This is a genomic window from Microbacterium sp. 11MF, assembly GCF_000383475.1.
Lineage (GTDB): Bacteria > Actinomycetota > Actinomycetes > Actinomycetales > Microbacteriaceae > Microbacterium > Microbacterium aquilitoris.
On the sequence record NZ_KB911460.1, the window covers coordinates 565,471 to 675,513 of the forward strand.

At 70.7% G+C, this 110,043-nt stretch carries 119 protein-coding genes and 1 tRNA gene (2 of these 120 cut by a window edge); 69 read left to right on the forward strand and 51 right to left on the reverse strand.

From position 1 onward, the window contains the following. Nucleotides 1-908: the 3' portion of a S9 family peptidase gene (locus H286_RS0109670; protein WP_020097997.1), read on the forward strand. It extends 1,177 nt beyond the left edge of the window; 908 of the gene's 2,085 nt are visible here — the last part of the coding sequence; its start codon lies beyond the left edge, outside the window; its stop codon occupies nt 906-908. A gap of 21 nt (nt 909-929) precedes the next feature. Here the strand turns inward: H286_RS0109670 and H286_RS0109675 are convergent, their stop codons facing one another. The 3 genes from H286_RS0109675 to coaBC form a co-directional block, all read right to left on the reverse strand. Beyond that, nucleotides 930-1,826 (reverse strand): DUF1295 domain-containing protein, encoded by an 897-nt coding sequence (locus tag H286_RS0109675; protein ID WP_020097998.1) that lies wholly within the window; start codon nt 1,824-1,826, stop codon nt 930-932. A gap of 25 nt (nt 1,827-1,851) precedes the next feature. Next, a complete protein-coding gene (locus tag H286_RS0109680) occupies nt 1,852-3,654 on the reverse strand; it encodes an AMP-dependent synthetase/ligase (protein WP_020097999.1) in 1,803 nt (600 codons plus the stop codon). A gap of 89 nt (nt 3,655-3,743) precedes the next feature. Further along, nucleotides 3,744-4,949 (reverse strand): bifunctional phosphopantothenoylcysteine decarboxylase/phosphopantothenate--cysteine ligase CoaBC, encoded by a 1,206-nt coding sequence (gene coaBC, locus H286_RS0109685; protein WP_020098000.1) that lies wholly within the window; start codon nt 4,947-4,949, stop codon nt 3,744-3,746. Between the two features lie 42 nt (nt 4,950-4,991). Between coaBC and H286_RS0109690 the strand changes: the two genes are divergently transcribed. Both H286_RS0109690 and H286_RS0109695 read left to right on the forward strand, forming a co-directional pair. Continuing rightward, nucleotides 4,992-5,693, forward strand: coding sequence for an NRDE family protein (locus tag H286_RS0109690; protein WP_028497469.1), 702 nt, complete (start codon nt 4,992-4,994; stop codon nt 5,691-5,693). After that, complete coding sequence (locus H286_RS0109695; protein ID WP_231370930.1) at nt 5,669-6,367, forward strand: YdeI/OmpD-associated family protein; 699 nt, start codon at nt 5,669-5,671, stop codon at nt 6,365-6,367. Before H286_RS0109690 ends, H286_RS0109695 begins: the two co-directional genes overlap by 25 nt. Here the strand turns inward: H286_RS0109695 and H286_RS0109700 are convergent. Beyond that, nucleotides 6,347-7,273: an NAD(P)/FAD-dependent oxidoreductase gene (locus H286_RS0109700; protein WP_018185483.1), complete on the reverse strand. Its 927-nt coding sequence runs from the start codon at nt 7,271-7,273 to the stop codon at nt 6,347-6,349. The two genes, H286_RS0109695 and H286_RS0109700, sit on opposite strands and share 21 nt — an antisense overlap. 67 nt (nt 7,274-7,340) lie before the next feature. On the opposite strand from H286_RS0109700, the gene H286_RS0109705 reads away from it, so the two are divergent. Further along, nucleotides 7,341-7,892, forward strand: a complete 552-nt coding sequence (locus H286_RS0109705) for a helix-turn-helix domain-containing protein (protein WP_028497470.1) — start codon at nt 7,341-7,343, stop codon at nt 7,890-7,892. A 31-nt stretch (nt 7,893-7,923) separates the two neighbouring features. Beyond that, nucleotides 7,924-8,505 (forward strand): hypothetical protein, encoded by a 582-nt coding sequence (locus H286_RS0109710; RefSeq protein ID WP_020098004.1) that lies wholly within the window; start codon nt 7,924-7,926, stop codon nt 8,503-8,505. Between the two features lie 3 nt (nt 8,506-8,508). On the opposite strand, the gene H286_RS0109715 is transcribed toward H286_RS0109710, so the two are convergent. From H286_RS0109715 to H286_RS0109725, 3 genes are all read right to left on the reverse strand, one after another. Continuing rightward, nucleotides 8,509-8,880, reverse strand: a complete 372-nt coding sequence (locus H286_RS0109715; protein WP_020098005.1) for a VOC family protein — start codon at nt 8,878-8,880, stop codon at nt 8,509-8,511. A 174-nt stretch (nt 8,881-9,054) separates the two neighbouring features. After that, the gene (locus tag H286_RS0109720) at nt 9,055-9,687 is read right to left on the reverse strand and encodes a hypothetical protein (protein ID WP_020098006.1); all 633 of its coding nucleotides are present in this window, start codon (nt 9,685-9,687) and stop codon (nt 9,055-9,057) included. 33 nt (nt 9,688-9,720) lie between these two features. Then, complete coding sequence (locus H286_RS0109725) at nt 9,721-10,335, reverse strand: hypothetical protein (RefSeq protein WP_051090666.1); 615 nt, start codon at nt 10,333-10,335, stop codon at nt 9,721-9,723. 83 nt (nt 10,336-10,418) lie between these two features. Here H286_RS0109725 and H286_RS0109730 point away from each other — a divergent pair, with 83 nt between their 5' ends. Then, the gene (locus tag H286_RS0109730) at nt 10,419-11,642 is read left to right on the forward strand and encodes an HNH endonuclease signature motif containing protein (protein WP_036324282.1); all 1,224 of its coding nucleotides are present in this window, start codon (nt 10,419-10,421) and stop codon (nt 11,640-11,642) included. Between the two features lie 9 nt (nt 11,643-11,651). Here H286_RS0109730 and H286_RS0109735 read toward each other — a convergent pair whose 3' ends face one another. Genes H286_RS0109735 through aztA form a run of 3 tightly spaced genes read right to left on the reverse strand, consistent with a single transcriptional unit; the run spans nt 11,652 to nt 14,397 of the window. Beyond that, complete coding sequence (locus H286_RS0109735) at nt 11,652-12,011, reverse strand: hypothetical protein (RefSeq protein WP_020098009.1); 360 nt, start codon at nt 12,009-12,011, stop codon at nt 11,652-11,654. 5 nt (nt 12,012-12,016) lie between these two features. Then, the gene (pgi, locus tag H286_RS0109740; protein ID WP_020098010.1) at nt 12,017-13,699 is read right to left on the reverse strand and encodes a glucose-6-phosphate isomerase; all 1,683 of its coding nucleotides are present in this window, start codon (nt 13,697-13,699) and stop codon (nt 12,017-12,019) included. After that, the gene (gene aztA, locus H286_RS0109745; protein ID WP_028497471.1) at nt 13,696-14,397 is read right to left on the reverse strand and encodes a zinc ABC transporter ATP-binding protein AztA; all 702 of its coding nucleotides are present in this window, start codon (nt 14,395-14,397) and stop codon (nt 13,696-13,698) included. The genes pgi and aztA overlap by 4 nt, the downstream gene beginning before the upstream one ends. Before the next feature lie 54 nt (nt 14,398-14,451). On the opposite strand from aztA, the gene aztB reads away from it, so the two are divergent. The 4 genes from aztB to aztD are packed head-to-tail and all read left to right on the forward strand — an operon-like array spanning nt 14,452 to nt 18,588. Then, entirely contained in the window at nt 14,452-15,297 is an 846-nt protein-coding gene (aztB, locus tag H286_RS0109750; protein ID WP_020098012.1) for a zinc ABC transporter permease AztB, read from the forward strand. Further along, complete coding sequence (locus tag H286_RS0109755; protein ID WP_020098013.1) at nt 15,294-16,499, forward strand: hypothetical protein; 1,206 nt, start codon at nt 15,294-15,296, stop codon at nt 16,497-16,499. The genes aztB and H286_RS0109755 overlap by 4 nt, the downstream gene beginning before the upstream one ends. After that, on the forward strand, nt 16,496-17,392 hold the full coding sequence (locus H286_RS0109760; RefSeq protein WP_020098014.1) for a metal ABC transporter substrate-binding protein: 897 nt from the start codon (nt 16,496-16,498) through the stop codon (nt 17,390-17,392). Before H286_RS0109755 ends, H286_RS0109760 begins: the two co-directional genes overlap by 4 nt. 23 nt (nt 17,393-17,415) lie before the next feature. Continuing rightward, a complete protein-coding gene (gene aztD, locus H286_RS0109765; RefSeq protein WP_020098015.1) occupies nt 17,416-18,588 on the forward strand; it encodes a zinc metallochaperone AztD in 1,173 nt (390 codons plus the stop codon). Between the two features lie 85 nt (nt 18,589-18,673). Here aztD and H286_RS0109770 read toward each other — a convergent pair whose 3' ends face one another. Genes H286_RS0109770 through H286_RS0109780 form a run of 3 tightly spaced genes read right to left on the reverse strand, consistent with a single transcriptional unit; the run spans nt 18,674 to nt 21,479 of the window. Next, on the reverse strand, nt 18,674-19,531 hold the full coding sequence (locus tag H286_RS0109770; protein WP_020098016.1) for a hypothetical protein: 858 nt from the start codon (nt 19,529-19,531) through the stop codon (nt 18,674-18,676). Then, nucleotides 19,528-20,220 carry a response regulator transcription factor gene (locus H286_RS0109775; RefSeq protein ID WP_020098017.1) on the reverse strand — a complete coding sequence of 231 codons (693 nt, stop codon included), beginning with the start codon at nt 20,218-20,220 and terminating at the stop codon, nt 19,528-19,530. Before H286_RS0109775 ends, H286_RS0109770 begins: the two co-directional genes overlap by 4 nt. Continuing rightward, nucleotides 20,208-21,479 carry a sensor histidine kinase gene (locus H286_RS0109780; RefSeq protein WP_020098018.1) on the reverse strand — a complete coding sequence of 424 codons (1,272 nt, stop codon included), beginning with the start codon at nt 21,477-21,479 and terminating at the stop codon, nt 20,208-20,210. Before H286_RS0109780 ends, H286_RS0109775 begins: the two co-directional genes overlap by 13 nt. A 102-nt stretch (nt 21,480-21,581) precedes the next feature. Between H286_RS0109780 and H286_RS0109785 the strand changes: the two genes are divergently transcribed. Together H286_RS0109785 and H286_RS15055 are read left to right on the forward strand one after the other, a co-directional pair. Continuing rightward, on the forward strand, nt 21,582-22,412 hold the full coding sequence (locus H286_RS0109785) for an aldo/keto reductase (RefSeq protein ID WP_020098019.1): 831 nt from the start codon (nt 21,582-21,584) through the stop codon (nt 22,410-22,412). 2 nt (nt 22,413-22,414) lie between these two features. Next, nucleotides 22,415-22,564, forward strand: a complete 150-nt coding sequence (locus H286_RS15055; RefSeq protein ID WP_020098020.1) for a hypothetical protein — start codon at nt 22,415-22,417, stop codon at nt 22,562-22,564. 3 nt (nt 22,565-22,567) lie between these two features. Here H286_RS15055 and H286_RS0109795 read toward each other — a convergent pair whose 3' ends face one another. After that, nucleotides 22,568-23,362, reverse strand: a complete 795-nt coding sequence (locus tag H286_RS0109795) for an aspartyl protease family protein (protein WP_020098021.1) — start codon at nt 23,360-23,362, stop codon at nt 22,568-22,570. A gap of 4 nt (nt 23,363-23,366) precedes the next feature. Beyond that, nucleotides 23,367-23,948 (reverse strand): TetR family transcriptional regulator, encoded by a 582-nt coding sequence (locus tag H286_RS0109800; RefSeq protein WP_020098022.1) that lies wholly within the window; start codon nt 23,946-23,948, stop codon nt 23,367-23,369. An 81-nt stretch (nt 23,949-24,029) separates the two neighbouring features. Between H286_RS0109800 and H286_RS0109805 the strand changes: the two genes are divergently transcribed. Beyond that, nucleotides 24,030-25,154 carry a zinc-binding alcohol dehydrogenase family protein gene (locus H286_RS0109805; RefSeq protein WP_028497472.1) on the forward strand — a complete coding sequence of 375 codons (1,125 nt, stop codon included), beginning with the start codon at nt 24,030-24,032 and terminating at the stop codon, nt 25,152-25,154. Nucleotides 25,155-25,176: 22 nt separating this feature from the next. Here H286_RS0109805 and H286_RS0109810 read toward each other — a convergent pair whose 3' ends face one another. Together H286_RS0109810 and H286_RS0109815 are read right to left on the reverse strand one after the other, a co-directional pair. Beyond that, a complete protein-coding gene (locus tag H286_RS0109810) occupies nt 25,177-26,013 on the reverse strand; it encodes a GNAT family N-acetyltransferase (RefSeq protein ID WP_020098024.1) in 837 nt (278 codons plus the stop codon). Nucleotides 26,014-26,038: 25 nt separating this feature from the next. Beyond that, nucleotides 26,039-26,251: a hypothetical protein gene (locus H286_RS0109815; RefSeq protein WP_018186818.1), complete on the reverse strand. Its 213-nt coding sequence runs from the start codon at nt 26,249-26,251 to the stop codon at nt 26,039-26,041. Between the two features lie 68 nt (nt 26,252-26,319). Here H286_RS0109815 and H286_RS0109820 point away from each other — a divergent pair, with 68 nt between their 5' ends. Beyond that, nucleotides 26,320-27,141, forward strand: coding sequence for an alpha/beta fold hydrolase (locus tag H286_RS0109820; RefSeq protein WP_028497473.1), 822 nt, complete (start codon nt 26,320-26,322; stop codon nt 27,139-27,141). A 3-nt stretch (nt 27,142-27,144) separates the two neighbouring features. On the opposite strand, the gene H286_RS0109825 is transcribed toward H286_RS0109820, so the two are convergent. Then, on the reverse strand, nt 27,145-28,080 hold the full coding sequence (locus H286_RS0109825; protein ID WP_020098026.1) for a DNA-3-methyladenine glycosylase family protein: 936 nt from the start codon (nt 28,078-28,080) through the stop codon (nt 27,145-27,147). A gap of 61 nt (nt 28,081-28,141) precedes the next feature. Beyond that, nucleotides 28,142-28,858 (reverse strand): winged helix-turn-helix domain-containing protein, encoded by a 717-nt coding sequence (locus H286_RS0109830; RefSeq protein ID WP_018186821.1) that lies wholly within the window; start codon nt 28,856-28,858, stop codon nt 28,142-28,144. Between the two features lie 423 nt (nt 28,859-29,281). On the opposite strand from H286_RS0109830, the gene H286_RS0109835 reads away from it, so the two are divergent. After that, entirely contained in the window at nt 29,282-29,581 is a 300-nt protein-coding gene (locus tag H286_RS0109835) for a GNAT family N-acetyltransferase (RefSeq protein WP_018186822.1), read from the forward strand. Here the strand turns inward: H286_RS0109835 and H286_RS0109840 are convergent. Beyond that, nucleotides 29,578-29,910: a hypothetical protein gene (locus tag H286_RS0109840; RefSeq protein WP_018186823.1), complete on the reverse strand. Its 333-nt coding sequence runs from the start codon at nt 29,908-29,910 to the stop codon at nt 29,578-29,580. The genes H286_RS0109835 and H286_RS0109840 overlap by 4 nt on opposite strands. 120 nt (nt 29,911-30,030) lie before the next feature. Between H286_RS0109840 and H286_RS0109845 the strand changes: the two genes are divergently transcribed. From H286_RS0109845 to H286_RS0109870, 6 genes are read left to right on the forward strand one after another with little or no spacing between them, the layout of a single operon-like run. Then, a complete protein-coding gene (locus tag H286_RS0109845) occupies nt 30,031-30,288 on the forward strand; it encodes a hypothetical protein (RefSeq protein WP_018186824.1) in 258 nt (85 codons plus the stop codon). Nucleotides 30,289-30,330: 42 nt separating this feature from the next. After that, nucleotides 30,331-30,648 carry a DUF2277 domain-containing protein gene (locus tag H286_RS0109850; protein WP_018186825.1) on the forward strand — a complete coding sequence of 106 codons (318 nt, stop codon included), beginning with the start codon at nt 30,331-30,333 and terminating at the stop codon, nt 30,646-30,648. Nucleotides 30,649-30,690: 42 nt separating this feature from the next. Beyond that, entirely contained in the window at nt 30,691-32,172 is a 1,482-nt protein-coding gene (locus H286_RS0109855) for an MFS transporter (protein WP_028497475.1), read from the forward strand. Nucleotides 32,173-32,227: 55 nt separating this feature from the next. Next, nucleotides 32,228-33,376 (forward strand): exonuclease SbcCD subunit D, encoded by a 1,149-nt coding sequence (locus tag H286_RS0109860; protein WP_020665440.1) that lies wholly within the window; start codon nt 32,228-32,230, stop codon nt 33,374-33,376. Then, on the forward strand, nt 33,373-36,375 hold the full coding sequence (locus H286_RS0109865; protein ID WP_018186828.1) for an AAA family ATPase: 3,003 nt from the start codon (nt 33,373-33,375) through the stop codon (nt 36,373-36,375). Before H286_RS0109860 ends, H286_RS0109865 begins: the two co-directional genes overlap by 4 nt. Before the next feature lie 4 nt (nt 36,376-36,379). Beyond that, nucleotides 36,380-36,559, forward strand: coding sequence for a hypothetical protein (locus H286_RS0109870; protein ID WP_018186829.1), 180 nt, complete (start codon nt 36,380-36,382; stop codon nt 36,557-36,559). Nucleotides 36,560-36,574: 15 nt separating this feature from the next. On the opposite strand, the gene H286_RS0109875 is transcribed toward H286_RS0109870, so the two are convergent. Beyond that, nucleotides 36,575-37,132, reverse strand: a complete 558-nt coding sequence (locus H286_RS0109875) for a nucleosidase (RefSeq protein WP_018186830.1) — start codon at nt 37,130-37,132, stop codon at nt 36,575-36,577. 22 nt (nt 37,133-37,154) lie between these two features. Continuing rightward, nucleotides 37,155-39,221: an NAD(+) synthase gene (locus tag H286_RS0109880; protein ID WP_020098028.1), complete on the reverse strand. Its 2,067-nt coding sequence runs from the start codon at nt 39,219-39,221 to the stop codon at nt 37,155-37,157. A gap of 56 nt (nt 39,222-39,277) precedes the next feature. On the opposite strand from H286_RS0109880, the gene H286_RS0109885 reads away from it, so the two are divergent. Continuing rightward, nucleotides 39,278-40,177 carry a hypothetical protein gene (locus tag H286_RS0109885; protein WP_020098029.1) on the forward strand — a complete coding sequence of 300 codons (900 nt, stop codon included), beginning with the start codon at nt 39,278-39,280 and terminating at the stop codon, nt 40,175-40,177. A 22-nt stretch (nt 40,178-40,199) separates the two neighbouring features. Next, entirely contained in the window at nt 40,200-43,736 is a 3,537-nt protein-coding gene (locus H286_RS0109890) for a TM0106 family RecB-like putative nuclease (protein ID WP_020098030.1), read from the forward strand. Here the strand turns inward: H286_RS0109890 and upp are convergent. Continuing rightward, the gene (gene upp / locus H286_RS0109895) at nt 43,721-44,353 is read right to left on the reverse strand and encodes a uracil phosphoribosyltransferase (protein WP_018186834.1); all 633 of its coding nucleotides are present in this window, start codon (nt 44,351-44,353) and stop codon (nt 43,721-43,723) included. The two genes, H286_RS0109890 and upp, sit on opposite strands and share 16 nt — an antisense overlap. A 68-nt stretch (nt 44,354-44,421) precedes the next feature. Between upp and tadA the strand changes: the two genes are divergently transcribed. After that, the gene (tadA, locus tag H286_RS0109900; protein ID WP_018186835.1) at nt 44,422-44,850 is read left to right on the forward strand and encodes a tRNA adenosine(34) deaminase TadA; all 429 of its coding nucleotides are present in this window, start codon (nt 44,422-44,424) and stop codon (nt 44,848-44,850) included. A gap of 9 nt (nt 44,851-44,859) precedes the next feature. On the opposite strand, the gene H286_RS0109905 is transcribed toward tadA, so the two are convergent. Beyond that, a complete protein-coding gene (locus H286_RS0109905) occupies nt 44,860-45,972 on the reverse strand; it encodes an alpha/beta fold hydrolase (RefSeq protein ID WP_020098031.1) in 1,113 nt (370 codons plus the stop codon). A 59-nt stretch (nt 45,973-46,031) separates the two neighbouring features. Between H286_RS0109905 and proC the strand changes: the two genes are divergently transcribed. Then, a complete protein-coding gene (gene proC, locus H286_RS0109910; protein WP_020098032.1) occupies nt 46,032-46,865 on the forward strand; it encodes a pyrroline-5-carboxylate reductase in 834 nt (277 codons plus the stop codon). 9 nt (nt 46,866-46,874) lie between these two features. On the opposite strand, the gene H286_RS0109915 is transcribed toward proC, so the two are convergent. Then, on the reverse strand, nt 46,875-48,131 hold the full coding sequence (locus H286_RS0109915; RefSeq protein ID WP_020098033.1) for an MFS transporter: 1,257 nt from the start codon (nt 48,129-48,131) through the stop codon (nt 46,875-46,877). A gap of 65 nt (nt 48,132-48,196) precedes the next feature. Between H286_RS0109915 and H286_RS0109920 the strand changes: the two genes are divergently transcribed. Continuing rightward, the gene (locus H286_RS0109920) at nt 48,197-48,694 is read left to right on the forward strand and encodes a MarR family winged helix-turn-helix transcriptional regulator (protein WP_018186839.1); all 498 of its coding nucleotides are present in this window, start codon (nt 48,197-48,199) and stop codon (nt 48,692-48,694) included. 9 nt (nt 48,695-48,703) lie between these two features. Here H286_RS0109920 and H286_RS0109925 read toward each other — a convergent pair whose 3' ends face one another. Together H286_RS0109925 and H286_RS0109930 are read right to left on the reverse strand one after the other, a co-directional pair. Next, nucleotides 48,704-49,375: a potassium channel family protein gene (locus tag H286_RS0109925; RefSeq protein ID WP_026302859.1), complete on the reverse strand. Its 672-nt coding sequence runs from the start codon at nt 49,373-49,375 to the stop codon at nt 48,704-48,706. Next, nucleotides 49,368-50,810 carry a TrkH family potassium uptake protein gene (locus tag H286_RS0109930; RefSeq protein ID WP_020098035.1) on the reverse strand — a complete coding sequence of 481 codons (1,443 nt, stop codon included), beginning with the start codon at nt 50,808-50,810 and terminating at the stop codon, nt 49,368-49,370. Before H286_RS0109930 ends, H286_RS0109925 begins: the two co-directional genes overlap by 8 nt. Nucleotides 50,811-50,877: 67 nt before the next feature. Here H286_RS0109930 and H286_RS0109935 point away from each other — a divergent pair, with 67 nt between their 5' ends. The 5 genes from H286_RS0109935 (at nt 50,878) to H286_RS0109955 (ending at nt 52,403) form a co-directional block, all read left to right on the forward strand. Then, nucleotides 50,878-51,282, forward strand: a complete 405-nt coding sequence (locus H286_RS0109935) for an ArsR/SmtB family transcription factor (RefSeq protein WP_018186842.1) — start codon at nt 50,878-50,880, stop codon at nt 51,280-51,282. Between the two features lie 99 nt (nt 51,283-51,381). Beyond that, a complete protein-coding gene (locus tag H286_RS0109940) occupies nt 51,382-51,573 on the forward strand; it encodes a helix-turn-helix domain-containing protein (RefSeq protein WP_018186843.1) in 192 nt (63 codons plus the stop codon). Between the two features lie 80 nt (nt 51,574-51,653). Then, on the forward strand, nt 51,654-51,752 hold the full coding sequence (locus H286_RS14805) for a 30S ribosomal protein bS22 (RefSeq protein ID WP_003792170.1): 99 nt from the start codon (nt 51,654-51,656) through the stop codon (nt 51,750-51,752). Between the two features lie 97 nt (nt 51,753-51,849). Continuing rightward, nucleotides 51,850-52,107, forward strand: coding sequence for a glutaredoxin family protein (locus H286_RS0109950; RefSeq protein ID WP_020098036.1), 258 nt, complete (start codon nt 51,850-51,852; stop codon nt 52,105-52,107). Continuing rightward, on the forward strand, nt 52,104-52,403 hold the full coding sequence (locus tag H286_RS0109955; protein ID WP_020098037.1) for a Dabb family protein: 300 nt from the start codon (nt 52,104-52,106) through the stop codon (nt 52,401-52,403). Before H286_RS0109950 ends, H286_RS0109955 begins: the two co-directional genes overlap by 4 nt. A gap of 5 nt (nt 52,404-52,408) precedes the next feature. On the opposite strand, the gene H286_RS0109960 is transcribed toward H286_RS0109955, so the two are convergent. The 6 genes from H286_RS0109960 to aspS all read right to left on the reverse strand — a co-directional run bounded on the left by H286_RS0109960 (nt 52,409) and on the right by aspS (nt 59,069). Next, the gene (locus H286_RS0109960; RefSeq protein ID WP_020098038.1) at nt 52,409-53,521 is read right to left on the reverse strand and encodes an ABC transporter ATP-binding protein; all 1,113 of its coding nucleotides are present in this window, start codon (nt 53,519-53,521) and stop codon (nt 52,409-52,411) included. Next, nucleotides 53,518-54,321, reverse strand: coding sequence for an ABC transporter permease (locus tag H286_RS0109965; protein ID WP_020098039.1), 804 nt, complete (start codon nt 54,319-54,321; stop codon nt 53,518-53,520). The genes H286_RS0109960 and H286_RS0109965 overlap by 4 nt, the downstream gene beginning before the upstream one ends. Further along, nucleotides 54,318-55,223, reverse strand: coding sequence for a hypothetical protein (locus H286_RS0109970; RefSeq protein ID WP_020098040.1), 906 nt, complete (start codon nt 55,221-55,223; stop codon nt 54,318-54,320). Before H286_RS0109970 ends, H286_RS0109965 begins: the two co-directional genes overlap by 4 nt. Further along, a complete protein-coding gene (locus tag H286_RS0109975; RefSeq protein WP_020098041.1) occupies nt 55,220-56,353 on the reverse strand; it encodes an ABC transporter substrate-binding protein in 1,134 nt (377 codons plus the stop codon). Before H286_RS0109975 ends, H286_RS0109970 begins: the two co-directional genes overlap by 4 nt. 114 nt (nt 56,354-56,467) lie before the next feature. Then, nucleotides 56,468-57,640, reverse strand: a complete 1,173-nt coding sequence (locus H286_RS0109980; protein WP_020098042.1) for a mechanosensitive ion channel family protein — start codon at nt 57,638-57,640, stop codon at nt 56,468-56,470. A gap of 88 nt (nt 57,641-57,728) precedes the next feature. Then, nucleotides 57,729-59,069, reverse strand: a complete 1,341-nt coding sequence (gene aspS / locus H286_RS0109985) for an aspartate--tRNA(Asn) ligase (protein WP_020098043.1) — start codon at nt 59,067-59,069, stop codon at nt 57,729-57,731. A gap of 108 nt (nt 59,070-59,177) precedes the next feature. On the opposite strand from aspS, the gene H286_RS0109990 reads away from it, so the two are divergent. Genes H286_RS0109990 through H286_RS0110020 form a run of 7 tightly spaced genes read left to right on the forward strand, consistent with a single transcriptional unit; the run spans nt 59,178 to nt 65,592 of the window. Continuing rightward, entirely contained in the window at nt 59,178-59,867 is a 690-nt protein-coding gene (locus H286_RS0109990; RefSeq protein WP_020098044.1) for a DedA family protein, read from the forward strand. A gap of 60 nt (nt 59,868-59,927) precedes the next feature. Then, complete coding sequence (locus H286_RS0109995) at nt 59,928-60,557, forward strand: histidine phosphatase family protein (RefSeq protein ID WP_028497478.1); 630 nt, start codon at nt 59,928-59,930, stop codon at nt 60,555-60,557. Continuing rightward, nucleotides 60,554-61,153: a TlpA family protein disulfide reductase gene (locus tag H286_RS0110000; protein ID WP_018186854.1), complete on the forward strand. Its 600-nt coding sequence runs from the start codon at nt 60,554-60,556 to the stop codon at nt 61,151-61,153. Before H286_RS0109995 ends, H286_RS0110000 begins: the two co-directional genes overlap by 4 nt. After that, nucleotides 61,150-61,956, forward strand: a complete 807-nt coding sequence (locus H286_RS0110005) for a cytochrome c biogenesis CcdA family protein (protein ID WP_020098046.1) — start codon at nt 61,150-61,152, stop codon at nt 61,954-61,956. Before H286_RS0110000 ends, H286_RS0110005 begins: the two co-directional genes overlap by 4 nt. Next, on the forward strand, nt 61,934-63,670 hold the full coding sequence (gene resB, locus H286_RS0110010; protein ID WP_020098047.1) for a cytochrome c biogenesis protein ResB: 1,737 nt from the start codon (nt 61,934-61,936) through the stop codon (nt 63,668-63,670). Before H286_RS0110005 ends, resB begins: the two co-directional genes overlap by 23 nt. A gap of 28 nt (nt 63,671-63,698) precedes the next feature. After that, nucleotides 63,699-64,718: a c-type cytochrome biogenesis protein CcsB gene (gene ccsB, locus H286_RS0110015; RefSeq protein ID WP_020098048.1), complete on the forward strand. Its 1,020-nt coding sequence runs from the start codon at nt 63,699-63,701 to the stop codon at nt 64,716-64,718. A gap of 4 nt (nt 64,719-64,722) precedes the next feature. Then, complete coding sequence (locus H286_RS0110020; RefSeq protein WP_020098049.1) at nt 64,723-65,592, forward strand: hypothetical protein; 870 nt, start codon at nt 64,723-64,725, stop codon at nt 65,590-65,592. A 60-nt stretch (nt 65,593-65,652) separates the two neighbouring features. Here the strand turns inward: H286_RS0110020 and H286_RS0110025 are convergent, their stop codons facing one another. Together H286_RS0110025 and H286_RS0110030 are read right to left on the reverse strand one after the other, a co-directional pair. Continuing rightward, entirely contained in the window at nt 65,653-67,956 is a 2,304-nt protein-coding gene (locus tag H286_RS0110025; protein ID WP_020098050.1) for a YhgE/Pip domain-containing protein, read from the reverse strand. Then, complete coding sequence (locus tag H286_RS0110030; protein WP_020098051.1) at nt 67,953-70,838, reverse strand: MMPL family transporter; 2,886 nt, start codon at nt 70,836-70,838, stop codon at nt 67,953-67,955. The genes H286_RS0110025 and H286_RS0110030 overlap by 4 nt, the downstream gene beginning before the upstream one ends. 107 nt (nt 70,839-70,945) lie before the next feature. Between H286_RS0110030 and H286_RS0110035 the strand changes: the two genes are divergently transcribed. Then, on the forward strand, nt 70,946-71,536 hold the full coding sequence (locus tag H286_RS0110035; RefSeq protein ID WP_018186861.1) for a TetR/AcrR family transcriptional regulator: 591 nt from the start codon (nt 70,946-70,948) through the stop codon (nt 71,534-71,536). A 20-nt stretch (nt 71,537-71,556) separates the two neighbouring features. Here H286_RS0110035 and H286_RS0110040 read toward each other — a convergent pair whose 3' ends face one another. Together H286_RS0110040 and H286_RS0110045 are read right to left on the reverse strand one after the other, a co-directional pair. Next, nucleotides 71,557-72,543 (reverse strand): o-succinylbenzoate synthase, encoded by a 987-nt coding sequence (locus H286_RS0110040; RefSeq protein WP_020098052.1) that lies wholly within the window; start codon nt 72,541-72,543, stop codon nt 71,557-71,559. A 55-nt stretch (nt 72,544-72,598) separates the two neighbouring features. After that, nucleotides 72,599-73,411 carry a DUF1206 domain-containing protein gene (locus H286_RS0110045; RefSeq protein WP_020098053.1) on the reverse strand — a complete coding sequence of 271 codons (813 nt, stop codon included), beginning with the start codon at nt 73,409-73,411 and terminating at the stop codon, nt 72,599-72,601. A 76-nt stretch (nt 73,412-73,487) separates the two neighbouring features. Between H286_RS0110045 and H286_RS0110050 the strand changes: the two genes are divergently transcribed. The 5 genes from H286_RS0110050 to H286_RS0110070 all read left to right on the forward strand — a co-directional run bounded on the left by H286_RS0110050 (nt 73,488) and on the right by H286_RS0110070 (nt 77,582). Continuing rightward, entirely contained in the window at nt 73,488-74,501 is a 1,014-nt protein-coding gene (locus tag H286_RS0110050) for a LacI family DNA-binding transcriptional regulator (RefSeq protein ID WP_020098054.1), read from the forward strand. Between the two features lie 216 nt (nt 74,502-74,717). Next, complete coding sequence (arfA, locus tag H286_RS0110055; protein WP_020098055.1) at nt 74,718-76,229, forward strand: arabinosylfuranosidase ArfA; 1,512 nt, start codon at nt 74,718-74,720, stop codon at nt 76,227-76,229. Nucleotides 76,230-76,298: 69 nt separating this feature from the next. Then, the gene (locus H286_RS0110060; RefSeq protein WP_020098056.1) at nt 76,299-76,736 is read left to right on the forward strand and encodes a hypothetical protein; all 438 of its coding nucleotides are present in this window, start codon (nt 76,299-76,301) and stop codon (nt 76,734-76,736) included. 5 nt (nt 76,737-76,741) lie between these two features. After that, a complete protein-coding gene (locus tag H286_RS0110065; protein ID WP_231370931.1) occupies nt 76,742-77,302 on the forward strand; it encodes a hypothetical protein in 561 nt (186 codons plus the stop codon). Nucleotides 77,303-77,327: 25 nt separating this feature from the next. Next, entirely contained in the window at nt 77,328-77,582 is a 255-nt protein-coding gene (locus H286_RS0110070; RefSeq protein WP_020098058.1) for a hypothetical protein, read from the forward strand. Nucleotides 77,583-77,584: 2 nt separating this feature from the next. Here H286_RS0110070 and H286_RS0110075 read toward each other — a convergent pair whose 3' ends face one another. Continuing rightward, nucleotides 77,585-78,478: a zinc-ribbon domain-containing protein gene (locus H286_RS0110075; RefSeq protein WP_028497479.1), complete on the reverse strand. Its 894-nt coding sequence runs from the start codon at nt 78,476-78,478 to the stop codon at nt 77,585-77,587. 426 nt (nt 78,479-78,904) lie between these two features. Here H286_RS0110075 and H286_RS15170 point away from each other — a divergent pair, with 426 nt between their 5' ends. Further along, the gene (locus H286_RS15170; protein ID WP_231370932.1) at nt 78,905-79,300 is read left to right on the forward strand and encodes a hypothetical protein; all 396 of its coding nucleotides are present in this window, start codon (nt 78,905-78,907) and stop codon (nt 79,298-79,300) included. A gap of 6 nt (nt 79,301-79,306) precedes the next feature. On the opposite strand, the gene H286_RS0110085 is transcribed toward H286_RS15170, so the two are convergent. Then, nucleotides 79,307-79,720 carry a hypothetical protein gene (locus H286_RS0110085; protein ID WP_018186871.1) on the reverse strand — a complete coding sequence of 138 codons (414 nt, stop codon included), beginning with the start codon at nt 79,718-79,720 and terminating at the stop codon, nt 79,307-79,309. 95 nt (nt 79,721-79,815) lie between these two features. On the opposite strand from H286_RS0110085, the gene H286_RS0110090 reads away from it, so the two are divergent. From H286_RS0110090 to H286_RS0110100, 3 genes are read left to right on the forward strand one after another with little or no spacing between them, the layout of a single operon-like run. Next, entirely contained in the window at nt 79,816-80,718 is a 903-nt protein-coding gene (locus tag H286_RS0110090; RefSeq protein ID WP_020098061.1) for a 1,4-dihydroxy-2-naphthoyl-CoA synthase, read from the forward strand. Between the two features lie 9 nt (nt 80,719-80,727). Continuing rightward, entirely contained in the window at nt 80,728-81,903 is a 1,176-nt protein-coding gene (locus H286_RS0110095) for an AMP-binding protein (RefSeq protein ID WP_020098062.1), read from the forward strand. A gap of 11 nt (nt 81,904-81,914) precedes the next feature. Further along, entirely contained in the window at nt 81,915-82,895 is a 981-nt protein-coding gene (locus H286_RS0110100; RefSeq protein ID WP_020098063.1) for a 1,4-dihydroxy-2-naphthoate polyprenyltransferase, read from the forward strand. Between the two features lie 3 nt (nt 82,896-82,898). Here H286_RS0110100 and H286_RS0110105 read toward each other — a convergent pair whose 3' ends face one another. After that, the gene (locus tag H286_RS0110105) at nt 82,899-83,216 is read right to left on the reverse strand and encodes a DUF4229 domain-containing protein (protein ID WP_018186875.1); all 318 of its coding nucleotides are present in this window, start codon (nt 83,214-83,216) and stop codon (nt 82,899-82,901) included. A gap of 84 nt (nt 83,217-83,300) precedes the next feature. Between H286_RS0110105 and H286_RS0110110 the strand changes: the two genes are divergently transcribed. The 3 genes from H286_RS0110110 to H286_RS0110120 are packed head-to-tail and all read left to right on the forward strand — an operon-like array spanning nt 83,301 to nt 86,402. Then, nucleotides 83,301-83,696, forward strand: a complete 396-nt coding sequence (locus H286_RS0110110; protein ID WP_018186876.1) for a PLD nuclease N-terminal domain-containing protein — start codon at nt 83,301-83,303, stop codon at nt 83,694-83,696. Nucleotide 83,697: 1 nt separating this feature from the next. After that, nucleotides 83,698-85,491, forward strand: a complete 1,794-nt coding sequence (menD, locus tag H286_RS0110115) for a 2-succinyl-5-enolpyruvyl-6-hydroxy-3-cyclohexene-1-carboxylic-acid synthase (RefSeq protein ID WP_020098064.1) — start codon at nt 83,698-83,700, stop codon at nt 85,489-85,491. Between the two features lie 56 nt (nt 85,492-85,547). Then, on the forward strand, nt 85,548-86,402 hold the full coding sequence (locus tag H286_RS0110120) for a PPK2 family polyphosphate kinase (protein ID WP_020098065.1): 855 nt from the start codon (nt 85,548-85,550) through the stop codon (nt 86,400-86,402). A gap of 6 nt (nt 86,403-86,408) precedes the next feature. Here H286_RS0110120 and H286_RS0110125 read toward each other — a convergent pair whose 3' ends face one another. Both H286_RS0110125 and H286_RS0110130 read right to left on the reverse strand, forming a co-directional pair. Next, nucleotides 86,409-87,725 carry an HNH endonuclease signature motif containing protein gene (locus H286_RS0110125; protein WP_020098066.1) on the reverse strand — a complete coding sequence of 439 codons (1,317 nt, stop codon included), beginning with the start codon at nt 87,723-87,725 and terminating at the stop codon, nt 86,409-86,411. Nucleotides 87,726-87,768: 43 nt separating this feature from the next. Next, complete coding sequence (locus tag H286_RS0110130) at nt 87,769-88,533, reverse strand: alpha/beta fold hydrolase (protein WP_020098067.1); 765 nt, start codon at nt 88,531-88,533, stop codon at nt 87,769-87,771. A 127-nt stretch (nt 88,534-88,660) separates the two neighbouring features. Here H286_RS0110130 and H286_RS0110135 point away from each other — a divergent pair, with 127 nt between their 5' ends. The 4 genes from H286_RS0110135 (at nt 88,661) to H286_RS0110150 (ending at nt 90,826) form a co-directional block, all read left to right on the forward strand. After that, complete coding sequence (locus H286_RS0110135; protein WP_020098068.1) at nt 88,661-88,933, forward strand: hypothetical protein; 273 nt, start codon at nt 88,661-88,663, stop codon at nt 88,931-88,933. A 20-nt stretch (nt 88,934-88,953) separates the two neighbouring features. Continuing rightward, nucleotides 88,954-89,244 carry a DUF1905 domain-containing protein gene (locus H286_RS0110140; RefSeq protein WP_020098069.1) on the forward strand — a complete coding sequence of 97 codons (291 nt, stop codon included), beginning with the start codon at nt 88,954-88,956 and terminating at the stop codon, nt 89,242-89,244. 89 nt (nt 89,245-89,333) lie between these two features. Beyond that, nucleotides 89,334-90,125, forward strand: a complete 792-nt coding sequence (locus H286_RS0110145; RefSeq protein WP_231370933.1) for an alpha/beta fold hydrolase — start codon at nt 89,334-89,336, stop codon at nt 90,123-90,125. Continuing rightward, nucleotides 90,122-90,826, forward strand: a complete 705-nt coding sequence (locus H286_RS0110150; protein ID WP_020098071.1) for an esterase/lipase family protein — start codon at nt 90,122-90,124, stop codon at nt 90,824-90,826. The genes H286_RS0110145 and H286_RS0110150 overlap by 4 nt, the downstream gene beginning before the upstream one ends. On the opposite strand, the gene H286_RS0110155 is transcribed toward H286_RS0110150, so the two are convergent. The 3 genes from H286_RS0110155 to H286_RS0110165 all read right to left on the reverse strand — a co-directional run bounded on the left by H286_RS0110155 (nt 90,811) and on the right by H286_RS0110165 (nt 93,264). Continuing rightward, complete coding sequence (locus H286_RS0110155; protein ID WP_231370956.1) at nt 90,811-91,089, reverse strand: hypothetical protein; 279 nt, start codon at nt 91,087-91,089, stop codon at nt 90,811-90,813. The two genes, H286_RS0110150 and H286_RS0110155, sit on opposite strands and share 16 nt — an antisense overlap. 80 nt (nt 91,090-91,169) lie before the next feature. Next, nucleotides 91,170-92,360, reverse strand: a complete 1,191-nt coding sequence (locus tag H286_RS14715) for a GNAT family N-acetyltransferase (protein ID WP_020098073.1) — start codon at nt 92,358-92,360, stop codon at nt 91,170-91,172. Nucleotides 92,361-92,370: 10 nt separating this feature from the next. After that, a complete protein-coding gene (locus H286_RS0110165; RefSeq protein WP_231370934.1) occupies nt 92,371-93,264 on the reverse strand; it encodes an EamA family transporter in 894 nt (297 codons plus the stop codon). 40 nt (nt 93,265-93,304) lie between these two features. On the opposite strand from H286_RS0110165, the gene H286_RS0110170 reads away from it, so the two are divergent. Further along, nucleotides 93,305-93,784: a MarR family winged helix-turn-helix transcriptional regulator gene (locus H286_RS0110170; RefSeq protein ID WP_020098075.1), complete on the forward strand. Its 480-nt coding sequence runs from the start codon at nt 93,305-93,307 to the stop codon at nt 93,782-93,784. Nucleotides 93,785-93,796: 12 nt separating this feature from the next. Here the strand turns inward: H286_RS0110170 and H286_RS0110175 are convergent, their stop codons facing one another. Then, nucleotides 93,797-95,047 carry an isochorismate synthase gene (locus tag H286_RS0110175; protein ID WP_020098076.1) on the reverse strand — a complete coding sequence of 417 codons (1,251 nt, stop codon included), beginning with the start codon at nt 95,045-95,047 and terminating at the stop codon, nt 93,797-93,799. Between the two features lie 93 nt (nt 95,048-95,140). Here H286_RS0110175 and H286_RS0110180 point away from each other — a divergent pair, with 93 nt between their 5' ends. The 4 genes from H286_RS0110180 (at nt 95,141) to H286_RS0110195 (ending at nt 99,440) form a co-directional block, all read left to right on the forward strand. Beyond that, on the forward strand, nt 95,141-95,887 hold the full coding sequence (locus H286_RS0110180) for a demethylmenaquinone methyltransferase (RefSeq protein WP_020098077.1): 747 nt from the start codon (nt 95,141-95,143) through the stop codon (nt 95,885-95,887). A 23-nt stretch (nt 95,888-95,910) separates the two neighbouring features. Then, nucleotides 95,911-96,972, forward strand: a complete 1,062-nt coding sequence (locus H286_RS0110185; protein WP_018186891.1) for a polyprenyl synthetase family protein — start codon at nt 95,911-95,913, stop codon at nt 96,970-96,972. A gap of 61 nt (nt 96,973-97,033) precedes the next feature. After that, a complete protein-coding gene (locus tag H286_RS0110190; RefSeq protein WP_020098078.1) occupies nt 97,034-98,407 on the forward strand; it encodes an FAD-dependent oxidoreductase in 1,374 nt (457 codons plus the stop codon). 7 nt (nt 98,408-98,414) lie between these two features. After that, nucleotides 98,415-99,440, forward strand: a complete 1,026-nt coding sequence (locus tag H286_RS0110195; RefSeq protein ID WP_020098079.1) for an alpha/beta hydrolase — start codon at nt 98,415-98,417, stop codon at nt 99,438-99,440. Between the two features lie 12 nt (nt 99,441-99,452). Here H286_RS0110195 and H286_RS0110200 read toward each other — a convergent pair whose 3' ends face one another. Then, nucleotides 99,453-100,049 carry a TetR/AcrR family transcriptional regulator gene (locus H286_RS0110200; protein WP_020098080.1) on the reverse strand — a complete coding sequence of 199 codons (597 nt, stop codon included), beginning with the start codon at nt 100,047-100,049 and terminating at the stop codon, nt 99,453-99,455. A gap of 111 nt (nt 100,050-100,160) precedes the next feature. On the opposite strand from H286_RS0110200, the gene H286_RS0110205 reads away from it, so the two are divergent. Together H286_RS0110205 and H286_RS0110210 are read left to right on the forward strand one after the other, a co-directional pair. Next, a complete protein-coding gene (locus H286_RS0110205) occupies nt 100,161-100,985 on the forward strand; it encodes a sugar phosphate isomerase/epimerase family protein (protein WP_020098081.1) in 825 nt (274 codons plus the stop codon). Next, a complete protein-coding gene (locus H286_RS0110210; protein ID WP_020098082.1) occupies nt 100,982-102,109 on the forward strand; it encodes a Gfo/Idh/MocA family protein in 1,128 nt (375 codons plus the stop codon). The genes H286_RS0110205 and H286_RS0110210 overlap by 4 nt, the downstream gene beginning before the upstream one ends. 58 nt (nt 102,110-102,167) lie before the next feature. Here the strand turns inward: H286_RS0110210 and H286_RS0110215 are convergent, their stop codons facing one another. From H286_RS0110215 to H286_RS0110225, 3 genes are all read right to left on the reverse strand, one after another. Next, on the reverse strand, nt 102,168-102,617 hold the full coding sequence (locus H286_RS0110215; RefSeq protein WP_020098083.1) for a BLUF domain-containing protein: 450 nt from the start codon (nt 102,615-102,617) through the stop codon (nt 102,168-102,170). Then, nucleotides 102,614-102,865, reverse strand: a complete 252-nt coding sequence (locus tag H286_RS0110220; RefSeq protein WP_020098084.1) for a hypothetical protein — start codon at nt 102,863-102,865, stop codon at nt 102,614-102,616. The genes H286_RS0110215 and H286_RS0110220 overlap by 4 nt, the downstream gene beginning before the upstream one ends. Before the next feature lie 96 nt (nt 102,866-102,961). Further along, a complete protein-coding gene (locus H286_RS0110225; RefSeq protein ID WP_028497481.1) occupies nt 102,962-103,453 on the reverse strand; it encodes a YajQ family cyclic di-GMP-binding protein in 492 nt (163 codons plus the stop codon). A 93-nt stretch (nt 103,454-103,546) separates the two neighbouring features. On the opposite strand from H286_RS0110225, the gene H286_RS14575 reads away from it, so the two are divergent. The 5 genes from H286_RS14575 to H286_RS14580 all read left to right on the forward strand — a co-directional run bounded on the left by H286_RS14575 (nt 103,547) and on the right by H286_RS14580 (nt 106,611). After that, nucleotides 103,547-104,392 carry a LysM peptidoglycan-binding domain-containing protein gene (locus H286_RS14575; protein WP_020098086.1) on the forward strand — a complete coding sequence of 282 codons (846 nt, stop codon included), beginning with the start codon at nt 103,547-103,549 and terminating at the stop codon, nt 104,390-104,392. 49 nt (nt 104,393-104,441) lie between these two features. Continuing rightward, nucleotides 104,442-104,756 (forward strand): hypothetical protein, encoded by a 315-nt coding sequence (locus H286_RS0110235; RefSeq protein ID WP_020098087.1) that lies wholly within the window; start codon nt 104,442-104,444, stop codon nt 104,754-104,756. A 40-nt stretch (nt 104,757-104,796) separates the two neighbouring features. Next, entirely contained in the window at nt 104,797-105,285 is a 489-nt protein-coding gene (locus H286_RS0110240; RefSeq protein ID WP_018186904.1) for an FBP domain-containing protein, read from the forward strand. A gap of 87 nt (nt 105,286-105,372) precedes the next feature. After that, nucleotides 105,373-105,457 (forward strand) — tRNA-Tyr (locus H286_RS0110245). A gap of 146 nt (nt 105,458-105,603) precedes the next feature. Then, nucleotides 105,604-106,611 (forward strand): hypothetical protein, encoded by a 1,008-nt coding sequence (locus H286_RS14580; protein ID WP_051090667.1) that lies wholly within the window; start codon nt 105,604-105,606, stop codon nt 106,609-106,611. A 13-nt stretch (nt 106,612-106,624) separates the two neighbouring features. Here H286_RS14580 and H286_RS0110255 read toward each other — a convergent pair whose 3' ends face one another. After that, the gene (locus H286_RS0110255) at nt 106,625-108,190 is read right to left on the reverse strand and encodes a phytoene desaturase family protein (protein WP_020098088.1); all 1,566 of its coding nucleotides are present in this window, start codon (nt 108,188-108,190) and stop codon (nt 106,625-106,627) included. 31 nt (nt 108,191-108,221) lie between these two features. On the opposite strand from H286_RS0110255, the gene H286_RS0110260 reads away from it, so the two are divergent. Together H286_RS0110260 and H286_RS15235 are read left to right on the forward strand one after the other, a co-directional pair. After that, nucleotides 108,222-109,010, forward strand: coding sequence for an inositol monophosphatase family protein (locus tag H286_RS0110260; protein WP_020098089.1), 789 nt, complete (start codon nt 108,222-108,224; stop codon nt 109,008-109,010). A 199-nt stretch (nt 109,011-109,209) separates the two neighbouring features. After that, nucleotides 109,210-110,043: the 5' portion of a M23 family metallopeptidase gene (locus H286_RS15235; protein WP_020098090.1), read on the forward strand. It continues 534 nt past the right edge of the window; only the first 834 of its 1,368 coding nucleotides appear in the window; the start codon lies at nt 109,210-109,212; its stop codon lies beyond the right edge, outside the window.

Below are 110,043 nucleotides of genomic sequence, written 5' to 3' on the forward strand. Positions count from 1 at the left end.
TGGCGCTCCGCTCGTCGTGGATGGTGCCGCCGCATCCGGTCCGCATCGACCCCGACGGCACCGTGACCGCGCTCGCGACGCCGGCTGCGCTGCCCACGCCCGCCGGAACGATGACAGAGGTCGAGACGACCGCCGAGGACGGCGCCCGGGTGCGCGGCTGGTTGCTCCTGCCCGCGGGGGCGGATGCGGCATCCCCCGCACCTCTCCTGCTCTGGATCCACGGCGGGCCGCTGAATAGCTGGAACGCGTGGAGCTGGCGCTGGAGCCCGCAGCTCGCGCTCGCCCGCGGGTACGCCGTGCTGCTGCCCGACCCGGCACTGTCGACCGGGTACGGCCTCGAGTTCATCGCCCGGGGCTGGAACAGCTGGGGCGAGAAGCCGTACACCGACCTCATGTCGATCACCGACGAGGTCGTCGCCCGCGCGGATATCGACGAGACGAAGACGGCCGCGATGGGCGGCTCGTTCGGCGGGTACATGGCGAACTGGGTCGCCGGTCACACCGACCGCTTCCGCGCCATCGTGACCCACGCGAGCCTGTGGGCCCTCGATCAGTTCGCCGGGACGACCGACGCTTCGTCGTACTGGCAGGAGATCTTCACGCCCGAGGCGATGGTGGAGAACTCACCGCACCGCTACGTGAAGGACATCTCCACACCGCTGCTCGTGATCCACGGCGACCGCGACTACCGAGTGCCGATCGGCGAGAGCCTGCGCCTCTGGTCGGAGCTCAACGAGCACTTCGGCGAAGACGACGGGTCGACCGTGCACCGGTTCCTGTACTTCCCCGATGAGAACCATTGGGTGCTGAAGCCGCAGCACGCCGTCGTCTGGTACGAGACGGTGTTCGGCTTCCTCGGCGAGCACGTGCACGGCACGCCCGCGCCGAAGGTCGCCGGGCTCGGCTGAGGCGAGCCCGGCTGACCTGCGTCAGTGCGCGGCGACCTTCGCGCGTCCGAGCGAGGGCACGAGGACCGGCGTCGCAGTCTTGTACGCCTCGTAGTCGGCGTCGCCTCCCCAGCGCTTGTCGGCCTTCTTCTCGAGAAGCGGGATGCCGCTCACCCGGGTCAGCAGCAGAATCACGAACACGGGCGAGAGCAGGCCGATCCACTGCCAGCCCTCGAAGACCGGTGCGGCGACGATCGCGACGCCGACCCACGCGAGGATCTCGCCGAAGTAGTTGGGGTGGCGGGAGCGCGACCACAGCCCGGTCCGGATGAAGCGGCCCTTGTTGGCGGGGTCCGCCTTGAACGCGTTCTTCTGCAGGTCGGCGACGACCTCGATGAGCATGCCGACGATCCAGATCACGATGCCGATGCCGGCGAACACGTCGAACGAGACGCGGTCCGCGGGCTCGGTCGCCATCGCGATCCACGCCGCGGCGGCCGTGATGCTGACCCAGAGGCCCTGCATGATCCAGACGCGCAGGAACGACAGCGGGTGGACCTTGATGTCGTCGAAGCGGTCGTCGCTGCCGGAGCGGTGGATGCGGATGAAGAGGAACGAGCCGAGGCGGGCCGCCCAGATGATCACCATCGCCGCCAGGGCGAGCGAGCGGGCGTCGGGCGACGGCGACAGGAGGGCGACGCCGAGCGTGACCAGGATGAACGTCGCGCTGCCGGTGGCGTCGAAGAAGCGCTCGGTGCGAGCGATCGCCGACGGGATGTAGACGAGCACCTGCACGGCGAACGCGGCGGCGACGGCGAGGGCGAAGACCGGGATGCCGCCGACGGTCGCGCCTCCCTGGCTGCCCGCGAGCGCGACGAGCGCGCCGATGACGAGCCCGACGACGACGGTGATGACGGCGGAACGGTTCTGCGAAGACATGGTGGCCTTTCGAGGCGGGGGAAGGTCAGCTGTAGAGGGCGGCGACGACGTCGGAGCCGCGCTCGAGGAGGACGCGGCGCTTGATCTTGAGCGTCGGCGTGATGATGGTGGTGTCGGCGAGGTCGGCGGCGATGACCGTGAAGCGGCGCACCTGCTCGCTGCGTGAGACGAGCGCGTTCGCGGCGTCGATGCTCCGCTGGATCCGCGCCCGCAGGCCTTCGTCGGGGATCTCGCGCAGTTGGCCGGCGGCGGGCGCATCGCCCTGGCGGGCGGCCTCGTCGGGATCGAGGACGATGAGCGCGGTGAGGTACGACCGTCCCTCGCCGACCATGACGGCGTGCGAGACGAGCGGGTCCGCCTCGACGGCGAACTCCCACGGGGCGGGGACGACGGTCTTGCCGGTCGAGGTGACGATGACGTCCTTGACCCGGCCGTCGATGATGAGCCGCCCTTCGGCGTCGAAGCGGCCGAGGTCGCCGGTGCGGAAGAACCCGTCGACGAAGGCGTCGGCGTCGTGCGCGGGGTCGCGATAGCCGCGGAAGACGCCGATCCCCTTCGCGAGGATCTCGCCGTCGTCGCCGATCCGGACGGTCGAGCCGGGGAGGGGTCGACCGACCGTGCCTGCACGGATGTCGCCGGGCAGGTTGCCGGTGAGCGGCGCGGTCGTCTCGGTGAGGCCGTAGCCCTCGATGACGGGAACCCCGATGCCGCGGAAGAACAGCGACACCTCGGGGTCGAGCCGCGCACCGCCCGAGAGGATGTAGTCGACCCGTCCGCCCATCACGGCGCGCAGGCGGCGGAAGAACAGGGTCTCGAACAGGCGCTGACGAACGGATGCCGGTGCCCGCCCGTCCGTGCGCTGCTCGGCCGCGCGTCCGCCCGAGACGGCGGTCGCGACAGCGGCGCGCCACACGCGGCCGAGGTGCGCGGCATCCGCCTTCTGCGCGGCGGCTGCCTGGATGCGCTCCAGAACGCGGGGGACGACGACGAGGAACGTCGGCCGGAGGACCGACAGCGTCTCGACGACCGTGCTCGGGTCGCTCAGATGCGCGATGCGCATGCCGTTTGCGAGGCAGATGAGCTGCAGTCCGCGCGCGAGGACGTGCGCGAGCGGAAGGAAGATGATCGTGTTGCCCTGCTCGTGGACGACCTCGCCGTAGGCCGCGGCGATGTTGAGCACCTGGCCGAGGAAGTTCCGGTGCGTGAGCACGGCTCCCTTGGGCTCCCCGGTCGTGCCGGAGGTGTAGACGATGGTCGCGGGTGCGTCGAGGTCGGCCGCCGTGCGGTGGCGCTCGAGGTCGGCATCCGTCACGTCGTCGGCCCGCGAGCGCAGATCGTCGAGGGTCCGGATGCCGCCGGCCACCCGGTCGGCCGGGTCCATCGCGTAGGCGCCCAGGCGTCCCGCGCCGGTCTCGGCGAAGGAGTCGGCGAGGCGGCGGGTCTGGGCTTCGGTTCCGCCGACGCCGAGCACGACGCCGGCGTCGGCGACGATGCCGGCGACCTGGACGGGCGACGACGTCTCGTACACGGGCACGACGACGGCCCCGGCGAACCAGGCGGCGAGGTCGGTGACGGCCCACTCGTAGCGGGTGGAGGCCATGATCGCGAGAGCGTCGCCGGGGGCGACACCCGCGGCGATGAAGCCCTTCGCGAGCCGGCGGACCTCGCCGAGGAATCGGACGGTGGACACCTGCCGCCACGAGCCGTCGCCGGTGGCGACGTCGAACGCGGCGTGGTGGGGAGCCTTCTCGGCACGCTGGACGAGGAGGTCCGTGACGTTGCGATGCCCGTCGACGGGCGCGAGAAGGGGAGTGTGTATCTGCGGCACACAGATGATTCGGAGCCCGAACCGAATCGGATGCCGCTATCTTCCGCGCGAGCGCGAGAGGGTCAGCCTTCCGCGCGAGCGCGAGAGGGTCAGCGCAGGCGCAGGACCGCGTCCCACAGGGCGTCGGCGACGACGCGCTTGGTCCCCGACGCCTGCGACGCGACCTCGTCGGTGGCGTCGACGAAGAGCACGCGGTTCTCGGCCGTCTCGAAGCCCTCCTGCCAGCCGACGCGGTTCACGGCGAGCAGATCGACGCCCTTGCGCGCCCGTTTGCGGATGCCGCGTTCGCGGAGCTCCGCGTCGTCGGCGGCCGTCTCGGCCGCGAAACCGACGATCGTCTGACCCGGATGGCGCGCCCGGACGAGTCCGATGAGGACGTCGGGGTTCTCGACGAGATCGAGGGTGACGGTGCCGTCCTCCTTGCGGATCTTGACGTCCGAGACCTCGGGGACCGAGAAGTCGGCGACCGCGGCGGCCATCACGACGACGTCGGCCTCGGTGCTCGCGGCGCGCATCGCGGCATCCATCTCGACGGCGGTCACGGCACGTTCGACGGCGATCCGCGGGTGGTGGAGGGCCCTGTCGAGCACGCCGTCGTCGACGTGCGCCGCGACGAGGTGGACGTACGCGCCGCGGTCGGCGGCGGCGAGGGCGACGGCCACCCCCTGCTTTCCGCTGGACCGGTTGCCGAGGAAGCGGACGGGGTCGATGGGCTCGCGCGTGCCGCCGGTCGACACCGCGACGCGTAGCTCCGCGAGATCGGATGCCGGGGCTCCGGCGGCAGCGAGGGCAGCCGCGACGATCTCGTCGGGCTCGACCATGCGCCCGGGTCCGCTGTCGCCGCCGGTCAGCAGGCCGTCCGCAGGGCCGACGATGTGCACGCCGCGCGAACGGAGGGTCGCTATGTTGGCCTGCGTCGCGGCGTGGTCCCACATGGCGGTGTGCATGGCGGGTGCGACGACGACGGGCGCGGTCGTGGCGAGGAGGGTGACGCCGAGGAGGTTGTCGGAGATGCCGGCGGCCATCTTGGCGAGCGTGTTCGCGGTCGCCGGCGCGACGATCACGAGATCGGCCTGCGTGCCGAGGGCGACGTGGCGGACCTCGGCGACGTCGTCGTGCACGCTCGTCGTGACAGGATGGCGGCTGATCGCCTCCCACGTGGCGGTCCCGACGAAGCGCAGCGAGTTCTCGGTGGGAACAACGTGCACCTCGTGCCCGTTCGTCACCAGTGCGCGGACCACCTGCACCGTTTTGTACGCGGCGATGCCGCCCGAGACGCCCACGACGACGAACATGGTCCGATCCTCCCACGGGGTCGGACGCGAAAGGCCACCACGATGTGCACCGTGATCGTCCACGTTCCCGAGGACGCCACGGCGGCGATCCGCGTGCTGGCCGTCCGCGACGAGGATCCCGCCCGTGCGTGGGATCCGCTCGGGCCGTGGTGGCCCGACCTTCCCGGGGTGATCGGCGTGCGCGACACCCGCGCGGGCGGCGCATGGCTGGCGGCGGACCCGTCGGCATCCCGCCTCGCCGTCGTGCTCAACCGGGCCGACCTCATCGACGACTCGCTCGCGACCGGCTCGCGCGGGCACATCGTGCTCGACGCTGCGGCCGGGCGAGGGCTGCCCGAGGTGCCGCCGACGCACGGCTTCAACCTGCTGACGGTCACGCTGGGTCGCGCCCGCGTCTCGATGTGGGACGGCGAGTCGGTGCGCGCAGTCGACCTGGCGCCCGGCGTCCACATGATCGCGCACGACGACGTCGACGATCCGAAAACGGCGCGCATCGTCGCGTGGCACGACGCGTTCGCGGCACCGTCGGGCGACGACTGGATCGCGGAGTGGCTCGGCGCGCTCGAGCGCACCACGGCACTGGAACCGACCGACGACCGCGCCATCATCCGCGACAACCGCCCGCACGGCTACCCGACGCTGTCCCTCCTCGTCTGCGCCGCGTCCGTCTCCGCGAGCGGAGCCGAAGTCGTCTACGGCGAGTTCGACGAGCCCGGGGCGTGGAACAGCCTGCAGCTGCGCTGAGCGCGTCGGATGCCGGTGATACCGTCGCGACCATGGTGGAACCGGCATCCGACCCGATCTTCTTCGCCTCGGCGGCGGAGTTCGGCGACTGGCTCGAAGCCCACCACGAGACGGCTGTCGAGGTGTGGACGGTCTTCTACCGGAAGGGCGATCCGCGGTTGGGTCTGACGTGGGCCGACGCGGTTCCCGAGGCGCTGCGTTTCGGCTGGATCGACTCCGTCAGCCGCGGCATCGGCGACGGCGCCCGCGTCCAGCGCTGGACGCCGCGGAAGTCCCGGTCGATCTGGAGCGCCGTCAACATCGCGCACATCGAGCGGCTGCAGGCCGAGGGGCGGATGCACCCCGCGGGAATCGCCGCCTTCGAGCGACGGACCCCCGACCTGTCGGGCGTCTACTCGCACGAGCAGCGGAACGAGCTCACGCCCGAGCAGGCGGCATCCCTCGCCGCGAGCCCGGCCGCCCAAGCGTTCTGGGATGCCGCCACGCCCTCGTATCGCAGGACCGTGGCGCACTGGGTGCAGAGCGCGAAGCGCGAGCAGACCCGCATCGACCGGCTCGCGACGCTCGTCGAGGACTGCGCGGCGGGCAGGCTCGTGCGGTTCCAGCGGTACGGCGAACCGCCGGCGTGGCTGGCCCGCGCCGCCGCGGCGGCCTCAGCTGCGCAGGGTCGCTGAAGCGGCGTCCTCCATGACGAGCGCCGCGTTGAGACCGGCGCCGGCCATCGAGCCCTGGCCCATCGAGAGCGGCACGTTGCCGAACGGGCTCACGACGTTGCCGGCGGCGAACACGCGCGGATGACTCGTCGCCCCGCGCATGTCGACGCGGAGTCCTTCGCCGGGCTCGGTGGATACGGCGAGGTCGAGGTTCGCCGCATAGTCCAGGTGCAGGCGCGGCGTCGGCGCGGTGAACAGCGCGTCGATCGGGTGCGCCGCGCCGTCCGCCGTGAGAGCTGCGGTCACCACGTCGTCGTCGGTCCGGAGCTCCGTGACCGGGCTGTCGACGAGGCGGATGCCGCGCCCCGCCAGGCGTGCGGCGACCGTGTCGTCGACGTCGCCGAGACCCGCGGTGAACGCGGTCACGTCATCGCTCCACTGCCGGACGAGCTCGATCTGGTGCAGGCTCGCGGGCGAGGTGGCGAGCACGCCGAGGCGGCGCCCGGCGACCTCGTAACCGTGGCAGTACGGGCAGTGGATCACGCCGCGGCCCCACTGCTCCCGCAGGCCCGGGACGTCGGGGAGGTCGTCGACGACGCCGGTGGTGAGGACCGCGCCGCGCGCGGCGAGGATGCCGCCGTCGTGCGCCACGGTGAGGTGGTCGCCGGCGTCGTCGATTGAGGTCACGGTCGTCTCGAGGAACTCGACCCCGTACGCCTCCGCCTCGGCCCTGCCGATGCGCAGGAGCTCGGCGGGGGAGCGCCCGTCGTGTCCGAGTACGCCGTGCATGTGCGCGGCGAAGCGGTTGCGGGGAGCGCCGGCGTCGATCACGAGCACGCGGCGGCGCGCGCGCCCGAGCATCTGCGCGGCACTGAGTCCGGCGGTGCCGCCGCCCACGATGACGGCGTCGTAGAGGGTGTCTGTCATGGCTCCACGGTGCCTCGCCGCCCGTCGTGGTGGCAAAGATCTTTGCCGAACTGGCAAACTCGAGGCCATGACGACGGATTTGACCAGAGTGGGGCCGCGGTTGCGGGCGGCACGGCAGCAGCGCGGCTGGACGCTGGCCGACCTCGCGCAGAAGGCGGGGATGTCGATCAGCACGCTGTCCCGCCTCGAGGCGGGGCGGCGACAGGCATCCCTCGAGCTGCTCCTGCCGCTGGTCTCAGTCCTCGACCTGCGTCTCGACGACCTCGTGCGCGGGGAGCCCGTCGACCCGCGGGTGCGCCGCGCGACCGAGCGTCGGCACGGCATGGTCGTCGCGCCGCTGACCCTCGAGCATTCGCCCGTGCAGACCTACAAGATCCGCTACGCCGCGGCATCCACAGCTCCCGCGGCGAAGGTGCACGACGGTGTCGAGTGGTTCTACGTGCTGAGCGGCACGATCCGGCTGCTGCTCGACGGCGAGGAGCATCGGATCGGCGCGGGGGAGGCCGCGGAGTTCGACACGGGCCTGCCGCACAGCATCAGCGCCACCGACGAGGGCCCTGCTGAGGTGGTGAGCATCTTCAGCGCATCGGGCGAGCGCATCCACGTGCACGGCTCGTGACGGTGTCGGCGGGCGGTCGTACGGTGTCGGCATGAGAACCGATGACCTGTTTCTCGAAGCGGATGCCGCGTTGCGCTCCGTCGTCGATCGCATCGAGCCGGCCGACCTGTCGAAGCCGGCCCCGAAGGAGTGGACGTCCACTCCCGATCCCACCTTCCGAGACATCGTCTTCGCCCACGCGTACGACGAGGCGTGGGTCCCCGACGTGCTCGCCGGGAAGTCTCCCGCCGACGGTGACGAGTTCCGGAACGCCGACCTCCTCGGCGACGATCCGATCGCGTCCTACGACCGTCTGAACGACACCGCGACGGCCGCGGTGCGGGAGGGTGTCGCGCCCGGGACGACGTTCCGGTTCCAGTACGGCGATTACTCCGTCGAGGAGGGGTTCGCCCACCTGGCGACGTATCGCGCGTTCCAGGCGTGGCTGATCGCGAAACATCTCGGCATCCCGTTCCGCATGTCTCCCGAGCTCATCGCCGGGCTGAACGAGAACGTCGTCCCGCACGCCGACGAGTGGCGGCAGTGGGGTGTGTTCCCTCCCGCGATCGATCCGCCGGCGGGTGCAGACGACGAGACGCGGCTGCTCTGCGCGGTCGGGTTCTGGGAGGCATGATCGTCAGCGTTCGTGAACCGCGAGGACGTTGCCCGCGGGGTCGCGGAACCACGCGATGGTCGGGCCGTGGCCCCGCATGACGCCCTTCGAGTCGGTGGGCATGTCGTCGTAGATCGCGGTCTGAACGCCCTTGGCGTTGAGGTCGTCGACGGCGGCGTCAACGTCGTCGACGGGGAAGTTCAGGATGGTGAAGCCCGCAGGTTCGTGGTGCGGCTTGCCGTAGACGAGCACCGCGCCGCCTGACGCGAGGTTCAGGTGGAGGAAGCCGCTGTCGAGCGTCGTCACGTCGAGGCCGAGGGTGTCGGCGTAGAACGTGCGCGCCGCATCGAGATCGTCGACCGCGAACCCGCTGTACGCGCCGTCGTTCTGGAACATGGCCGTCTCCTTCGTCCGGGGGGTGCGACCAGGGTGGCGCTCGCGGCGGGGCTTGTCCAGGGGGGAGGGTGCCGGGCCTGTGCGTTCGCGCGGAGATCTGCGCTCGAGCGGAGGTTCTGTGCTCCACACATCCGAGCGAACGCGGCTCTCCGCTCGACGGCAGGGGGCGGACGGTCAGGATCCCGGCGCGGGCTCCGAGGGTGACGAGTAGACCGGGACGGATGCCGGTCGCTCCGACGCGACGGCGAGGAGTGCGGCGATCCCGAGTCCCAGCGTGCGGACGAGGAATCCGATCACGCCGAGCGCCGACGAGAGCCCGACGAACTGGACGGCCGTGGCCTGGTCAGCTCCCGCGACGACCACCAGGCTGAGCGCATCGCAGGCGACCGAGACCGCGAGGGCGATCGCGGGCGCCCACCGCCACGCGCGCGGGGCGACCGCCGCGCGGCCGATCTGCACGACGGCGATGAGGCTCAGGGCGAGCGGAACGAACGTGGACACCTCCCACGGGATGAGCGGGATGGGATCCATGGGGTCCTGGAACAGGCCGACCATCCGCATCGCCAGGGGCCAGAGGGCGACGAGCGCGAGCGTGATCATCCCGAGGGGGCGACGTGCGACGACGCTGTCGCGCGACGAGGTGCCGATCGCGAAGACGAGAACCGCAGCCGCCCAGAGCAGGTCGACGGAGAATGCCAGGACGTCGGTCAGCGACGAGCCCAGCGTGGCACTGAGCAGGATGCCGGCCACCCCGCACGCGATCAGTCCGGCGCCGCCGATGGTCCAGGTGAGTCTGCGTCCGCGCATGCCTGCACGCTACCCGCTGAGTTCGGCGCGCGCTCACGTGGGCTGGTGTCGTCGACCACGCGCCGAAGGTGGAGAGAAGGTGAGCCACTCCTCGTCGACCAGATATCCGAGGCGGTGGTTGGAACGGATAATCGCGGCGTTCTCCGCGGCGCCCCCCGTCCGGAAGACGCCGACGCCCTCGCGGACGAGAGCCAGTATGGATGCCGCTTTCACCGCCGTACCGAGGCCCAACCCGCGGTGCTCTGCGGCCACGACCGTGAACTCGGTCTCAGCGGTCCCGCCGTCGACGTCGACGTAGGTGACCGCGAGAACCCGGCCATCCCCATCGACAACGCCGAAGCCTCGTCTCGTGGGCGACACTCGGGTGGTCGCCTTCGTCAGCGGATGGTGCTGAGTCGCGACACCACCTGGATAGTCGGCCAGCGTCGCCACGTCGAGCAGGAGAACGGCATCAAGATCCGCGTCTCCGATCTCGCGAACGTCGCCGTGCTGGCGACCTCGCTCCACCGCTCCGGAGAGGGCATCGACATCGATGCCCGACGCCGTGACCTGCGCTGCCCACGATCGTGAGACGACAACCCACCCGGCGGCGTCGAGCTCGGCGCACCGCGGGTCGTCGGATTTCACCACTGTCTGTTCCGGCTGCACTCACTCAGTGTGGCCGAAAGCGCCGGTCGGGCGGCGACACCAGCGCCGGAAGCGATGTCGGAACCCCCTTCTAGTCTGGGAGTATGTCCAGTCCTTCCCCGTATGTCGATGAGGTCCCCGAGGGGATCCCGACGACCCTGGACTGGGTTGTGTTGAGCGCGGACATGGCCACGATCCACGCGGCGCAGCGGTATGCGAGCATCGTCGAGTTGTGGGATGACGCGATCCGCGCGGCGACCCGGGATGAGGGTGCGTCGGTGCTCGTGGAACGGTCGGTGCGTCTCGAAGTCGCGTCGGCGTTGCGGATCAGCGAGCACGCCGCGGGCCGTCTCATGGGGGTCGGGCGGGCGTTGGTGAAGCGGTACCCGGCGGTGTGGGAGTCGATGAGTCACGCGGATATCACCGACACCCACGCGACGATCATCGTCGACGGCCTCGATGAACTCGACGTCGTGCGGGATGACCTCATTGGTGAGGTGGTGGCGCTGGCCGAGGAGATGCCGACCGGGCCGTTCCGCCGCGCCGTGAAACAGATCGTGGACCGAGAGCGTGAAGCGACGATCGCGGAACGTCACATGGATGCCGTCGCCCGCAGGCACGTTCGCGTCGAACCCGGTGCGGACGGGATGGCGTGGCTGACCGCGCACCTCCCCGCCGTCGAAGCGCACGCGATCCACGGCAGGCTCACCGCCATCGCGAAGACCCTCGACGACGAACGTTCACTCGACCAGAAGCGCGCCGACGTGTTCGGCGACCTCCTCATCGACGGGGAGACCGAATCCCTTCCCGACACCGTGCGCGGCATCCGCCCGACCGTCACGGTCACCGTGCTTGCTCTCACACTCCTCACCGGTGACGGCTCTGCCGCGCAGGTCGACGGTGTCGGGCCGATCCCGCTCGACCGTGCGCGGGAGTTGTGCGGGGCGGCATCCGGGTGGATGCGGGTCCTCACCCACCCCGAGACCGGGGTCGTCCTCTCCGTCGGACGTGAACAGTACCGGCCCCCGGCCGACCTCCGCCGGCTCGTCGCGTGGCGGGCCGCCCGGTGCATGGCACCCGGCTGCGGGATCCCGGCCGATCGGTGCGACATCGACCACACCGTCGACTGGCATCACGGCGGGCACACCGACGCCACCAACCTCGCACCCCTCTGCCGCGGGCACCACACCTTGAAGCACCACACCGGCTGGCACGTCAGAGCCCAACCCAGTGGCGCACTCGAATGGACCTCACCCGCCGGCCGGGTTTACCTCGTCCACCCCGAACGACGCATCCCGCAGTTCACCACCGACCCACCACCGTTCTAGGACCGACGGTCAGTTCTGCACGTCAACGGTCACGATGAAATCGTCGTCCGACACGTCGACGATGCGGTCGGTATACATCTCGATCACGTCGCCTGCGTTTTCTTCGTCCATCCCGCGTAGGGCGCGTCCGCTGGGGATACGCGTGATCGGTATGCGGGAACCATCACGATCGATGGCCTCCAGCTCCACGATCGTTCCGGCGACCTCGATGACCTTCAGGCCCTCCGACTCCTCCAGGCCGTGATGCGTCTCGACGAAAGGACCGTCAGCCACGGGGATGACAGTCCATTCCACACGCGTGAACCGGACGAGTTCGGGGCCGCAGCAATCGTGCTCCCACCCACCGACTTCGACCTCGAGACGCGTCACGAGCCTCAGGCCCGGTGGTCGCGGTAGTACTCCAGGAGCGCCTTGGTCGAGGCATCCTGCGAGTCGAATGCGTCGCTGTCGCCCTCGATCGCGGGCGCGATCTGCATGGCGAGCTGCTTGCCGAGCTCGACGCCCCACTGGTCGAACGAGTTGATGCCCCAGATCGCACCCTGCGTGAACGTGATGTGCTCGTACAGGGCGATCAGTTCGCCGAGCACCGTCGGCGTCAGCGACGGCGCGAAGATCGACGTCGTCGGACGGTTGCCGGGGAACGTCCGTGCCGCGACCAGCGCACCGGTCGTGCCCTCGGCCTCGACCTCCTCGGCCGTCTTGCCGAACGCCAGTGCCTTCGTCTGCGCCAGGAAGTTCGCGAGGAACAGGCCGTGCACATCCCGGTCGCCGTCGGTCAGCGCGTAGGCGGGGTTGGCGAACGCGATGAAGTCCGCCGGGATCAGCCGCGTGCCCTGGTGGATCAACTGGTAGAACGCGTGCTGCCCGTTCGTGCCCGGCTCACCCCAGAACACCTCTCCGGTGTCGGTCGTGACGGGGGAGCCGTCCCACCGCACCGACTTGCCGTTCGACTCCATCGTCAGCTGCTGCAGGTACGCGGCGAACCGGCTCAGCTGCTGCGCATACGGCAGCACCGCGTGCGACTGCGCGCCGAGGAAGTTCGTGTACCAGACGTTCAGCAGGCCCATCAGGACCGGCACGTTCTCGGCCAGCGGCGTCGTCCGCACGTGCTCGTCCACCGCATGGAAACCCGCCAGCAGCTCGCGGAACGTGTCGGGCCCGAACTCGATCACGAGCGACAGTCCGATCGCCGAGTCGACCGAGTACCGGCCGCCCACCCAGTCCCAGAAGCCGAACGCGTTCGCGGTGTCGATGCCGAAGTCCGCGACCTTGTCGAGTGCCGTGGACACCGCGACGAAGTGGTGGGCGACGGCATCCTTCTTCTGCTCATCGCTGCCGTCGATGGCCCCCGCCGACGCGAGACCCTCCCACAGCCAGTCACGGGCGAGGCGCGCGTTGGTCAGCGTCTCGAGCGTCGTGAACGTCTTCGAGGCGACGATGAACAGCGTCGTCTCGGGGTCGAGGTCCTTCGTCTTCGACGCGATGTCGAACGGGTCGATGTTGGATACGAAGCGCGCCGAGATGCCGGCATCCGCATACGGCTCCAACGCCGCCGAGATCATCACGGGCCCGAGGTCCGACCCGCCGATGCCGATGTTGACCACCGTCTCGACCTTCTTGCCGGTGATACCGGTGAACTCGCCCTTGCGCACCCGGCCGGCGAACTCGGCCATCGCGTCGAGCACACCCTGCACGTCGGCGTCCACGTCCTGACCGTCGACCGTCAGCGACGGCGTCGCGTCAGCGGGACGGCGGAGAGCTGTGTGCAGCACGGCACGATCCTCGGTCGTGTTGATGTGCTCGCCCGCGAGCATCGCGGCGTACCGCTCGGCGACGCCGGTCTGCTCGGCGAGGCGCACGAGGGCGGCGACGATCTCGTCGGTCACGAGGTTCTTCGACAGGTCGACGTGCAGGTCGGCGACGTCGTGCGTCAGTTTGGCGACGCGCTCCGGGTCTGCCGCGAACCAGCCGCGCAGATCGGGGGTGAAGCCGGCTTTCAGCGACTCGAGTTCAGCCCAGGCGGACGTGGTGGTGGCATCGATCGGAGCGTTGGTCACCCCTCAACGCTACTCACGTTCCGACCCCTCCGCCCCCGCGTGTCGTACGCGGTCGGCGCATCCACGATCCGACCCGCCGCGAGCGTGACGACGTCGTCCACGTCACCGAGCTCGCCGAGGTCGTGCGTCACCACGACGACCGCCGCACCCCTGTCGGCCGCGACGCGCAGAGCGGATGCCGCGGCTCGCCGCGACGCATCGTCGAGACCGCTCGTCGGCTCGTCGAGGAGCAGCAGATCCGCGTCCTGCGCGAGCGCCTGTCCGACGAACGCCCGCTGGCGCTGACCTCCCGAGAGCGCACCGAGCGGACGTGAGGCGTACGGCGTCAGCCCGACCGCGTCGATCGCCTCGGCGACTCGCTCTCGGTCCCTCCGTCGCAGCGGGCGAAAAGCGCCGCGCTCGCGCCAGCGGCCCATCGACACGAGATCGGTGACGGTCAGGGGCAGTCGAGCGGTGTCGGCGGTGTGCTGCGGCACGAGTGCGATCGCCGTTCCCGGGCGCATCTCGACCGCGCCCGACGTCGGCGCGCGGAGCCCCGCGAGCACGGATACCAGCGTCGACTTGCCTGACCCGTTCGCGCCCACCACAGCGGTGAGCACGCCGGCGCGAACGTCGAGATCGACGCCGTCGAGGGCGCGGTGCCCGTCGATGTCGACGCAGACCTCACCCAACCGGACGACGACCCCTGAGCTGTGCATCCGACCAGTATTGCAAATGAAAACCGTTCTCAATTACGTGTACAGTCGGGCACCGTGTCCGTGCTCCTCGATCCGTTCGCCGTCGCCTTCGTCCAGCGCGCCCTCGTCGGTGGCGCCCTCGTCGCGGTCGTCTGCGCCGTCGTCGGCACGTGGGTCGTCCTCCGCGGCATGGCTTTCCTCGGCGAGGCGATGGCCCACGGCATGCTGCCCGGGATCGCGGTCGCCACTCTCACCGGGTTCCCACCCGTGGCCGGCGCGGCCGTCAGCGCGGCGGCGATGTCGCTCGGCGTCGGAGCCCTGCAGCGCCGCGGCCGGATCTCGGCCGACACCAGCATCGGCCTCCTCTTCGTCGCGAGTCTCTCGCTGGGGGTCATCGTCATCTCGGCCTCGCGCAGCTTCGCGACGGATGCCTCGGCCATCCTCTTCGGCGACATCCTGGCGATCGAGCGGGGCGACCTCGTGCTCCTCGCCGTCGCCGCGGCTGTGACCCTGCTGGTCGCCGCCGCGGGCCACCGCTCCTTCGTCGCACTCGCCGTCGATCCGCGGCAGGCGCAGCTGCTCGGCCTCCGCCCTCGCCTCGCGCACATCCTGCTCGTCGGCCTCGTCACCCTCGCTGTCGTCTCGGCCTATCAGGCCGTCGGATCGCTCCTCGTCGTCGGCATGCTCCTCGGCCCCGCCGTCGCCGCCGGCGCGTGGACCCGCCGCATCGTCCCGACGATGACGCTCGCCGCGGTCATCGGCACCGTCGCCGTTGCGGTCGGCCTGGTCCTGTCCTGGCACCTCGGCACCGCCGCGGGCGCCACCGTCGCCTTCACGGCGATCTGCTCCGGCGCGGCGTCCACCGGCATCCGAGCCCTCGTCCGCCCCACCCGCCCCGCCCTCGACGAAAGGACCGCATGAACCGCCGCGCCCCGATCGCCCTCGTGCCCGCCCTCGCCCTCGCCCTCGCCCTCGCCCTCGCCCTTACCGCCTGCCAGTCGGCGCCGGCATCCGTCCCCGAATCGACGGGCGAGGGACACGGCGCCATCGCGGGCGCCACCGAGCTCGCCGAACCCGCCCTGCACCTCACGAGCGTCACCCCGGGCGGTGAGGTCCACCACCTCGACTTGCTCGACGAGACGACCGACGCACTCGGCGAGATCACGCCGCCGACCTCACTCGAGACCGACGGCCGGTTCCTCTACGCGGGGCGCGACGGCGGCGTCGGGATCGTCGACAGCGGCGTCTGGACGTGGAATCACGTCGACCACTTCCACTACTACGAGGCTCCCGCGTCGGTCCTCGGCGACCTGGCCGGCGACGGGGAACCGACGGTCGTGGCGAGCGATCTCGGAGCGGGGATCCGGTTCGACGGGGGAGAGGCCGTGCTCCTCGACCTCGACGCGCTCAAGAAGGGGCGCATCGAGGAGCGCTTCCGCCTCGATGTCCCCGCCGACTCGGGCATGGTGGTCCCGCTCCCGACGGGCGCCGTCGTGACGGATGCCGACGGTCTCCGCCACGTCGACGCGACCGGCGCCGACGTCGAGACCGTGCCCTGCAATGATCCCGCCGGTTCGATCGCCACGAACGTCGGTGTCGTCGTCGGATGCGCCGACGCTGCGATCCTGGCGGTGACGGATGCCGACGGCACCTCGTTCGAGCGGATCCCCTACCCCGAGGGCGCCGACGACCGCGCGCTCTCCTTCGCCGCACGCGAGGGGCGGCCGACGGTCGCCGGCCTCACCGGCGGCGACGCGTTCTGGCTGCTCGACACCCGCGAGCGCACGTGGACCCGGATCGATGCCGGCGAACCCCTCGCCCGCGTCGCCGCGGCCGATGACGCCGACCAGCACGTCGTCGCCCTCACGACGACGGGGGAGGTTCTCGTGATCGACGGCGAGAGCGGCAAGGCGATCGCGCGCACGAAGCCGCTGGTGGCGGCATCCCTCGCCGATCCCGCACTCGCGGCGGGCGTGACCCTGCAGATCGACGCCAACCGCACCTACGTGAACGGACCCGCCGAGAACGCGATGTTCGAGATCGACCACGCCGACTCCGCGCGCATCGCGCGCACGTTCGAGACGCCGGATGCCCCTGCCTTCGTCGCGGAGACGGGCCGATGAGGCGCGCGCTCGCCGCGCTGGTGGTCGCCGTCGTCGCCACGCTGACCGGCTGCGCTGCGGCCGGCAGCGACCGGCCGACCGTCGTCGTCACGACCGACCTGCTCGGGGACATCACGGCGAACCTCGTCGGTGACGAGGTCGATGTCGTCACCCTCATGCCCCGCGGCAGCGACCCGCATTCGTTCGAGCTCTCAGCGCGCGAAGCCGCCCGCATGCGCACCGCCGACCTGCTCGTCTCGAACGGGCTGGGGCTCGAAGAGGGCGTGCAGCACCACGTCGACGCCGCGGTGGCCGACGGGGTCGCCTCGTTCGTGGCGGGCGACCACATCGAGCCGCTCGACTACGCCGACTCGGATGCCGTCGACCCGCACTTCTGGACCGATCCCACGCAGACCGCCCGCGTGGTCGAGGCGCTCGCGCCGCAGCTCGCGCAGATCGCCGGGGTGGAGGCATCCGTCGTCGAGAAGGTGGCCGCTGCCTACCTCGACGAGCTCGACGAGCTGGATGCCGACATGGCCGACACCCTCGGTGCGATCCCCGCCGAGCACCGGGCGCTCGTCACGAACCATCACGTCTTCGGCTACCTCGCCCGGCGCTATGACGTACGGATCCTGGGGGCGGCGATCCCGGGTGGGACGACGCTCGCCGCGCCCAGCGCCTCGGACCTGAAAGGCCTGGTCGACGCGATCGACGAGGCCGGCGTGACGACGATCTTCGCCGACTCGTCGCAGCCCGACCGGCTCATGCGGGTGCTCGCCGACGAGGCCGGCCGCGACGTCGACGTCGTCTCGCTGTTCACCGAGTCCCTCGCCCCCGAAGGCTCGCCGGGCGGCACCTACCTCGACATGATGCGACGCAACCTGCAGAGCATCGCCGACGGCCTCACCCCGTGAGGCATTCCCTGGAAAGGAAACCCATGAAGAAGACCCTGCAGTTCGGTGCCCTCGCCGGCGCCGCTGCCCTGCTCCTCGCGGGCTGCGCGTCCGCAGCGCAGCCCGCATCCGACCCCGCCGACAGCGCGGCCGTACCCGACGGCCCCCGTGTCGCCGTCGGGTACGAGGGGGGCGTGCTCGTCCTCGGTGGCGACGACTACGCGAATCTCGGCGAGTTCGGCTCCGAGGACTTCATCCGCCTCAACGCCGCCGGCGACGGCCGACACGTGATGGTGACCACGTCGAAGGGCTTCCAGCTGCTCGACGCGCAGCAGCCAGAGCTCACCGACCTCGTCGTGCCCGCCGCCACCGCGGGGCACGTCGTCTCGCACGCAGGCAAGACGGTGTTGTACGACGACGCGACCAGCGACACGACGATCTTCGACTCGGCAGAGCTGGCGAAGACGGGCGATGCCCTCCCGAAGGCCGACGTCATCGCCGGCGTCACCGCGCACCACGGCGTCTCCGTCGAGCTCGAGGACGGCACCCTGCTGACGACCGTCGGCGACGAGTCAGGGCGCACCGGCATCCGCGTCCTCGACAAGGACCGCAACGAGATCGCGTCGAACGACGAGTGCCCCGGCGTGCACGGTGAAGGAACCGCGAAGGACGAAGCGGTGGTCTTCGGCTGCGAGAACGGCGCCCTCGTCGTGAAGGACGGCACCATCACGAAGCTCACGTCTCCTGACGAGTACGGCCGCATGGGCAACGCCTACGTGTCCGAGAACAGCCCGCTCGTGGTCATGGACTACAAGGACGACCCGGATGCCGAGGGCTACCTCCTCCGCAACCTCGCCCTGATCGACACCGAGGCGAACACGCTCGAGAAGGTCGCGCTGCCCGACGGTGTCGAGTACACCTACCGCGGCGTCGGCCGCGGCCCGGACGCCGAAGCGGTCCTGATCGGGACCGACGGCAAGCTGCACTCGATCGACCCGGCCACGGGTGAGATCATCTCGTCACTGTCCGTCGTCGACCCGTGGGAGGGCCCGGCCGAGTGGCAGGACCCGCACCCGTCCGTCAAGGTCGCAGGGTCGTTCGCCTACGTGACCGATCCCGCCGACAGCGAGATCGTCGTCGTCGACCTGGCCGCCGACAAGATCGCGAAGACCGTGGCGCTCGACCACGTCCCGAACGAGATCGCCGTCGTCGGCTGACCCCTGACACACCGCGAGCCGTCGCGGATGGTCGTTTCCCCGGTTCGGGGGCGACCATCTGCGACGGCTCGTCGTACGTAAGGGGCTAGACGCCGGGGCGGAGGGTGACCGTACCGGCCGAGACGGTGGCGTCGATGGTGCGCGTGGCGCTCGTCGAGGTCTGCAGACGGTTGTCGAACGTGCCGACGGAGACGTCGGACGTCACGCGGTACGCCTCGTCAGGGAGGGTCGCCACGAGGGTCCCCGCGCTGACATCCACACGGACGTCGTCGAGGTCCTCGCCGCGGAGGTCGGCAGTGATCTGACCCGCGCCGATGGTGAGATTCGCGCGCTGCACGTCGCCGACAGCGACGTCGGCGTCACCGGCGCTGACATCGACCCGGACGTCGTCCGCGGTGCCGGTCACCGTCGCGTCGCCCGCACCGACCGACACGTCGAGGAGCCCGTAGGTGCCGTCTGCCGTAACCGATCCCGCCGCGACGTTGACGTCGGCATCCAGCTTCTGGTCCGCCATCTCCTCGGGGAGCGTCAGCGTCGCGCGATTCTCGGTCGCGTCGAAGCCCACCTGCAGCATCCACCACGGGCGCGAGTTGGAGAGCGACAGCGTCTCGCCGCGCCGCTCGAGCTTCCAGTCGCGGTTCCCGTCGACGGTGAGGGTCGCCTCGTCGACGTCCGCATAGTCGACGACGACGTGACCGGCCGAGACGTCCAAGGACAGGCCCGTCACACCCGCGACATCGGCCGACTGATCGCCGGCGCCGCGATTCGTGCTCGCGTAGGCGATCGAGCCGATGCCCGAGACGAGCGTCCCGAGCAGCAGTACGCCGCCGAGCGACATCGCGATGATCGAGACGATCTGCGCCGACGCGCGCCGCGGCTGCTGCGGTGGCTGCGGGGCAGGCGTCGTGGGAGCGGTGGGCGGGGGAGTGAGGTCGATGCTCATCGGTTCGTTCCGTTCTGATCGGGATGCCCAGCGGCGGGCGATGTGCCGTGTTCGAGGTGGACGAGAGCCGCGAGCACCCGTCGGTTGCCGTGCTCATCCTGTTCGAGGCCGAGCTTCTGGAAGAGCGAGGTGATGTACTTCTCGACGCTCGCCTCCGAGACGAAGAGCGCCGTGGCGATGGCCGCGTTGCTCTTGCCCTCGGCGATGAGCGCGAGGACGGAGCGTTCCCGGTCGGTGAGGCGCGACATCCGCTCGTCCCGCGCTCTGCGGGTCAGCAGCTGGGCGACGACCTCGGGGTCGAGGACCGTGGCGCCCGCGGCGATCCGGTCGATCGAATCGAGGAAGTCCTTCACGTCGGCCACGCGGTCCTTCAGCAGGTACCCGAGGGCGGCGTTCTGTCCGGTGATGAGGTCGCTCGCGTAGCGCTCCTCCACGTACTGGCTGAGCACCAGCACGGGGAGGGTGGGATGCTGCGCTCGCAGCGTCAGCGCCGCCCGGATGCCCTCGTCGGTGAACGTCGGCGGCAGTCGCACGTCGAGGATGCAGAGCTCCGGCGCGGTCTCGGTGACCGTGTCGACGATGCCGTCGGCGTGGGGGAGGGCGGCGACCACGGTGTGGCCGGCATCCTCCAGCACGCGGACCAGGCCTTCGCGAAGGAGCGTCGAGTCCTCGCAGATCAGGATGCGCACGGGACCGTCACCTCCAGAGCGGTCGGCCCACCGGCCGGGCTGTCGAGCGTCGCGGTGCCGCCGGCGGCGAGTACCCGGTTCATGATCCCGTCGAGACCGCCACCGGGCAGCACCCGGGCGCCGCCGATGCCGTTGTCCTCGACGCGGGCCCAGATGAGGCGCCCGGTGGCGGCGTCGCCGCGGCTGCGGACCACGACACGCACCTCGGTGGCGCGGGCGTGCTTGGCGGCGTTCGTGAGCGACTCGGCGATGACGAAGTAGACGGCCGCCTCCGACGTCGCGCTGCAGCGTTCGTCGAGACGGACGTCGAGGGCGACGGGGACGTGGGACCGTGCCGCGAGGGCTGAGAGGGCGGCATCCAGTCCCCGGTCGTCGAGGACCGAGGCGTGGATGCCGCGGGCCAGCTGGCGGAGCTCGGTGATGGCCGCCTTCGTCGAGGTGTGCGCCTCATCGATCAGCGCCTTCGCCGCGACCGGGTCGGAGTCGATCTTCTGCTGCGCCATGCCGAGGGTCATCCCGACCGAGACCAGCCGCGGCTGGACGCCGTCGTGCAGGTCGCGTTCGATGCGGGTGCGCTCGACCTCGCTGGCCCGCACCGCCCCGGCCCGCTGGGCCCCGGCGGTCCGCGCCTGCTCGGCGAGGACGGCCTCGCGCGAGGGCACGAGGATCGACCGGGTCAGAAGGTCGTCGAGCAGGGTGACCCCGAACAGGATGCCGAGGCTCACCAGGACCGCGAGAATGCCGCCCGCGATGGCCCAGCCGTCGGCGACGGGGATGCCGAGGACCGGCAGTCGGCCGCCCGCGGCGCCGCCGAGAGGCGAGACGGCGAGTCCGATGCCGGTGACCACGGCGGACGTGGCGCCGATGACGATCCAGCCGAGCACGGAGGCGATCGCGAAGCTGCCGATGCCGCGCCACATCGCCCCGTCGGTGAACTGGAGCCACAGCGTGCGGAGGAAGCCTCGGAAGCCCGGCTGACCGCTCGCGCGGATCGCCAGCGGCGGGATGCCGTGGCCGTACAGGCCTTCGGCTCGTTCATGCTCGAGCCAGGCCGCGGCCCACGCGACGTAGAGCGCAGCGATGATCAGGACGAGGCCGATACCCAGGACGAGCGCCAAGCCGATACCGGTGCCGAAAAGGGTGGCGGCGGTGGTGAGGATGCCGATGCCCACCAGGGCGATGGCGGCGAGCTGCGCGAGCGCGCCCAGGCGCCGCAGCGGCCGGAGCCGCCGGGGAGGCGCGGAGGTGTCGGAAGTCATGTCCCCACGCTAGGGGCGACCCCGAGACCGCCACATCGGGGCGGACCCGAGACCTCCTTTCGGGTTATCCCCCAAAGGGCGGATCCGGCGTACGGTGGCGGAATGGTCAGCATCCCCACGGTCTCCCTCAACGACGGCACCGCGTTCCCGCAGCTCGGTCTCGGCACCTACAACCTCCGCGGCGAGGACGGCACGCAGTCGATCGTCACCGCGATCGAGGGTGGCTACCGGTTGCTCGATTCGGCCGTCAACTACGAGAACGAGCGCGAGGTCGGCGAGGCCGTGCGGCGTAGCGGCATCCGGGACGACCTCATCGTCACGACGAAGGTCCCCGGTCGCGATCACGGCTACGACGAGACCCGCCGCAGCGCCGAGGGATCGCTCGAGCGCCTCGGGCTCGAGCGCATCGACCTGTACCTCATCCACTGGCCCAACCCGAGCGTCGACAAGTACGTCGACACCTACCGCGCGATGGTCGATCTGCAGAAGGAGGGGCGCGTCGGATCGGTCGGCGTCTCCAACTTCACCGAGCCGATGCTCGCCCGGATCATCGAGGCGACCGGCGTCGTGCCGACGGTCAACCAGGTCGAGCTGCACCCGTACTTCCCGCAGGCGCACCTGCGGGCGTTCCACGCCTCGCAGGGCATCCGCACCGAGAGCTGGAGCCCGCTCGCCCGGCGCTCGGAGCTGTTGAGCGAGCAGGTCGTCATCGACACCGCGGCCGCGCACGATGTCACGCCGACGCAGGTCGTCCTCCGCTGGCACGTTCAGCTCGGCAGCACGCCCATTCCGAAGTCCGCCGACCCCGCCCGCCAGGCCGAGAACGCCGACGTGTTCGAGTTCTCGCTGACGGACGACGAGATCGCCGCGATCTCGGCCCTCGAGCGCGGCCGGTTGTGGGACGGCGACCCCGACACCCACGAGGAGATGTGAGCATGGGTGGACTCGTCGGCTGGCATCTGCTGATCCTCCTCGGAGTCGTCGCGATGATCGCGTTGATCGTCTGGGGGATCTACTGGATCGTGCGGCTCGCCGCGCGCCGCGGAAGTGAGGATGCCGCCGACCGTCGGTCACGCGTGGGCTAGGGTTCAGGCGAGATATCCCCACCAGCCGTCGCGCAGGTCGACGGCCCAGTCCGCGTGGCGGAGCACCGGCATCCCCAGGATGAGCTCGAACGGCGGATCGCCGGGCCGGACGAGTCCGGCGATGTCGGCGACGGCGGCGATCGATGGAGCGAACCGACGACCTCCGATCGTCACCTCCGGGAGCAAGACGAGGGGAAGCTCGTTCGCGGCACCCGAGGCATCCGTCCCCTCCGCCTCGCCCGCAGGACGGAAGTGTTCCGGATGCCGCGCCACCACACCCCGGTCGATGACGCTCACGCTCGCACCCGAGTCCCAGATGGCGGGCCACGCGCCGCCCGCCCAGGCGACGTCGACGTAGGGATGCCCGCGCGAGGACTGCACCAGATCGCGCCGCTCGTCCACGGGCGACTCGGCGTCGAGCTCGAGCAGCGCGGCGTCGAAGCGGAAGTCCAGCCGGTGGCGACGCAGCACATCGAGCCCGAGCAGCGACGGCGCCGCGGGATTCGGTTCGAGGTCGAACACCGGCCGCTCCACCACGAGGTCGCCGATGCGCAGCTCGCGCGCGGTGACGCGCTCCGTCGACCCGGCCCGCGAGAAGACTCCGCCGCCGCCAGGGTTCTGCGGTGCGAGCCGTTCGAGTCCCGCCGTGAGCGGACCGTCGACGAGGCCGCTGCGTGCGCCGCCGGTGTCGACGATGAGGCTGTGGATCGTGCCGTCGATCTCGGCCACCACCCGCACCGCGATCGCGTCGGGCAGGTCCGGATCGGCATCCAGGTCGAGCGGGATGACGATGCTCACAGCATCACCCTCGTGTGCTCTCGGAAGACTGCAGCAGCATCCGCATCCGGCGGAGCACCTCGTCGAGGTGATCGGTCAGCGGGGCGCCCGCCGGCTCGGATGCCCATGCGTCCAGCGCTGCTTGCAGGGCTTCGACGGTGACTCCGGCGATCGCCGCCGCCGTCGCCTCGTCCTCGCCGCGATGGCGGAAGCCCTCGCGGATGGCGTCGCGCAGATCCGCCTGCTTGCGCAGGTCCCGCTCGCGCAGCGCCGGCTCGGACGCGATCACTTGGCGCGCGAAACGGATCTCTGCACGCCGGGGCTCGAATCGCTCGCGCGCCAGCACCCGCAGGCCCCCCACCACGACCTCCATCGGCGGCGCGTCCCGCGGCGCATCGGAGATCATGCGGGTCGCGATCCGGGGGATCTCGTCGTCGTCGAAGAAGACCTCGCGCTTGTCGCTGAAATGGCGGAAGAACGTGCGGCGCGTCACGCCGGCCCGGTCGACGATGTCGGGCACGGTGGTCGCCGCGTAGCCGCGCTCCTCGAAGAGCGAGAGCGCCGCCGCTCGCAGTCGTTCCCGGGTGTCCGGTGCCCATCTGGCCATCCGGACAGCATAGTGACGACACCCTGTGTCATGCGAGGTACAGTGATGACACCACGTGACATCACGATCGAAGGATTCGACATGCCCCGACACCACGCCGCCGCCGTCCTCCCGGCGCCCCGCGCGCGTCTCTCCGTCGAGCGGATGCCGACGCCCGATCCGGCGGCAGGCGAGGTCGTCGTGCGCGTCCACGCCGCCGCGGTCAATCCGATCGACTGGGTCATCCAGGGCACGGGATCGGTCACCTACCGCTGGCTGCCGACGCCGGCCGTGCTCGGTTCGGACGTCGCCGGCGAGGTGGTCGCCATCGGCTCCGAAGTCGCGCGGTTCCGCGTCGGTGATCGTGTCTTCGGGCTCGCGACGGGAACGGATCGCGGTCGCGATTCCCGGCGCGAGGGCGCGTTCCAGCAGTACACGACGCTCCTGGAACACCTCACGGCCCCCATCCCGGACGGCATCTCGGACGTGGAGGCCTCCGTCCTTCCCCTCGGCGCCTCCACCGCCGCGTGCGCGCTGTTCCAGCCGCGCCATCTCGGACTGGCGATCCACGACCCCGCTGACGCTGGTCCTCGCGACCGCGGCGTCGTCGTCGTGTGGGGCGGGTCGACGAGCGTCGGCATGAACGCGATCCAGCTCGCCCGCGCGGCCGGATACGACGTGGTCAGCACGGCGTCGCCGCGCAACGCCGACCTCGTCAGGTCGCTCGGTGCCGACGTCGTCGCCGACCACGGTTCCCCCCGCGCCGTCGACGATCTCGTGGCGGGGATCGGCGGGCGCCCCGTCGTCGGTGCCGTGGCCCTCGGCGAGACGTCGACCGCCGGATGCCTCGAGGTGCTGCGCCGGACGGGCGGTTCGGTTCTCGCGATGGCGAGCATGCCCGTCTCGCTCGCTGAGCTCGCCGGGCGCCGCCGGCTCTTCCCCGCGATGCTGCCCACGTTCGCACGCCTGGGGCTGAGGACGCTTCTGCTGAACGCTCGCGCGCGTCGGGCTGGCATCCGAGCCGCCTTCATCTGGGGGACGAGCCTGCGCGACGACGAGATCGGGCGCCGGCTGTGGGGGCGACTGCTGCCGCAGTGGCTGGCGGACGGCACCGTCCGTCCGCTGCCCGAGCCGGTCGTGGCTGGCCACGGGGTGGGCGCTATACAGGAGGCGCTGGATCGTCAGCGCGCGGGGGTGTCTGCGCGGAAGATCGTCGTGACCCTCTGAACCGGAGCGGATCGCCCGGCGATCACACCGGGATCTCGACGAGGCGGAACCAGCGGCCGGTTGGCTGCAACCGGGCGAGAACGGGAAGGAAGTGCGGATCGCTGACGTGACCGTCGAACTCCACGTCCGCGATCCCACGCTCCGCCAGCACGTCGAGCGAGCGGCGGACGCAGGCCTCGACGAGGTGCTCGCCGTCGGGGGCCGCGGCATCCGTCGTCTCCGCCGTCAGCAGCGGGGTCTCGCCGTCAAGGTAGACGAGGGCGAGCGCGAGGACCCGACCGGTCGCATCCCTCACGACGGAGGATGCCTCGGTGTCGATCTCGTCCCACAGGTCCTCGTTGAGCGCATCGGCGAAGGCGGGTCCGACCGGGCTCCACGACGCGTGCGTCCACTCGTAGATCCGGGCGTTCGCCGCCTCGATCACCGTCCGGTCGACCGCGTCGACGGCGATCACAGCCGGATCGGCGCGCAGGGCGGCCCGCGCCGTGGTCGTCGACTCCGCAGGCGGCACGACCTGGATCGTGCGTGCACCGAGCGCGTCGGCGAAGGCGAGTGCGGGGTCGTCCACGTATCCGCGTGTCATGAGGGGGAGTGGGGCGGCGCGAAGGCCCGTGAGGTGCCGGACGGCGGCGGTGCCGATCCCGCGACGACGGTGCGCGGGGTGCACCACGACGTCCACCCAGTAGCGGTCCCCGTGCACGCGGCTCGTCCATATGGTCCCGACGGCGACGATCTCGTCGGTCTCCAGGGCCACGGCGCGGGTGTGCTCGCCACGCCACAGATCTGGTCGGAGCTCATGCCCCGCCGTCCACGCGGGAGCGGAGGTCAGGTCTGACTCGCGCAGCGGTCGGAACTCCACGGGAGGATCCTTCCGGGCGTCCGGGTCAGAGCTGGGCGCCGTCGTCGTCACGATCGTAGATGCCCTGATTCCGCCCGCGGCGCGACTCGTAGGCGATGAGCCACCCGATCGAGATCGCCGCCGCCAGGACGAGCCCGACCCACACGTTCTGCCAAATGAGTCCGAACAGGATGCCGCCGGCGAACAGCAGAACCGTCCCGAGGATCCAGAATCCGCGTCCTCGCTGTCGCTGCACCATGCGGCCAGCCTACGGTTCCCGTCGCCCGGCGCTCGCGCTTCGGACCGTAGGGCGTTACCGTGACACGCATGAGGCTCATTCGTCCGGAGCTGGCCGACCATATCGTCCACGCCAGCGTCGAGCAGCCCGGGGTGGAGCGCCCGGTACTCCTGTGGCATCACGGCTCCCCGCAGACCGGTGCCGTCCTGCCGCCCGTGGCCGCGATGGCGGATGCCGCAGGTTTCGACGTCGTCTCCATCGCCCGCCCGGCGTACGGGGGAGCGCCCCTCCTGCCCGGGCGAAGCGTCCGTGACGCTGCTGCACGGGTCGCCGACGTGTTGGACATCCTCGACCTTCGGGACGTAGTGTCGGTGGGAGCCTCCGGGGGCGGACCCCATGCGCTCGGCGTCGCCGCGCTCTCACCCGAGCGCGTCGCCGGCGTCGTCACCCTCGCGTCGATCGCCCCGTTCCGACCCGGCGACGCGTCGTGGTTCTCGGGCATGGCCGATCCGTCGGGTCTTCGATCCGCCACCGCGGGGATCGCGTCGCGCACGGCTCACCTCGACGTCGAGGAGTTCGATCCGACCAGCTTCGTCGAGGCGGACTACCGCGCGCTCGAAGAGACATGGGCGTCGCTGGGCGAGGACGTCGCGGCATCCGCGCAGTGGGGGTCGGACGGATTGGTCGACGACGACGTCGCCTTCACCCGGCCCTGGGGGTTCGCGCTCGCCGACGTCGTCGCGCCGGTCGTGGTCGTGCAGGGCGAGCTCGATCGCGTCATCCCGCCGTCGCATGCGACCGCGATCGCCGGCGGCATCCCTCAGGCGACGCTGCTGCGGATCCCTGACGTCGGACACATCGCGGTCCTCGACCATTTGCCCGCCGCGCTCGCTGCGCTCCAGCGGATCTGACGGTCAGCGGCCCCGGTGGTCCTCCGGGGCGAGGCGGGGACCGCGTCGCGGCTCGATGACGCCACTGGCCCCGATGAGGCGGATGACCCGCTGCCGCTGTCCCTTCCACGGCTCGAGCAGCTCCCGCATCCCGTCGTCGTCGACGCGTGAGCCGGTCAGCGCGTAGCCCACCTGATGGGCGACGTGATAGTCGCCGAAGCTGACCGCGTCGGGGTCGCCGAAGGCGCGGATGCGGGTCTCGGCACTCGTCCAGACGCCCACGCCCGGCAGGTTCGTGAAGACCCGGTCGCGGTCGTCTCCCGTCGTGGCCGCGGCGGCGGCACGCTCGATCGAGGCGCGGCGGCGTGCGGCGTCGACGATCGTGCGCGACTGCGGCGGTTCGAGGCCAGCGCGGTGCCACGACCAGCTCGGTATCATCCGCCAGTCCGCCGGCGGTGCGTACATCTGCCGCGGTGTCGGGCCGGGCGCGGCGTCGCCGTAGCGGGTCAGGATCCAGCGCCACGCCCCGAAGGCCTGGAGCCCGGTGACCTTCTGCTCGAAGACGCTGCTGACGAGCGCGTCGAAGACGAGGTCGGTCGCCCCGATCCGCAGGTCGGGCCGCCGGTGGTGGGTCGCCGCGATGAGCGGATGCCGAGACGCATCGAAGTCGCCGGGGTCGTCGTCCGCGCCGCACAGCCGCGGCAGCTGGTCGAGTGTCCACGCGGCACCCGGTCCCCAGGCGGCCGCCCGGACCGTTCGCAGACCCGGGCGGATCGCGATCGTCGCGAGCCCCTCGGGAGTACGGGTCGCCCGCCAGATGACGCCGTCCGCCGTGGTCTGCGACGGGTCGTGCGCTCCGCGCTGCTGATACCGGATCGCGCCCGCCACGTCGGTGGGGACCTTCGGGCGGTACTCCGCCTCGAGCGGCTTCAGGTGCGAGGACGGCGACGGATGCGGCATCCGTTCACTCAGTCCCGACCTCATGCCGACACCCTACGTCTGGGCGCCGACAGCGGCCTGATCAGAAGCGGTCGGGCGAGGGGGTGCCGTGGCCGTAGCGGATCACGACGTCGGCGTGCCGGTCGAAGCGGTAGCCGATGCCGCGCACCGTGCGGACGATGTCCTCGTAGCGGCCGAGCTTGGAGCGCAGCCGGCGGACGTGGACGTCGATCGTGCGCTCGCCGGGAGCGTCGTCGCCGTCGGTGTGGCTCCACAGCGATGAGACGAGCTCGGTGCGCTCGATAGTGCGGCCCTCGCGCAGCACGAGGTACTGCAGCAGCTCGAACTCCTTGAAGGTGAGCGACGCGGTCTCGCCGTCGATGTGCACGCGGCGACGGGAGATGTCGATCGTCACGCCACCGGGCACGTGCTCGTCGAGGGGCTCTTCGGGCTTGGTGCGGGCGACGGCGGCGGGCTCGTGCAGGGCGAGTCGCACGACGTCGACGTCGCGGCCACCGGCGCCGACCGGGGCGAGGGCGACCGTCGCGTGGGTCTCGGCAGACGGGGCGAGCTCGGCGATCGTCCGGCGGAGCGCATCGACGATGACCGAGAGGCTGACGCCGTCAGCGGCGGCCTTCAGCTCGTCGAGACCGACGTAGAGGGCGAACCCGCGGGGGGCGGTGCCGGCGGGGAGTCCCTTGGGAGCGGGGCGCTCCGTCACAGGCGGCGTGGCGATGTCCTCGACGGCGCGGAGGTGACGGGGAGCGGCGGGGGCGGAGAGGAGAGCGGAGGTCGACATGGCGATGTCCTTCAAAGGGGGGAACCCGGAGCGGGACGCGGGTTCGAGAGTGTTGCGCGGGTGGCCTCGCATAGGCCGATGTGCGAGAAACCGGCATCCGCGTTGTGGGCGGCAAAGCTGGAGTCTCGGGGGTCGGACTCGCCGTGTTCAGAAACGGCGGCGCGACCCGGCGGGGATCACCGTGTCAGCGACACATTCGGCAACACATGACAGCACGCTGCGGCATCATGATGCCGGCAGTTCCGTTCGCCTCCCGGGCGGACAGAGTGCGTGCGAAGTCAGTCATGTGGCCGATTATGACGAACCGCGTCGGGATGTGTCAAACCGCCCGGCCCCGAGGACCTCCGCATGACGGAATGTGACAGATTGCTCAATCCGTCGGAGATTGTGTGTGGCACCCGGCGATCGGCGTAGCGTGAGCGCATGAGCGAGCTGATCTTCACCGACGAGAAGGATGCCGCGCGGTACAGCCTGCACCGCGGCAAAGATCTCGTCAGCATCCTCGATTACAACGACGACGGCACGACGATCGCGTTGACCCGTGCGTACACGATCCCCACTTTCCGTGGGTCCGGGTACGCGGGAGAGTTGGTGCGGCGGGTGGTCTCGGACCTCGAGCGCCGTGGTGATCGGCGCGTCATCCCCGTCTGCTGGTACGTCGCCGACTGGTTCGACGCGAACCCGGGTCACGAGTCCCTCCTGAAGGAGCGGCGGACGGCCTAGGCCTCACCGGGCTTCGGATCGCGGATCCGCCAGCCCAGGTTCTCGAGTGCTCCCTTGAGCCTGTCGGCGGCGGCCCGGGCGACTGCTGTCGACTCGTCGGAGCAGACGTCGATGGCGAGCGGTGGCGGGTCGGCGAACTTGGGGATCTGGACTTCCGCCCACGCGCCGGGGGAGAGGCTCACGCGCGGATAGGCGGTACGCGCATGCTCGACGACACCGTCGCACGCGAACGCGATCGTCTCCAGAGCGTCGGGCTTCGTGATCGGCAGGTCGACGACGAGAGTCACCACGAACGGCCCGCCCGCCGTGTCCCGACCGTGTCCCGACATCCCGTTCCCTCCGCCCCGTCCTCTTCGTTCGTAGTCGCGACCCGGCGACCGGGTCAAGCCCGTCGACCGCCCGACGCATCCGGGCGAGCATGGCTCAACGACCACGACGAGGAGACGGCCATGGACAACGACGCAGACGACCGGACGAGCGAAGCGGCCCCCGCCGGTGGATGGTCGGAGGAGGACACCGCCGTCGTCGCCTCCGGCGCCGTCACGAATGAGCAGAAGGAAGCGGCCGACGAGGCCGATCGGGGCCGGGGCGACGGTGCCCCGATGCCGGAGCCCGCATCCGACCAGTTCGTCGAGAGCGCCGAGATCCAGCAGGGCCTCGACCCCGACGTGCTGACGGATGAGCAGGCGGATCGTCGCGCCGAGTGAGCCCCCTGGTGGACGCGGACACGCGGGCGTACCGTGACGGCCATGTGCCGCAACATCGTTCCGCTCCACAATTTCGAGCCGGCGGCGACGGATGCCGAGTGCTACGACGCCGCGCTGCAGTTCGTCCGCAAGATCAGCGGGATGAACAAACCGTCGCAGGCGAACACCGAGGCGTTCGACCGCGCCGTCGACGAGATCGCCGCGGCGACGCGACGGCTCCTGGACGACCTCGTGTCGACGGTCCCTCCGAAGGATCGCGATGAAGAGGCGGAGAAGCGTCGTGCCCGCTCCGCGGACCGCTACGAGGCCCTCCGGGAGTTCCAGGACCGGAAGAAGGCGGAGCGCGTCGCCGCATCCTGACATCGCCCTCGTCCGCCGGGCTGCCGGTAACGTGGGACGGTCATGACATCGCCTGTAACAGCCAGCATCCCCCTGTCCTCCTCGCAGCGCTGGCGGGCGTTCTGGGTCTGCGTGTCGGTGGCCGCGTTCACGATCCTCGACCTCAGCAAGGTCAACGTCGGGCTCCCCGCCATCGAGACCTCCCTCGGTGCGACCTCGACCCAGCTGCAGCTCGTCGTCTCGGGGTACATCCTCACCTTCGGCCTCGCACTCGTCCCGTTCGGCCGCCTCGGAGACCAGCGGTCGCGCAAGGCCCTCTTCATCATCGGCCTCAGCCTCTTCACCCTCACGAGCGCCGCGTGCGCACTCGCGCCGAGCATCGAGGTGCTCATGGCGGCCCGACTCGTGCAGGGCATCGCGGCCGGCATCCAGATGCCGCAGGTCATGGGCACGATCCAGCAGCTGTTCACGGGCAAGGAACGCGGCCGCGCGTTCGGCCTCTTCGGTGCGACGATCGGCATCGCGACCGCGTTCGGACCCACCCTCGGCGGACTGATGATCGCGATCGGTGGAGAGACCGACGGGTGGCGCGGCATCTTCTGGTTCAACGTGCCCCTCTGCCTGCTCGTGCTCGCCGGCGTCATCTGGCTGCTGCCGCAGACGCGCACCGCGAGCGGAAAGCGCCTGCAGCTCGATCCGATCGGCATCGTCCTCTTCGCTTTCACGGTCATCTCGTTGATGTGGCCGTTCCTGTTCACGACCGGCTCGCCCGATGACGACCCCAACCGCTGGTGGCTCCTGACGGCCTTCGTCCTGTTCGCGACGCTGTTCTTCTGGTGGGAGCGGCGGTACGCGGCATTCGGCCGTCAGCCCCTCATCCCGTTCCGGATGTTCCGCATCCCCTCGTATCGAAACGGCACGTTCGTGGTGGTCGCCTACTTCACCGCGATCCCGCCGATGTTCCTGCTGGGGACGCTGTTCCTGCAGATCGGTGTGGGCCTCGAGCCGGTCTTCGCGGGCATGGTCTCGATCGGCTTCGCGGTCGCGAGCGCCTTCTCGTCGTATTACGGCGGACTGCTCGTCAACCGGTTCGGTCGCCAGCTGGTGACCATCGGGCTGCTGACCGTCCTCGTCAGCGTCGTGGCGCTCACGATCGTGGCGTACACGATGCCGCCCGAGACCGTCGCCTACGGCATGGCCGCCGCGCTCCTGGTCGCGGGCGCGGGAGGTGGCCTCGTGGTCTCGCCGAACCAGACCCTCACCCTGTCCGAGATCCCGGTCCGCGAAGGCGGACTCGCGGGATCCGTCGGTCAGCTCGGCCAACGCGTGGGCACCGCCGTCGGCACCGCCATCGGACTGTCCCTGTTCTACGCGACGATCTACCGCGAATCGGATGCCGGCCTCGAATCCCTCGCCGTCTTCCACGACGCGTACGCCTACGGGATGGCGGCGGTCGGGCTCTTCCTGGCGATCGCGACCCTCATCTCGGTCGTCGATCTGATCAACCTGCGTCGTCGAGGAGCGGTGTCTCCCGCCTCCGAGTGACGCCTGCGCGGCACGCCTCGGCGGCGATGTCGGAGCCTCGACCTAGCGTGTGAGCATGCGCATCCTGCACACCTCCGACTGGCACATCGGGCGGACCTTCCACGGTCACTCCACGCTCGATGCGCTCCGAGGTGTGCTGAGCGAACTGACGGCGCAGGTCCGCGAGCACGGCGTCGACGTCGTGATCGTCGCGGGTGACGTGTTCGACTCCGCGACCCCGGCCGCCGCGTCGTACACGCTCCTGTCCGACGTCCTCCGCGGCATCGCCGACGCGGGTGCACGGGTCATCGTCACGAGCGGCAACCACGACTCCGCGGCGCGGCTCGGGTTCCAGGCAGGGCTGCTGCGCGACGGCATCCACGTCCTGACCGATCCGGATGCCGTCGGTACCCCGCTCACGATCGAGGACGCCGACGGGCCGGTGCGGTTCTACGGCATCCCGTACCTCGAGCCGGCGCTCCTGCGTCACCGGTGGGAGGGGGTGCGGACCCAGGCCGCCGTCCTCGGGCGGGCGATGGACCTCGTCCGCGCCGACCTCGCCGAACGGGGCGGGCGGTCGGTGGCGATCGCGCACTGCTTCGCCGCGGGCGTCGAGCCGACGCCTCAGCTCGAGCGCGACATCCAGCAGGGCGGTCTCGATGTCGTGCCCCTGTCGACCTTCGACGGTGTCGACTACATGGCGCTCGGGCACATCCACGGGCGGCAGCGTCTGTCCGAGAGTGTCCGCTACGCCGGCGCGCCTCTGCACTACAGCTTCGGCGAGGGCGACAAGCCCCGCGGCTCCTGGCTCATCGACCTGGATGCCGACGGCCTCGCCGGCGTCGAGTGGCTCGACCTGCCGGTTCCCCGTCGCCTCGTGACGCTCCGCGGTCCGTTCGCCGAGATCCTGACCGACGAGGCGCTCGCCGAGCATGCGGAGGCATGGGTGTGCGTCGAGTACACCGACGACCTGCCCGAGGCCGACCCGCTCCGTCGGCTGCAGCAGCGGTTCCCCTTCTGTGCGAAGGTCGTGCACGCGCCTGCCAAGGTCCGCACCGGCGACACGGCGACCTACGTCGACCGCGTCCGCGCGGCGCGCTCCGACCGCGAGTTGGTCGAGGCCTTCCTCGAGCACGTGCGAGAGGGGCAGGGGGCGACCGAGCGCGAGGCCGGGCTCATCGACGAGGTGCTCGACGAGCGCGTCCGCCAGGAGGCGATGGCGTGAAGCTGCACCGCCTCGAACTCACCGGGTTCGGGCCGTTCCGCGAGCGTCAGGTCGTCGACTTCGACGCCTTCGACGACGACGGTCTCTTCCTGATTTCGGGGCGCACGGGCGCCGGCAAATCCAGCATCCTGGACGGCGTCAGCTTCGCCCTCTACGGCTCGGTACCGCGCTACGAGGGCGGCGACCGGCGTCTCCGGAGCGACCACAGCTTCCTCACCGACCCGACCGAGGTGCGCCTCGAGTTCACGGTCGGGGGCACCCGTTGGCGCGTGACGCGCGCGCCCGAATACGAGCGGCCCGCCAAACGCGGCGGCGGTCTGACCCTCGAACCGGCGCGCGCCGAGCTCGAGGAGTGGGTCGACGACCGGTGGGTCGGACGTGCCGCAAAGCAGCGCGAGGTCGGGATCGCCCTCGACGAGGTGCTCGGGCTCAGCGCGCAGCAGTTCCAGCAGGTCATCCTGCTCGCGCAGAACAAGTTCTCCCGGTTCCTGCTCGCGGCCAACGCTGAACGCCAGCAGCTGCTTCGCACCCTCTTCGGGACCAAGCGCTTCGAGGCGTACAAAGACGCTCTCGACGAGCGACGGCGCGACGCGCAGAAGCGGCTCGACGAGACCGGCGCCAGGGTGCGCACACTCCTCGAGGTCGCCGAGCGCGAGGTCGCGGCCCACGACCTCCACGGGACCGATACGGGCGACGCGCCCCTCGAATCCGACGTCCTCGGACGTAAGGACGCCGTCGAGCGCGCACTCGCCCGAGCCGAGTACCGGGTCGACGCCCGCGGTAACGAACGAGCGGTCGCGACGTCCCGGGCCGAGGCGGCGGCCGCCGAGCATCGGCGGCTCGTCCAGATCGCGGAGCGTCTTGCCGACCTTGAGAAGGCGCGCACGGATCTCTCCGCGCGCGAGTCCGAGTCCGCCGAGATCGACGCCCTTCGGGGGCGCCTCGACCGCGCACGTGCTGCGGAGGCGCTGCGCGCTCCCGTCGAGAACGCGACGCGTGCGGCGGGAGTGCTGGCTGCGGCGCAGACGGATCGTCGTGCCGCTGAGGACGCCTGGAACACCGCGGGCGGTTCGCCGGACGACGACCTCGCCGCGACGGTCGACGATCTCACGAGCCGCATCGCCCGCGCCCAGGCTGCCGCCGAGGCGGAGCGGGATGCCGCGGCCCTCGGTGACGCGCAACAGCGTCGCCGCGACGAGCTGGCCGGCTTGGATGAGGCACTCCGCGACCTGGATGCCGTGCTCTCGGCCGTTCCCGAGCGCAGGCAGCGCGCGGCGAAACAGCTCGCAGAAGCCCGCGCCATCGCGGGGCGGCACGATGACCTCGCCGCCTCGCGCATCGATCTCGACGCGCGACTCGACGCCGCCCGGTCGCTTGAGCGGCTGACTCCCCGCGCGGCCGACGCCGACGCCGCGTACCTCGACGCCAACGCGGCCTCCGCCGCGGCATCAGCTCGCGTCGGAGAGCTGCTCCGCCGCCGCTTGCGCGGGTACGCGGGAGAGCTCGCGGCATCCCTCGCCGACGGTGAACCGTGCGCGGTCTGCGGCTCGACGGCGCACCCCCGCCCGGCCGTGCACGACAGCGAACCGGTCACCGACGACGACCTCGCAGCCGCCGAGAAGGCGCGGGACGACGCGGCAGCGGCGGAGAAGGATGCCGCGAGGGCGGCCGCCGCAGCGCGAGAAGCCGTCACGACGGCCGCGGCCACGGCAGGCGGTCGCGGGGCCGACGATCTGGCTGCCGCCCTGGCCGACCTCGACGACGAGCTCGCGGCCGCTGCGGCGGCGCGTTCGCGCGTCGACGAACTGACGCGCGACGCCGAGCAGATCGACGCGCTCGAGGCAGACGCCGTCCGCGAAACAGCTGCTCTTCGAGAGCGCGCGGGCGCTCTGCGCGAAGAGCTCGCGACGGTCGAGGGCACGCTCCAGACCGCGCGGCGAGCGGTCGAGGCGGCGCGCGGCGATCACGAGAGCGTCGCCGCGCGCATCGCCGCCGATGAGGAGCTCCGCCGTCTCGCTGCGCGTCTGCTCGAAGCCCGTCGTGACGAGCAGACCCGTCGAGAGGCGGCCAACGCCGCAGCGGGCGACCGCGACGCGCGCATCGCCGACACGGTGTTCGAGACCCTCGACGACGTCGTCGCGGCGTTGCTGCCGGCCGACGAGACGAGCCGACTCGCGCATCGGGTCGAGGAGCATGCCGCCGCCCTCACCGCCGCGCGGGCGCGCGCTCTCGAGCTCGAACTCGAGACCGTCGACGCGCACCTCGAGCCCGAAGCCCTGGCCGCCGCGGCACGCGCAGCGGCCGAGGCGGACGAGGCCCGCTCCGCCGCGATCACCGCCGAGGCCGACTCCGTCAACGTCGCGACGGGCCTGCGCGACCTGGTCGAGCGCATCGACGCCGCCGCGGGCGCCGTTGCGAGCCAGGCCGAGGATGCCGCCGCGATCACGCGTCTCGCCGACACCGTCGCGGGCAGGGCTCCCAACACGATGAAGATGGACCTCGAGACCTTCGTCCTTGCGGCCGAGCTCGAGGAGATCGTCGCCGCCGCGAACCTGCGCCTGGCCGAGATGTCGTCGGGCCGGTACACCCTGCGTCACTCCGATGCGAAGCAGGCTCGGGGCGCGGCATCCGGTCTGTCCATCGAGGTCCTCGACGCGCACACGGGACGGCTCCGCTCGCCGCAGTCGCTCTCGGGCGGCGAGACCTTCCTGGCCTCGCTCGCGCTCGCCCTGGGACTCGCCGAAGTGGTCACGTCGCGTGCCGGCGGCATCCGGCTCGACACGCTGTTCATCGACGAGGGCTTCGGCTCGCTCGACCCCGAGACACTCGAGCTCGCGATGCGGACTCTTGACGAGCTGCGTGCCGGCGGCCGTATCGTGGGCGTCATCAGCCACGTCGAGGCGATGAAGGAGCAGATCCCCGCCCAGCTCGTCGTCGAGGCGACCCCCGAAGGCCCCAGCATCGTCCGGCAGGACGTCGTGGCGCAGCCCTTAGGCTGAAGGCATGAGAAAAGGCACGATCTGGACCATCCTCGGCGTCGTCGTCGCGGTGATCATCGCGTGGATCGTCGTCGACATCGCGCTCAAGGCGATCTTCCTCGTCGGCAAGCTCCTGCTCGTCGCCGTCGTCGCGCTGATCGTCTTCTTCGTGCTGCGTTCGCTGTTCAGCCGCCGGGACGCCTGAGGTCTCTCGCGGACGTCAGACGCCGTACAGCTCGCTGATGCGCTCGCGCAGCTGACCGCTGCAGATCGCGACGGCGTCACGCCAGTCGGTGATCGCATCGTCCTGCGCGCTGTCAGAGACCGCCTTCAGGATGCGGATCGGCACACCGAACTGCTGGGCCACCCAGATGTAGGCGTATGCCTCCATGTCGACGAGTGTTCCGCCGAGGGCGCGGATCGCCTCGACCGTGTCGGCGTCGTCGACGAAGTGGTCGCCCGTCGCGATCGTCGTCCCCTCGCGGCCGGCGATCGACACCGTCGGCGGCAGCGAGACGTGCTGACCTGCGACGCCGTCGACGTCCGACACGTCGTGCTGCAGCGCGGTGGTCACCTCGTGCACACCCACCGTCTCGGCATCCACCGATCCGGCGGTGCCGACGACCACGATCTCGTCGTAGCTCGCGCGGTCCAGCGCTCGCGTCAGGGCGTACGTGGCCTGCAGCTTGCCGGGCCCGGTGACGAGCCGGTCGAAGCCGGGGAGCTCCTCGGGGAAGGCGACGAGTTCGGAATCCAGAGCGGCGACGAGGAGCTTCACCGAACCATCATCCCACCGTGGATCAGGACGCTTCGCCGGGGAAGGCCGCATCGAGCTCCGCGAGCCACGCCGTCGCGTTGCCGTCGGACGGTGCACGCCAGTCGCCGCGCGGCGAGAGTGAGCCGGCGGGCGACACCTTCGGCGCGTTCGGGACGGCGCTGCGTTTGAACTGCGCGAACCCGAAGTAGCGCTTCAGGAACACCCGCATCCACCGCACGATGGTCGCGCGGTCGTAGGCGAACCGGTCGTCGGCGGGGAAGCCCGGAGGCCACGCTCCGGTCTCCGCATCCGACCAGGCGTGCTCGGCGAGGAAGACGATCTTCGACGGGCGGAAGCCGTAGCGGAGCACGTGGAAGAGCGTGAAGTCGTGCAGGGCGTACGGCCCGATCGTGCTCTCGGTCGACTGGACTTTGCCGTCCTGACCGGCCGGCACGAGCTCGGGGCTGATCTCGGTGTCGAGGACGGCCTGGAGCACCTCCTTCGCACGGTCGGTCAGAGTCGCGCCCGACTCGTCGCTGTGCGCGATCACCCAGCGGATGAGGTGCTGGATGAGGGTCTTGGGCACGCCCGCGTTGACGCCGTAGTGGGCCATGTGATCGCCGACACCGTAGGTCGCCCAGCCGAGGGCGAGCTCCGACAGGTCCGACGTGCCGATGACCACGCCGCCGCGCTGGTTGGCGAGGCGGAACAGGAAGTCGGTGCGGGCGCCGGCCTGCACGTTCTCGAACGTCACGTCGTAGACGGGCTCGCCCTTCGCGAACGGATGCCCGAGCCCGGCCAGCAGCTCGGTCGCCATCGGACGGATGTCGATCGTCTCGATCGTCGCGCCGATCGCCTCGGCGAGGGCGATCGCGTTCGACTTCGTGTGCTCGCCGGTCGCGAAGCCCGGCATCGTGAAGGCCAGGATGTCGCTGCGCGGGCGTCCCATGCGGTCCATGGCGCGCGCGACGACGAGGAGGGCGTGGGTCGAGTCGAGCCCGCCCGAGACGCCGATCACGGGCTTCGGCTGCCCGATCGCGCGGAGGCGCTGCTCGAGACCCGACACCTGGATGTTGAAGGCCTCGTAGCAGTCGAGGTCGAGGCGGGCGGGGTCGTCCGGCACGAAGGGGAACCGGTCGAGCGGGCGGCGGAGCCCCGAGACGGATGCCGCGGGCCCGACCGTGAAGGGGATGCGATTCGACCAGGTGGATTCGCTGCGGGCGTTGTCCTCGAAGGTGCCCTGACGCAGGCGGTCCTGGCGGAGGCGATCGAGGTCGATGTCGGCGATCGCGTGCCGCGGTCCGTCGGGGAAGCGCTCGGTCTCGGCGAGGAGCGTGCCGTTCTCGTAGATCAGCGTCTGCCCGTCCCACGAGACGTCGTTCGTCGACTCGCCCTGGCCGGCGGCGGCGTACACGTAGGCGGCGAGGCAGCGGAAGGACTGCGACTGCGCGAGGACGCGGCGGTCCTCGGCGCGGGCGATCGTGATCGGGCTGCCCGAGAGGTTCAGGAGGACGGTCGCGCCGGCGAGGGCCGCGTGCGAGGACGGCGGCACCGGCACCCAGAAGTCCTCGCAGATCTCGGCGTGGACGACGAGTCCGGGGACGTCGGTCGCCTCGAAGAGCAGGTCGGTGCCGACCGGCACCTCGTCGCCCGCAAGCGTCACGGTGTCGGGCGCGCCGTCGCCGCGCGCGTACCAGCGGGACTCGTAGAACTCGCGGTAGGTGGGCAGGTGGGACTTGGGCGCGACGCCGAGCACGCGCCCGCGGTGGATGACGACGGCGCAGTTGTAGAGCCGGTTCTGGATGCGCAGCGGTGCGCCGACGACGAGGAGGGGGGACAGGTCGACGGATGCCGCGACGAGCGCCTCGATGGCCGTGAGGACGGCGTCGAGCACGACGTCCTGCATGACGAGGTCCTCGATCGCGTACCCCGAGAGGCAGAGTTCGGGGAAGACGGCGACGGCCACACCCTCGTCGTGGCAGGCGCGGGCGCTGGTCAGGACCGCCTCGGCGTTGGTCGCCGGATCGGCGATCGCGACCGGCACCGTGCACGCGGCGACGCGCGCGAAACCGTGCCGGTAGGGGTTCTCGAACGGGAGGTCCTGGGTCACGGCTCCAGTCTGTCAGGTGCCCGCCCGCGTGCGGCAGCCTGTGCTTTCATCGTCAGGTGCCCACCCGTGCCGTCGGATACCCGCCGCTCCCGCCGCCGTATCCGCTCCCGAAGGACTGGCGGGTCGGCACGCCCACCCGCATCCGTCCGTGGACGGTCGTGATCTACAGCCTGGTCGTGCTCGGGAGCGGTGCGGCGCTCGCGTTCGCGGTGCTCGGCGGGAACGTCGGTGCCGCGACGTGGTGGGTGCTCGTCTTCGCGGGCGCGACGCTCGGGTTCGGCGTCCACTTCGAGCGCGCCGGCGGTGAACGGGGCATGCCGGAACTCCTCAACGCCGTCGCCCTGACGCGAGCGGAGAAGCGCCCTCCCGACTCATGGGTGCACTTCTTCCGCGAGCGCGGTGCAGGGTCGTGGGTGAGCGCGTGGTTCACCGTGGCGGGCGTCGTGTCGACCGCGGCGTTCGTCTGGGCGATCGTCCGGTCCGTGACGACGGATGCCGCCCTCGCCCTCATCTGGCTCATCCCGCTGCTCCTGGGGGCTCTCGTGGTCCTCCTGGCGGGCAGCATCGCGATCGTCTCGACGTGGCGCGCGGCATCCTTCGGTCGGCTGCCGATCGGCGTCGGGATCGGACCGTCGGGTGTGACCCGCTACTACCTCGATGACACGGACGACATCGACTGGTCCCGCATCGCGCGCGTCGCTCCGACGGTGTCGGCCGTCGACGAGACGACGGGGGACTTCACCCCGTCCGTCGAACTGCGCGCCGCCGACGACGAGATCCTGCTCGACCTGAACGTCAGCGGCTTCCGCGCCCACGCGTGGCTCATCTACGCCTCCATCCGGTTCTGGGCGGAGCATCCCGAGATGCGCCACGAGCTCGGGACGACGTTCGCGCAGCAGCGCATGGACGGGTGGCGTCGCGGCATGCTCGGGAAGAGTGTCGGCGACCGCGGATAGTGTCGATTCCCGAGAGGGGATCATGCGATACATCGAAGACGACGGCCGGATCGTCTGGAGCGCGAGCGACCTGAAAGCCGCGGCCGAGTGCGAATTCGCCTGGCTGCGGGCGATCGACGCGAAGCTCGGCCGGATCGCGGCGGTCGACGACCCGGAAGACCTCACCCTCGAACGCGCGGGCCGCCTCGGCACCCAGCACGAGCGGCGGGTGTACGAGGCCTACCGCGCCGCGCACCCGGGGGCGGTCGTCGAGATCCCCGAGACCAGGTCGTCGGATGCCGCGGGCCTGGCGGCGGCGGTCGCCGCGACCGATGCGGCGCTCGTCGATCCCGCCGTCCACGTCGTCTACCAGGCGGCGTTCTCGACCGAGGAGTTCGTCGGCTTCGCCGACTTCCTCGTCCGCGGCGACGACGGCCGCTGGATCGTGCAGGACACCAAACTCGCCCGCCACGCGCGGGTCACGGCCCTCATGCAGCTGGCGGCATACGTGGATCAGCTCGACCGGCTCGGTGTGCCCCGCGCCGACGAGGTGCACCTGCTCCTCGGCGACGGCACGACCTCGACGCACGCCGTCCGCGACCTCATGCCGGTCTTCTCACTGCGACGCGAGCGCCTCCGCGCGCTCATCGCCGACCGGGACCTCGCCGCCGGTGCGGCAGGCGAGCCCATCCCTTGGGGCGATGACCGCGGCGAGCTCCGGGTCGTCGCGTGCGGACGGTGCGCGACGTGCGATCTCGAGGTCGTCTCCCACCGCGACCTGTTGCTGGTAGCCGGCATGCGTCCCGTCCAACGCGACCGCCTCCGCGCGGCGGGCATCACGACGATCGACGACCTCGCGGCATCCCGCGACGCTCCTCCTCGGATGTCGTGGGACACCTTCTCGGGGCTCCGGACCCAGGCGCGCCTGCAGCTCGAGAGCCCCGCCGGCGGCGTCGACGACGCCCCCGCCGGGACGGGGCCCGCGATCCCGACGTTCGACGTCGTCTTCCCCAAGGCCCTGGGGGCACTGCCACGACCCGACCACGGCGACCTGTTCTTCGACTTCGAGGGCGACCCGCTCTACACCGAGGGCGCCGCCGTGCAGTGGGGGATCGATTACCTGTTCGGCTGGGTCGACGAGACCGAGCAGTACTCCGCGCTGTGGGCCCACTCCTTCGCCGACGAGAAGCGCGCGCTCGAGGACTTCCTCGAGTTCGTCGCCGTCCGTCGCCGTGCCCACCCGGGCCTGCACATCTACCACTACGCACCGTACGAGCCGACGCACCTGCTCGCCATGGCGGCACGGCACGGCGTGGGCGAAGCGGCCGTCGATCGGCTGCTCCGCGACGGAGTGTTCGTCGACCTATACCCGATCGTCCGGCGTGCCCTGCGCGTCGGCTCGCGGTCGTACTCCATCAAGAAGCTCGAACCGCTCTACATGGGCGACGAGGTGCGCACGAGCGACGTGCAGCGCGGGGACGACTCGATCGTCCGCTACGTCGAGGCCCGCGGATTGCAGGATGCCGGCGATGACGAGGCCGCGCGTATGATCCTCGACGACCTCGCCGACTACAACCGCTACGACTGCGTGTCGACGCGTCGGCTGCGCGACTGGCTCGTGGAGCGGGCCCGCGAGGCGAACCTCGTGCCCTCGCGGGAGCCCGACGCCGGCGAAGCCGTCTACGAGCCCTCGCCGCGCGCCGATTCGCTCGCCCGGTTCGCTGCCGACGCCGAGGACGAATCGGTCGCAGAGGCGCTCCGACTCGGGGCGGCGGCGATCGACTACTACCCGCGCGAGGCGAAGACCTTCTGGGCGACGCATTTCCTCCGCCTCCGCGAGCCGGTGTCGGTCTGGGAGGACACCCGCGACGTCGTGGTCGTCGATCGCGACCGCTGCCGGGTGCTCACCGACTGGCACCGCCCGGAAGGCCTGACCGCCGTCCGCCGTGTCGTCGAGATCCGGGGCGAGTTCGCTCCCGGCACGCGGGTGACCGTGGGGCAGAGCCCGTATGCCGTCTACGAGCTGCCGGCGCCGTTCCCCATCGAGACGAGCCCGCGGTGGATCCACGCGGCGCGGTCCATCTCCGTCGTCGACGTCCTCGACGACGGTGTCGTGATCGAGGAGAACGCCTATCAGGGGTTCACCTGGCAGGAGCTGCCCGTCGCGCTCACGCCGCCCGCGCCACCGCGAGCGGGCAGCCAGCAGGCGGCCATCGACGAGTGGGCCGACGCCGTGCTCGCCGCGGCGCCGGCATTGCCGACCGATCCCGCGACCGACCTGCTGCTCCGCCGCCCGCCGCGCCGTGAGACTCCGTTGCCGCGCACCGGCGACGACGTCGCCGACATCTCCGCGGCGCTCGCTGAGGCGACCGACGGCTACCTCGCCGTGCAGGGCCCTCCGGGGACGGGCAAGACCTACGTCGGGTCGCACGTCGTGGCGCGCCTCGTTCGCGAGCGCGGCTTCCGCGTCGGCGTCGTCGCGCAGTCGCACAACGTGGTGGAGCACATGCTCGACCGGATCGTCGAGGCGGGGGTGGATGCGGCGCAGGTCGCCAAGGCGCCCAAGGGGCCCGCCACCGGGCAGGAACGCTTCACCGTCATCGCCAAGAACCAGCTCTCCGCCTACATCGACTCCCAGCCCGCGGGGTTCGTCGTGGGCGGCACGGCATGGGACCTCACCCACACCGGACGGGTCGGGCGCCGCTCGCTCGATCTGCTCGTCATCGACGAGGCGGGTCAGTTCTCGCTCGCCTCGACCATCGCGGTCTCGGCCGCCGCGAAGCGGCTGCTGCTGCTCGGCGACCCGCAGCAGCTGCCTCAGGTCAGCCAGGGCACCCACCCCGAGCCCGTCGACACGTCGGCACTCGCGTGGGTGATGGACGACCATGCGGTCATCCCGGCAGATCGCGGCTACTTCCTCGCCCGCACGCGACGGATGCGGCCGGAGGTCGCCGAACCCGTCTCGCAGCTCGCCTACGAGGGCCGGCTCGAGGCACACCCCGACACGGCGCTCCGGCGGCTCGAGGGCGTGCCCGCCGGTGTGATCCCCGTGCCGATCGCCCACACGCGCAACGCGACCCAGTCGCCGGAGGAGGCGGAGGAGGTCGTCCGGATCGTCCGCGACCTCAGCGGCACCCCCTGGTCCGACGGCGACGCCACCCGTCCCCTCGCACCCGAGGATGTCATCGTCGTCACGCCCTACAACGCGCAGCAGGTGCTCGTCGAAGAGGCGCTCGTCGCGGCAGGGTTCCCCGGCGTGCGCGTCGGGACGGTGGACCGGTTCCAGGGGCAGGAGGCGGCCGTCGTCGTCGTCTCGCTCGCGGCGTCGTCGGGTCGCGATGCGCCGCGCGGGCTCGAGTTCCTACTGCTGCAGAACCGCATCAACGTCGCCGTCTCGCGTGCGATGCACACGGCCTATGTCGTCTACAGCACGGGCTTGCTCGACGACCTGCCGCGCACGCCCGACGGGGTCGCGCGTCTCAGCGCGTTCGCCCGTCTGGTCGGGACGGCATCAGCAGAGGGGGCGGTGCCGCCCCAGACCGAGCTGTCTCAGACGGTGCCGCCTCAGACCGTCCCGTAGAGGCGGTCGCCCGCGTCGCCGAGGCCGGGGACGATGTAGCCCTTCTCGTTGAGGCGCTCGTCCATCGCGCCCAGCACGAGGGTCACATCGCGGTCGCCGACCTGCTTCTCGATGGCGGCGACGCCTTCGGGGGCGGCGAGGATGCAGACCGCGGTGACGTCCTGCGCGCCGCGCGCGAAGAGGAAGTCGATCGCGGCACCGAGCGAGCCGCCGGTGGCGAGCATCGGGTCGAGGACGAAGCACTGCCGATCGCTCAGGTCGTCGGGAAGCCGCTCGGCGTACGTGTACGGCTCGAAGGTCTCCTCGTTGCGAGCCATGCCGAGGAAGCCGACCTCGGCCGTCGGCAGCAGCGTCGTCATGCCCTCGAGCATGCCGAGACCGGCGCGGAGGATCGGGACGACCAGCGGGCGGGGCTCGCTGATCTTGAGTCCGGTCGTGCGGGTGACCGGGGTGTCGATCTCGATCTCCTCGACGCGGACGCCGCGGGTCGCCTCGTACGCGAGGAGCGTGATGAGCTCCTCCGTCAACTGGCGGAAGACCGGTGAGGTGGTGCGCTTGTCGCGCAGCACCGTGAGCTTGTGGGTGATGAGGGGGTGGTCGGCGACGTGCACACGCATGAGCCCAAGGGTACCGGGGCTACGCTGACCTCGTGAGTCTGCCCGTTCCCGCCGCCGATGATGCGGCGATGACGAGGGCGCTGGAACTCGCGGCATCCGCCCCCGCCCACGGTGATGTCCCCGTCGGCGCGGTGGTCACGCGGGCGGGCGAGGTCATCGGCGAAGGTCGCAACCTGCGCGAGCGCGACGGCGACCCCCTCGCGCATGCCGAGATCGTCGCGCTGCGGGCCGCGGCATCCGCTCTGGGGTCCTGGAACCTCGAGGACTGCACCCTCGTCGTCACCCTCGAGCCGTGTGTCATGTGCGCCGGGGCGATCCTGCAGACGCGCGTCGGCCGAGTCGTGTTCGGAGCGTGGGACGAGAAGGCAGGCGCCGCCGGATCGGTCCACGATCTGCTGCGCGACCGCAGGATGCCGCACCGCGCCGAGGTCCTGGGCGGCGTGCGGGCCGAGGAGGGTGCGACGCTCCTGCGCGCGTTCTTCGACGAGAAGCGCTGATCCCGCGCGTCAGTCGGACGAGCTGAGGATGATCGCCTCGGTCGGCGGGGCGGGGGATGCCGGCGACCCGATGTACCCCGTCAGCTCGAGCAGAGCGCGACGGAAGACCGCGGGACGCTCGAGGTGCGGCGTGTGGCCCACGCCGGGGAGCGCGAGCTCGGTGGCGACACCCCCGGCATCCGTGTAGCGGCGCAGGACCTCACGGGTCTGCGACACCATCGGCTGGGCGGGCGCGATATCGGCGCCGGGCCAGTCCGGCAGGATGCCGAGCGCGCCGAGGTGGTTCGGGTCGGAGAAGGATGCGTCCGACACGATCGGGTCGAGGACGCCGCGCACCCACAGGATGGTCGGCTTGACGGGCAGCTCGACGATCGCCGACACGTCGAAGTTCGACGGCGCGAGCGCGTTGAGCACGCCGAAGCGGCCCGGAGCGTATCCGGGCCAATGCGGGCTGGTGACGGCCTCGCCGGGGTAGTTGCCGGTCGCCGTCGAGGTCGACAGCATCGCCTCGACCCACAGGTCCTCGTGCTCGGTGGTGAACCCCTCCGCCACGAAGGACGAGCGGAAGATGCTCCGCGGCGAGGTGGGGGACTCCTCGTCGGATTCGCGGGCGTTGAGTCGGCGCACGAACTCCGCGTTCGCCATGCCCGCGCCGCAGCCGGCGTCGTCGTCGGTCAACCGGGTGCCGTCCAGGCGCGTGCCGCCGAGCCCGTAGGGCGAGATGGGGGACTCGAGCAGGATCGTCCGCACGGGGTGGTCGAGGGCGAACTGCAGAGCGACCGCTCCGCCGAGATCCCAACCGACGAGATGCGGTGCGTCGATGCCGAGCTCTGCCAGTGCGACGGCGACGTCGTCGCTGAGGTCGCGGACGCCGCGGCTCGCGTCGACCGGCATGTGCTCCGTGCCGCCGAACCCGCGCAGATCGACCGCGACGACGCGGAACTCCGCAGGCAGGTCCTGCATGAGCTCCTGCCAGACGAGGGCGGAGGAGAGCCCGCCGTGCAGGAGGACGACGGTGCGGTCGGGCGCGGTGCCGGGGTCGTCGCCGATGCGCTCGAGGATGTTGACGCCCAGGCGGTCCGTGTCGATGATGCGGGACGAGATTCCGTCGAGGAGGGTCATGACCCGATGATAGGCGGCCGCCGCATCCATGCCGAGGGCGTCGATGACAGGATGGGTCCATGACGCACCACCTCCCGCCCGTCGCCATTCTCGGAGCAGGTTCGATGGGGGGTGCGATCGCCCAGGGCATCTCACGCTCGGGAGAAGCATCGTCGGTCGTGGTGACCAACCGCACCGCCGCCAAGGCCGGCGAGCTCGACGGGCTCGACGCCGTCACCAGCGTGGCGCTGGCGGACGAGCCGAGCGCGAACACGGATGCTGCGGCATCCGCCGACATCGTCCTCATCGGGGTGAAGCCCGCCATGGTGCCCGACGTGCTGCGCGAGATCGCGGGCGCGCTGCGCCCCGGGACGATCGTGGTGAGCCTCGCGGCGGGCGTCACGATCGACACCTTCGAAGCGATCGTCGGCCCCGGCATCCCCGTCATCCGTTCGATGCCGAACACGCCGGCCGTCGTCGGCAAGGCCGTCACGGGCCTCGCTGCCGGCTCGACCGCGACGCCCGAGCACGTCGCCCTCGTGCGGCGGCTGTTCGAGACGTGCGGCGTCGTGATCGAGGTTCCCGAGGCGCAGATCGACGCGCTCTCGACGATCTCGGGGTCGGGCCCGGCCTACGTGTTCCTGCTCGTCGAGGCCCTCACCGAAGCCGCGCGCGGCAAGGGGTTCGACGAGGCCGATGCGCGGCTCATGGCCGAGCAGACCTTCATCGGGGCGACCGCGCTGCTCGCGGCATCAGGGGAGGATCCCGCCGAACTCCGCCGCCGCGTCACGAGCCCGAAGGGGACGACCGAGCGCGCCATCGGCGTCCTGCAGACGGGGAACCTCGACGGTCTCTTCGCGCAGGCGACGGATGCCGCGCTGGCCCGCGCGCGCGAGCTGGCGACCGGCGTCTGAGGCCGGCGCTCAGGCGTCGCCGAGGGTGAGGTCCTCGGCCGTCGTCCGCTCGCTGAGCACCGCGGTGTGGTCGGCCCGGCCGACGACGCGGCGAACGGCGAACAGGATGGCTGCGCCGACCGCGGTCGACACCGCCGCGGCCGCGTAGGGGGCGCCGACGCCGTACACCGCGAGGGCGGTGCCGACGGGTGCGCCGATGGCGCCGCCGAAGAAACGGAATCCGGAGTAGGCCGAGCTCGCGACGGCACGCGGCAGGGTCGTCGCCTCCATCGCCGCTTCGGTGAGGATCGTGTTCACCGCGCCGATCTCGACGCCGAGGAGCACGACGCAGACGACGAGCAGGGGACGCGAGCCTGCGCTGAGCGAGGCGGCGACGTGGGTTGCGGCGAAGGCGACGAGGAACCAGAACAGCACCCAGACGACCGAGTACCGCTTCGTCAGTCGCGGGGCGATGAGCACGCCGGCGATCGCGAGGCCGATGCCGAAGCCCATCATGACCAGGCCGATCCCGACGGCCGGCAGCTCGAGGGCGTAGGGCGTGTACGACAGTGTGACGAAGAAGCCGGCGTTGTAGAGGAAGGCGACGACGCTGATCGCGAGCAGCCCCTTGTCGGCGAAGGCGCGGAAGGGCGCGCCGATCGAGCTGCGCTGCGCGGCGTGCCCGGGGTCGCGGACGAGGGTGAGGAGGGCGACGACGCCGACGGCGAGGAGGGATGCGGTTCCCCAGAACGCCGCGAACCAGCCGATCTCGCCGAGCAGGCCACCCACGAGCGGGCCGACGGCCAGCCCGATGCCGAGTGCGGCCTCGTAGAAGATGACGGCGTGCTCGCTGCGTCCGCCGGAGGCCGAGACGATCGACGCGAGCGCGGTCGAGAGGAACAGCGCGTTGCCGAGGCCCCACACGGCGCGGCAGGCGATCAGGGCGCCGATGGTCGGAGACAGGGCGCAGCCGACGGCGGCGAGGGCGATGACGGAGAGCCCCAGGATCATGACGGCGCGCGTGCCGATACGTGTCGACAGCCAGCTCGTGAAGAACATCGCCGAGGCGGTCACGGCGAGGTAGCTCGTGAACAGGAACGACGTCTCGACGGGGGCGGCGTGCAGCGTGGCTGCGACCGTGGGCAGGATGGGGCCGACGAGCCCGATCCCCATGAACGCGATCATCGCGGCGAAGGCGATGGCCCAGACGGCGGGCGGCTGCGAGAGCAGGCGCGGAGCGGTGGTCTCGGGGGCGGTCGAGGTGGTTCCGGTGTCGAGGGCGGTCATTCGTCCAATTGTACACCGATGATTTACTAGTGAACTAAATGGGTGCGCACGGCTACAGTGGACCCGTGACCGAGCGCGCCGATCTGATCGACCGCATCCGCGCCGCCTGGGCGTCGTCGATGCCCGAGATGGACACGTCTCCCATCGATGTCTGGGGGAGGCTCAACCGCACGAGCGCGCTCGCGACCGCGCAGATCGAGCGCCTCCTCGCCGACAGCGGCGTCTCGCGCTCCGAGTTCGACGTCCTCTGCGCCCTGGCCCGCATGGACCGACCCCTGCGGGCGAGCGAGGTGACAGCCGAGACGATGCTCAGCGGGGCGGCGACGACGAAGCTCACGACGCGACTCGAGTCGGTCGGGCTGCTGCGCCGCGAGCGCTCCGACCGGGACGGCCGAGCCGTCCAGCTGTCGTTGACGGATGCCGGCCGTGCCGTCGTGGAACGCGAGATGCCCCGTGCCCTCGCTCACGACGAGCGGCTGCTCGACGGATTCTCGCCCGCCGATCGCGACGCCCTCGCGGGCCTCCTCGCGCGCCTTCTCGCCAACGCGCAGCGCGAGATCTGACCGAGGTCCTCAGCGGTCGAGCGACGCGAACCGCTCGATGTCGGAGTTCGTCCCCGACACGATGATGAGGTCGTGGTTGGTCACGACGGTCGTCGCTTCCGCATACCGGAAGGGCTTGCCGGGGCTCTTCACGCCGACCACGGTCACGTTGTACTTGGAACGGACTCCGGACTCGTTCAGGCCGACGCCGCGGATGAACCGCGGCGGGTACATCTTGGCCAGCACGAAGTCGTCGTCGAAGCGGATGAAGTCGAGCATCCGGCCGCTCACGAGGTGGGCGACGCGCTCGCCGGCCTCGCGCTCGGGGTAGATCACGTGGTTCGCGCCGACGCGGGCGAGGATCTTGCCGTGCGACTGCGAGACCGCCTTCGCCCAGATCTGCGGGACCTTGAGGTCGACGAGGTTCGCCGTGATGAGGACGGATGCCTCGATCGAGGACCCGACCGCGACCACGGCGACCTGGAAGTCCTGTGCGCCGATCTGCTTCAGCGCATCGATGTTGCGCGCGTCGGCCTGAACGGCGTGCGTGACGCGCTCCGACCACTTCTGCACGAGGTCGAGGCTGTCGTCGATCGCGAGGACATCACGATCGAGACGGTCGAGTTCGCCGGCGCACGCGGCGCCGAAGCGACCGAGTCCGATGACGAGGACGGGCGAATCGCTGCGCAACTGCTCAACCAACGATGGGCCTCTCCACGGGCAGCGCATAGTGCTGCGTTCGATTGGTCGCGGCCACCGCCGCGGCGAGTGTCACTGTACCAACGCGCCCCATGAACATCGTCAGGGCCATGACGAAGACGGCGGGGTCGGGGAGTTCCTGCGTCAGCCCCGTCGACAGGCCGACCGTCGCGAAGCCCGACACCACGTCGAAGAGCACCTCGTCGAGCGGCGCCTTCGTCAGGTGGGCGATGGTGATCGTCGACAGTGCGACGATCGTCGCGCCCCACGCGACGACCGAGAGGGCGACCCGCTGCACGTCGCTCGGGATGCGGCGTCCGAACGCCGAGACGCTCGGGCGGCCCTTCGCCTCGGACCACACCGCGAGTGCGAGGACGGCGAGCGTGGTGACCTTGATGCCGCCCGCCGTCGACGCGGATCCGCCGCCGACGAACATGAGCATCGACCCCACGACGAGCGAGGACTCGTGCATCTCGCCGATGTCGATGATCGAGAATCCGCCCGAGCGTGTCATGGCCGACAGGAACAGCGCCTGGAACGTCGTGTCCCAGGCATCCATCGTCCCGAAGGTCTTCGGATTGCCGTATTCCAGGATCACGAAGGCGACGGCGCCGGCGAAGAACAGGACGACCGTGGTGATCAGCGTCAGCTTGACGTGGATCGACCATTTGCGCAGGTGCCACTGGTGCTTCCAGAGTGCGTAGATGACCGGGAAGCCGATCGACCCGAGGAAGACCCCCGCCATGAGGACGGTGAGGAGCAGGTAGTTCTGGGCGAAGGGCGCGAGCCCTTCGGCGTTCGGCGCGAAACCGGTGTTCGTGAAGGCCATCGCCGCGTAGTACGGCGCTTCCCAGAGCGCGGTGACGGCGTCGACCCCGCTCGCCAGCAGCAGCGGGTAGAGGAGGATCGCGAGGGCGGCTTCGATGACGAGGGTCGAGAGCGCGACCGTGGCGAGCAGCTGACCGACCTCGCCCAGGCGCACGGCCTGGCCCTCGTTGACCGGGCCGCCGTGCGCGCGCATCGGGTTGCTGTCGCCCGCGGCGAGGAGCTTGGCCCGGAGTCCGAGTCGCTTGGAGATCACGAGGCCGAGGATCGAGGCGAGAGTCAGCACGCCGAGGGCGCCGACGTTGACGCCGATGAACACGACGACGTGACCGAGGGGCGACCAGTGGGTCGCCATGTCGACGGTCGAGAGGCCCGTGACGCAGATCGTCGAAACCGCCGTGAACAGCGCGTCGGGGAGCGGGGTCACCCGGCCGTCCGAGGCCATGATCGGCAGCGAGAAGAGAGCGGTGAAGACGAGGATCAGCGCCGAGAAGACGAGGACGGCGAACCGGGACGGCGATGCCGTGGCCAGGTCGCGCATCGCGGAGGACGCGCGGCGATGCCACGCCGGTCCGCGCCGTCGGGCGCGCTCGTCGACGGATAAGCCCGTCATCCGCGCCCCTTCCTCGTTCGGATCGTTGTCATGGTACTCCCGCGCGCGGGCGGGCTAACCTAATGCCATGGCGGACATCTTCGACGTGATCGCCGACGGAACCCGTCGGGACATCCTGCAGTTGCTCCGCGAGCGCGGGGCGTCCGGGGGTAACGGGACGAGTGTCTCGCAGATCGTCACCGCGCTCGGCGTCAGCCAGCCGACCGTGTCGAAGCACTTGAAGGTACTGCGCGAGGCATCCCTCGTCTCCGTCCGCGAGGACGGCCAGCACCGTTACTACAGCCTGTCGCCCGAGCCGCTCGACGCGGTCGACGATTGGCTCTTCCCGTTCTTCGCGGTCGCCGACGACGAATATGCCGCCGGCGCGACGCTGACGGAGGGAGCGGCGCACGCCGCCGAGGTCGTGGGGCGGGCCGCCGCGTCGGCCAAGCACGCGGTCACCAGCGTCTTCAACAAGCTGCCGGGTCGCTGACCCGCCTTCCGTCACACCGGTCACACAGGTTTACAGGCGTCCCAGCGAACCCCTAATGTGGAGGGACTCGCGGGGATGAAAAATTCAAAGGGGACACACATGTCGGACATCTCGGATGTGCGCTTTCTCACGGTCGCCGAGGTCGCAGACCTCATGCGCGTCTCGAAGATGACCGTCTATCGTCTGGTGCACTCCGGCGAGCTCCCCGCTGTCCGCTTCGGTCGCAGCTACCGCGTCCCCGAGACGGCCGTCACCGCAGCGTTGCAACGTCCCATCGCCGACGTCGGCTAGACTGATCCGAGGCATTTTTCGTTCTGCCGTTCCCGGACGCCGATATCGGGCGTCCAGACCCCTACTTAGTGAGGTTTACCGTGGGTTCAGTCATCAAGAAGCGCCGCAAGCGCATGGCGAAGAAGAAGCACCGCAAGCTGCTTCGCAAGACTCGCCACCAGCGCCGCAACAAGAAGTAAGCGGCATCGCACACCAAGCGCCCCCGTCCGGTCAGCCGGTCGTCGGGGCGCTTCGTGTTGCGTCCGGGGCATCCATTCCCGGGTGAGAATGGATGCCGTGACCGCACTCACCCTCATCTCGAAACCCGACTGCCACCTCTGCGACGTCGCGCGCGAGATCGTCGACACCGTCGTCGCCGATCTCCCCGAGGGGCAGGTCGAGGTCCGGGAGCTGTCGATCGCCGACGACGCCGAGCTGTATTCGACGTGGTGGGAGAAGATCCCGGTGGTCCTCATCGACGGAGACCTGCACGCCCACTGGCGACTGTCTGCGGATCGCCTCCGTGCCGCCCTCGCAGAGAAGGACCGCGCATGATCCGGCACACGGTCATCTGGCGGATGGCCGCCGACGACGCCGAGACGAGAGCCGAGCACGCGGCCGAGGTCGCGCGCCTCCTCGAGGGCCTGGTCGGCGTCGTCCCCGTGATCCGCTCGCTGAGCGTCGGCGTGAACGTCGCCGTGCCCGAGAGCAACGCGGACGTCGCTCTCGTCATCGACCTCGATGACCTCGCCGCGCTGGATGCCTACCAGACGCACCCCGCTCACCAGCAGGTGGCCGGTTACATCCGCAGCGTCACCGGTGACCGCCTGGCGGTCGACTTCGAGGTCTGAGGCCGTTAGCGGGTCTGCCGAGGCGTCGCGACGACGGGAACCGGCCGGACGGCGATGCGGACCCGCTCGCCGAACTGGAGCCTCTCGTCGGGCGCATGCTGCAGGCGGACGAGCGACCCGTCGTCGGTGCGCACGAGCGAGCGGCGGATGCTGCCGAGGAACATGCTCTCCTCGACGACCGCCCCCACACCTGATCCGGCACCGACCAGATGAACGTGCTCGGGACGGAGCAGGACGTCGACCTCCCCGTCGGGGACGTCGCTCTGGAGCGGCACATCCGTCCCCCACACGGTGGCCGTGCCGCCCGCGGCGACGCCGGGCACCGAGCTCGACAGCCCGATGAACGCGGCCACGCGGGGTGTGGCGGGTCGGAGATAGAGCTCTTCGGGGGACCCGATCTGCTCGATGCGCCCGGCATCCATGACGGCGATGCGATCCGACACCGCGAGGGCCTCCTCCTGGTCGTGCGTCACGAAGACGGTCGTGGTGCCGAGGCGGAGCTGGATGCGCCGGATCTCGTCGCGCAGTTGGACGCGGACCTTGGCGTCGAGGGCCGACAGCGGCTCGTCGAGCAGGAGGACCCGGGGCTCGGTCACGAGCGCGCGAGCGAGCGCCACGCGCTGCTGCTGCCCGCCCGAGAGCTGGTGAGGGTAGCGGTCCGCGAGGTGGTCGAGGCCGACCAGCTCGAGCGCTTCACCGGCCCGGCGACGCGCGGCCCGGGCATCCACTCGGCGTTGGCGGAGCCCGAAGGCCACGTTGTCGCGCACGCGCAGGTGGGGGAAGAGCGAGTAGGCCTGGAACACCATGCCGATGTCGCGCTTGTTCGTCGGCGTCCGCGAGACGTCGGTTCCGCCGAACGAGACGGTTCCCGCCGTGGCGTCCTCGAGGCCGGAGATCACGCGCAGCGCGGTCGTCTTGCCGCACCCGGACGGCCCCAGGAGCGACACGAACTCGCCCGGTGCGATGTCGAGGTCGACGCCGTGCAGCACCCGGGTCGGACCGTAGTCCTTCACGATGCCGCGCAGCGCCACGCGGGTGCCGTCGCCGGCGGCGGCGAGCAGGCGGTTGTCCGCGGTCTGGGGCAGAGCGCGGGCAGCGGGTGTCACGTCGAGAGTCATGAGGTCTTCCTTCCGGCGCCGACGCGTCCCGCGCGGCCGATGATGAGCAGGAGCACGAAGGCGAAGGCGAGCGCCAGCAGGGTGAAGATCGCGGAGGCCCAGGCATCCTGCTTGTTGACGAGGACGAGTCCCGTCTGCAGCACCTGCCGGTTCAGCAGCGAGGCGATCGTGAACTCGCCGAGGACGACGGCGACCGTCATGAGGGATGCCGCCAGCAGCCCCTGCCGCAGGTTCGGCGCGATGACGCGGATCAGGACCGCCGGCCAGCTCGCGCCGAGCGTGCGCGCCGCCTCGGCGAGCGTCCGAAGGTCGACGGCGTCGATCGAGGCCTGGATCGACCGGTAGGCGAAGGGGAGGACGATGATGCCGTAGGCGAAGGCGAGACTCCACGTCCCGGTGCCGAACGTCCTGCCGATCGCGAGGTAGATGGGTGCCAGACCGACCACCAGGACGATGGCCGGGATGGTGATCGGCAGCAGGGCGAAGAACTCGAACACCCGTCGGAGAGCGGGGTAGCGCAGGGCGACGAGCACCATCGTGGGCGCGAGGACGACGAGGACGATCGCGACCGTCACCACCGCGAGGACGAGGGAGTTGACCAGGCCCGCCCAGACGGGCACGTAGGCCGCGGCGCGGGCCGGGTCAAACAGCGCGGTCCAGCGGTCGAGCGTCAGGCTGCCGTCGGCGGCGGTCAGGGTGAACAGCAGGGTCGCTGCGAACGGGACAGCGAACACCGCTCCGACGAGGATGCCGATGGTCCACCGTGTCGCCCGGGAGGGGGCGAGGGGCGAGCGGGTCATGCCTGCCACCTCGAGGCCCGCCGCTGGACCAGGTTGTAGACGACCATCGCCGCCGCGACGACCAGGATCATGCCGAGCGCGAGCGACCCCGCGAGGTTCTCGCGGCCGAGCACGGTCTCGCTCGTGAGCGCGGTGCGGATCTGCAGCGGCACGATCGACGAGCCCTGGCTGGCGAGTGCGGCTGCCGTCGCGTAGGACGAGAACGCGTTCGTGAACAGCAGGAGGAGGCTCGCGAGGAACGAGGGGGCGAGGACGGGGAAGCCGACGTGTGCCCAGAAGCCGGCGCGCGTGCCGCCGAGGGTCATGTGCGCTTCGGCCCACTGGGGGCGGAGGGCGGCGAGGGCCGGCATGAACGTGAGGACCATGAGCGGCACCTGGAAGATGATGTACGCGGGGATGAGGCCCGGCAGTCCGTAGATCCAGGCGCCGTCCGCGAAGATGTCGATTCCCAGAGCGCCGGCGATCAGGCGGGTGATGACACCCTGCGTGCCGAGCGTCGCGACCATCACGAAGGCGAGCATGACGCCGCCGAACTGCGCGAGGACACCGGATGCCGCATCCACCGCGGCGCGGATCACTCCGGCCTCGGGCAGCCCCAGCAGAGCGAAGCAGACGAGCGATCCCACGATTGCGCCGATGGCCGCGGTGAGCAGCGAGACCCAGGTCGAGTTCCAGAACGTCTCGGTGATCACGGGATCGACGAGGGCGGTCAGGTTGTCCCACGTGAACGCCCCGGTGCCGTCCTGGAAGCCCGTGACGACGGCGAGGACGGTGGGGAGGAGGAGGAACAGGGCGAGGTAGGCGAGGAAGGGGACGAGGCCCAGCCATGACCATCCGATCCGCCGCGAGCGGGGGAGCGGGGAGCCCGTGACCGGGCTCCCCGCGGGGGCGACAGCGGTCACTGGACCGCGGCCGCCCATTCCTTGCCGAGGAGCGTGCCGGCCTCGGTCGACTGGTCCTCGGTGGGGACGACCGTGTCGGCGGGGGCCTTCGGGAGCTTCGCGGCGAGGTCGGCGTCGATCGTGCCGGCCTTCGTCATCGCCTCCATGCGGACGGGACGTGCCCCGCCCTTGAGCCAGAGGTTCTGCACCTCGTCGCTGTAGAGGAACTCCTCCCACAGCCGCGCGGCGGCGGGGTGGGGGGCGTCGGCGTTGACGGCCTGGTTGTAGTAGCCGGCGTAGCCCACGCCGTCGAACACGACCGTCTTCCAGGTGGGGACGTCGGCGGAGTGCGCCGCGTTCAGGTAGTCCCAGTCGAAGACGACGGGCGTCTCACCGCTCGCGACGGTGGCGCTCGTGACGTCGAGCTTCAGCATGTTGCCGGCCTTGTCGAGCTTCGAGAAGAAGTCGATCCCCGGCTGGAAGTCGTCGAGCGACCCGCCGGACTGCACGGTAGCGAGCCCGACGGCGGCGAAGGCGGCACCGGCCTGCGTCGGGTCGCCGTTGATGGCGACCGAGCCGCGGAACTCCGAGCTCAGCAGGTCGCTGAGCTGCGTCGGCGCGGCGAACTTCGAGGAGTCGTACCCGACCGACATGTACCCGCCGTAGTCGCCGACGAACAGGCCCGTCGGCTCCTTCAGTTCCGCAGGGATGTCGTCCCAGGTCTGGACCTTGTACGGCGCGAAGCGGTCGGTGTTCTGGAGGGCGACGGTCAGGCCCAGGTCGAACACGTCGGGCGCGGTGTCGAGGCCCTCGTTGGTCTTGGCCGCGGTGATCTCCTCGGCGCTCGAGAAGTCGGGCGACTGCTCGGTGACCGTGATCTCGGGGTAGCGCTTGGTGAACAGGTCGAGGATCTCGCCGTAGTTGGCCCAGTCGCGGGGGAGGGCGATGACGTTCAGGGCGCCCTCGGCCTTGGCCGCCGCCTCGAGCTTGTCGAAGCCGCCGAGGTCGCTGACGCTCTTCGCGGTCGCCGCGGCGGGCTTGGCGCCGGAGGCGTTCTCGGCGCCGGTGGCACCGGCGCAGCCGGCCAGGGACAGCGCGGCGATGGTGGTGAGGGCGAGCGTGACGGCTCGCCGCCGGGACATGCGGGACATGCGTTTCCTCTCGGGTGTTCCGGCGTCCGCGGATGCGGGGCGCCGGGGGGAACGAGGGGAAGCTACGTCCGGCCGATGACCCGAGGACTCCCGATGCGTGAACGGTCGGTGACGTTACGTCGACGGCTCCGCGTCGTCCTCCCGCAGGATCGGGATCGCGTTCGTGAAGGTGCTCGCGCGTCGCTCGGCCTCGGCGCTGCCGGTGAACAGGCCATCACCGGTGGGCGTCGGGTCGGCGGACGTCCGTCGTGCGGGGGCTGCGGCATCCGTCATCAGGACGCGCTGGACGGGCAGGGCCTGTGGCATCGATTCCTGCACCCACGCGACCATGGCCTCGCGGACGAGGCAGCGGAGGTCGAACAGGGTCGGCGCATCCTTCGCCGTGACGAGGATGCGGACGCGGACGTAGCCGGCGACGGCATCCGTCACCTGCAGGACGGACGTCCGTCCGTCCCACAAGTCGGTGCGCTCGAGGACCTGCCGCAGATGCGCGCGCATGAGGGCGGGCGACACGTTCCAGTCGAGGTCCATCTCGACGGCGCCGAGGAGCTCCGATCCCTTGCGGGTCCAGTTCTCGAAGGGGGTCGTCGTGAAGTACGTGCACGGCAGGACCAGGCGTCGGTCGTCCCACAGGTCGAGGACGACGTAGCTCAGGGTGATCTCGCCGACTCGGCCCCACTCGCCGTCGGCGACCACGACGTCATCGACCCGGAGGGCGTCGCTGAAGACGATCTGCAGACCCGCGAACACGTTGGCGAGCACGGACTGCGCGGCGAGGCCCGCGACGATCGAGGCGATGCCCGCGGACGCGAGCACGCTCGCCCCGATCGCGCGGACCGAGTCGAACGTCAGGAGCACGGCGCCGATCCCGATGATGACGATGATCGCGATCGCCAGACGCCGGACGACGAGGGTCTGCGTGCGGATGCGGCGGGCCACCCGGTTGTCGGGCACGTCGATGCGGTACCGCCCGAGCGCCACGTCGGTGGCGACGACGACCAGCGAGGCCAGCAGCCACGCGCTCGCCGCGATGATGAGGATCGTCAGGATCTGGCCCAGGATGCCGCGCCACGTCTCGTCGGGGAATGCCACCCGGACGGCGACCCAGAGCGCGACCACGAGCAGCAGCATCCGGAACGGAGCGCGGGACTGCCGGCTCAGGACCCCCGCCCATCGCCGGCGGCGCGCGACGACCGCCAGCACGATCGTCGCGATGACGGCGACGACGATCGCGACGCCGATCCCGACGACGACCGCGATCCCGAAGTCCACCCATCCATCCCACATACCGCTGATCCTTCCGTCGGAGAGTCAGCCACCATACGACAACCGCCCGGCCGGAGCCGAGCGGTTGCCGAGAGTGCGGGGTGCCGTGTTACGGGGCGAGGCGCGTGGGTCCGCGGAAGAGGTACGTGACCTCGCGGATCGAGTCCTGGCCGAGCAGCAGCATCAGCACGCGGGCGAGGCCCATGCCGAAGCCACCGTGCGGCGGCGCGCCGAAGCGGAAGAAGTCGAGGTAGAAGTCGAGGTGCTCGGGGTCGAGACCCTTCTCCTTGGCCTGCTCGATCAGGACGTCGACGCGGTGCTCGCGCTGCGCACCGGTGGTGATCTCGACGCCGCCCATGAGCAGGTCGTACGACTTCGTCAGCCCGGTCTCCTCGTCGCGCATGTGATAGAACGCGCGGATCTCGGGGTGGTAATCGGTGATGAAGACGAACTGGTGACCGTAGGTCTCCTGCACGTGCGCCGCGATCTGACGCTCACCCTCGGGGTCGAGGTCGCCGTCGGTGCGGGGGATCTCGTACCCGCGCGCTGCGACGATCTCGCGCGCCTCGGCGAGCGGGATGCGCGGGAACGGCAGCTCGGGGACAACCACGTCGATGTCGAACAGGGCCTTGATCTCGTCGCCGTGCTTGTCGGCGACGGCGCGGATCGCGGTCTGCAGGAGCTCCTCCTGCATGCGGGCGACGTCCTCGTGCGAGTCGATCCAGCTGATCTCGGCGTCGATCGAGGTGAACTCGGTCGCGTGGCGCGAGGTGAACGAGGGGTCGGCGCGGAAGGCGGGCGCGATCTCGAAGATCTTGCCGAAGCCGGCGACCTGGGCCATCTGCTTGAAGAACTGCGGGCTCTGCGCGAGGTAGGCCGTCTTGTCTTCGAAGTAGGGCACCTCGAAGAGTTCGGCGTTGGACTCCGATGGCGAGGCCATGAGCTTGGGGGAGTGGACCTCGATGTAGTCGCGCTCCACCCAGTAGGTGCGCATCGCGTGCTCGAGGGTCGTCTGGATGCGGAAGACGAGGTTGTTGCGACGCTGGCGCAGGTCGATGAAGCGCCAGTCCATGCGCTTGTCGAGGCCGGAGTCCGCCGCGATCGGCGTCTCGGGCAGAGCGGCGGCCGCGATGTCGAGCCCGCCGATCTTGATCTCGACGCCGCCGAGCTTGACCCGCTCGTCGTGCTTGAGCTCACCGGTCGCGGTGAGGAAGGTGCCGGTCGACAGGTTGGAGATGAGGTCCGTCAGCGCCAGGGCCGCGGCATCCTGCTCACTGCCGTCCTCGGCGGGGCGCGTCGCGGGATTGACGAGCTGCACGGCGCCCGTCTCATCGCGCAGGATGACGAACTGCACCTTCTTCTGGTCTCGGACGGTCTCGACCCATCCGGAGACCGAGACGGGGCCGTCTTCACGGGACTGCAGCTGCTCAACGAGGGTGCGTTCACTCACGAGGGTCGAGTCTACGCGGCGCCCAGGTTCCGAAACCTCCCGCACCGTAGGCTGACCCGACGGGGAGCCCGGCCGGGCATCCGATCACCGAGCGCGAGAGAGCACCCGATGACCGTCATGAACACTGCCGCCACCTCCTCCTCGGGTGGCGGGTCGTGGCTGTCGGCCCTGGCCGACTGGCTCGTGATGCTGATGGAGACGATCGGTCCCGCGGGCGCGGCCATCGCCGTCGGCCTCGAGAGCCTCTTCCCGCCGATCCCCAGTGAGGCGGTGCTGCCCGTAGCCGGTCTCGCCGCGTCGCGTGGGTCGTTCACCCTCGCCGAAGCGATCGGCTGGACCACCTTCGGGTCGCTCGCCGGCGCGTACATCCTCTACGTGCTCGGCCGCGTGCTCGGCGCGGAGCGCCTCACGCGCGTCGCCGAGAAGCTGCCTCTCATGAAGGGGGAGGACGTCACCAAGACGGTCGCCTGGTTCGAGCGGCACGGCTCGGTCGCGGTCTTCTTCGGCCGGATGGTGCCGCTGTTCCGCAGCCTCATCTCGATCCCAGCCGGCGTCTCCAAGATGCCCTGGTGGAAGTTCGGGCTCCTGACGACGGCCGGCAGCCTCATCTGGAACTCGATCTTCGTGCTCGCGGGATTCTTCCTCGGCGAGAACTGGCACATCGTCGAGCAGTACGCCGGCGTCTTCCAGAACATCGTGATCGTCGTCGTCGTCGCCCTCGTCGCGTGGTTCCTGTTCGTCCGCATTCGCGCCGCCGTCCGTCACCGCCGGGAGTCGACGGAGGATGCCGCCGGCTGAGGCCCCGCGTGCGGTCGGCGCTCAGGCCCTGCATAGGACCCCCTCACGTAGACTGAAGGCGTGCCTGCCGCCCGCCTCCATCTCGTGCGCCACGGGGAGGTCCATAACCCCGACCGCGTGCTGTACGGGCGACTTCCGGGCTTCCACCTCAGCGACGACGGTCAGGACATGGCCCGTGCCGCGGCCGAGCACCTGAAGGCGCAGGGGCGTCCCGTCAAGTCGCTCGTCTCGTCCCCGCTCGAGAGGGCGCGCGAATCCGCCGCCCCGATCGCGGAGCTCTTCGGGCTGACCCCCGTGATCGATGCCCGTGTGCTCGAGCCGACGAACGTCTTCGAGGGGAAGCGGATGCGGAGCGCACTGCGCAACCCGCTCAACTGGTGGCACCTGCGCACTCCCGCGCTGCCGAGCTGGGGAGAGGCCTACCTCGAGGTGGTCGAGCGCATGCAGGCGGCGATGCGCGACGCGTGGAACCGAACGCCCTCGGGCGACGCGGTGATCGTCTCGCACCAGCTCCCGATCTGGATCACGCACCTGTCCGTCGCAGGACTCCCGCTCCGTCACGACCCGCGTCGCCGCCGGTGCGACCTGTCGAGCATCACGAGCTTCGAGCTCGACGGCGACGTCTGGCGCGAAGTCGACTACGCCGAGCCGGCCCCGACCGCCGGCGCTGTGGACGTGGGGGCCGTATGAGACGCCGCATCCTCGCCGCCGTCGCGGCTCTGACGCTCGTCGCGGGTCTCGCAGCCTGCTCGAGTGAGAACGACAACCTCTCCGACCTGTACCGCGAAGGCAACACGCAGGGCTTCATCTCGAGCGACGGTCGCGTCGAGACGATCCCCGCCGCTCAGCGCGGCGACGCCCTGTCGTTCACGGGAACGAGCACCGACGGGTCGGAGATCTCGAGCACCGACTTCGCGGGCGACGTCGTCGTCCTCAACTTCTGGTACGCCGCCTGCGGTCCGTGCCGGGCGGAGGCACCCGTCCTCGAGCAGACTTACCAGGACACGAAGGGCGACGGCGCCCACTTCCTCGGCGTCAACATCTACGACGGTCCCGAGCAGGCGACCTCCTTCGACGAGACGTACAAGATCACCTACCCGTCGATCCTCGCCCGTGGCGACGTCGACCTGAAGCTCGCATTCGCGGACTGGACCTCGCTCCAGGCGGCACCGACGACGCTCGTCGTCGACCGCAAGGGCCGGGTGGCCGCACGACTGTTCGGTCAGCTGCCCGATGCGACCACGCTCCGCGAGCTCGTCGACGACACCCTGGCGGAGAAGGGATGAACCCCGGTTCGATCGTGGTCGACGGGTCGCTGTGGATCGCGATCCCGATCGCGGCCCTCGCCGGACTCGTCTCCTTCCTCTCGCCGTGCGTGCTGCCGCTCGTCCCCGGGTACCTCGGCTTCCTCGGCGGAGCCATGACCCCTCGCGCCTCACGGGTGACATCGACGGATGCCGCCGGCACCGCCCCGGCGGGAGCCGCGACGCGGACCCGCGTCGATGCGCCGGCCCGCGGACGCCTCCTGCTCGGGGTCGCCCTCTTCATCGCCGGGTTCACCGTCATCTTCCTGATGATGGGCGTGTTCGCCGGCACCCTCGGACGTCTCTTCATCGAGTACCAGGACCTCATCACCCGCATCCTGGGTCTCGTCGTGATCGCGCTCGGACTGGTCTTCGTCGGCGTCTTCGGCTTCGCGCAGAAGATCTATCGTCCGCAGCTCACGCAGAACCTCGGCATCCTCGGCGCCCCGCTGCTGGGTGTCGCCATGGGGATCGGCTGGGCGCCGTGCATCGGCCCCACGCTCGCAGCGATCCTGACGATGGCCTACAGCCAGGCGGACCCCCTCCGGGCCGGGACGCTGGCGGTCGCCTACTCCCTCGGACTCGGGCTCCCGTTCGTCCTCCTCGCGCTCGGCGCGGGCTGGGCGACACGCTCGGTCTCGTTCGTGCGCCGCCACATCCGGACGGTCAACATCGTCGGCGGTTTCCTGCTGGTCGCGCTCGGGGTCCTCATGGTGACCGGGGTGTGGACGACGCTCATCTCGAACTTCCAGGGGGTGATCGGTGGTGTCCCGACCTTCTTCTGACCGTTCCGGCGCGACGGCCGTCGACGGACCGCTCCGACCGAGCGACCACCTCGACAAGACGGGCGAGCGGGGCGCGGCCGACGATGGCTCGCCGGCGCAGCCCGTGCTCGGCGTCGTCGGTTGGCTGCGGTGGGGCTGGCGGCAGCTGACGAGCATGCGGACGGCCCTCGTGCTGCTGCTGCTGCTCGCCATCGCGGCGATCCCGGGATCGCTCGTGCCGCAGCGCAGCGCCGACCCGAACGGCGTCACCCAGTGGCGGGCCACCAACCCCGACCTCTATCCGACGTTCGAGACGCTCCAGCTGTTCGACGTCTACTCGTCGGTGTGGTTCTCGGCGATCTACATCCTCCTGTTCATCTCCCTCATCGGCTGCGTGCTGCCGCGCACCAAGCACCACTGGAAGGCGTTGCGCGCCCGCCCTCCGCGCACCCCTGCGCGCCTGTCCCGCCTGGACGATCACGTCGAGTCGCGGGTCGCCGTTCCCGAGGGTGAGGATGCCGCGGGTCACGCGGCGCACGCGGTCGACCTCGCCGAGGCGCAGCTGCGCTCGGCCCGCTACCGCGTCGAGCGGTACGACCGGAACGGCGTCGCCTCGGTCTCCGCCGAACGCGGCTACCTCCGCGAGACCGGCAACCTGATCTTCCACGGCGCGCTGGTGGGAGTGCTCCTCTCGGTCGGCATCGGCGGCGGGTTCACCTACACCGGTCAGACGGTCATCACCGAGGGCGACGGCTTCGTCAACTCACTCGGCCTCGGCTACACCTCGTTCAACCCGGGTCGTTTCGTCGACACCGAGGCGCTGACGCCGTACTCCATCACCCTCGACCGCTTCGACGTGACCTACGCGCCGCCGCCGTCGGGGCAGGCGGGCGACTTCGCCGCTCACGTGACGACGCGCTTCCCCGGGCAGAAGGCCGAGGACCAGGTCATCGAGGTGAACCACCCGATCACGATGGCGGGCGACCGCGTCTACCTCATGGGCAACGGCTACGCTCCGACGATCACCGTCCGCAACGGCGCGGGCGACGTCGTCTTCAGCGAGTCGGTGCCGTTCCTGCCGCAAAGCCCCACGATGACCTCGTCGGGCGTCGTCAAGATCCCCGACACCGGCGGTGAGCAGCTCGGCCTCGTCGGCTTCTTCTACCCGACGGTCGCCACGCTCCAGAGCGGTGCCCTCACTTCGGCGTACGGCGATCTCGTCGACCCGCGCCTGACGTTCTTCGTCTACGAGGGCGACCTCGGCATCGACAACGGCGACGCGCGCTCCGTCTACGCGCTCGACACCGACGGCATGACCGAAATCGCCGGGCGCAACGCCGACACCCCGTCGCTCGAGCTCTCGCCGGGGCAGACCGTCCAGCTGCCGGGCGGCCGCGGCAGCGTGACCTTCGAGGACGAGACGAAGAACGGCGCCCCGGAGTCGGTGAAGCGCTACGTCTCGCTGTCGATCCACAACGACTCGAGCGCCCCGTGGGTGCTCGCGTTCGCGATCCTCGCGATGGTCGGTCTCTTCACGGCCCTGTTCGTCCCGCGCCGGCGCATGTGGGTCAAGGCGACCCCGGGCGGCGACGCCGTGACGCTCGAGTACGCGGGACTGGCCCGAGGTGAGGATCCTGCGATCGCGATCGCGGTCGCCGACCTCGCCCAGCGGCACGGCAGGGCGCTCGATGACGAACCGGCATCCGCCCCAGGCGTCCCCGCGAACGTAAACTGAACCCACCCATCTCCTCCGGAGGACCCTCATGTCGTTCGATGACATCTCCGTGCTGCTGCTGTGGACCGCGATCGCGATCTACACGCTCGGCTTCCTCGCGTTCACCGTCGACCTCGCCCGCCGTTCCGAGCTGGCGATCAAGGCGCAGGACGCGAAGGCGCGCACGCTCGTCGCGGCCGGCGGCGGTGGTCAGACCATCGACGAGATCCACGCCGAGGAGGCGGCCGCCAAGGTCGCCCTCGAAGCCGCGCCGTCGAAGCGCGGCCGCTACCTGTTCGCGCGCCTCGGCGTCGTGCTGACGACGATCGGCTTCCTCTTCCACGTGGGCGCTGACGTCACCCGCGGCATCGCCGCCGGCCGTGTGCCGTGGTCGAACAACTACGAGTTCGCCCTCACCGGCACGATGCTCGTCGTGATGGTGTTCCTCACCGTGCTCGTGAAGTACGACCTCCGCTTCCTCGGCGCCTTCATCAACGGCCTCATCGTCATCCTCCTCGGCGGTGCCGCCCTGGCCTACTACGTCGAGGTCGTCCCGCTGTCGGACCCGCTGAAGAGCGTCTGGCTCGTCATCCACGTCTTCGTCGCCTCGCTCGCGTCGGCCTTCTTCGCACTGGCGTTCGCCCTGTCGATCGTGCAGCTCCTCCAGTCGCGACGGGAGCGCATCGCTCTCGCGGCCGTCGGGTCGGATGCCGCACCCCGCACCCGGCTGCCGTTCCTGCGGACGCTGCCCAGCGCCGAGGTGCTCGAGTCCCTCGCCTACCGCTTCGCGATCATCGGCTTCGTCCTCTGGACCTTCACCCTCATCGCCGGGGCGATCTGGGCGAACGATGCGTGGGGACGCTACTGGGGCTTCGACACCAAGGAAGTCTGGACCTTCGTGATCTGGGTGGTCTACGCCGGCTACATCCACGCGCGGGCGACCCGCGGGTGGCGGGGGACGCGGTCGGCCTGGTTGTCGATCGTCGGGTTCACCGCCGTGCTGTTCAACTTCACGATCGTGAACCAGTTCTTCCAGGGGCTGCACTCCTACAGCGGCCTGCCCAGCTGATCCCGTGACCGTCATCCCCGCCACCGTCGTGACCTACCCCGACGGGGAGCTCACGGGAACGGCCGACGTCGTCCACATCGCGCCGTTGCCCGACGGGCGTTCCGGCGTCGTGCTCGACCGCACCCCGTTCCACCCCGTCGACACGGCGTGGCCCGACCAGCCCGCCGACATCGGCGTGCTGCGGACGGCCGCGGGCGACGTGCCGGTGCTCGCGACGCTGACGGGCGGCATCCGCGACGGCGCGCTCGTCATCGGACCCGACCTGCCGGTCCGCATGGGGACGGAAGGGTGGACCTTCGTCGTCGTCCACGTCGTCGAGGGGTCGGCGCCCGCCGTCGGTGAGAGCGTCGACGCTCACGTCGACCCCGAGCTGCGCGCTGCGCTGTCCGCCGGGCACACCGCCTGCCACCTGGCATCCCTCGCCCTGGACGCCGCGCTCGAGGACGCCTGGACGAAGCAGGTGCCGACGGATGCCGCGGGTCGTCCCGCGTTCGACATGCTCGCCATCCAGACGTCCCGCATCACCCCGTACGGCTCCACCGACGTCTACCGCATCGGCAAATCGCTGCGGAAGAAGGGGTTCGACCCCGCTGCGCTGGCCGACCTTCGAGCCGTCGAAGCGCGCGCCGACGCGACCCTCGCCGAGTGGGCGGGCGCGCCGGGAGCCATCGGCATCCATCGCGACGACCACACGCTCGCGGGCCGACGCACCTGGCGCTGCGAGCTGCCCGAGGGCGCCGTCGAACTGCCCTGCGGCGGGACGCACCTGACATCCCTGGCGGGGATCGAGGCGATCACCGTGGCGCTCGCGTCGACCGAGGTCCCGGGCGGCCTCGAACTCGTCATGACGACGACGATCCGCCTCGCCGGCTGAGTCGCGCGCTGCCGTCGGCCGGGCGGCGCCGAGCCCTGCGGGCCCGACGCCGCGTCCGGCTCAGGCGGGCTGGGTGAGGACGGCCCGGGCCGACGTGGAGCGGTGTCGGGTGACGGCGAGGATGCCGGCGCCGATCGCCACGAGCGTCCAGAGGACGAGTCCCACGGCTGCGGGTGCGCCGCCCCCGGCATCCGTCAACGCGGCCAGCATGGCCGTGTAGGCCGGGGCGGTCGGCAGGAGGCCGGCCACGTCGAGCAGCGTGCCGGGAACCGTCGAGACGATCCCGGTGGCGAGGGCCATGACGCCGACGAGCGCCGAGACCCACCGTCCGATGCCGCCGAACAGCGCGACGAGGGCGTGGTTGACCGCCGCGAACGCGACGCCGGCGAGCACGCACATCGCGGCGAACAGCCACCAGGCGCCCCAGTCGTAGCCCGCGGCGAGCTGGACGACGGTGGCCACCAGGACTCCCTGCAGGGCGCCGAGCAGCGCCCCGGGGGCGAGGGCGCGCAGCGCGAGTGCGGCGGAGGAGCGGCGGGACGAGAGCGCGGCGCGGGGGACGGCGCGAAGCACGATGAACGACGCCAGCCCACCGAACCAGAGCGCGAGGGTCGCGAGCAGCGGGACGGCGGAGGCGCCGAACAGCGAGGTGCCCGCGCCTTCGGCCACGACGGGGTTCGCGACGATCGACGCGAGGTCCGCCGCCTGGGACTTCGTGTAGCTCGGGACGCCGTCGACGGCCTTGTCGAGACCGGTCGCGAGGTCGCCGGTGCCGTCTGCGAGCTTGCCGACACCCGTCGACAGTTCGCCGGCGCCGTCGGCGAGCGAGCCGACGCCGTCTGCGAGCTGGTCCGAGCCGTCCGCGGCGGTGCCGGCGCCGGCGGCGAGGGCCTGCGCACCGGTCGCGAGCTGGCCTGCGCCGGACGAGAGCTTGTCGGCTCCACCCGCGAGCTTGTCGGCACCGCCGGCGAGCTGCCGCACGCCGGTCGAGGCCGCACCCGCGCCCTCCGCGAGGCCTGAGGCGCCGCTCGAGAGTCCGCCCGCGCCGGTGGCGAGCTTGTCGGCCCCGTCGGCGAGCTGGTCCATTCCGCCGGCGAGCTTCTTCGCGGCGGCGGCCGACGTGCTGAGACCCTCGCTCAGGTTCGGGCCGAAGTTCGCGAGCGCGTCGAGGTCCTTCGCCAGCTGCTCCGAGTCACCCACGGTGTTCTGCAGCTGGGGCAGCGCCTTGGTCGCCTGGGCCGCGGCAGCCGTCAACTGGTCGCACAGTGCGGTGCCCGCCTGCGCAGGGACGCACGCCTTCGCGGCGGACGACAGGGCGTCGACGATGGATGTCACGGCCTGGCTGTTCTGCTCGCCGTTGGCGGTGAGGGCCTTCACCCCGTCGACGAGTTCCGACGGGATCGCGGGGATCGCGGCGGTCTGCTCGGCGGCCTTGGCCAGGCCGTCGGCGAGTTCCTTCGTGCCGTCGGCGATCGGTCGCGCGCCCGCGGACCACTCGTCGAGACCGCGCGAGGTGGCGGCAGCGCCGTCCGCGAGCTGGTCCGCGCCACCCGCGAGGGTGTCGAGCCCGTCGGCCGCGGCGCCTGCGCCGTCGGCGAGCTGGTGGGCGCCGGTGGCGAGGCCCGACGCGCCGGTGGAGAGCGCGCCGGCGCCGCTCGCGATGCCGTCGGCACCGGTCTGCAGCTTGCGGATGCCGTCGGCCAGGGAGTATCCGCCGTCGGACGCGGTCGACGCGCCGTCGGCGAGCTGGGCAGCACCGTCGGCGGCGCTCTGGGCGCCGTCGGTGAGCTGGGTCGCCCCGTCGGCCGCCTTGCCCAGCTGCTCGCCGAGCGTCGTGAAGCCGAGGAACACGTTCTCGAGGTAGCCGCTCGTGAGCCGCTCTCCGAGGACGGATGCCGCGGTCGAGGTCACCTGCGACGTGATGGCTTCGTCGACGATGCGCGAGTCGGGCGATGACGTCAGTTCGATCGTCGCGCGCTCGGGCGTCTTGCCGGGAGCGGTCGAGGTCGCCGCGGCGGAGAAGTTCTTCGGGATGGTGACGATCGCGTCGTACGTGCCGTCCTCGAGCCCTTCCTTCGCGTCATCCGAGTTGGAGATCGTCCACGTGAGGTTGCTGTCCAGGTCGTCGGAGCCCTCGACGAGGCCCGCCGTCAGCAGGCGGCCGAGAGGTGTGGTCTGGCCGTTCACCTCCACCGGCTTGTCGTTGTTCACGATCGCGGTGTTCAGTGCGTCGAGCCGCTCGGTGGGGTTGTAGAGCGCAGCGACGAGGATGCCGCCGATGACGGCCGGCAGCAGGAGCACACCCAGGAGGGTGAGCCACGAGATGGGGCGCCGGGTCTGCGCGCGTTCGATGGGGAGAGTCATGAGGGGATCACCTGGGTGGGGGTGTCGGCGTCGAGGGCGGCGGAGGTGTCGAGACGCAGGGTGTCGGGTTTCGGGCGGTAGGCGTCGGCGAGCAGCTCGCGGGCGGCGCCGAGGTCGCGGGCCGAGGCCGCGACGGTGAGCTGCCCGGCCTTCGAGGCGACGGCGTTCGATGCGTCGCGGAGGAGGGCGGCGGCCTGATCGCGATCGGCTCCGGTGAGGGCGTCGAGACCGATGATCACGACGAAACGGGTGCGGCCGGCGAGGGCTCGCCGCAGGTCGGCGAGCGGCGACTCCGAGCCGGTCAGCTCGGCGACGGAAACATGGGCTCTCACCCATGCGGCGCGCCCAGGGAGCAGGTGACCGGAGACGCGCAGCAGGCCGGAGGTCGGGGCGATGCGCCCCGCCACGGTCAGCAGGAAGGCGCGAGACGCGTGCGGATCGGCTGCCGTCACGAGCAGCGTGCCGCCGTCCGCGACGCGGGCGTGCGCGCCCGAGAAGAGCACGACGTCGGTGTCGGCCGACTCGGCCCGCACCTCGAGGTCGTCGGCCGCGAGGGCACCGTTCCAGTCGGGCTCGGGCCAGTCGGCGTGTGCGCGCTCGTGCTCGACCGCTTCGCCCTCGATGTCGACCTTGGGGAGCAGTCGCTCGAGCCAGCGCGGCATCCACCAGGCCTTGTCGCCCAGCAGGGCCATGACCGCCGGGGTCAGGGTCATGCGGACGAGGAAGGCGTCGACGGCGATGCCGACGGCGAGGCCCAGGGCGATCGGCTTGATCGAACTGTCGCCTTCGGGGACGAAGGCGGCGAAGACGGCGAACATGATGACGGCCGCTGCGACGACGACGCGGGCCGAGGCGGTGAAACCGCTGCGGACGGCCGCGATCGCGGTCTCGCGGTTCGCGCGTCCGCCTCGGGCGCGCACCGCGTGGACGAAGTCCTCGCGCATGCGCGAGACGAGGAACACCTCGTAGTCCATGGCGAGGCCGAACAGCACGCCCATGAGGATGATCGGCATGAAGCTGATCACGGGGCCGGTGCGCGTCACGTGCAGGGCGTCGGCGAGCCAGCCCCATTCGAACACCGCGGCGACGGCGCCGAACGCGGCGAGGATCGACAGCAGGTAGCCGAGCGTCGCCTTCAGGGGCACCCAGATCGAGCGGAACACGATCATCAGGAGGATGAAGGACAGGCCGACGACGAAGATGCCGAAGGGCAGAAGTGCGGCCCCGAGCCGGTCGGAGACGTCGATGCCGACGGCGGTGTAGCCGGTGACCTTCAGATCGACGCCGTACTCGTCCTGCCACTCGTCGTGGTGCGAGCGGAGCTCGCGCACGAGGTCGGCGGTCGCCGGATCGTCGGGCGCCGTGGTCGGCACGATCTGGATGAGACCGGTGTCGGCGGTGGCGTTGGGGGTGGCGAGGGCGACGCGCTTCACGCCGGGGATCGCCTCGACCTCCTTCTTGAGGTCGTCCATCAGGCCGAGCGGATCGGTCGAGGTGACGATCGTGCCGGCCATGACGAGGGGACCGTTCGATCCCGCGCCGAAGTACTCGGCGTTCAGGTCGTACGCCTGGCGCGCTTGACTCGACGGCGGCTGGACACCGGCGTTCGGCAGTGCGAGGTGGAGGCTCGCCGACGGGATGGCCATGATGCCGAGTCCGACGACGACGGCGACGGTCGCGATGATCGGATGCCGCGTCACGAGCATCACCCAGCGGTTGGGTCGCGCGGGGGCCACCGGCCCGGCGGCGGGTGCCGGCTCGGGCTCGGGTGCGGCGTCGTCACCCTCGGTCGCCGCTGCGTCGACCTCGGCCGCGCGGCGACGGCGGGTCGGGACGCCGCGCTGCAGCATCCCCCCGCCCCAGCCGACGACGCGACCCTTCGCGAATCCGAGGAGTGCGGGGGTGAGGCTGATCGCGACGGCGACCGCGACCGCGACGGCGACGGCAGCCGCGATGCCCATCGTCGACAGGAACGGGATGCCGGCGATGCTGAGTCCCACGAGGGCGATCATGACCGTCACCCCGGCGAAGACGACGGCCGATCCGGCGGTGCCGACGGCACGGGCGGCGGACTCCTCGGGATCCATGCCGGCGCGGACCTGGTCCTGATGTCGCGACACGATGAACAGCGCGTAGTCGATCCCGACGGCGAGGCCGAGCATGACGGCGAGCATAGGGGTCGTGGCGGAGATCGTCGTCACCGCGGTCGCGAGGAAGATGAGGGCGATCGCGAGCCCGACGCCGATCAGAGCGCTGACGAGCGGGAACCAGGCGACGGCGAACGAGCGGAACGTCACGATCAGGACGAACAGTGCGACGAGCACACCGACGACCTCGACGATCGACAGTGCCGGGATGGATGCCGCGAAGAGGTCGCCGCCGAGCGCGGACTGTGCGCCGTCGGGCAGGTTCGCGTGGAAGTCGGCGGCGGCTTTCTCGACCGCGTCGACGGTCGCGTGGCTGACCTCGGTGGACGTACCGTCGAACTGCATCTGCACGAGCGCGGCGCGGTCGTCGTCCGACACGAGGCCGGTGACCATCTCGTCGAAGGGGGAGGTCGCCGAGGTGACGCCGTCGATGTCGCCGAGCCGGGTGACCAGGTCGTCGATCTCGCCGCGGAGCGGCTGATCCTTCACCGTCTCGCCGTCGGGGGCGACGACGATGAGCTGGGCGCTCGCCCCGCTGGCCTGCGGGAACGTGCGGTTCAGCAGCTCGAGTCCCTGCTGCGCCTCGGTCCCGGGGATCGTGAACGAGTTGTCGGTGCCCTTCATGAAGAGGGCGACACCGCCGCCGATGATGCCGAGCAGCAGGATCCAGGCGATCAGCACGCGCCACGAGTGCCGGTAGGCCCATCGGCCGAGGGTGAAGAGGATTGTGGACACAGGCGCTCCTGGATCAGAGTCGGACGGTTTCGATACAGCGCTGTATCCAATACACATGTGTATCGTAGACCCGAATACAGCTCCCAATCCTGAAGGGCGGGTGTGAGATGGCGCGAAGTCGCGAGAACACGCGTGCGCGCCTGCTCGAAGCCGCACACGAGGTGTTCGCCGAGGTCGGGCTCGATGCGGCATCCGTCGAGATGATCTGCGAGCGCGCGGGATTCACGCGGGGCGCGTTCTACTCCAACTTCGAGTCGAAGGACGAGCTCTTCCTCGCCCTCATCACGCAGCTGTCCGAGGACAAGCTCGACGAGGTGTCGGTGCGCGTCAAGACGCTCTCGGGCGGCGGCGACGTGGTCGATCTCGTCCGTCAGATCGCCGCGATGTCACTGTCCGAGCGGATGGAGCCGCAGCTGCTCAGCGAGGTCCGCACGCAGGCGCTCCGCGACCCGCGCCTGGCGGAGGCGTTCCTCTCCTGGCGCGCGCAGATGCTGCGACGCATCGAGACGATCGTCGGCGACGTGAGCGAACGGCATGGACTGCCCCTGCGGATGACGGTCGCCGACGCCGCCCAACTGCTGCTCGACGTCTCGGAGCAGTGCAGCGTGCAGGCCGCACTCGAGCGGCTGTCGGAGCGTCAGGCGAACCGGGCCATGCAGTCGCGGCTCGAGCAGCTCGTGCCGCTCCTCGTCGGCTGACCCGGGTCTCCTGGGGATCGTCAGCCGGCCTGCAGGACCGCGTGGCACCGCTCCAGGCGGGCGAGCCACCAGTCCCGGCGCTCCGGCGTCGCGGCGTGCGCGTCGAGCAGCGCGGCATCGGGCACGACGCGGCGGACGGGCAGCATCCCGCCCTCGGGCCGCAGCGGCTCGCCGGTGACGTCCGCCGCGAGGAGCGACGCCGTCCCCAATCCGCAGTCGACGTCCAGCTCGGGGAGGGATGCCGCCAGGGCGACCCCCATGGCGAGGCCGACCGAGGTGTCGAGGGCGCTCGACACGACGGCGGGGAGCCCCGCTTCGGCGACGACCGACAGGGCCCGCCGCACCCCGCCGAGCGGCTGCGCCTTGATCACGAGCAGGTCGGCCGCGCCGGCCCGCGCGACGGCGACCGGGTCGTCGGCCTTGCGCACGCTCTCATCGGCGGCGACCGGGACGTCCATGTACCGGATGCGTCCGCGCAGCTCGGCAAGCTCGGCCACCGTCGCGCAGGGCTGTTCCACGTACTCGAGGTCGAACGCCGCGAGCGAGTGGACGGCGTGCTCCGCCTCGTCCAGGTTCCACCCGCCGTTGGCGTCGATGCGGATGCGCCCCTCAGGACCCATCGCCTCGCGAACGGCGCGCACCCGCGCGACGTCGTCGGCCAGCACCTGACCGGGCTCGGCGACCTTGACCTTCGCGGTCCGGCATCCGTCGAATCGCGCCAGGACATCGGGGACGGATGCCGCGGCCACCGCCGGCACCGTCGCGTTCACCCCGATCTCGTCGCGCAGCGCTGCCGGGGTCGGCTGCCAGCCGAATTCGATCGCCGCGGCGAGCCACGACGCCGACTCGACATCGCCGTACTCGGTGAACGGCGAGAACTCGGTCCACCCTTCGGGGCCTTCGAAGAGCATCGCCTCGCGGATGTCGATGCCGCGGAACCGGGTGTGGAGCGGGAGAGACACGACGCGCGCGCTCGCGCGGAGGTCGGCGAGCGAGGGCAGATGCATGACCCCATCCTGGCCCGCGCGGGCGTCGTCGTGCGGAAGGTCCGACGACCGCACGTCAGAGGCGGGTGTAGCGGGCGCGGAAGAAGGCGTAGACGCCGTACGCGATCCAGCCCGCACCGATGAGGACGAGGAGGATCTTGCCCGCGGGGAGCTCGGCGAATGACCGCAGTGCTCCGTCGAGACCGGTCGACTTCTCGGGGTCGTTCGTCGCCGCGCCGACCAGGAACAGCACGCCGACGCCGGCGAATGCGACACCTCGGGCGATGTATCCGACCGTGCCCAGGATCCGGACGCCCCGGCCGGCCGTGCCCGACGGCAGAGTCAGATCCCGCTCGAAGCGGCGGGTCGCGCCCTTGAAGACGAGGTACCCGGCGATGCCGATGACGACGAGGCCGATCGCGACGACGAGGAACACGCCGCCCGGGGTCGACAGGAGATCCGCGGTGAGCGAGCGGGTCGACCCGGCCGAACTCGTGGATCCGCCGGCCGCGAAGGTGCCGGCGCTGAACGCGATGACGAGGTAGACGACGCCCTTCGACGCGTTCTTCACGATGTGGAGCGCGCGCTCCTTGCCGTCGGAGGCACTGCGGTCGAGGAAGGCGCTCAACAGGTGCCAGAGCCCCAGAGCGGCGAGGCCGATCGTGGCGGCCCACAGCAGGAACACGCCTCCGGGGGCGGCCGCGAGCTGGGCGAGGGCTCCCGACTGGTCGGCTTGCCCTCCGCCGGAGAGTCCCAGGGCGAGGGACACAGCGATGAGGCCGACGATGATGTGGACCACGCCGCTCGCTGCGAAGCCCGCTCGTGCGAGCACGTGCACCGCCCTGCTGTTCTTCGCGCCGTGTGCTGCGGTCTTGGCTGAGGAGCTCATCGCGCCAGCGTAGTGACGCCGCCGCCGGTCCGCGCGGGGGTTGCGCGCGCGGTACAGTGACGCCCAGGAGGGCCGGATGACACCGACACTGCACGACGTCGCGCGGCTGGCGGGTGTATCGATCAAGACGGTCTCGAACGTCATCAACGGTCACCCCCACGTCCGACCCGATACCCGCCGGAACGTCGAGCGAGCGGTCGCCGAGCTCGGATACACGCCGAACCTGACGGCGCGAAACCTCCGGAGCGGCCGAACGGGCGCCATCGCCCTCGCCGTCCCCGATCTCGCGCTCAGCTACTTCGCCGAGCTCGCCGGCATGGTCATCGCACGAGCCGAGGAGCGAGGCGTGGTCGTCCTGGTCGAGCAGACCGGCGGCGAGCGGGAGCGTGAGCGCGAGCTGCTGCGGAGCCCCCGCCTCGGTCTCACCGACGGCTTGATCATGAGTCCATTGGGTCTGGATGCGGCGGACCTCGCCGCGCGCCCGGGGGCGTACCCGACTGTCTTGCTCGGGGAGCGGGTGTTCGACGCGCCGCTGGACCACGTCACGATGCGGAACGCCGAGGCCGCACAGGCGGCGACGGCGCATCTGCTCGACGCGGGCAGGGGTCGCATCGCCGTCCTCGGCGCCCACGACGGCGATGCCGACGGCGCGGCGGGTCTTCGCCTGCAGGGGCATCGCGCCGCGCTGGCGGCGGCCGGGGTCGCGCTCGACCCCGAGCTGATCGTCGCCACGCGCTTCTGGGACCGCTCGGGAGGAGCCGACGCCGTGCGCGACCTTGTGGCCCGTGGCGTCGCCTTCGACGCCGTCTTCGGGCTCAACGACACCCTCGCGCTCGGTGCCATCCGCGCATTGCAGGAGGCGGGACTCCGCGTGCCCCGCGACGTCGCCGTGGTCGGGTTCGACGACCTCGACGAGGCGCAGTACTCGATCCCCTCCCTGACCACGATCGATCCCGGCCGACGGTGGATCGCCCAGACCGCGGTCGACACCCTGCTCGGTCGCGTCGCCGCGGCATCCGACATCCCTCACCGGGTGCAGTCGGGCGAATTCACGCTGCGCGTGCGGGAGTCGGCGCCGGGGCGTCGCTGATCGCGGTCGGCGGCGCTGCGCGTGGCGCGCGGGCCTGGCGTTCGCGGATGCAAGAGTTCGTGCGCGCCACGCCGCCTCTCGTGGGCCGAGCCCGGCGTGTCGCGTCGGATCCATTGCATCCGTCGACGCGGTCGGAGGGGCGGAGGCCTTGACGCCCGGCATCCGCGTCGCCATCATGATTTACAACGTTTACCTTCCCGGACAAGGACGCCCCACATGACCTCCGCACGCCTCACCGTCGACGCCGCATCGCCCATCGGGGAGGTCCGCCGCAAGATCTTCGGCGGCTTCGTCGAACACCTCGGCCGCCACATCTACGACGGCATCTTCGAGCCGGGTCATGAGACAGCGGATGCCGAGGGTTTCCGCACGGACGTCATCGACCTCGTCAAGGAGCTCGGGGTCGACACGATCCGCTACCCCGGCGGCAACTTCGTGTCGGGCTTCCGGTGGGAGGACTCGGTCGGTCCCGTCGACGAGCGGCCCCGCCGGCTCGACCTCGCCTGGCACTCGACCGAGACGAACGAGGTCGGCCTGCACGAGTTCTCGTCGTGGCTCGACAAGGTCGGCAGCGACCTGATGATGGCCGTCAACCTCGGCACCCGCGGCACGCTCGAGGCGATCGATCTGCTCGAGTACTGCAACATCCGCTCGGGCACCGCGCTCAGCGACCAGCGCGTCGCCAACGGCGCGACCGACCCGTTCGGCATCCGCATGTGGTGCCTGGGCAACGAGATGGACGGTCCGTGGCAGCTCGGGCACCGGTCGGCCGAGGACTACGGCAAGCTCGCGTCGCGGACCGCGAAGGGGATGCGGCAGCTCGACCCGTCGATCCAGCTGGTCGTCTGCGGTTCGTCGGGCGCGACGATGCCCACGTTCGGCGAATGGGAGCGCGTCGTCCTGTCGCACACCTATGACGATGTCGATCTCATCTCGTGCCACGCGTACTACGAGGAGAAGGACGGCGACATCGGCAGCTTCCTCGCCTCGGCGGTCGACATGGACCGCTTCATCGAGACCGTCGTCGCGACCGCCGACCACGTCGCCGCCGTGAAGCGGTCGTCGAAGAAGATCGACATCTCGTTCGACGAGTGGAACGTCTGGTACCTGTCGCGGTGGGAGAACGTCGAGAAGATCGACGGCATCGACAACTGGCCGGTCGCGCCGCGCCTTCTCGAGGACGTGTACTCCGTGGTGGATGCCGTGGTGTTCGGCGGCCTCATGATCTCGCTGCTCAAGCACGCCGACCGGGTGGCCAGCGCTTCGCTCGCGCAGCTGGTCAACGTGATCGCGCCGATCATGACCGAGCCCGGCGGCCCGGCCTGGCGTCAGACGACGTTCTTCCCCTTCTCGATCACCTCGCGCCTCGCGCAGGGCGACGCGATGCGGGTCCTCGTCGATGCGCCGTCTTACGAGACCGCCGCGTTCGGCGAGGTGCCGCTCGTCGATGCCGTTGCGACGCACGACGACGCCACGGGTCGCAGCGCCGTCTTCCTCGTCAACCGCAGCACGACCGAGTCGATCGAGGTCACCGTCGACGTGACGGGGCTCGGTGCCGGCTCGATCGTCGAGACGCACACCCTCTCGGACGACGACGTCTACGCGAAGAACACCCTCGCCGACCGCGAGCGCGTCGCCCCGCGGCCGAACGAGTCGGCCCGCGTCGATGACGGGACCCTGACCATCACGCTCCCGCCGGTGTCGTGGACGGCGGTCGCGCTCGGCTGAGTTCTGCCGTTCCGCACCCCTGGCGAGACGATGTCCCCGGATGGGACACTCCTCGGCAGGGGGTGCGGGATGCGGCGACGAACGACGATCGCGGTCGGGCTGGTGGTGCTGGGGGTCGCGCTCGCCGGATGCGACGGTGTCCGGCTCCCTTTCGTGGAGGTCCAGGCGTGTGCGTCGTGGGTGTCGTACGAGACCGACGAGGAGCGCGCCGCCGGATCGCAGGCGGTCGTGGTGACGAGCTCGGTCGAGTCGGACGGCACGACGCGGATCATGGAGTACGACACGAACGTGTATCTCGTCACCGTGGACGTGGCCGAGAAGGGTGACATCGCGGCCGGCGACAAAATTCGCGTCGCCTCGACCGCGGACGCGTGCGGCACCTATCCGTACGGGGATGCCGCCGGTGACCCGATGCTCGGCTCGACGCCCCTCCGCCTGTTCCTCTTCGATGAGGGCGGCACGTGGCGGACGATCACGCCGTTCGACGGTGTTCGGCCGGCGACGTGAGGTTCGTGTTCCACCAGCGCGCCGATCTCGTGGGCGAGGTGCTCGTCCCGGCATCCGATCTGGCGGACATCGACCCCGCGGCGTACGGGCGGGCGATGTCGAAGTACGACGACACCCCGGAGCGCCGACGTCTGCGTGACACGGTCATCCCGGGCCTCGGCAGGGGGTGGACCGAGGTCGTGTTCTTGAGTCCCGTCCACCCTCACGCGATCTGGCGGGCGTGGCGCGAGACCCGAGGCAGAGAGCTGCCGCGGGCGGAGTTCTGGGCGATCCCAGCGGACGACCTGCCGCACGGGACGGTCGTCCTCGACCGGACGGTCTCGGCGGTCGGCGACCCGATCGAGCCGGCAGAGGTCGCACCGTTCGATCCGGCATCGTTCACGTCGGCCATGGAGGTGCCCGCGGCGAACCGTGCCTGGCTCGAGGAGATGGTGCGTCGCGGCGTCAGCGGGGCGTGGTTCCACGGCATCCCCCATGTCCTCGCGCCGGGAGCGGTGCCGCTCCACCGGGCCCACGTGATCAGCTGGGAGCAGGACATTGATTCGAATGTCGGACTCGACGGATGAGAACAGATGTTCTAATCTGGGTTTCATGGAAGCCCGGGCATTCGAACACGATCTGACGCTGTGGTTCGTCGATGACGTGCCCGCCCGCATGTTCTTCGGCGGCCGGCGGTGGACCGTGTCCGACACCCCCACCCGCCTCGGTCGAGGGATGTGGCCTGCACTGCCCGCGTCGGCCGCTCGCGCATGGCGGTTCCAAGCGACCGACCACGGCGGGGAGGCCTTCGTCTTCGACATCTACGACGACGGCGACCACTGGCACGTGCATCGCGCGTACGCCTGATCTCACCGCAGGTACGCGTCGACCACGAGGTCACCCCGGATCCGGCGGAGCGCGTCGACGATCGTGGGAACGGTTCGCGTGCCCGCCGTCCGGAGGACGACGTCATGCGGCCCCAGCGGTTCGAGCCCTCCCGTGCGCACGCGCACGACCTCCCACCCCGCGGTGCGCAGGAGCGCGTCCTTGCGCCGATCGGATGCCTCCCTCTTGCCTACGTGCTCGAGCCCGTGGCGCCCGGGGGTGTCGTACTCGACCGCGACCCGCAGCTCGGGGAGCAGGATGTCGGGCCACACCTCCCTATGGCGGAAGAACGGTCGCGCCACCCGGACCGCCGTCATCCCCTCGGTGAACAGCATCGCCGCGGTCAGATCCGCGCGCAGCCGGGCTTCGGCAGCGGATGCCGGCGGGGGAGCGCACGCGCTGACGAACGGCTCGCCCGCGGGAAGGTCCGGGGTCTTTTCGCAGATGGCCGGCACCGCGCGCTTCCGCGCGGAAGCTTGAGCGGGGGCCACCGGCATCCGCACAGCCTTCGCCTGCTGCACGGCGGCAAGGACCGCGCCCGCGTCGATGCGTTCGACAACCCTCACGGGGCGGGGCGCCGCAAGCGCCGAGCACTCCGGGCACCAGGCCGACCGCCGTCGCACGCGCCCCGGACGCTCGCGCTGCTCGGTCGGCGTCGCGGCGAACCGATGGCCGGCGGAGCACTCCCAGCACAGCAGCACGTCTGCGGCGGGCGGGATCTGCGAGAGGACGATGCCACCGTTGAGGTCGGGGTGGTACTGCCGGACGAGCTCCGGGTACGCTGCCCACGCCGACCGGTAGGTGCCGACGGCGTAGGGAACATCGGTGCCGCGCGAGAACTGCCGCCGCTCCCACCACCACCTCACCGGTTCCGTCACCGTGCCGACGGTAGGGGAGGGGACGGACACGTCACGCGGCTCGGGCACCATACTGGCGAGATGCGATCACTCCCAGGCCTTCCCATCGTCCTTGTGCTCGCTGTGCTCGCTGTCATCCTGACCGGGTGCGTGTCGACGAATGGCCTCGAGTCGGAACAACCACGCTCCGTTGCGCCGACTCCCACGATCGCCCAGCCGGCGGAGCAGGCTTCGTGCACTCGAGAGATCCCCTTCGACGCCCCCTTCGCCAACGCCCTCGACGGTACGTCGGTGGGTGAGGACATGATCCAGATGACGTCGACGTCCCACGGCTACACACGCGGGAAGGGCGCGTGTACTCCCGCAGGAACGCTGCCCGGGCCGTCCACGGAGGTGTGTACGGTCGCGATCGGCGACAACCCCGCCAACTCGGAACCGGTGGACTACATGTTCGCCGCCGGAGCGACTGAACAGCTCTCGGCCCGCGTCACCGGGAAGACGGAGAGGGGATCCATGGCCGCCTACGTTCTCTCCTCATGGCGCTTCGCGTCGGCTGCGGACGCTGCTGCGGCCCCGTTGGTGGACCTGGTCGAGTCGTGTGACGGCGTGATCGAATCGACGGAGGGCGACCGGCGGAGCGAAGACCTCTTCGAAGGCGATGAACCGCATCTTCGACTAGTCGTCGCCAATACCGATGTCCTGCTGTACCGCGCTGTCCGACTCGCCGACGGATCAGAAGGGCTGTCGTCGACGGCGTCTGGTCTGCTACCCGCCGCCGTGGTCGATCATCTCGAGACGTGGTGGCTGTCGAACGCCGCGGGCGCGACGGTCACCGAGCCCTGATCCGGCTCAGGCGACCTGCTGGCCGCACATCCCGCACTCGCCGGTCGCGGAGACCTCGACGAAGCAGTTCGGGCACATGGCGCGGACGACGTCGAGCGAGGCCGCAGGACGCTTCGGTGCGACGGTCCGCTCGAGACGCGGCTTCGGCGCGGTGCCGCGGGCCTTGCCCGGGCGGGCGACCGACGGCGGGGGCGGCGGCGCGGTCTTGGGGGCGTGCTCGGCGCAGTAGTAGCGCACGAATCCGGCGTGATTGTTGGGATGCCGGTGCTTGACGGCCCACAGTTCGGTCCGCTCCAGCGGCTCGCTACCGGCGGGGCAGCTCACGCAGCGCGTCGGCTCGCCGGGCACGGCCTCGGCGGCGAGGACGGGGACCTCGAACGGAAGAGCGTCCCGCCAGTCGGATGATCTCGTGATCTTCATGCGGGGGTCCCTCCGCGGCCTCGTCGGGGGTGAGGACCGCCCTACAAGCTTCGCACGATCGGACCGCCCGTGGGGCCCGCGCGTAGGCTGGCCGGGTGACCGTCTCCGAGCTCTTCGACCCGTCGGAGTGGACCGAGGCGCCCGGCGCCGCGGACTACACCGACATCACCGCGCACGTCTCGATCGACGGGCGGATCGCCCGCATCGCGTTCGACCGTCCCGAGGTGCGCAACGCCTTCCGGCCGCACACCGTCGACGAGCTGTACCGCGCGCTCGACATCGCGCGGCAGGACCCGAAGATCGGCGTCGTGCTGCTCACGGGCAACGGCCCGAGCGCGAAGGACGGCGGCTGGGCGTTCTGCTCCGGCGGCGACCAGCGCATCCGCGGCCGAGACGGCTACACGTACGCCGCGGATGACGCGACGACACCCGATCCGGCACGCGCGGGGAGGCTCCACATCCTCGAGGTGCAGCGCCTCATCCGCTTCATGCCCAAGGTCGTCATCGCCGTCATCCCGGGCTGGGCGGCGGGTGGCGGGCACTCGCTGCACATCGTCTGCGACCTGTCGATCGCGAGCGCGGAGCACGGCAAGTTCAAGCAGACGGATGCCGACGTCGGATCGTTCGACGCCGGGTACGGCTCGGCGTACATGGCTCGCCAGGTCGGTCAGAAGGTCGCGCGCGAGGTGTTCTTCCTCGCTGAGGAGTACTCCGCCGAGCGCGCGTACGAGATGGGCGCGGTGAACCGCGTCGTCCCGCACGCCGACCTCGAGCGCGAGGCGATCTCGATGGCGCGGACGATCCTCGGCAAGTCCCCGACCGCGATCCGCATGCTGAAGTTCGCGTTCAACGCGATCGACGACGGCATGGTCGGCCAGCAGGTGTTCGCCGGCGAGGCGACGCGCCTCGCCTACGGCACCGACGAGGCCGTCGAAGGGCGCGACGCCTTCCTCGAGAAGCGCGATCCGGACTGGTCGCCGTACCCGTACCACTACTGAGTCCGCGCCATGCAGCTGAGCCGCCTCGATTCCGCGGATCCACGTGACGTGCTCCGCGCGCTCCGTGCCGCGGTGCTCGGCGCGGGACCGGCGGTCGCTCTCGGCGCGGCATCCGATCTTCCGACCGACGTCCCCGCGGGCACGGCCGTCGTGGTCACGACGAGCGGCTCGACCGGGTACCCGAAGTCCGTCGCGCTCAGCCGGTCGGCGCTGACCTCGTCGGCGCTCGCGACGGCGGACCGGATCGGCAGCGGCTCGTGGCTGCTCGCCCTCCCCGCGACCTACGTCGCGGGCGTCCAGGTCATGGTGCGAGCGCTCGTCGCGGGTCGCGACCCGGCGATCCTGGCCGGCTCCTTCACGGCGCAGACCTTCACGGCGGCCGCCTCGGCGATGGCCGCCAGCGAGGGCGGACACCGCGTCCCGACCTACACGTCCCTCGTCCCCGCCCAGGTGCTGACCCTGGTCGAGGCGGGGGAGACGGATGCCGCGGTCGCCCGCGCGTTCGCCTCGTTCGACGCCGTGCTCGTCGGCGGGCAGGCGCTGCCGCCCGCGCTCGCCGACCGCGCCGCAGCTCTCGGCGCCCGCATCGTCCGCACCTACGGGTCGACCGAGACGAGCGGCGGATGCGTCTACGACGGGCGTCCGCTCGAGGGTGTGCGGTTGCGTGTCGAGGACGGCGAGGTCCAGCTCGGCGGTCCGACACTAGCCGACGGCTACCTCGGCGATCCCGAGCGGACGGCCGACACGTTCGTCCGCGACGGCCACGGTGCGCGCTGGTACCGCACGGGCGATTCCGGGTGGGTCGACGACGGGGTCCTCCGCATCACGGGCCGTCGCGACAACGTCATCGTCTCGGGCGGCGTGAACGTCTCGCTCGACCGCGTCGAACAGGCCGTCCGGGCGCTCGAGGGTCTCGAGGGCGCGGTCGTCGTGCCGACGCGCGACGAGCGGTGGGGTGAGGCATCCGTCGTCGTCCTGGCGCGCCGCGCGCTCAGGGGCCGGGCCGAGCCCGACGTGCTCCACGACGTGCGCCGGGTCGTCGCTGAGGCGATCGGGGCACCCGCGCGACCGCGTGAGCTGCTCGTGCTCGATGAGGTGCCGATGACTTCGACCGGCAAGCCCGATCGCGCGCTTCTGCGCCGACTGCTCGCGGACGACGAGGAGCCCACGCCGCGCGGGGAATAGGATCCTTGCTCGTGGCCGCATCCCGAAAGACCCCCCGCAAGCCCGCCGCGAAGCGCTCGGCGCCGCGAGGCAACCCGGCGAAGGCGCGCGTGTCGTCGGCGCCGCCGAAGCCCGCCCCGGTGACCGCTCGCGACTGGATCGGGGCGGCCCGTCTCCGGACGCTCCCCCTCGCGATCAGCCCGATCCTGGTGGGCACGGGCGCGGCGATCGCCGTCGGTGGCGGCTTCCACTGGGTGCTCGCCCTCTGCTGCCTCGCCGTCGCCGTCTCGCTGCAGATCGCGGTGAACTTCGCCAACGACTACAGCGACGGCATCCGCGGGACCGACGACCACCGCGTCGGCCCCGCCCGGCTCACGGCGTCGGGCCGCGTCACCCCCCGCGCCGTGCTGATCGCCGCCCTGCTGTTCTTCGCGATCGCCGCGCTCGTCGGCATCGCCGTGGTCATCCGCACGCAGCACTGGTGGCTGCTCGCGGTGGGCGCGGTGTGCATCGTCGCGGCGTGGTTCTACACGGGCGGCAAACGCCCTTACGGCTACTCGGGCCTCGGCGAGGTGTTCGTCTTCGTCTTCTTCGGGCCTGTCGCCACGATCGGGACGACCTTCGTGCAGGTCGGCTCGGTGCCGCAGGAGTCGTGGATCCCCTCGATCGGGGTCGGAGCGCTCGCGTGCGGTGTGCTCGTCACCAACAACCTCCGCGACATCGCGCAGGATCGCGTGGCGGGCAAGCGCACGCTGACGGTGCTCATCGGCAAGCGCGCATCGCAGGTCCTCTACACCGTGCTCATGCTGGTGCCGTTCGCGACCGTGCCCGTCGTCGCACCGTTCTACCCGGTCGCGTGGCTGTCGCTGCTGGTCCTCCTGGCGACGCTGTCGGCGACTCTCATCGTCTGGACCTACCGCACGGCGCGCGAACTGATCGTCGCGCTGCAGCTCAGTTCGCTGGCGTCGCTCGCCTGGAGCGGCTTCATCCTCTGGGCGTACGTCGCCGCCTGAGGCTCAGCGGGCGGAGTCGTCGGATGCCGACTGCGGCGTCGCCGCGGCATCCGGATCGTGCTCGTCACGGAAGGCGTCTTCGACGGCCTCGTCGCTGTCGGTCCGGCGCCGCGCCTCTCGGCGCTCGGCCATGCCGACGGAGACCTCGTCGAGGGGACGGCGCAGGAACAGCACCGACAGGCTCAGGCCGATGAGGGCCGCGAAGATGGCCGCGAGCCAGTACTGCTCGCGCAGCACCGGGAACAGCATCATGACCCCGAAGGGGACGAAGAAGGCGAGCAGCCGCAGCAGCGCGTAGACGAAGGCGGACCGGGCACGCATGCGGACATTCTACGGCCGCCGGCTGTGCGGTCGGCGTCGGTGCGCGGCGGCCTCGGTGCGGGGGAGCGCGCCTAGGATGGGGGGATGGCGCGCGTGTACCTCGTTCTGGCGCTGCTGCTGGCCGCCTTCTGGGTCTACAGCATCGTCGACTGCGCGGTTCAGCCGCCGACACGGCATCGCGGTGTCAGCAAGCCGATCTGGCTGCTCATCGTGATCCTGCTGCCGGTCGTGGGCGGTGTGCTGTGGTTCGTCATCGGCCGGTCGCGGGCCTCGTCGAGCCGGGTCGTGTTCAGGGCGCCCGACGACGACCCCGACTTCCTCGGACGCATCGGCACGTCGAGCGACCAGGACGACCGCATCCGCCGCCTCGAAGAGGAGCTCGCCGCGCTCGACTCCGAAGCGCCGGACCCGCGGGACCGTCCGGCGGATCCACCCGCCGAGGACGACAGCGACGAGCAGTCGCGCGGCTCGCGGTCCTGAGATGGCGACGGACGGACCTGGCCGTGCGCCGGCGACCGATGCGGCAGCGGCGCTTCTGACGCGACTCGTCGAGCGGGGTCTGCGTCACATCGTCCTCTCACCCGGGTCGCGCTCTCAGGGGCTCGCCCTCGTCGCCGCCGAGCTCGAGGCGCGCGGGCTGATCCGTCTGCACGTCCGCATCGACGAGCGCGTCGCGGGTTTCACCGCGCTCGGGATCGGCCGCGAGGACCGGATGCCGGCGGTCGTCGTCTGCACCTCGGGTACCGCCGTCGCGAACTTCCTCCCCGCCGTCCTCGAAGCCCACCATTCCGGTGTGCCCCTTCTCCTCCTCACCGCCGATCGGCCGCCGGAGCTCCGCGGCATCGGCGCCAACCAGGCCACGCGTCAGCCGGGCATGTTCTCCGGTTTCGTGCGCCTCGAATCCGACCTTCCCGTCGCCGAGGCGCTCGCCGAGTCCGCCGAGGCCGACGAGGTCGCCGCCTTCCGGGCGGCCGCCGACGAGGGGTGGGATGCCGCCGTCGGCAGCGGTTCGCGGGTCGCGGGGCCCGTGCACCTCAACATCCCGTTCCGGGAGCCGCTCGCGGGCGAACTCCCCGGGTGGGTGCCGTCGTCGAGTGCCGAGGATGCGGCATCCGATCCGACCGAGGCCGACGTCGAGGCGGAGACCGTCGAGGCCGAATGGGGTGCGCATTACCAGGGCGGCGGCGGTGTCGGTGCGGCACTCGAGGTCGTCGAGTCGGAGCCGGTCGTCCTCGAGGCGGGACCGCGCACGGTGGTCGTCGCCGGCGCGGATGCCGGGCCGGATGCCGAGGAACTCGCGCACGCCGGCGGCTTCCCGCTGATCGCGGAGATCGTGAGCGGCGCGCGGTACGGACGGCACCTGGTCCACGGCTACCGCACGCTGCTGTCGGATGCGGAGCTCGGCGGTCGCGTCGAACGAGTCGTCGTGTTCGGGCATCCGACTCTGAGCCGCGAGGTCGCGAGACTGCTCAGCCGCAGCGACGTCGAGGTGATGGCGGTCCGCGGGCCGGGGGAGCAGCTGAATCTCAACGGCGTGACGGTCGCGGTCGACGATGTGACCGCGGCGCGAGGCACGGGCGACCGCGACTGGCTGGGGGCGTGGATGCGCGCGTCGCGAGACCAGGTGGTCGACCTCAGCCCGGCGGCACCCGACGCGGATGCGCTGTCCTCGGCCGTTCCCGCCGAACGGCTCGGCGCGATCTCGGCCGAGCTGGGGGCGATCCGTGCCCCGGTCGATCGGGCCGCTCTCGTCGACGCGGTGTGGCGGGCGACGTGGCCGCACGACCGGCTGCTCTTCGGATCGTCGCGGCTGGTGCGCGTGGCCGACGAACTGCTCGGCGGAAAGAAGGTCCCCGTTCACGCGAACCGTGGGCTCGCCGGCATCGACGGCACCATCGCAACGGGTCTCGGCATCGCTGCGGCGTCTCAGCGCGGCGCGGTACCGGGCGTCACCCGGGTGCTGCTCGGCGATCTCGCCTTCCTCCACGACGTCGGAGCGCTCCTGCATCCGGCCGCAGAAGACGAACCGCGCATCCAGGTCATCGTCGGCAACGACGGCGGCGGGACGATCTTCGACGGCCTCGAGGTCGCCGGCGTCGCGAGCCCGCCGGCGTTCGATCGGGTGCAGTACACCCCGCAGACCGCGCGTCTCGAGGAACTCGCCCGCGCCTACGGCTGGGAGTACCAGCGCATCACGACGCGGGGTGCCTTGGATCAGGCGCTCACGTCGCCCGCGGGAGGACGCCAGATCATCGAAGTGTCCCTGAGTCGGTAGTCGCGGCATCCGCAAGGCGGTCGCGCCGGTCACGGCGGCACGGCAGGATGTGGCGCATGACTGACGCTCACTGGACCGCTTCCCCGTCGACGCTGCTGCGGGTGGGGCCGGGATTCCGGCTCGCGGACGTGGACCCGGCATCCACCCCCGGTTACGACGGCGGCAAGAAGGCGGGGCAGGCGGATCTCGCCGCCGCGGCGGAGCGGTTCGACCAGCTGCAGGAGCGGCTCTACGCGCAGAGCCGCACGCAGCCGGATTCGCCGTCGGTCCTGCTCGTGCTGCAGGCGATGGACTCTGCGGGCAAGGGCGGCATCGTCCGTCACGTGATCGGGGCGACCGACCCGCAGGGTGTGCATCTGAAGGCGTTCAAGAAGCCCACGGCAGAGGAGCTGGCCCACGACTTCCTGTGGCGCATCGAGAAGGAGGTGCCGGAGCCGGGGTACATCGGCGTCTTCGACCGTTCGCACTACGAGGACGTCTTGATCGGCCGGGTCCGCCAGCTCGCACCCGGGGAGGAGATCGAACGACGTTACGGAGCGATCGCCGACTTCGAGGAGCGGATGGCGGGGCGCGGGGTGCACATCGTGAAGGTGATGCTCCACATCTCGGGCGACGAGCAGAAGTCCAGGCTCGCCGAGCGGCTCGACCGGCCCGACAAGCACTGGAAGTACAACCCCGGCGACGTCGACGAGCGCGAACTCTGGCCGGCGTACATGGAGGCCTACCAAACGGTGTTCGAACGCACCTCCACCGACCGGGCGCCGTGGTTCGTCGTCCCCGCGAACGCCAAGTGGTACGCCCGGCTGGCCGTGCAGGCGCTGCTGATCGACGTCCTGGAACGCATCGACCCGCAGTGGCCCGTGGCGGACTTCGACGTCGAGGCCGAGAAGGCGCGTCTCGCGGCAACGTGACGACGGTCAGAAGGGTGCCGGGTCGCCGGGCGTTGTTTCGGCAGGGGTGAAGGCGACGGCCGGGGTGGGTGCGTCTTCGCGGTAGGTCCTGCCGAGGGGTGAGGTCCATTCGAGGACTCCACCCTGGAGTTGTCGGACTTTCCAGGCGGTGAACTGCTTCATCGAATGGTGTCTCTGACAGAGGTGGGCGAGGTTGGAGAGTTCTGTCCGACCGCCGAGGGCGTGGTCGTGGGTGTGGTCGACTTCGCAGCGGATGGCGGCGACGCGGCATCCGGGGAACCGGCAGTGCTGATCCCGGGCTTGCAAGAAGCGGCGCATCCCGGACGGGACACGGTACGAGTCGGTCGATACCGTCACCCCGGTGGCCGGGTCGTGGAACAAGCGTTCCCAGACACCCGTGTCACCGGCGAGAAGCCGTGCGGTACCCGGGTCGATGGGGGAGCGACCGGCGAGATCGCACGGCCCGTCATCGGCACCCGACAATGTCGCGGCGGGGACCAACACCTGCACCCGGGCGCGGATCGCGCCGAGCGGCCCGGCGGTGGTGTCGCGGGTGTCGTCCAATGCCGGGGTGCCGGCGAGGAGCAGGTCCGCGAACACATCAGCGCGGACCTGATCCGTCGAGCGCGCGTCGGTCGCGATCACATCTGAAGTCGCCGAGCGCTCCCCGCGGGTGTCGATGATCGCCCGGGCCTGCTGCGTCAATCGATCCTGGATCCCCTCCGCGATCACCGTCGGGAGAGTCGCGATCAGGTCGCTCATCCCATCCCGCCCCGGGATCAACCGCACGCACCGCCCCGAGGCCGCCTCCTCGTGCCGTTCGGCGAAGGTCCGTGGATGCATCCGGTGCGCGAGGATCTCGAGTTCGCCTCTCACCCGGTTCGGAGTGTCACGCTCACATCGCTCGATCGCGGCGGCTTCGAACTCCGCCCACAGCTCGGCGGGCAGGTTCACCCCGGCGTCGACGATCGCGGTCACATGTCCGCGTACGATCCGGCCGGCTTCCCACGCGGCCACGGCGGCGGGGAACCCTTCGATCGTCACCCGTGCTTCCCCGATCCGGCGTTGCACTGTCCGATCGGTCGTGCGCATCGCCCCGGCGACCTCGGCAGCAATCGACCGCAGCGCCATGTCGTGCAGGAGGACGTTCGCGTCCGCGTGTGCGCTCTGCGCCTCCGCCAACCGTCCCGCGGCGGCGAGCACGCGCAACTCCGCGATCTGCCCGGCAGCGATGACACGGCCCGCGTCTTCAACGTCCGCGACGATCCCCGCGATGGTGGCGAGATACTCCTCGCCACCGGGGTTTTCCATCGCTTCCGTCATGCCTGCACTCTGTCACCAACCTCCGACATCGCCTCGAGCACGGTCAGGGCAGATGCGAGCGGATGGCGCGCACGACGGCATCCGCTCGCTCGACCGGGACGAAGTGCCCGCAGTCGGTGACGACCTCGAGGCGGGCGTCGGAGAAATGCTCGGAGAGCTTGTCGGCCCATTCGACGGGGAACAGCGGGTCGCTGTCGGGCCACAGCATCGTCGTCGGCACGGTGATCGGCTCGTCGTCCGCGGCGTATCCCCGGTTGGCCGCGTACCACTGCAGGCTCGCGGCGAAGGCCCCCGGCCGCGCGTAGGCCGCGACGATCTCGTCGAGGTGCGGCGGCGGTGCGGCATCCGCTCGCCACGTCTCCCAGAGGTAGTTGAGGTACGTGCGGACGGCGCGTTCGTCGCCGTCGATGAGCGCGGCGGCCACGGGTTCGCGGTGAAAATGCTGGTACCAGAAGGTCGAGGCGAGGGCGGGGGATGCCGCACGGTCGCCGATCCCCGGATAGGCGGGCGTGAGCACCGCGCCGCGGAACCGGTGCGGCGCCGTCCGGAGCGCGGCCTGCGCGATGCGACTGCCGATGTCGTACCCGACGATGACGATGCCATCGTCGACACCTTCAGCGTCGAGCGTCTCGAGCACACGGTCGGCGTGCGCCTGCGCCGTGGCCTTCTCGATGCCCGTGATTCCGCCGTACCCGGCGCCCATCCCGCGGAGGTCGGGAACGATCACTCTGTCGGCGGCGAGGCCCGCGACCACCTCGTCGTAGTCGGAGGGAAGCCCCGGCCACCCGTGCAGCAGGACGACAGTCATGCTGCGAGGCTAGCGGCGACGCCGCGGATGCCGAAGGCCTGACGGTGGTCGGCATCGAGCTGCGTTCGGCTACCCGGTAGTGTGCGGAGGGGGACGCACCGCATCCGCGGCTGCGAGAGGGGGACCCATGCAGCGACGGAAAGCGCTCATCGCCTGGATCGTCGGGGTCGGGCTCATCGCCCTTGTTCTGGCAGGCGTGCTCGTCTCGGCCGCGATCACGGCCGCGATCCTCGTGGACCGGGTGCCCGGTGGGGACGTCGGGCTCGCCTCGACACCCGCCCTCGACGGCGCCTACGCCACCATGACGTGGTCGCTCGCCGCCCTCGTCGTCGTCGCCGCCCTCGGAGTGAGCGTGCCGCTCATCGCCCGGAGGGTCTCCCGCCGTCCCTCTTTCCGCTGACCGTTCCTCAGGGAGATCCCGTGCCTTTCGAACCCGTTGCCCTCGACCACACCTTCACGGCTCCGATCGGCGTGGAGGTCAAGGGGGAGACCTGGGCCTGCGTCGAGATGCCCGGTTCGGCGGAGTTTTTCGGTACCGGCCGCTCGGTCAGGGTCGACCTCACCGTCGACGAGGTCGAGATGCCGAACGTCGGGCTTATGGTGACGGGCACCGGCGGCCACATGGTGTCCCTGAACGCGGCAGTCCGCAAGAAGCTCGGCAAGGGGATCGGTGACGCGGTCACGGTGCACCTGACGCGTCGGCTGAGATAGGTCAACCCCGCATTCGTCGGCGCCGGTGACGGTTAGCGTGGTGCTCCTCGATCTCGGAGACGCCTCTGGAGACGAGCGGAAGGGAACGCGTGAGTCTTCGTCGAAGCGAGCCGGTCGTCCACGTTCTGACGATGGACGGGCTGGACTTCCGCATGGTGCGTTCGTCCCATCCGGCCGCTCAGCGCACTTTCCTCCTCGTCCACGGAATCGGGATGTCGCACCGCTACCTGCGTCGGCTCCACGACGAGCTCGCGCTCGCGCACTCCGTGATCTCGATCGATCTGCCCGGCTTCGGCGGCCTGCGCCGCCCCTCTCGAGACCTCGACGTCCGCGCGATGGCGGGTGCGCTCGCGACGCTGCTCGACCGCGAGGCGGTGACGGATGCCGTCGCCGTCGGCCACTCGATGGGGAGCCAATGGGTCGTCGAGCTCGCGGTGCAGCGCCCCGACCTGGTGACGCACATCGTCGCGGTGGGACCCGTCGCCGACGATCACCATCGGACGGCGTTCGCACAGGCGCGGGCTCTCGCACTCGACGTGGTGGGTGAGACGCCGCGCGCGAACTGGCAGGTGCTGAGCGACTACGTGCGATGCGGCATCCCCTGGTACCTGCGTCAGCTGCGGCACATGGTCGCGTACCCGATCGAGGAGCGCGTGGGACTGCTGACGAGGCCGCTGCTCGTGCTCCGCGGTGCGCAGGACCCGATCGCAGGGCTGTCGTGGTGCCGCCGGTTGCGGGATGCCGCTCCGGATGCCGCGGTGATCGAGGTTCCGCGGGGGTGGCACGTCGTGCAGGACCGCGCTCCGCGGGCGGTCGCCGGTGCGATGGAAGCGTTCCTCTCCGCGCATACGCTGCCGAGCCCGGGTAAGTCGCCGCGATGACGGCGTTCGTGCGCAACGCGGTGTGGTGGGCAAGGGACTACCTGTACGCGGCGGTCTGGCAGATCCGGGCGACGCTGAACCGCACCGACCCCCGGGCGTTCTCGGAGGGGGATCGCACGCCCATCGTCATCCTCCCAGGCGTCTACGAGACCTGGCAGTTCATGTATCCCCTCATCACCGCGATGCACGACCGGGGGCATCCGGTCCACGTCGTCCAAGTGCTGCACCACAACCGTCGCCCGGTCGACGAGGCGGCCGCCCGGGTCATCGAGTATCTGCGCGCGAACGGTCTGCGCGGCTGCGTTCTCTTCGCGCACAGCAAGGGCGGACTCGTCGGCAAACGCGCGATGGTGCTCGACGCGGCGGACGGGCGGATCGCCCGCATGCTCGCTGTCGCGACACCCTTCGGCGGATCGCGGTACGGCCGGCTCATGGTGTTGCCGTCCCTCCGGATCTTCTCACCGAGGAGCGCGACGATCCTCGCCCTCGCGAAGGAGCGGGAGGCGAATGCCCGCATCGTCTCGGTCTACGGGGAGTTCGACCCGCACATCCCGGAGGGGAGCGAGCTCGCCGGCGCCGCGAGGAACGTGCGACTCGACACCGGCGGCCACTTCAGGGTGCTCGCGGACCCTCGTGTCATCGCGGAACTGGTCGCCCTGTCGGAGGGCGACGGGAGTCCGGCCGGTCAGGCGACTCCCTGAGCGACGAGCACGTCGTCGACGAAGGCGTAGACCTGCTGCGGACGGAACCCCGCGAAGAATGTCGCGCGATGCTTCTCGATGCGCACAGTGTGCCGTTCCTGCTGACCCACCTCCAACGCGTACGTCTTCACCGTGCTCGCGGAGAACAGCCGAACGGTGTCGACGATGCTCTGCCCATCGACCGTGATGGTCAGCCGACCCCAGAACTTGTCGAACGAGAAGACGACGATGTGCCGCTCGGCGTTGCCCACGGGGAAAGTCATGATCACGGCGCCAGCCTAGGGGTGACGGCCTCGCGCGTGCGGGGCCGCCGCTCGCGAGTGCGTGGTCGCAGTCCGACGAGTCAGTCGTCGGCGTCGATGACCTCCCACTCGCCGAAGAGCCGGAATCCGGCGGTTTTCGCGAGGGCGACGGATGCCGTGTTGTCGAGCTGGCACCGATACTGCGGTTCGTATCCGCGCGCGATCGCCGCCGCGCTCATGGCTCGCACGGTCGCCCGCGCAAGACCCTGTCCGCGGTAATCCGGGAGGGTGATGACGCCCAGGTCAGCCAGGCGACTGCCGCTCCACGGGTACATGCTCGCGGCGGACGCCAGCGTGTCACCCGCGAACGTTCCGAAGACGAGCCAGTGGTCGAGTTCGACGAACGCTTCGTCGAGGTCGTCCTCGGGCGCTCGTGCGGTCAGTTCGGCGAAAGCCGCGGCGTCCGCCGCGGTGAGTTCGCGGGTTTCACGGCGAGGCGCTTCGCTCCGAAGCGCGTCGCGCTCTGCGGCGGGCAGGTAGAAGAGGTTGTCGGGGTCGTTGAGGGTGACGCCGGCGTCCTTCAGGCGTGCGACGAGTTCCGCGTGGGAGATGTCGTCGCCGTCGCTCACCGAGAGGCGTTCGGCCTTCTCAGGTGAGACCGCGAGGATCGCCGGTCCGTCCTGGATGCGCAGAAGCGACACCGACCGATTCTCGGGAAGTCCCGAGTCGACCGCGACGACGACGTCCGCGCCCGTGTGCGAACGGGCGACGGCGGGGACCCAGTGGTCGACGACGGTTGAGGAGAACATCGGGGCGTCCTTTCGAGCGAGGGCGGTACTCCCAACCTCCTCCTGCGACCGGGCCGCGGGGCGAAGGCGAGCCCGCAGGGCGTCGCGCTCGGCGTCGGAGAGGGGCTCGAGCGGGTAGCGGGTGGCATCCTCTCGGAATTCGTAGCCGTCGCCCGGCTGACGGGGGATGACGTGGAGGTGCGCATGCGGAGTGCCTTGGTCGGCATCCTCCCCGTTCGACATCACGAGGTTCGTCCCGGTCGTCGCCGACGCGAGGACGTCCCGGATGGCGCGATCGGCGGCCTGCGCGATCAGGGCGAGCTCGGTCACCTCATCTGCCGTGAGCGATGCGAGGTCGGGTGCGTGGCGGAGCGGAATGACCAGCACATGTCCGCGATTGATCGGATGCCGGTCGAGGACGGCGAGGATGTGCTCGCCGCGGGCGACGACGTCGAAGCCGTCCTCGACGATGTTCTGGCAGAAGCTGCAGACGGCGTCACGCATACCCGTGAGACTACGGGCAGGGCTCCTGCGGTTCGCGGCGCACACCGTGTCGCGCCGCCCCGCCGATGACGGTCACGACGGAGGCGAACACCAGCGCGACGCCGACGACCTGGGCCGGGGTGAGCGTCTCGTGCGCGGCGAGACCGCCGATGGCGAGCGCGACGACGGGGCTCAAGAGCCCGAGGAACGCAGGAACCCGCGTCGGCAGCGCGGCGATCCCTCGGAACCAGAGGGCATACGCGAGCGCGGTTCCGATGAGGCTCAGGTAGGTGTACCCGGCGAGGTTGGTGAGCGTGGGGGGCTGCGCGGGAAGCGGCTCGAAGGCGGCCGTGAGTGCGGCGAGGACGATGCCGCCCGCGGCCAGTTGCCAGGCCGTCACCACGAGCGGAGGGTGCTCGCTCGCCCAGACCTTCGTCAACACGACGCCCAGCGCCATCGACACCGCACCCAGCAGGGCGGCGACGATACCGATCGCATCCAGCCCGCCCGCGGCCCGCAGGACGATGAGTGCGACGCCGATCACCCCGGCGACCCCTGCGGCGAGGAGGCGTCCCGTCAGCTTCTCGGCGAGCAGGCGAGACGCGAGCACGGCGACCAGCAGCGGTTGGATGCCCCCGACCACCGCCGCGACGCCGCCGGGCAGTCGGTCGGCGGCGATGAACAGGAAAGCGAAGAAGCCGCCGATGTTGAGCGCGCCGAGCACGGCGGACTTCCACCACCACGAGCCGCGGGGGAGTCGCCGTCCGATGAGGAGGAGCAGGATGCCGGCGGGCAGCGCGCGCACGGTCGCGGTCAGGAGCGGATGGCCCCCGATGAGGAGGGTCGTCGACGTGATGTACGTCGTGCCCCAGAGGATCGGAGCGACCGCCGTCATCGCGACGACCGACATCGTTTTGCTAAGCACTTAGTCAATATAGCTCACTGCTTAGCGATATGGTCGAGGGATGGATCACGTCGATCGCATCCTCAGCCAGTGGCGCGCCGCTCGGCCCGGTCTCGATGTGAGTCCGATGGCGGTGATCGGTCGTCTCAGCCGCGCCGCGGCCGTCGTCGACGCGAGGCTCGCGGCGACCTTCGCGTCTCACGGCATCGATGCCGGGACGTTCGACGTGCTCGCGACGCTCGCGCGTCAGGGCGAGCCCTTCCGGATCACTCCCGCCGAACTCGCCGCCGACGCCATGATCACCTCGAGCGCCGTCGCCCAGCGCCTCAACCGCCTGGATCGGCTGGGTCTCGTTGTCCGTGAGCCGAATCCCGACGACGGACGCGGCAAGTTCGTGCGACTCACCGACGCCGGACGTGAGCTGCTCGATGCGGTCCTGCCCGATCATCTGGCGACCGAGCGCGAGATCCTCGCACCGCTCACGGCCGCTGAGCGGGACACGCTCGCCGGGCTGCTGTCGAAGCTGACCTCCGAAAGGTGAGCGAGGCGCCCGTCAGGCGAGCGCGTCGATGATCGGGCGGAACTTCACCCGGGTCTCGAGCATCTCCGTCTCGGGATCGCTGCCGGCCACGATTCCCGCGCCGGCGTGCGCGATGAGCGGAATGTCCGCCCCGGCATCCGTGTGCACGTCGAACTGCGCGCAGCGCAGGGCGATCGCCCACTCTCCGTCACCCGCGGCGTCGATCCAGCCGACCGGGCCGGCGTAGCGGCCGCGGTCGAACGGCTCGACCCGGCGGATGACCTCGAGCGCAGCCTGTGTCGGCGTGCCGGCGACGGCCGCCGTCGGGTGCAGGACCTCGACGAGGTCGAGGGACGACGCGTGGCCTGACAGGGTGCCCTCGACGTCCGTCGCCAGGTGCCAGACGTTCGGCAGTTTCAGCATGAACGGCTCGGGCTCGGCGACCAGGGCCGACGTGTGCGCACGCAGCGAAGTGAGAACGCTCTGCACGGCGTACCGGTGCTCGTCGAGATCCTTCGCGCTCGTCGCCAGGGCGAGGGATGCCGCGGTGTCGGCATCCGCGTCGGCTCCGCGCGCGGCCGTCCCGGCCAGCACTCGGGCGGTGACCGTGCCGCCTGAGACGGTCACGAGGGTCTCGGGGCTCGCCCCGATCGCGCCGTCGACGGCGAACGTCCAGGTGTCGGGGTACGCCGACGCAAGGGCGCGGACGAGGCGCCGCAGATCGGAGCCCGCGGGCACCGTGCCCACCAGGTCGCGAGCGAGGACGACCTTGGCGACCTCGCCGGAGGCGATCGCCTCGAGCCCGGCGCGCACCTCGCCCTGGTAGCCGTCGGGCGTGCAGGCGCCGGGGCCCACGGTCGCCGACCAGTGCGGTCCGAAACCGATCGCCTGCGGCTCGTCGCGTTCCGGCTCGCCCTCGACGAAGACATGGGTGACCCAGCTCGTGTCGCTGCGGCGACCAATGATCATGCGCGGCACGGCCAGCGCGGTGCTCGCCGAGCTGTTCGCGGGGTCGAACGGCAGCGTGCCGAAGGCGACGAGGCCGGACCCCGGCATCCCCACCTTGTCGTCGATCTCCGCGACGGCAGCGACGTCGCGCCACCACTGCGCAGCAGGCGTGCCCGCGGGGAGCTCGGCCGCACGACCGACACCGACGAGCAGATCACCGCGACGCGACCACACGGTCGGGTCGTCGGGTGAGGCGTACACGAGCGGCTCGTCGACCGGTTCGATCCGGCGGGTGACGGCACGCAGCCGCGGGATGCCGAGTGCAGACGTGGTCACCCCGCCAGCCTAATCCGGCGGTGATGCGGCGGGCCGCGCCTCTCCGCCCCGCCGCACAGCCTCACCGCACCCTGCCCGGATTAGGCTCGACACGTGACCGACCAGCCCTCCCGCACCCCGTCCACCCGCGCGGACCTCGGCAAGGACCCCGCGCGCGTCAGCGGCATGTTCGACGAGGTCGCGGCGGCCTACGACCGCACCAACACGGTGCTGAGCCTCGGCAACGACAAGCTGTGGCGCATTGCGACCACGCGCGCCGTGGCGCCGCGTCGCGGTCAGCGCATCCTCGACCTGGCTGCCGGCACCGGGGCGAGCTCGGTCTCGCTCGCCCGCTCGGGTGCCGAGGTCGTCGCCGGCGACTTCTCGGCGGGGATGATCGCCGAAGGGAAGCGGCGGCACGGCGGCATCCCGAACCTGTCGTTCGTCGAGGCCGACGCGACGGCCCTGCCCTTCGCCGACGAGGAGTTCGACACCGTCACGATCTCGTTCGGCCTGCGCAACGTCAACGATCCCGAGAAGGCGCTCCGCGAGATGCTCCGCGTCACGAAGCCCGGGGGAACGCTCGTGATCTGCGAGTTCTCGCACCCGCCGGCAGCGCTCATGCGCGTGCTGTACCGGTTCTACAACGACCGCGTCCTGCCCATCGTCGCCCGCGCCTTCAGCTCGAACGCCGCCGCCTACGACTACCTCAACGAGTCGATCCGCGACTGGCCCGACCAGCGCACCCTTGCCGGTCGCATGCGCGAGGCCGGCTGGGATCAGGTGGCCTGGCGCGACCTCAGCTTCGGGATCGTGGCCCTGCACCGGGCACGCAAGCCCGCCACCCCGGACCAGGCGTAGGGCGCGACGGGTACGCTGGAGCCATGACCCCCCGCCCCGGTACTCCGGGCTCGCAGATCGCGAGCCGACTCGGCGTCACCGAACGCATTTTCGTGGGACCGCGGATGCGGAAGCTCCTCACCACGGTCGAAGAAGGGCTCGACCTCGTCGAAGCCCGCCTCGCCGGTGAGTTGAAGGTCGGCGACTCGCTCGCCGACGTCACGTCCCGCTACCTCTACGAGGCCGGTGGGAAGCGGATGCGGCCCATGCTGGCGATCCTGACCGCGCAGCTCGGCTCGGGGGTGACCGACGACGTCCTCGCGGGTGCGACGGCGCTGGAGATGACCCACCTCGGCTCGCTGTACCACGACGACGTCATGGACGAAGCCGACCGTCGACGCGGCGTTCCCAGCGCCCACGCCGTGTGGGGCAACAACGTCGCGATCCTCACCGGCGACCTGCTCTTCTCCCGTGCGAGCCAGCTCATGGCGCAGGTGGGGGAGCGGGCGATCCGCCTGCAGGCCGACACCTTCGAACGTCTCGTCCTCGGGCAGATGCACGAGACGGTGGGCGCCCAGCCAGGCGACGACCCGGTCGAGTTCTACCTGCAGGTCCTGAGCGACAAGACCGGTTCGCTCATCGCCGCCGCCGCCGAGACGGGCGTCGTCTTCTCCGACGCGTCCGACGAGTACGCGGCTCCCGTCCGCGAGTTCGGTGAGCGCGTGGGCGTCGCCTTCCAGCTGCTCGACGACGTCATCGACCTGTCGGCCGACCCCGCCGAGACCGGCAAGGTGCCCGGCACCGACCTGCGTGCCGGCGTCCCGACCATGCCCTATCTGCTTCTCGGCCGTGCGACCGACCCGGCCTCGCAGGCCCTCAAGGTCACGATCGACGAGGGCGTCGCCCGCATCTCCGACGGCGCCGACCCCGCGATCCTCGACGAACCGCTCGCGCAGTTGCGCGTCCACCCCGCGACAGAGGCGACCCGCCTGCTCGCGCACGAGTGGTCCGACCGCGCTGTCGCGGCTCTCGCGCCGCTTCCCGACGGGCAGGTGCGGGATGCGTTGACCCGCTTCGCCCAGGTCGTCGTCGACCGCTCCAGCTGAAACCCGGCGGAATCGCCGCTTCTTCGTCACGCCCGTTCGCGGGCTCTCGGAAAGGACACCCATGACCAAGCTCCGGCTGGCCATCGTCGGCGCAGGACCCGCCGGCATCTACGCGGCGGACATCCTCCTCAAGGCAGAGCGCAAGTTCGACGTCTCGATCGACCTGTTCGACCACCTGCCCGCCCCGTACGGGCTCGTCCGCTACGGCGTCGCCCCCGACCACCCGCGCATCAAGGGCATCATCAACGCCCTCCGCGACGTGCTCGACCGCGGTGACATCCGCATCTTCGGCAACGTCCGCTTCGGCACCGACATCACCCTCGCCGACCTCAAGAAGCACTACAACGCGGTCATCTTCGCGACCGGCGCCATCAAGGATGCCGACCTCGACATCCCCGGCATCGACGCCGAAGGGTCGTACGGCGCCGCGGACTTCGTCAGCTGGTACGACGGGCACCCGGACTTCCCGCGGGAGTGGCCGCTCGACGCGGCATCCGTCGCGGTCCTGGGCAACGGAAACGTCGCTCTCGATGTGGCACGGGTCCTCGCGAAGCACGCCGACGACCTGCTGCCCACCGAGATCCCGGCGAACGTCTACGAGGGCCTGAAGGCGTCGCCCGTCACCGACGTCCACGTCTTCGGTCGCCGCGGTCCCGCGCAGGTGAAGTTCACGCCGCTCGAGCTCCGCGAGCTCGGCGAGCTGAACGACGTCGACATGGTCGTCTACGACGAGGACTTCGACTACGACGAGGCCTCCAAGGCGGCGATCGCGTCGAACAAGCAGGTCATGGTCATCGACCGCGTGCTGCAGTCGTGGCGCAAGCGGCCCAGCGTCAACAACGCCGGCGGCGAGGCCAGTCGCCGCCTTCACCTCCACTTCTGGGCGCGTCCCGTCGAGATCAAGAAGGATGCCGACGGTCGCGTCAGCGCGATCGTCACCGAGCGCACGCGGCCCAACAACTCCGGCGGCGTCGAGGGCACGGGCGAGCTGCGCGAGATCGCCATCGGCCAGGTCTACCGCGCGGTCGGTTATTTCGGTTCGCCGCTGCCCGACGTTCCGTTCGACAAGCGCCACGGCGTCATCCCGAACCACGAGGGTCAGGTCGTAGAGAAGGGCTCGAACGAGCGCGTCCCCGGCGTCTACGCGACGGGCTGGATCAAGCGGGGCCCGGTCGGACTCATCGGCCACACCAAGTCCGACGCCATGGAGACCATCCGTCACCTCATCAACGACCAGGCGTCGTGGTGGACTCCCGAGGACCCGTCCGACGAGGCGATCATCTCGCTGCTCGCCGAGCGCCAGATCGCCTGGACCGACCTGGACGGCTGGCACCGACTCGACGAGCACGAGGTCGCCCTCGGCGCCCCGCACGAGCGCGAGCGCATCAAGGTCGTCGACCGCGACGAGATGGTGCGGGTCTCGCGCGGGGAGTGATCACGCGATGACCGGCGGCTGGGAGCAGGACGTCCTGGGGCGTCCGTTCGAGCGGCTCACGCTGCCCCTGGGCAGCGACCAGGAAGGCGAGGTCGTCGCGACGCTCGTCCGGCTCGATCCGCCGAGACTCGCGAGCCTCACGGGACCGTTGCGCGACGTCGACGTGATCTACCTGCACGGCTGGTCTGACTACTTCTTCCAGGTCGAGCTCGCGCGCTTCTGGGCGTCGCTCGGCGCGCGGTTCCACGCCCTCGACCTCCGCAAGTACGGTCGAAGCCTCCGGCCGGGGCAGACACCCGGCTTCGTGACCTCGCTCGACGTGTACGACGCCGACATCGCCGCGGCTTTCGAGGCCATGGGGCATCCGCTGGACCGTCCGCGCACGCGTCGTCGCCTCGTGATGATGGGCCACTCGACCGGGGGTCTGACAGCGACACTGTGGGCGTCCCGCCATCACGGCCGGCTCGATGCGCTCGTCCTGAACAGCCCATGGCTCGAGCTGCAATTGGGGACCCTCGGTCGGCAGGCGCTGTCGCCGCTGGTGCAGATGCGTGCCCGAGTCGATCCGATGGGGGCGCACCCGGTCGTCGACCTCGGGTTCTACACGCGCGCGCAGACCGAGGTCGGTGCTCTCCCGGTGCGCGGCTACCGCCGGGAGTGGCGACCCGAGCGCGGGTTCCCTACGCATCCCGCCTGGTTGGCGGCGGTGGTCGAGGCGCACCGGCGGGTCGCCTCGGGCATCGACGTGGCCTGCCCGACGATCGTGCTGCTGTCGACGAAGTCCACGAATCCCTTCGCCTGGAACGCGGAGATGACCGGGAGCGATTCGGTCCTGGTCGTCGACGACATCGCGCGCGCCGCGACCCGCATCGGCCGCGACGTCACGCTCGCGCGGATCGACGGCGGCATCCACGACCTCTTCCTGTCCCGTCCCGCCCCGCGCGAACAGGCCTACCGGACGCTTGAGCGATGGCTCGCCCAGGGTGCTCTCGGGCGACCACGCGGATCGCGGCGAGGGCGGTCCGCGCACTGACGGCGGACGCGGTCAGGCCGGCCGCAACAGGGCGCCGAGGGTCTGGAGCGTGGACTCCAGCCCGACGCCGGGGTCGAGCAACCACTGGATCTGCAGACCGTCGGATGCCGCGATGAGTAGGGCTGCGAGGTGCTCGGCGGGGACGTCGTCCCGCACGAGACCTTCGCGCTGCTGGACCCGGAGGCTCTCGGTGATGGATCCGCGGAGTCCCTCGAAACGGGCGGTGAAGAAGTCCCGCCCGACGCCCTCCTCGTCCTGAAGGGACGCGGCGAGCAGCGTGGAGTAGAGGGTCACGAGGCCCGGGATGTCGACGTTGCGCCGCGCGGCGTGGATCATCGTGTCGATGCCGGGTCGGAGCTCGGGCGGATTCTCGTGGTTCTGCTCGGCGTGCGCGTAGACGGCGACGAGCAGCTGCTCGCGCGAGTCGAAGTAGTGCAGGAGAGCGGCATGGGACACTCCGATGGCCTCGGCGATCCTGCGGAGCGACGTGCCGCTGGCACCCCGCTCACGGAACACCTCGATGGCGCGGTCGAGGATCTCCTGGCGCCTCGCGACGCCCTTGGGCATCGATCCGCGGCGACCGATGACGTCATCCTGACCCTGCTGCATGGGGCCAGCGTAGGCCCGCAGAATCAAAACCTCCACATGGAGGTTAATTCTGTTATCGTCGGGATCACGCCGCCCCGCGGCATCCGACAACGACGTTACGAAGGAAGGCCCATGGCTCTGCCACTCGCCTCAGTCCAGCTCTACACGCTCGCAAAAGAGTTCAGCGAGGACATGTCCGGATCGCTCGACAAGCTGGCTGCTCTCGGCCTGCGCAACGTCGAGGCGTTCGACTTCGTCCGCCGTCCCGATGAGATCCGCGCGGCGCTCGACGCCAGCGGTCTCGCCTCGCCGACCGGCCACGCGCCCCTGCTGTCGGACGAGCTGTGGACGCCGGACGGCTCGATCCCCACCCCCGCGCCCGAGGTCGTCTTCGAGGCCGCCGCGAAGATCGGGATGACCACGGTCATCGACCCCTTCGTCCCCGCCGAGCGCTGGTTCACCGAGGAGGGCGTCGCCGACATCGCCGAGCGCCTCAACCGGCTCGCCGAGACGGCCGCCGGTTTCGGCATGACCGTCGGCTACCACAACCACGCGCAGGAGTTCGTGAAGTCCTTCGACGGACAGACTGCCTACGAGCGCTTCCTCGAGCTCACCGACGACCGCGTCGAGATCGAGCTCGACCTGTTCTGGGCGCTCACCGGCGGCCAGGATGTGCCGGCTCTCGTCGAGAGGCTCGGCGACCGGCTCATCGCCGTGCACGTGAAGGACGGCATCGCCCCGGCATCCAACCCGTGGGCTCCCGGCTCCGACGAGTTCGGCTCCGACTCGCTCGAGCAGTTGCGCGCCGGCACCGGAGACGTCCCGCTCGCGGCATCGCTGCGCGCCGGCACGAACATCCGGTACGCCGTCATCGAGTACGACAAGGCCCCCGGCGACGTGTTCGAGGACATCGCGGCGTCCTACGCCTTCCTGAAGGACGGCGGGTTCATCGCATGACCGGTCCCGTCGGAGTCGGCATCGTCGGTGCCGGTGTCATCAGCCAGACCTACCTCGAGAACCTGACGTCGTTCCCCGACGTGAAGGTCGTCGCCATCGGCGACATCATCCCCGAGCGCGCCCAGGCCAAGGCCGAGGAGCACGGCGTCCCCTCGTGGGGCACCCTCGAGGACGTCCTCGGAAACCCCGAGGTCGAGCTCGTCGTCAACCTCACGATCCCCGAGTCGCACATCGCGGTCTCGTCGCAGGCGGTCGCGGCCGGCAAGCACGTGTGGACCGAGAAGCCGCTGGGCCTGGACCGCGAGGGTGCTCGCCAGTTGTTGAAGGATGCCGACGCTGCCGGCGTCCGCGTCGGCTCGGCGCCCGACACGATCCTCGGCCCCGGGTTCCAGTCCGCGAAGCGTGCGATCGCCGAGGGCGTCATCGGCACGCCCCTGTTCGTGCAGACGGCTTTCCAGACGCAGGGGCCCGACCTGTGGCATCCCGAACCGGCGTTCCTGTTCGCGAAGGGTGCGGGACCGCTCCTCGACATGGGGCCGTACTACTTCTCGGCGCTCGTCAGCCTGCTCGGCCCGATCGCCGGTGTCGCGGCGCGCGGTTCGCGCTTCCGCACGGAGCGTCACATCCACACCGGCCCCCGCGCCGGTGAGACATTCCCCGTCGAGGTGCCGTCCTCGGTGCAGGTCCTGTCGACGTTCGAGGGCGGCCAGCACGGCACGCACCTGCTGAGCTTCGACTCGGCGCTCGAGCGTCACGGCGTCGTGGAGATCCACGGTACCGAGGGCTCGATCGTGCTGCCCGACCCCAACCGCTTCGACGGTCCGACCCGTTACGTGAAGCCGCTCGGCGTCTTCCGCGACGGAATGAAGACCGAGCAGGAGTGGATCGACGTCGAGCAGGAGGGCACGGTCGTCGGCCGTGGTCTCGGTGTCCTCGACATGGTGCGCGCGATCGCGGAGAACCGCACGCACGTTGCGACCGGCGAGCTCGGCTTCCACGTGCTCGACGTGCTGCTGTCGGCGCAGGACTCGGCCGAGACCGGCCAGTACCTCGAGATCGACAGCACGGTCGCGCCGGTGCCTGCGGTTCCGGTTGATTTCGACCCCTTCGCCCGCACGCTCTGATCAGCTGACAGCACGACGGCCCGGATCCCTCGCCGGGGTCCGGGCCGTCGTCCGTTCGTCAGCGCGGTTGGTGCGAGCGCACCCGGAACCAGAGGCTCAGCTCGCGTGCGGCGCGGAGCGTGGCGGACGGGTCGCCGTGCGCTTCGAGGTCGTCGAAGGTGTCGCGGAAGCCTTCGGGCGCGTTCTCGTCGGGCATCGCGATGGGCTCGAAGCCCATCGTCCACTCTGCGAAGTTGCGTTCCTCGATGAACTCGTCGATGAGGACGCGCAGGTGGTCGTGGCGCGGATCGCGCTCGATCTTCCCCATCGTCTCTCGGACCGCCTGCTCGGGGCCCTCGAGGATCTGGATGAAGCGGCCGTTGCGATACAGCAGCATCCCGGTGATGTCCCGCTGCGCGTTCGAGGCCCGGCTCTGCTGGAGCAGCTCGCCGAGCGCGTCGTCGCTGAACGGGACGGTCGCGTTGCTGGAGTACACGACGGAGAAGACGGTGTCGTCGGTGGGGGTCATCGGTTCTCCCGGATCGTGAGGATGCCGTTCGTCCCCGGCGCGGGTGTCGGAACCGACGAGAGCGTCCGCATCGCGGAGACCAGGTCGGCGAACGTGCCTATCACCGCCGAACGCATGTCGAATGCGTCATAACGCCCATCCCGACGTCGCTCGATGTAGCCGAGGAAGTTGCCGTCGCGGCTGCCGACGTGGAAGCCGTCTTCGACGCGCGCCCAGACCGTGCCGGGGGATGGGTGGTGCTCAGACACGGGGACCTCACTTACTCGTGGTGCAGAGTAGCCACGGTAGGTGAGGGCCCCGACAGCCGCGCGGGCTTGACAACCCGTTGGCCGCTCACCCGCGAGTCAGCGGTAGTTGATGAACTGCAGGTCGACGTCGAGGTCGGCGGCCTTCAGCATCCGCTGCACTTCCTGCAGGTCGTCGCGGGACTTCGACTGCACGCGCAGCTCGTCGCCCTGGATCTGCGCCTTGACCGACTTGGGTCCCTCGTCGCGGATCAGCTTGGTGATCTTCTTCGCGTCCTCGGAGGAGATGCCCTCCTTGAGCGTGGACACGAGACGGAACTCCTTGCCCGACGGCTGCGGATCCTCGGACTCGAGGCTCTTCAGCGAGATGCCGCGCTTGATGAGCTTGGACTGGAAGACGTCGAGCACGGCCTTGGCCCGCTCGTCGCTGTTCGCCTTGATGAGGATCGACTCACCGCTCCACTCGATCGAGGCGCCGGTGCCCTTGAAGTCGTAGCGCTGCTCGACCTCTTTGCGCGCCTGGTTGAGGGCGTTGTCCGCCTCCTGACGATCTACCTTGCTGACCACGTCGAACGAAGAGTCTGATGCCATGCGTTCGAGGGTACCGCTGTGCCGAGCGGATGCCGCGGGTCGCGACATCCACATCGTTGCGCGCCCGTGATCCGCGACCGTTAGCGTCGAGGCATGGATCGTCGGGGGAAGATCATGCTCGGTATCGCCGTGGGGGCGGTCGTGGGGTTGCTGGCGCTTGCGGCGCCGGCGGTCATCGGCATGATCCCGACGGATGAGGTGGTGGCGGAGGCGCCGTCGCCGTCGGCCAGTCCCGCGCGCATCGCGCCGCCGACCCCGACTCCGACCCCGACGCCGGAACCCACGGAGCCCGCACCCGTCGAGACGACGCCCGCACCGCCCGAGAGCAAGTGCCTGGGCGTCGCACCCGGCAAGGATCGCGGGTCGATCTCTCCCGGGGCCACCGGCGTCGTCGAGCGATCCAACGGGAAGGGTCTCGCGACGGTCTACCGCGTGGTGTCGAACGATTCGTACTGGGCGATCGTCGAGCGCTTCTGCCTCGACAGCGGCGACTTCGACGCCGCCAACGCGTTCGACGGTGCGGGCGACATCTACGAGGGCGACTACCTCGCGATCCTCCCCGAGGGGACGGTGACGGCGGCGGCGCTCAACGAGGCGAAGAAGGGCGGCTATCGCACCCACCAGGACTGCGACGGCATCGCACGCATCGAGGTGTCCGAGCCCACCTCGTCAGGGCGGATCTCCGTGAGCATGTCCGGCGCCCTCACCGACACCGGCACCGGCGAGTACGCGGAGGGTCCCGTCGAGAAGGTGGACGGGAAGCCCACGTTCTACACCGTGCAGCCCGGCGACACCTATCGCGGTATCGGCGACCGCTTCTGCGTCGACGCGATCACGGTGCAGCGCTTCAATGAAGCAGGCGGTCCCGAGCACATTCTGCAGCCGGGCGACCGGGTGCAGCTCCGGCCGACCAGCCGGTCCATCGAGGCCAAGGGCTGAGCCCCGCGCGCCGCCCGGCGCGGGCGCGTTCCGCCCGTAGCCTGACGGGGTGAGCACGCCCGCACCTCCTCAGCTCGCGCAACGCGCATGGGGAATCGCCGCTGTCGCCATCGTCGTCCTGTCGGTCCTGCCGACCCTCCTCGTGCTCGTCCTGGTCGCGACGGTCGACGAGCAGTACGGGTGGCTCCTCATCCTCACCTTCGCGCTGCTCGTCGCGGGCGGGTCGGCGGCGATGCTCGCCGGCATCGTCGGTCTGGTGTTCGCCGGCATCCGTCGACGCGGGTTCGTCTGGCCCGCGGCCGGAACAGTCCTCGGGATCGCACTCGTCGGCGCGGCCTCGATCATCCTGGCCGTCGGGAGCTGACGGCGGAGCCGCGGCATCCGTCGCTTCGTAGACTGGAGTGATGCGGCCGCTGACAGAGGACCAGTTGCGCGACGTGCTCGTCAATGCGACAAGGGACGAGCGGGAACGTCTCGAACTGCCCCACGACTTCCCGATCCTCGAGTGGGATCACCTCGACTTCCTCGCCTGGCGAGACCCCACGACGCGCAGCCGGGGTTACGTCGTCGCCGAGATCGGCGGCGAGCCCACCGGCATCGTCCTGCGCGCCGCGAACGGCGCCGCCCGCGCCCGGTCGGCGATGTGCAACATCTGCCACACGATGCAGCCGGGCAACCAGGTGACGATGTTCACCGCGCGACGGGCGGGGGATGCCGGTGACCGCGGCGACAGCGTCGGTACCTACGTGTGCGCCGATCTGACCTGCCACGACAACGTGCGGATCGCCGGTCCGCTCGCGCCGAGCGAGATCCGCGCGAGCGTCGATCGGCGGATCGACGGCACCCGGCACCGACTCGAATCCTTCGTGGAGCGCGTCGCCTCCGCCGCCTGAGGCCTCGGTTTTCGACATGCCCTCGGGGAGGGTAGTATCGGTGATCGCGCCTCCGGTCGACTGAGAAAGCCGGGCGGGTGCGCACCTGGCGAGTTACCCAAGCGGCCAAAGGGATCTGACTGTAAATCAGACTGCATTGCATTCGGGGGTTCGAATCCCTCACTCGCCACCAGACGAAAGAGCTGCGGACATCTCCGCGGCTCTTTCTTGTTTCTCCCCGAGTGCGCAACCCCTGTGGACATCTCCGTCGCCCACGGGGCGGTCTGACAGGATGGGGGATCGAGGGCGGGGGAGGCCTCCGCCGAAGGGATGCCGAGGATGAGCGAACCGAGCACTGCGCCGAATTCGAGCAAGATCTTCCGAGCCGCGATCTGGGTCGCGATCGGCGCCTTGATCGCCGCGGCGATCGTCTGCGTCGTCTGGGTCCTGGTGGGCGACTCCAACGGGATGGTGGCCCGGGCATTCCTGACGATCCTCCTGCTCGCCGCCTTCGCGGGAGTGTCGATCCTCGAGGCATCCCTCTCCGAGCGCCGCCCGGCCTGGTTCGCACTGGCGAGCATCGTGTCGTGGGTCGTCGCGCTGATCGCGGGGGCGTTCATGATCTGGATGCCGGAGGCTCCCGGCGACTACGGCGTCGGCGCCGAGCGGTTCTTCAAGTTCATTCTGATCGTGCTGATCCTGCAGGCGGCACTGCTCCACATCCGTCTCTATACCAACTCCTTCGGGCGGCACCAGACGACCTTCACCAGCATCGTCGCCTACGTCACCATGGGTCTCGTCGTGATCCTGGCCGTCATGCTGATCATCCCGCTGCTCTTCGCGGAGTTCACCGACTTCCGCGACATCTACTGGAAGGTCGTCGTCTCGGTGACGATCCTCGCCGCCGTCGGCACGGCACTCGTCCCGCTCGTGAACGCGCTGTTCGCCCCCAAGCGCGATCGCTCCCCGATCTCCGGCTACGGTTCCCAGGGTTACGCCGCGCAGCCGTACGGCTCCGTCGCGCAGCTCGACCCCGCGCTGACCGCCCCGGCGGCTCCTGTCCAGGCCTGGCCGACGTACGCGGACGGCCGCACCCCGCTCCCGGTCATGCCCGACGGGTCGCCCGACTGGAACGCCTACTACACCGGCCAGCCGAGCTACCCGCAGCAGCCGTACGGCGCGACGGCTCCCCAGGCACCCCCGGCTCCCGAGTCCGTTCCCGCGGATGCGCCGGCGGTTCCCCCGGCACCGTCGGTTCCGGGCGACGCGTCCCAGCCCGATCACCCTGCACCGCCGGTCCCGCCTGCGCCGGGCGCGCCGGACGTGCCGCCGCCGCCGCGCTACTGAGGCCGCGGGTCGGCTAGACCGGCAGCATCTCGAGAGCGGCCATCGCCGCGTTGTGTCCGCCGATCCCGCTGACCGCTCCACCACGGCGGGCACTCGATCCGCAGAGCAACACACCCTCGACACCGCTCGAGACTCCCCACCGTTCGGCGGGGGTCTCGAGCGGTTCGTCGTCTCGAGCCCACGGCCACGACAGCTCGCCGTGGAAGATGTCACCTCCGACCATGCCGAGGTCCCGCTCGAGGTCCGCCGTCGTGCGCACCTCGACGCAAGGGCTCCCGTCCGGTGCCCGGTAAAGCAGGTCGGCGATCGGCTCGGCCAGCACCGAGTCCAGCGACCGCTCGGCCGCCGTCCACAGGGCGTGACGGTCCGCGGCACCTTCGGCGATCAGTCGATGCGGGACCTGCAGCCCGAACAGGGTGAGTGTTTGCGCCCCCGACGCGCGCAGCGCGCGTCCCAGGATCGACGGGTCGGTGAGGGAGTGGCAGTAGATCTCCGCCGGCAGCGGATCTGGGATCGCTCCGCCCGCCGCACGGTCGTGGGCGGCATCCACCTGCGACAGAGTCTCATTGATGTGGAACGTGCCGGCGAACGCGGCGCGAGCGTCGACCGAGGTGTCCCGCAGTCGGGGCAGGCGGGACAACAGCATGTTGACCTTGATCTGCGCCCCCTCGGGACGGGCGGCGCCGGTGCCGATGCCGCCGCCGGCGCGCAGGAGGCCGTCGAGCACCGCCGCGCCCACGCCGCTCAGGATGAGCCGCGCCCCGAGTCGTTCGCCGTCGGCGAGTTCCACGTCACCGTCGGGGGAGACCGCGACGACCTCGGCGCCGGTTCGGATCTCGGCGCCAGCCGACCGGGCCGCGCGCTCGAGCTCGTTGCTGACGGCACCCATGCCGCCGACCGGGACGTCCCAGTCCCCGGTTCCGCCACCGATGACGTGATAGAGGAAGCAGCGGTTCTGACGGAGCGACTCGTCGTCGGAGTGGGCGAAGGTTCCGATCAGGCCGTCCGTGAACGCGATGCCGCGGGCTACGTCGGTCGCCAGTGCTCCTCGGATGAACGCGCCGAGCGGACGGCCCGACACCGCCTCCCAGAGGGCGTCGTCGCCCACGGCGGCGCGGACGCCGGACTCTCTCCGCAGAGGCGCCGTGACGGTCGGGAAGAGCGCCCTGCCCAGCGGGGCCACCCTCTCGTGCAGCGCCGAGAACCGTGCCGCTTCGCCGTCGTCGCCCGTCGCGTGCGCGAAGCTCGCCGCGGTGGCGGCGGCATCCGCGTTGTCGATGAGGATGCCGCGGTCCGGGGACTCCGGCAACGGCGTGTACGACGAGTAGCGTCGCCGCTCGAGTCGGATGTCGAGTCCGAGATCGTCGATCACGGTGCGGGGGAGCAGGCTGACGAGGTACGAGTAACGAGACAGGCGCGCGTCCACTCCCGGCCAGGGGCGCTCCGAGACGGCTGCGCCGCCGACGTGACCCTGACGTTCGAGCACCGTCACGGTGCGTCCCGCGCGGGCGAGATAGGCAGCGGCGACGAGGGCGTTGTGCCCTCCGCCCACGATGACGACGTCGCGGATGGCGCTCATGATGCTCAACCTAGCGGCGTACCGTGGAGGGATGGATGCCGCTGCGCTCGCCGACCTCGCCCTCGACATCGCCCGTGACGCCGGCGCCCTGGCGCTGCGCCGTCGCCAGGAGGGTGTCGCGATCGCCGCGACCAAGTCCGTCATCGCCGACATCGTCACCGAGGCGGACCGCGAGGTCGAAGCCCTCATCCGAGCGCGGCTCGCCGCCGAGCGCCCCGACGACGGCTTCCTCGGAGAGGAGTCCGGTGCCGAGCGGGGCACGTCCGACATCACGTGGGTCGTCGACCCGATCGACGGGACCGTCAACTACGCCTACGGGATGCCGCACTACGCCGTGAGCATCGCGGCGGTGTCCGGAGAACCGACGCCCCCGACCTGGACGGCCCTCGCCGGCGTCGTCCACAACCCGGCTGTCGGCGAGACGTTCCACGCGGTGCGCGGTGGCGGAGCCTGGCGGGGCGAGGAGCGCCTCGCCGTGTCGAGCGTCGGCGAGGCGGGAGGACTCGTGGCCACTGGCTTCGGGTACGACCCGAAGTACCACGAGGAGGACCTCGCCCGCGTCGCCGCGGTCATGCCGCTCTTGCGCGACCTGCGTCGCGCTGGAGCGGCGTCGCTCGACCTCGCGTACGTGGCCGCCGGGCGGCTGGACGGCTACTTCGAGCGCGGCCTCCACCCCTGGGATCACGCCGCCGGCGCACTGCTGGTCACCGAGGCGGGCGGGCGGATCACGGGCGCTCCCGGTGGATTCCCCGGGCGCGACATGACCGTCGCGGCAGGCCCCGAGCTGTTCGCGCGCCTGACGGCCACCATCGGGTTGTGAATGGACATCCCATTCCCAGGCCCGTTCGTGTAGCGTGTTTATCTGATCGTTACCTTCGTTGCCCGAGCGAGGGTGTCTGTCCTTGAAGCCCCGCGGCCCAGGCCGCTCTACCCGAGAGCCCGCACGTTTGACTTTCGAGACCTCCCCGACTGACGCGCCCGCTGCGCGTCGCGATCGGCGACCCGCCGCGTCCGGCTCCATGCCGTTGACCCGTGCGGAGTATCGCAAGCAGGCTGCGGCCCCGGTCAGCGACGCCGAGACGGCAGCTGTCCAGGCCGTCGCCGCCATGGGTGACGTCATCGCCATGATCCAGGCCGCCGACGCCCCGGCGCTGCGCCGTCGCCGCACGCGTGCCGTTGCGGCGGACTCCTCGGCAGCAGACCTCGCGCCCGTGTCGCTGGCGGAATCCGTCGTGTCCGAGACCATCGCCGACGCCGTCATCGCCGACTCGGTCCCCGTGCCGTCTGCCGATGTCGCATCCGTCATTGCGGCGAGCCCGGTCGCGCAGACGCCGGTCGCCTCCGTCCCGCTGCGTCGTCGCGTTCGCTCTGCGCGCTCCACGACTGCCGAGGCCACCGCGACCCCCGAGGCGACGCCGGTTCGCGAGTTCCTCGACGAGACGATCGTCCTCCCGTCCGCGGACTCGACGCACGCCTCCGGCCACGACGCGGCTCCCGGCATCGACGAATTCGAACTCGCGGCGAAGGTGTTCTCCTTCACCGGCGAGACGCCGATCCAGGTCGCCCGCGCAGCCGCTGACGCCGACGAGCAGACTCAGCGCAAGACCCGTGTCCGCATGGCCGACCAGCCCCCGCGCCCTCGGCGCGGCCGTGTCGTGTTCAAGCGGCTGGCCGCGGCATCCTTCTCGGTCAGCGTCGTCGGCGTCGTCGGCCTTCTCGCCATCGGAACGACGACCCCGGTTGCGGCCGTGGGTGCGTTCGGCCAGGAGGTCCGCGGCGACATGACGCTCGCCAGCGAGAAGACCCCGACCGAGGCTCCCGAGATCCAGGCGTACGTCTCGGGATCGACGGCC

Excerpts from the sequence above, each read along its gene's own strand:
- H286_RS0110185 (WP_018186891.1), top strand. The coding sequence starts at position 95,911 with ATGACCCCCCGCCCCGGTACTCCGGGCTCGCAGATCGCGAGCCGACTC.
- aztA (WP_028497471.1), bottom strand. The coding sequence starts at position 14,397 with ATGCACAGCTCAGGGGTCGTCGTCCGGTTGGGTGAGGTCTGCGTCGAC.
- H286_RS0110240 (WP_018186904.1), top strand. The coding sequence starts at position 104,797 with ATGCGGCCGCTGACAGAGGACCAGTTGCGCGACGTGCTCGTCAATGCG.
- H286_RS0109940 (WP_018186843.1), top strand. The coding sequence starts at position 51,382 with ATGTCGGACATCTCGGATGTGCGCTTTCTCACGGTCGCCGAGGTCGCA.
- coaBC (WP_020098000.1), bottom strand. The coding sequence starts at position 4,949 with ATGTTCGTCGTCGTGGGCGTCTCGGGCGGCATCGCCGCGTACAAAACG.
- H286_RS0110135 (WP_020098068.1), top strand. The coding sequence starts at position 88,661 with ATGCAGCGACGGAAAGCGCTCATCGCCTGGATCGTCGGGGTCGGGCTC.
- H286_RS0109975 (WP_020098041.1), bottom strand. The coding sequence starts at position 56,353 with ATGTCCCGCATGTCCCGGCGGCGAGCCGTCACGCTCGCCCTCACCACC.
- H286_RS0109770 (WP_020098016.1), bottom strand. The coding sequence starts at position 19,531 with ATGAGCATCGACCTCACTCCCCCGCCCACCGCTCCCACGACGCCTGCC.
- H286_RS0110060 (WP_020098056.1), top strand. The coding sequence starts at position 76,299 with ATGCGGCGACGAACGACGATCGCGGTCGGGCTGGTGGTGCTGGGGGTC.
- H286_RS0109830 (WP_018186821.1), bottom strand. The coding sequence starts at position 28,858 with ATGTCGACCTCCGCTCTCCTCTCCGCCCCCGCCGCTCCCCGTCACCTC.
- H286_RS0109890 (WP_020098030.1), top strand. The coding sequence starts at position 40,200 with ATGCGATACATCGAAGACGACGGCCGGATCGTCTGGAGCGCGAGCGAC.
- H286_RS0109710 (WP_020098004.1), top strand. The coding sequence starts at position 7,924 with ATGAGAACCGATGACCTGTTTCTCGAAGCGGATGCCGCGTTGCGCTCC.
- ccsB (WP_020098048.1), top strand. The coding sequence starts at position 63,699 with ATGTCGTTCGATGACATCTCCGTGCTGCTGCTGTGGACCGCGATCGCG.
- H286_RS0109755 (WP_020098013.1), top strand. The coding sequence starts at position 15,294 with ATGAACCGCCGCGCCCCGATCGCCCTCGTGCCCGCCCTCGCCCTCGCC.
- H286_RS14575 (WP_020098086.1), top strand. The coding sequence starts at position 103,547 with ATGGATCGTCGGGGGAAGATCATGCTCGGTATCGCCGTGGGGGCGGTC.
- H286_RS0109965 (WP_020098039.1), bottom strand. The coding sequence starts at position 54,321 with ATGACCCGCTCGCCCCTCGCCCCCTCCCGGGCGACACGGTGGACCATC.
- H286_RS0109715 (WP_020098005.1), bottom strand. The coding sequence starts at position 8,880 with ATGTTCCAGAACGACGGCGCGTACAGCGGGTTCGCGGTCGACGATCTC.
- H286_RS0109955 (WP_020098037.1), top strand. The coding sequence starts at position 52,104 with ATGATCCGGCACACGGTCATCTGGCGGATGGCCGCCGACGACGCCGAG.
- H286_RS15170 (WP_231370932.1), top strand. The coding sequence starts at position 78,905 with ATGTTCGCCGCCGGAGCGACTGAACAGCTCTCGGCCCGCGTCACCGGG.
- H286_RS0109785 (WP_020098019.1), top strand. The coding sequence starts at position 21,582 with ATGGTCAGCATCCCCACGGTCTCCCTCAACGACGGCACCGCGTTCCCG.
- H286_RS14580 (WP_051090667.1), top strand. The coding sequence starts at position 105,604 with ATGAGCGAACCGAGCACTGCGCCGAATTCGAGCAAGATCTTCCGAGCC.
- H286_RS0109705 (WP_028497470.1), top strand. The coding sequence starts at position 7,341 with ATGACGACGGATTTGACCAGAGTGGGGCCGCGGTTGCGGGCGGCACGG.
- H286_RS0110205 (WP_020098081.1), top strand. The coding sequence starts at position 100,161 with ATGGCTCTGCCACTCGCCTCAGTCCAGCTCTACACGCTCGCAAAAGAG.
- H286_RS0109835 (WP_018186822.1), top strand. The coding sequence starts at position 29,282 with ATGAGCGAGCTGATCTTCACCGACGAGAAGGATGCCGCGCGGTACAGC.
- H286_RS0110225 (WP_028497481.1), bottom strand. The coding sequence starts at position 103,453 with ATGGCATCAGACTCTTCGTTCGACGTGGTCAGCAAGGTAGATCGTCAG.
- H286_RS0109675 (WP_020097998.1), bottom strand. The coding sequence starts at position 1,826 with ATGTCTTCGCAGAACCGTTCCGCCGTCATCACCGTCGTCGTCGGGCTC.
- H286_RS0109990 (WP_020098044.1), top strand. The coding sequence starts at position 59,178 with ATGACCGTCATGAACACTGCCGCCACCTCCTCCTCGGGTGGCGGGTCG.
- H286_RS0110025 (WP_020098050.1), bottom strand. The coding sequence starts at position 67,956 with ATGACTCTCCCCATCGAACGCGCGCAGACCCGGCGCCCCATCTCGTGG.
- H286_RS0110200 (WP_020098080.1), bottom strand. The coding sequence starts at position 100,049 with ATGCAGCAGGGTCAGGATGACGTCATCGGTCGCCGCGGATCGATGCCC.
- proC (WP_020098032.1), top strand. The coding sequence starts at position 46,032 with ATGACGCACCACCTCCCGCCCGTCGCCATTCTCGGAGCAGGTTCGATG.
- H286_RS0110125 (WP_020098066.1), bottom strand. The coding sequence starts at position 87,725 with ATGACGGAAGCGATGGAAAACCCCGGTGGCGAGGAGTATCTCGCCACC.
- H286_RS0110155 (WP_231370956.1), bottom strand. The coding sequence starts at position 91,089 with ATGACTTTCCCCGTGGGCAACGCCGAGCGGCACATCGTCGTCTTCTCG.
- H286_RS0109960 (WP_020098038.1), bottom strand. The coding sequence starts at position 53,521 with ATGACTCTCGACGTGACACCCGCTGCCCGCGCTCTGCCCCAGACCGCG.
- menD (WP_020098064.1), top strand. The coding sequence starts at position 83,698 with ATGGCGACGGACGGACCTGGCCGTGCGCCGGCGACCGATGCGGCAGCG.
- H286_RS0109855 (WP_028497475.1), top strand. The coding sequence starts at position 30,691 with ATGACATCGCCTGTAACAGCCAGCATCCCCCTGTCCTCCTCGCAGCGC.
- H286_RS0110040 (WP_020098052.1), bottom strand. The coding sequence starts at position 72,543 with ATGCATCTGCCCTCGCTCGCCGACCTCCGCGCGAGCGCGCGCGTCGTG.
- H286_RS0109915 (WP_020098033.1), bottom strand. The coding sequence starts at position 48,131 with ATGACCGCCCTCGACACCGGAACCACCTCGACCGCCCCCGAGACCACC.
- arfA (WP_020098055.1), top strand. The coding sequence starts at position 74,718 with ATGACCTCCGCACGCCTCACCGTCGACGCCGCATCGCCCATCGGGGAG.
- H286_RS0109930 (WP_020098035.1), bottom strand. The coding sequence starts at position 50,810 with ATGACGGGCTTATCCGTCGACGAGCGCGCCCGACGGCGCGGACCGGCG.
- H286_RS0109800 (WP_020098022.1), bottom strand. The coding sequence starts at position 23,948 with ATGGCCAGATGGGCACCGGACACCCGGGAACGACTGCGAGCGGCGGCG.
- H286_RS0109825 (WP_020098026.1), bottom strand. The coding sequence starts at position 28,080 with ATGCCGCATCCGTCGCCGTCCTCGCACCTGAAGCCGCTCGAGGCGGAG.
- tadA (WP_018186835.1), top strand. The coding sequence starts at position 44,422 with ATGACGAGGGCGCTGGAACTCGCGGCATCCGCCCCCGCCCACGGTGAT.
- H286_RS0110130 (WP_020098067.1), bottom strand. The coding sequence starts at position 88,533 with ATGACTGTCGTCCTGCTGCACGGGTGGCCGGGGCTTCCCTCCGACTAC.
- H286_RS0109700 (WP_018185483.1), bottom strand. The coding sequence starts at position 7,273 with ATGACAGACACCCTCTACGACGCCGTCATCGTGGGCGGCGGCACCGCC.
- H286_RS0110120 (WP_020098065.1), top strand. The coding sequence starts at position 85,548 with ATGACTGACGCTCACTGGACCGCTTCCCCGTCGACGCTGCTGCGGGTG.
- H286_RS0109820 (WP_028497473.1), top strand. The coding sequence starts at position 26,320 with ATGAGGCTCATTCGTCCGGAGCTGGCCGACCATATCGTCCACGCCAGC.
- H286_RS0109805 (WP_028497472.1), top strand. The coding sequence starts at position 24,030 with ATGCCCCGACACCACGCCGCCGCCGTCCTCCCGGCGCCCCGCGCGCGT.
- H286_RS0109840 (WP_018186823.1), bottom strand. The coding sequence starts at position 29,910 with ATGTCGGGACACGGTCGGGACACGGCGGGCGGGCCGTTCGTGGTGACT.
- H286_RS0109935 (WP_018186842.1), top strand. The coding sequence starts at position 50,878 with ATGGCGGACATCTTCGACGTGATCGCCGACGGAACCCGTCGGGACATC.
- H286_RS0110190 (WP_020098078.1), top strand. The coding sequence starts at position 97,034 with ATGACCAAGCTCCGGCTGGCCATCGTCGGCGCAGGACCCGCCGGCATC.
- H286_RS0110095 (WP_020098062.1), top strand. The coding sequence starts at position 80,728 with ATGCAGCTGAGCCGCCTCGATTCCGCGGATCCACGTGACGTGCTCCGC.
- aztD (WP_020098015.1), top strand. The coding sequence starts at position 17,416 with ATGAAGAAGACCCTGCAGTTCGGTGCCCTCGCCGGCGCCGCTGCCCTG.
- H286_RS0109815 (WP_018186818.1), bottom strand. The coding sequence starts at position 26,251 with ATGGTGCAGCGACAGCGAGGACGCGGATTCTGGATCCTCGGGACGGTT.
- H286_RS0110105 (WP_018186875.1), bottom strand. The coding sequence starts at position 83,216 with ATGCGTGCCCGGTCCGCCTTCGTCTACGCGCTGCTGCGGCTGCTCGCC.
- H286_RS0110035 (WP_018186861.1), top strand. The coding sequence starts at position 70,946 with ATGGCGCGAAGTCGCGAGAACACGCGTGCGCGCCTGCTCGAAGCCGCA.
- H286_RS15055 (WP_020098020.1), top strand. The coding sequence starts at position 22,415 with ATGGGTGGACTCGTCGGCTGGCATCTGCTGATCCTCCTCGGAGTCGTC.
- H286_RS0109720 (WP_020098006.1), bottom strand. The coding sequence starts at position 9,687 with ATGCGCGGACGCAGACTCACCTGGACCATCGGCGGCGCCGGACTGATC.
- H286_RS0109905 (WP_020098031.1), bottom strand. The coding sequence starts at position 45,972 with ATGACCCTCCTCGACGGAATCTCGTCCCGCATCATCGACACGGACCGC.
- H286_RS0110045 (WP_020098053.1), bottom strand. The coding sequence starts at position 73,411 with ATGAGCTCCTCAGCCAAGACCGCAGCACACGGCGCGAAGAACAGCAGG.
- H286_RS0109870 (WP_018186829.1), top strand. The coding sequence starts at position 36,380 with ATGAGAAAAGGCACGATCTGGACCATCCTCGGCGTCGTCGTCGCGGTG.
- H286_RS0110260 (WP_020098089.1), top strand. The coding sequence starts at position 108,222 with ATGGATGCCGCTGCGCTCGCCGACCTCGCCCTCGACATCGCCCGTGAC.
- H286_RS0109845 (WP_018186824.1), top strand. The coding sequence starts at position 30,031 with ATGGACAACGACGCAGACGACCGGACGAGCGAAGCGGCCCCCGCCGGT.
- H286_RS0109690 (WP_028497469.1), top strand. The coding sequence starts at position 4,992 with ATGTGCACCGTGATCGTCCACGTTCCCGAGGACGCCACGGCGGCGATC.
- H286_RS0110110 (WP_018186876.1), top strand. The coding sequence starts at position 83,301 with ATGGCGCGCGTGTACCTCGTTCTGGCGCTGCTGCTGGCCGCCTTCTGG.
- H286_RS0110005 (WP_020098046.1), top strand. The coding sequence starts at position 61,150 with ATGAACCCCGGTTCGATCGTGGTCGACGGGTCGCTGTGGATCGCGATC.
- H286_RS0109730 (WP_036324282.1), top strand. The coding sequence starts at position 10,419 with ATGTCCAGTCCTTCCCCGTATGTCGATGAGGTCCCCGAGGGGATCCCG.
- H286_RS0110150 (WP_020098071.1), top strand. The coding sequence starts at position 90,122 with ATGACGGCGTTCGTGCGCAACGCGGTGTGGTGGGCAAGGGACTACCTG.
- H286_RS0110000 (WP_018186854.1), top strand. The coding sequence starts at position 60,554 with ATGAGACGCCGCATCCTCGCCGCCGTCGCGGCTCTGACGCTCGTCGCG.
- H286_RS0110070 (WP_020098058.1), top strand. The coding sequence starts at position 77,328 with ATGGAAGCCCGGGCATTCGAACACGATCTGACGCTGTGGTTCGTCGAT.
- H286_RS0110085 (WP_018186871.1), bottom strand. The coding sequence starts at position 79,720 with ATGAAGATCACGAGATCATCCGACTGGCGGGACGCTCTTCCGTTCGAG.
- H286_RS0110215 (WP_020098083.1), bottom strand. The coding sequence starts at position 102,617 with ATGACCCCCACCGACGACACCGTCTTCTCCGTCGTGTACTCCAGCAAC.
- H286_RS0109780 (WP_020098018.1), bottom strand. The coding sequence starts at position 21,479 with ATGACTTCCGACACCTCCGCGCCTCCCCGGCGGCTCCGGCCGCTGCGG.
- H286_RS0109980 (WP_020098042.1), bottom strand. The coding sequence starts at position 57,640 with ATGTGGGATGGATGGGTGGACTTCGGGATCGCGGTCGTCGTCGGGATC.
- H286_RS0109850 (WP_018186825.1), top strand. The coding sequence starts at position 30,331 with ATGTGCCGCAACATCGTTCCGCTCCACAATTTCGAGCCGGCGGCGACG.
- H286_RS0110210 (WP_020098082.1), top strand. The coding sequence starts at position 100,982 with ATGACCGGTCCCGTCGGAGTCGGCATCGTCGGTGCCGGTGTCATCAGC.
- H286_RS0109760 (WP_020098014.1), top strand. The coding sequence starts at position 16,496 with ATGAGGCGCGCGCTCGCCGCGCTGGTGGTCGCCGTCGTCGCCACGCTG.
- H286_RS0109860 (WP_020665440.1), top strand. The coding sequence starts at position 32,228 with ATGCGCATCCTGCACACCTCCGACTGGCACATCGGGCGGACCTTCCAC.
- H286_RS0110050 (WP_020098054.1), top strand. The coding sequence starts at position 73,488 with ATGACACCGACACTGCACGACGTCGCGCGGCTGGCGGGTGTATCGATC.
- H286_RS0110255 (WP_020098088.1), bottom strand. The coding sequence starts at position 108,190 with ATGAGCGCCATCCGCGACGTCGTCATCGTGGGCGGAGGGCACAACGCC.
- upp (WP_018186834.1), bottom strand. The coding sequence starts at position 44,353 with ATGCGTGTGCACGTCGCCGACCACCCCCTCATCACCCACAAGCTCACG.
- H286_RS0110170 (WP_020098075.1), top strand. The coding sequence starts at position 93,305 with ATGGATCACGTCGATCGCATCCTCAGCCAGTGGCGCGCCGCTCGGCCC.
- H286_RS14715 (WP_020098073.1), bottom strand. The coding sequence starts at position 92,360 with ATGCGTGACGCCGTCTGCAGCTTCTGCCAGAACATCGTCGAGGACGGC.
- H286_RS0110195 (WP_020098079.1), top strand. The coding sequence starts at position 98,415 with ATGACCGGCGGCTGGGAGCAGGACGTCCTGGGGCGTCCGTTCGAGCGG.